Annotated in this window: 108 protein-coding genes, 1 pseudogene and 1 riboswitch; of the genes and pseudogenes, 43 read left to right on the plus strand and 66 right to left on the minus strand. The window is 57.8% G+C overall.

What is annotated here, in order from left to right:
• The 5 genes from AC221Y_RS00005 to parC form a co-directional block, all read right to left on the minus strand.
• On the minus strand, window positions 1–345 hold a 345-nt coding region (locus AC221Y_RS00005), incomplete at its 3' end, for a GTP-binding protein (protein ID WP_486706609.1).
• Between the two features lie 71 nt (window positions 346–416).
• Window positions 417–1,037 (minus strand): hypothetical protein, encoded by a 621-nt coding sequence (locus tag AC221Y_RS00010; protein WP_299749750.1) that lies wholly within the window; start codon window positions 1,035–1,037, stop codon window positions 417–419.
• Between the two features lie 59 nt (window positions 1,038–1,096).
• Complete coding sequence (locus AC221Y_RS00015; protein WP_486706610.1) at window positions 1,097–2,218, minus strand: M48 family metallopeptidase; 1,122 nt, start codon at window positions 2,216–2,218, stop codon at window positions 1,097–1,099.
• Entirely contained in the window at window positions 2,215–3,402 is a 1,188-nt protein-coding gene (locus AC221Y_RS00020; protein WP_299749756.1) for a DUF898 family protein, read from the minus strand. The genes AC221Y_RS00015 and AC221Y_RS00020 overlap by 4 nt, the downstream gene beginning before the upstream one ends.
• Window positions 3,403–3,405: 3 nt before the next feature.
• A complete protein-coding gene (gene parC, locus AC221Y_RS00025; protein WP_299749759.1) occupies window positions 3,406–5,724 on the minus strand; it encodes a DNA topoisomerase IV subunit A in 2,319 nt (772 codons plus the stop codon).
• 106 nt (window positions 5,725–5,830) lie between these two features.
• On the opposite strand from parC, the gene AC221Y_RS00030 reads away from it, so the two are divergent.
• From AC221Y_RS00030 to AC221Y_RS00040, 3 genes are all read left to right on the plus strand, one after another.
• Window positions 5,831–6,670: an SDR family NAD(P)-dependent oxidoreductase gene (locus tag AC221Y_RS00030; RefSeq protein ID WP_299749762.1), complete on the plus strand. Its 840-nt coding sequence runs from the start codon at window positions 5,831–5,833 to the stop codon at window positions 6,668–6,670.
• Window positions 6,671–6,731: 61 nt separating this feature from the next.
• Window positions 6,732–6,938 carry a twin transmembrane helix small protein gene (locus AC221Y_RS00035; RefSeq protein WP_299749765.1) on the plus strand — a complete coding sequence of 69 codons (207 nt, stop codon included), beginning with the start codon at window positions 6,732–6,734 and terminating at the stop codon, window positions 6,936–6,938.
• 3 nt (window positions 6,939–6,941) lie between these two features.
• A complete protein-coding gene (locus AC221Y_RS00040) occupies window positions 6,942–7,514 on the plus strand; it encodes a cob(I)yrinic acid a,c-diamide adenosyltransferase (protein ID WP_299749768.1) in 573 nt (190 codons plus the stop codon).
• Here AC221Y_RS00040 and AC221Y_RS00045 read toward each other — a convergent pair.
• Together AC221Y_RS00045 and AC221Y_RS00050 are read right to left on the minus strand one after the other, a co-directional pair.
• A complete protein-coding gene (locus tag AC221Y_RS00045; protein ID WP_366141655.1) occupies window positions 7,511–7,639 on the minus strand; it encodes a VOC family protein in 129 nt (42 codons plus the stop codon). The genes AC221Y_RS00040 and AC221Y_RS00045 overlap by 4 nt on opposite strands.
• 30 nt (window positions 7,640–7,669) lie before the next feature.
• Complete coding sequence (locus AC221Y_RS00050; protein ID WP_366141656.1) at window positions 7,670–7,873, minus strand: hypothetical protein; 204 nt, start codon at window positions 7,871–7,873, stop codon at window positions 7,670–7,672.
• A gap of 172 nt (window positions 7,874–8,045) precedes the next feature.
• Here AC221Y_RS00050 and AC221Y_RS00055 point away from each other — a divergent pair, with 172 nt between their 5' ends.
• Window positions 8,046–8,807 (plus strand): electron transfer flavoprotein subunit beta/FixA family protein, encoded by a 762-nt coding sequence (locus tag AC221Y_RS00055; protein ID WP_299749771.1) that lies wholly within the window; start codon window positions 8,046–8,048, stop codon window positions 8,805–8,807.
• Window positions 8,804–9,730: an electron transfer flavoprotein subunit alpha/FixB family protein gene (locus tag AC221Y_RS00060; protein WP_299749775.1), complete on the plus strand. Its 927-nt coding sequence runs from the start codon at window positions 8,804–8,806 to the stop codon at window positions 9,728–9,730. Before AC221Y_RS00055 ends, AC221Y_RS00060 begins: the two co-directional genes overlap by 4 nt.
• A gap of 269 nt (window positions 9,731–9,999) precedes the next feature.
• Here the strand turns inward: AC221Y_RS00060 and AC221Y_RS00065 are convergent, their stop codons facing one another.
• Window positions 10,000–10,656, minus strand: a complete 657-nt coding sequence (locus AC221Y_RS00065; protein WP_486706611.1) for a DUF6473 family protein — start codon at window positions 10,654–10,656, stop codon at window positions 10,000–10,002.
• 107 nt (window positions 10,657–10,763) lie between these two features.
• On the opposite strand from AC221Y_RS00065, the gene AC221Y_RS00070 reads away from it, so the two are divergent.
• Entirely contained in the window at window positions 10,764–11,639 is an 876-nt protein-coding gene (locus tag AC221Y_RS00070) for a 3-hydroxybutyryl-CoA dehydrogenase (protein ID WP_299749781.1), read from the plus strand.
• 27 nt (window positions 11,640–11,666) lie between these two features.
• On the opposite strand, the gene AC221Y_RS00075 is transcribed toward AC221Y_RS00070, so the two are convergent.
• From AC221Y_RS00075 to AC221Y_RS00100, 6 genes are read right to left on the minus strand one after another with little or no spacing between them, the layout of a single operon-like run.
• Window positions 11,667–11,945: an HPr family phosphocarrier protein gene (locus tag AC221Y_RS00075; RefSeq protein WP_299749784.1), complete on the minus strand. Its 279-nt coding sequence runs from the start codon at window positions 11,943–11,945 to the stop codon at window positions 11,667–11,669.
• Window positions 11,946–11,953: 8 nt separating this feature from the next.
• Window positions 11,954–12,337, minus strand: a complete 384-nt coding sequence (locus AC221Y_RS00080; protein WP_299749787.1) for a PTS sugar transporter subunit IIA — start codon at window positions 12,335–12,337, stop codon at window positions 11,954–11,956.
• Window positions 12,334–13,260, minus strand: coding sequence for an RNase adapter RapZ (rapZ, locus tag AC221Y_RS00085; protein WP_299749790.1), 927 nt, complete (start codon window positions 13,258–13,260; stop codon window positions 12,334–12,336). Before rapZ ends, AC221Y_RS00080 begins: the two co-directional genes overlap by 4 nt.
• The gene (locus AC221Y_RS00090; protein WP_299749793.1) at window positions 13,257–13,694 is read right to left on the minus strand and encodes an HPr kinase/phosphorylase; all 438 of its coding nucleotides are present in this window, start codon (window positions 13,692–13,694) and stop codon (window positions 13,257–13,259) included. Before AC221Y_RS00090 ends, rapZ begins: the two co-directional genes overlap by 4 nt.
• 9 nt (window positions 13,695–13,703) lie before the next feature.
• A complete protein-coding gene (locus AC221Y_RS00095) occupies window positions 13,704–15,431 on the minus strand; it encodes a sensor histidine kinase (protein ID WP_299749796.1) in 1,728 nt (575 codons plus the stop codon).
• Window positions 15,432–16,136: a response regulator transcription factor gene (locus tag AC221Y_RS00100; RefSeq protein WP_299749799.1), complete on the minus strand. Its 705-nt coding sequence runs from the start codon at window positions 16,134–16,136 to the stop codon at window positions 15,432–15,434.
• 381 nt (window positions 16,137–16,517) lie between these two features.
• On the opposite strand from AC221Y_RS00100, the gene AC221Y_RS00105 reads away from it, so the two are divergent.
• The gene (locus AC221Y_RS00105) at window positions 16,518–18,122 is read left to right on the plus strand and encodes a phosphoenolpyruvate carboxykinase (protein ID WP_486706612.1); all 1,605 of its coding nucleotides are present in this window, start codon (window positions 16,518–16,520) and stop codon (window positions 18,120–18,122) included.
• A gap of 77 nt (window positions 18,123–18,199) precedes the next feature.
• On the opposite strand, the gene AC221Y_RS00110 is transcribed toward AC221Y_RS00105, so the two are convergent.
• Both AC221Y_RS00110 and AC221Y_RS00115 read right to left on the minus strand, forming a co-directional pair.
• Window positions 18,200–18,973, minus strand: coding sequence for a sulfite exporter TauE/SafE family protein (locus AC221Y_RS00110; RefSeq protein ID WP_299749805.1), 774 nt, complete (start codon window positions 18,971–18,973; stop codon window positions 18,200–18,202).
• Window positions 18,974–18,983: 10 nt separating this feature from the next.
• The gene (locus tag AC221Y_RS00115) at window positions 18,984–19,652 is read right to left on the minus strand and encodes a DUF2161 domain-containing phosphodiesterase (protein ID WP_299749866.1); all 669 of its coding nucleotides are present in this window, start codon (window positions 19,650–19,652) and stop codon (window positions 18,984–18,986) included.
• Window positions 19,653–19,950: 298 nt separating this feature from the next.
• On the opposite strand from AC221Y_RS00115, the gene AC221Y_RS00120 reads away from it, so the two are divergent.
• A complete protein-coding gene (locus AC221Y_RS00120; protein ID WP_486706613.1) occupies window positions 19,951–20,871 on the plus strand; it encodes a manganese-dependent inorganic pyrophosphatase in 921 nt (306 codons plus the stop codon).
• A 6-nt stretch (window positions 20,872–20,877) separates the two neighbouring features.
• The gene (locus AC221Y_RS00125; RefSeq protein WP_299749811.1) at window positions 20,878–21,753 is read left to right on the plus strand and encodes a TIGR01459 family HAD-type hydrolase; all 876 of its coding nucleotides are present in this window, start codon (window positions 20,878–20,880) and stop codon (window positions 21,751–21,753) included.
• 98 nt (window positions 21,754–21,851) lie between these two features.
• Here the strand turns inward: AC221Y_RS00125 and recQ are convergent, their stop codons facing one another.
• Together recQ and AC221Y_RS00135 are read right to left on the minus strand one after the other, a co-directional pair.
• Complete coding sequence (recQ, locus tag AC221Y_RS00130; RefSeq protein WP_299749814.1) at window positions 21,852–23,900, minus strand: DNA helicase RecQ; 2,049 nt, start codon at window positions 23,898–23,900, stop codon at window positions 21,852–21,854.
• 96 nt (window positions 23,901–23,996) lie between these two features.
• The gene (locus AC221Y_RS00135) at window positions 23,997–24,284 is read right to left on the minus strand and encodes a YggT family protein (RefSeq protein WP_299749817.1); all 288 of its coding nucleotides are present in this window, start codon (window positions 24,282–24,284) and stop codon (window positions 23,997–23,999) included.
• Window positions 24,285–24,417: 133 nt separating this feature from the next.
• On the opposite strand from AC221Y_RS00135, the gene AC221Y_RS00140 reads away from it, so the two are divergent.
• From AC221Y_RS00140 to arfB, 7 genes are all read left to right on the plus strand, one after another.
• Window positions 24,418–24,966 (plus strand): acyl-CoA thioesterase, encoded by a 549-nt coding sequence (locus AC221Y_RS00140; protein WP_299749820.1) that lies wholly within the window; start codon window positions 24,418–24,420, stop codon window positions 24,964–24,966.
• A 58-nt stretch (window positions 24,967–25,024) separates the two neighbouring features.
• Window positions 25,025–26,401, plus strand: coding sequence for an MFS transporter (locus AC221Y_RS00145; RefSeq protein WP_486706614.1), 1,377 nt, complete (start codon window positions 25,025–25,027; stop codon window positions 26,399–26,401).
• Window positions 26,392–27,252 carry a penicillin-insensitive murein endopeptidase gene (mepA, locus tag AC221Y_RS00150; protein ID WP_299749826.1) on the plus strand — a complete coding sequence of 287 codons (861 nt, stop codon included), beginning with the start codon at window positions 26,392–26,394 and terminating at the stop codon, window positions 27,250–27,252. Before AC221Y_RS00145 ends, mepA begins: the two co-directional genes overlap by 10 nt.
• Window positions 27,253–27,302: 50 nt before the next feature.
• Complete coding sequence (locus tag AC221Y_RS00155) at window positions 27,303–27,503, plus strand: hypothetical protein (protein ID WP_299749829.1); 201 nt, start codon at window positions 27,303–27,305, stop codon at window positions 27,501–27,503.
• A gap of 18 nt (window positions 27,504–27,521) precedes the next feature.
• On the plus strand, window positions 27,522–27,761 hold the full coding sequence (locus AC221Y_RS00160; protein ID WP_366141657.1) for an esterase-like activity of phytase family protein: 240 nt from the start codon (window positions 27,522–27,524) through the stop codon (window positions 27,759–27,761).
• 412 nt (window positions 27,762–28,173) lie between these two features.
• On the plus strand, window positions 28,174–28,794 hold the full coding sequence (locus tag AC221Y_RS00165) for a queuosine precursor transporter (RefSeq protein WP_299749832.1): 621 nt from the start codon (window positions 28,174–28,176) through the stop codon (window positions 28,792–28,794).
• A gap of 246 nt (window positions 28,795–29,040) precedes the next feature.
• Window positions 29,041–29,454 carry an alternative ribosome rescue aminoacyl-tRNA hydrolase ArfB gene (gene arfB / locus AC221Y_RS00170; RefSeq protein WP_299749835.1) on the plus strand — a complete coding sequence of 138 codons (414 nt, stop codon included), beginning with the start codon at window positions 29,041–29,043 and terminating at the stop codon, window positions 29,452–29,454.
• 165 nt (window positions 29,455–29,619) lie between these two features.
• Here arfB and AC221Y_RS00175 read toward each other — a convergent pair whose 3' ends face one another.
• Genes AC221Y_RS00175 through thiB form a run of 3 tightly spaced genes read right to left on the minus strand, consistent with a single transcriptional unit; the run spans window position 29,620 to window position 32,820 of the window.
• Entirely contained in the window at window positions 29,620–30,303 is a 684-nt protein-coding gene (locus AC221Y_RS00175) for a thiamine ABC transporter ATP-binding protein (protein WP_299749838.1), read from the minus strand.
• Window positions 30,296–31,858, minus strand: a complete 1,563-nt coding sequence (locus tag AC221Y_RS00180; protein WP_486706615.1) for a thiamine/thiamine pyrophosphate ABC transporter permease ThiP — start codon at window positions 31,856–31,858, stop codon at window positions 30,296–30,298. Before AC221Y_RS00180 ends, AC221Y_RS00175 begins: the two co-directional genes overlap by 8 nt.
• Window positions 31,834–32,820, minus strand: a complete 987-nt coding sequence (gene thiB, locus AC221Y_RS00185; RefSeq protein WP_299749844.1) for a thiamine ABC transporter substrate binding subunit — start codon at window positions 32,818–32,820, stop codon at window positions 31,834–31,836. The genes AC221Y_RS00180 and thiB overlap by 25 nt, the downstream gene beginning before the upstream one ends.
• Before the next feature lie 34 nt (window positions 32,821–32,854).
• Window positions 32,855–32,955, minus strand: a riboswitch (TPP riboswitch).
• A 236-nt stretch (window positions 32,956–33,191) separates the two neighbouring features.
• Between thiB and AC221Y_RS00190 the strand changes: the two genes are divergently transcribed.
• The 3 genes from AC221Y_RS00190 (at window position 33,192) to AC221Y_RS00200 (ending at window position 35,146) form a co-directional block, all read left to right on the plus strand.
• Complete coding sequence (locus tag AC221Y_RS00190; RefSeq protein ID WP_299749869.1) at window positions 33,192–33,524, plus strand: GNAT family N-acetyltransferase; 333 nt, start codon at window positions 33,192–33,194, stop codon at window positions 33,522–33,524.
• A 69-nt stretch (window positions 33,525–33,593) separates the two neighbouring features.
• A complete protein-coding gene (gene aroC, locus AC221Y_RS00195) occupies window positions 33,594–34,694 on the plus strand; it encodes a chorismate synthase (RefSeq protein ID WP_486706616.1) in 1,101 nt (366 codons plus the stop codon).
• Complete coding sequence (locus AC221Y_RS00200) at window positions 34,694–35,146, plus strand: hypothetical protein (RefSeq protein WP_299749850.1); 453 nt, start codon at window positions 34,694–34,696, stop codon at window positions 35,144–35,146. Before aroC ends, AC221Y_RS00200 begins: the two co-directional genes overlap by 1 nt.
• Here AC221Y_RS00200 and AC221Y_RS00205 read toward each other — a convergent pair.
• The 3 genes from AC221Y_RS00205 to AC221Y_RS00215 form a co-directional block, all read right to left on the minus strand.
• On the minus strand, window positions 35,143–35,553 hold the full coding sequence (locus AC221Y_RS00205) for a thioredoxin family protein (RefSeq protein ID WP_299749853.1): 411 nt from the start codon (window positions 35,551–35,553) through the stop codon (window positions 35,143–35,145). The two genes, AC221Y_RS00200 and AC221Y_RS00205, sit on opposite strands and share 4 nt — an antisense overlap.
• A gap of 13 nt (window positions 35,554–35,566) precedes the next feature.
• On the minus strand, window positions 35,567–35,878 hold the full coding sequence (locus AC221Y_RS00210) for a hypothetical protein (protein ID WP_366141658.1): 312 nt from the start codon (window positions 35,876–35,878) through the stop codon (window positions 35,567–35,569).
• Window positions 35,879–36,341: 463 nt separating this feature from the next.
• On the minus strand, window positions 36,342–37,211 hold the full coding sequence (locus tag AC221Y_RS00215) for a DMT family transporter (protein ID WP_299749856.1): 870 nt from the start codon (window positions 37,209–37,211) through the stop codon (window positions 36,342–36,344).
• 254 nt (window positions 37,212–37,465) lie between these two features.
• Between AC221Y_RS00215 and AC221Y_RS00220 the strand changes: the two genes are divergently transcribed.
• Window positions 37,466–37,777 (plus strand): DUF389 domain-containing protein, encoded by a 312-nt coding sequence (locus tag AC221Y_RS00220; RefSeq protein ID WP_299749859.1) that lies wholly within the window; start codon window positions 37,466–37,468, stop codon window positions 37,775–37,777.
• Window positions 37,778–37,814: 37 nt separating this feature from the next.
• Here AC221Y_RS00220 and AC221Y_RS00225 read toward each other — a convergent pair whose 3' ends face one another.
• The 3 genes from AC221Y_RS00225 to AC221Y_RS00235 form a co-directional block, all read right to left on the minus strand.
• A complete protein-coding gene (locus tag AC221Y_RS00225) occupies window positions 37,815–38,075 on the minus strand; it encodes a hypothetical protein (protein ID WP_486706617.1) in 261 nt (86 codons plus the stop codon).
• Window positions 38,076–38,144: 69 nt separating this feature from the next.
• Window positions 38,145–38,432: an HU family DNA-binding protein gene (locus tag AC221Y_RS00230; RefSeq protein WP_299749862.1), complete on the minus strand. Its 288-nt coding sequence runs from the start codon at window positions 38,430–38,432 to the stop codon at window positions 38,145–38,147.
• A gap of 133 nt (window positions 38,433–38,565) precedes the next feature.
• Window positions 38,566–40,047: an AMP nucleosidase gene (locus tag AC221Y_RS00235; RefSeq protein ID WP_486706618.1), complete on the minus strand. Its 1,482-nt coding sequence runs from the start codon at window positions 40,045–40,047 to the stop codon at window positions 38,566–38,568.
• A 141-nt stretch (window positions 40,048–40,188) separates the two neighbouring features.
• Here AC221Y_RS00235 and AC221Y_RS00240 point away from each other — a divergent pair, with 141 nt between their 5' ends.
• A complete protein-coding gene (locus tag AC221Y_RS00240) occupies window positions 40,189–41,040 on the plus strand; it encodes an SDR family oxidoreductase (RefSeq protein WP_299755273.1) in 852 nt (283 codons plus the stop codon).
• Here the strand turns inward: AC221Y_RS00240 and dxs are convergent.
• Genes dxs through AC221Y_RS00270 form a run of 6 tightly spaced genes read right to left on the minus strand, consistent with a single transcriptional unit; the run spans window position 41,037 to window position 46,277 of the window.
• Window positions 41,037–42,962, minus strand: a complete 1,926-nt coding sequence (gene dxs / locus AC221Y_RS00245; RefSeq protein ID WP_486706619.1) for a 1-deoxy-D-xylulose-5-phosphate synthase — start codon at window positions 42,960–42,962, stop codon at window positions 41,037–41,039. The genes AC221Y_RS00240 and dxs overlap by 4 nt on opposite strands.
• A gap of 15 nt (window positions 42,963–42,977) precedes the next feature.
• Window positions 42,978–43,850, minus strand: coding sequence for a polyprenyl synthetase family protein (locus AC221Y_RS00250; RefSeq protein WP_486706620.1), 873 nt, complete (start codon window positions 43,848–43,850; stop codon window positions 42,978–42,980).
• Window positions 43,847–44,089 (minus strand): exodeoxyribonuclease VII small subunit, encoded by a 243-nt coding sequence (locus AC221Y_RS00255; RefSeq protein ID WP_299755268.1) that lies wholly within the window; start codon window positions 44,087–44,089, stop codon window positions 43,847–43,849. The genes AC221Y_RS00250 and AC221Y_RS00255 overlap by 4 nt, the downstream gene beginning before the upstream one ends.
• Window positions 44,086–45,021, minus strand: coding sequence for a histone deacetylase family protein (locus AC221Y_RS00260; protein ID WP_299755284.1), 936 nt, complete (start codon window positions 45,019–45,021; stop codon window positions 44,086–44,088). The genes AC221Y_RS00255 and AC221Y_RS00260 overlap by 4 nt, the downstream gene beginning before the upstream one ends.
• A gap of 51 nt (window positions 45,022–45,072) precedes the next feature.
• Entirely contained in the window at window positions 45,073–45,774 is a 702-nt protein-coding gene (locus tag AC221Y_RS00265) for a response regulator (protein ID WP_299755266.1), read from the minus strand.
• On the minus strand, window positions 45,771–46,277 hold the full coding sequence (locus AC221Y_RS00270; protein WP_299755264.1) for a MarR family winged helix-turn-helix transcriptional regulator: 507 nt from the start codon (window positions 46,275–46,277) through the stop codon (window positions 45,771–45,773). Before AC221Y_RS00270 ends, AC221Y_RS00265 begins: the two co-directional genes overlap by 4 nt.
• A gap of 140 nt (window positions 46,278–46,417) precedes the next feature.
• Here AC221Y_RS00270 and AC221Y_RS00275 point away from each other — a divergent pair, with 140 nt between their 5' ends.
• Window positions 46,418–47,287, plus strand: a complete 870-nt coding sequence (locus AC221Y_RS00275) for a branched-chain amino acid aminotransferase (RefSeq protein WP_299755262.1) — start codon at window positions 46,418–46,420, stop codon at window positions 47,285–47,287.
• A 56-nt stretch (window positions 47,288–47,343) separates the two neighbouring features.
• On the opposite strand, the gene AC221Y_RS00280 is transcribed toward AC221Y_RS00275, so the two are convergent.
• The 10 genes from AC221Y_RS00280 to rpoZ form a co-directional block, all read right to left on the minus strand.
• Entirely contained in the window at window positions 47,344–47,640 is a 297-nt protein-coding gene (locus AC221Y_RS00280; RefSeq protein WP_299755260.1) for a DUF1294 domain-containing protein, read from the minus strand.
• 1 nt (window position 47,641) lies between these two features.
• On the minus strand, window positions 47,642–48,055 hold the full coding sequence (locus AC221Y_RS00285; protein WP_299755257.1) for a hypothetical protein: 414 nt from the start codon (window positions 48,053–48,055) through the stop codon (window positions 47,642–47,644).
• A 128-nt stretch (window positions 48,056–48,183) separates the two neighbouring features.
• A complete protein-coding gene (locus AC221Y_RS00290; RefSeq protein ID WP_299755256.1) occupies window positions 48,184–49,122 on the minus strand; it encodes a DMT family transporter in 939 nt (312 codons plus the stop codon).
• A gap of 40 nt (window positions 49,123–49,162) precedes the next feature.
• Window positions 49,163–49,333 (minus strand): hypothetical protein, encoded by a 171-nt coding sequence (locus AC221Y_RS00295; protein WP_299755254.1) that lies wholly within the window; start codon window positions 49,331–49,333, stop codon window positions 49,163–49,165.
• A gap of 45 nt (window positions 49,334–49,378) precedes the next feature.
• Window positions 49,379–50,428, minus strand: coding sequence for a tRNA epoxyqueuosine(34) reductase QueG (queG, locus tag AC221Y_RS00300; RefSeq protein ID WP_299755251.1), 1,050 nt, complete (start codon window positions 50,426–50,428; stop codon window positions 49,379–49,381).
• A 53-nt stretch (window positions 50,429–50,481) separates the two neighbouring features.
• The gene (gene fzlA / locus AC221Y_RS00305; protein ID WP_299755249.1) at window positions 50,482–51,147 is read right to left on the minus strand and encodes an FtsZ-binding protein FzlA; all 666 of its coding nucleotides are present in this window, start codon (window positions 51,145–51,147) and stop codon (window positions 50,482–50,484) included.
• A gap of 82 nt (window positions 51,148–51,229) precedes the next feature.
• A complete protein-coding gene (gene mtgA / locus AC221Y_RS00310) occupies window positions 51,230–51,955 on the minus strand; it encodes a monofunctional biosynthetic peptidoglycan transglycosylase (RefSeq protein WP_299755247.1) in 726 nt (241 codons plus the stop codon).
• Between the two features lie 46 nt (window positions 51,956–52,001).
• On the minus strand, window positions 52,002–52,601 hold the full coding sequence (locus AC221Y_RS00315; protein WP_366141736.1) for a DUF2062 domain-containing protein: 600 nt from the start codon (window positions 52,599–52,601) through the stop codon (window positions 52,002–52,004).
• 105 nt (window positions 52,602–52,706) lie between these two features.
• Window positions 52,707–54,824 (minus strand): RelA/SpoT family protein, encoded by a 2,118-nt coding sequence (locus tag AC221Y_RS00320; RefSeq protein ID WP_299755242.1) that lies wholly within the window; start codon window positions 54,822–54,824, stop codon window positions 52,707–52,709.
• Between the two features lie 30 nt (window positions 54,825–54,854).
• Window positions 54,855–55,208, minus strand: a complete 354-nt coding sequence (rpoZ, locus tag AC221Y_RS00325) for a DNA-directed RNA polymerase subunit omega (RefSeq protein WP_299755239.1) — start codon at window positions 55,206–55,208, stop codon at window positions 54,855–54,857.
• A gap of 342 nt (window positions 55,209–55,550) precedes the next feature.
• Here rpoZ and AC221Y_RS00330 point away from each other — a divergent pair, with 342 nt between their 5' ends.
• Entirely contained in the window at window positions 55,551–56,102 is a 552-nt protein-coding gene (locus AC221Y_RS00330; RefSeq protein ID WP_299755236.1) for a LabA-like NYN domain-containing protein, read from the plus strand.
• Here AC221Y_RS00330 and AC221Y_RS00335 read toward each other — a convergent pair whose 3' ends face one another.
• On the minus strand, window positions 56,103–56,573 hold the full coding sequence (locus AC221Y_RS00335; protein WP_299755233.1) for a c-type cytochrome: 471 nt from the start codon (window positions 56,571–56,573) through the stop codon (window positions 56,103–56,105).
• Between the two features lie 116 nt (window positions 56,574–56,689).
• Here AC221Y_RS00335 and ispH point away from each other — a divergent pair, with 116 nt between their 5' ends.
• From ispH to AC221Y_RS00370, 7 genes are read left to right on the plus strand one after another with little or no spacing between them, the layout of a single operon-like run.
• Window positions 56,690–57,643 (plus strand): 4-hydroxy-3-methylbut-2-enyl diphosphate reductase, encoded by a 954-nt coding sequence (gene ispH, locus AC221Y_RS00340; RefSeq protein ID WP_299755231.1) that lies wholly within the window; start codon window positions 56,690–56,692, stop codon window positions 57,641–57,643.
• Window positions 57,640–58,251 carry a LysE family translocator gene (locus AC221Y_RS00345; protein WP_486706621.1) on the plus strand — a complete coding sequence of 204 codons (612 nt, stop codon included), beginning with the start codon at window positions 57,640–57,642 and terminating at the stop codon, window positions 58,249–58,251. The genes ispH and AC221Y_RS00345 overlap by 4 nt, the downstream gene beginning before the upstream one ends.
• Window positions 58,248–58,694 carry a DUF3429 domain-containing protein gene (locus AC221Y_RS00350; RefSeq protein ID WP_299755226.1) on the plus strand — a complete coding sequence of 149 codons (447 nt, stop codon included), beginning with the start codon at window positions 58,248–58,250 and terminating at the stop codon, window positions 58,692–58,694. Before AC221Y_RS00345 ends, AC221Y_RS00350 begins: the two co-directional genes overlap by 4 nt.
• Window positions 58,694–59,290 carry a class I SAM-dependent DNA methyltransferase gene (locus tag AC221Y_RS00355; protein WP_299755223.1) on the plus strand — a complete coding sequence of 199 codons (597 nt, stop codon included), beginning with the start codon at window positions 58,694–58,696 and terminating at the stop codon, window positions 59,288–59,290. The genes AC221Y_RS00350 and AC221Y_RS00355 overlap by 1 nt, the downstream gene beginning before the upstream one ends.
• Complete coding sequence (locus AC221Y_RS00360; protein WP_299755221.1) at window positions 59,287–59,907, plus strand: glutathione S-transferase family protein; 621 nt, start codon at window positions 59,287–59,289, stop codon at window positions 59,905–59,907. Before AC221Y_RS00355 ends, AC221Y_RS00360 begins: the two co-directional genes overlap by 4 nt.
• Window positions 59,904–60,368, plus strand: a complete 465-nt coding sequence (rnhA, locus tag AC221Y_RS00365) for a ribonuclease HI (RefSeq protein WP_299755219.1) — start codon at window positions 59,904–59,906, stop codon at window positions 60,366–60,368. Before AC221Y_RS00360 ends, rnhA begins: the two co-directional genes overlap by 4 nt.
• Window positions 60,365–60,982: a trimeric intracellular cation channel family protein gene (locus AC221Y_RS00370; RefSeq protein WP_299755217.1), complete on the plus strand. Its 618-nt coding sequence runs from the start codon at window positions 60,365–60,367 to the stop codon at window positions 60,980–60,982. Before rnhA ends, AC221Y_RS00370 begins: the two co-directional genes overlap by 4 nt.
• Before the next feature lie 314 nt (window positions 60,983–61,296).
• Here the strand turns inward: AC221Y_RS00370 and fmt are convergent, their stop codons facing one another.
• The 4 genes from fmt to def (AC221Y_RS00390) are packed head-to-tail and all read right to left on the minus strand — an operon-like array spanning window position 61,297 to window position 63,702.
• Window positions 61,297–62,196: a methionyl-tRNA formyltransferase gene (fmt, locus tag AC221Y_RS00375; RefSeq protein ID WP_299755215.1), complete on the minus strand. Its 900-nt coding sequence runs from the start codon at window positions 62,194–62,196 to the stop codon at window positions 61,297–61,299.
• Window positions 62,193–62,690, minus strand: a complete 498-nt coding sequence (def, locus tag AC221Y_RS00380; protein WP_299755213.1) for a peptide deformylase — start codon at window positions 62,688–62,690, stop codon at window positions 62,193–62,195. Before def (AC221Y_RS00380) ends, fmt begins: the two co-directional genes overlap by 4 nt.
• Window positions 62,687–63,178: a peptide deformylase gene (def, locus tag AC221Y_RS00385; RefSeq protein ID WP_299755210.1), complete on the minus strand. Its 492-nt coding sequence runs from the start codon at window positions 63,176–63,178 to the stop codon at window positions 62,687–62,689. The genes def (AC221Y_RS00380) and def (AC221Y_RS00385) overlap by 4 nt, the downstream gene beginning before the upstream one ends.
• Window positions 63,175–63,702: a peptide deformylase gene (gene def, locus AC221Y_RS00390; RefSeq protein WP_299755282.1), complete on the minus strand. Its 528-nt coding sequence runs from the start codon at window positions 63,700–63,702 to the stop codon at window positions 63,175–63,177. Before def (AC221Y_RS00390) ends, def (AC221Y_RS00385) begins: the two co-directional genes overlap by 4 nt.
• A 109-nt stretch (window positions 63,703–63,811) precedes the next feature.
• Here def (AC221Y_RS00390) and AC221Y_RS00395 point away from each other — a divergent pair, with 109 nt between their 5' ends.
• A complete protein-coding gene (locus AC221Y_RS00395; RefSeq protein ID WP_299755207.1) occupies window positions 63,812–64,987 on the plus strand; it encodes a MalY/PatB family protein in 1,176 nt (391 codons plus the stop codon).
• A 24-nt stretch (window positions 64,988–65,011) separates the two neighbouring features.
• On the opposite strand, the gene AC221Y_RS00400 is transcribed toward AC221Y_RS00395, so the two are convergent.
• The 3 genes from AC221Y_RS00400 to AC221Y_RS00410 all read right to left on the minus strand — a co-directional run bounded on the left by AC221Y_RS00400 (window position 65,012) and on the right by AC221Y_RS00410 (window position 66,805).
• Window positions 65,012–65,287, minus strand: a complete 276-nt coding sequence (locus AC221Y_RS00400) for an NfeD family protein (protein ID WP_299755205.1) — start codon at window positions 65,285–65,287, stop codon at window positions 65,012–65,014.
• Complete coding sequence (locus AC221Y_RS00405; RefSeq protein WP_299755202.1) at window positions 65,287–66,174, minus strand: SPFH domain-containing protein; 888 nt, start codon at window positions 66,172–66,174, stop codon at window positions 65,287–65,289. Before AC221Y_RS00405 ends, AC221Y_RS00400 begins: the two co-directional genes overlap by 1 nt.
• Before the next feature lie 208 nt (window positions 66,175–66,382).
• Complete coding sequence (locus tag AC221Y_RS00410) at window positions 66,383–66,805, minus strand: NUDIX domain-containing protein (protein ID WP_299755200.1); 423 nt, start codon at window positions 66,803–66,805, stop codon at window positions 66,383–66,385.
• Window positions 66,806–66,857: 52 nt separating this feature from the next.
• Here AC221Y_RS00410 and AC221Y_RS00415 point away from each other — a divergent pair, with 52 nt between their 5' ends.
• Window positions 66,858–68,111 carry a DNA polymerase IV gene (locus AC221Y_RS00415; RefSeq protein ID WP_299755197.1) on the plus strand — a complete coding sequence of 418 codons (1,254 nt, stop codon included), beginning with the start codon at window positions 66,858–66,860 and terminating at the stop codon, window positions 68,109–68,111.
• 275 nt (window positions 68,112–68,386) lie between these two features.
• Here the strand turns inward: AC221Y_RS00415 and AC221Y_RS00420 are convergent, their stop codons facing one another.
• Window positions 68,387–70,393 carry a lytic transglycosylase domain-containing protein gene (locus AC221Y_RS00420; protein ID WP_299755195.1) on the minus strand — a complete coding sequence of 669 codons (2,007 nt, stop codon included), beginning with the start codon at window positions 70,391–70,393 and terminating at the stop codon, window positions 68,387–68,389.
• A 137-nt stretch (window positions 70,394–70,530) separates the two neighbouring features.
• On the opposite strand from AC221Y_RS00420, the gene dapA reads away from it, so the two are divergent.
• Window positions 70,531–71,406, plus strand: coding sequence for a 4-hydroxy-tetrahydrodipicolinate synthase (gene dapA, locus AC221Y_RS00425; protein ID WP_299755193.1), 876 nt, complete (start codon window positions 70,531–70,533; stop codon window positions 71,404–71,406).
• Between the two features lie 17 nt (window positions 71,407–71,423).
• The gene (locus AC221Y_RS00430) at window positions 71,424–72,281 is read left to right on the plus strand and encodes a DMT family transporter (RefSeq protein WP_299755278.1); all 858 of its coding nucleotides are present in this window, start codon (window positions 71,424–71,426) and stop codon (window positions 72,279–72,281) included.
• Here the strand turns inward: AC221Y_RS00430 and AC221Y_RS00435 are convergent.
• Window positions 72,278–72,706 (minus strand): ion channel, encoded by a 429-nt coding sequence (locus AC221Y_RS00435; protein WP_299755191.1) that lies wholly within the window; start codon window positions 72,704–72,706, stop codon window positions 72,278–72,280. The two genes, AC221Y_RS00430 and AC221Y_RS00435, sit on opposite strands and share 4 nt — an antisense overlap.
• Window positions 72,707–72,785: 79 nt before the next feature.
• Between AC221Y_RS00435 and smpB the strand changes: the two genes are divergently transcribed.
• Window positions 72,786–73,259: an SsrA-binding protein SmpB gene (gene smpB, locus AC221Y_RS00440; RefSeq protein WP_299755188.1), complete on the plus strand. Its 474-nt coding sequence runs from the start codon at window positions 72,786–72,788 to the stop codon at window positions 73,257–73,259.
• A gap of 17 nt (window positions 73,260–73,276) precedes the next feature.
• Here smpB and AC221Y_RS00445 read toward each other — a convergent pair whose 3' ends face one another.
• Entirely contained in the window at window positions 73,277–75,304 is a 2,028-nt protein-coding gene (locus AC221Y_RS00445; protein WP_299755185.1) for a DEAD/DEAH box helicase, read from the minus strand.
• A gap of 279 nt (window positions 75,305–75,583) precedes the next feature.
• Between AC221Y_RS00445 and AC221Y_RS00450 the strand changes: the two genes are divergently transcribed.
• On the plus strand, window positions 75,584–76,762 hold the full coding sequence (locus tag AC221Y_RS00450; RefSeq protein WP_299755182.1) for a winged helix-turn-helix domain-containing protein: 1,179 nt from the start codon (window positions 75,584–75,586) through the stop codon (window positions 76,760–76,762).
• 20 nt (window positions 76,763–76,782) lie between these two features.
• Here AC221Y_RS00450 and dddP read toward each other — a convergent pair whose 3' ends face one another.
• Window positions 76,783–78,126, minus strand: a complete 1,344-nt coding sequence (gene dddP, locus AC221Y_RS00455) for a dimethylsulfonioproprionate lyase DddP (protein ID WP_299755180.1) — start codon at window positions 78,124–78,126, stop codon at window positions 76,783–76,785.
• Window positions 78,127–78,252: 126 nt separating this feature from the next.
• On the opposite strand from dddP, the gene AC221Y_RS00460 reads away from it, so the two are divergent.
• On the plus strand, window positions 78,253–79,062 hold the full coding sequence (locus AC221Y_RS00460; protein ID WP_486706622.1) for a heme-dependent oxidative N-demethylase family protein: 810 nt from the start codon (window positions 78,253–78,255) through the stop codon (window positions 79,060–79,062).
• Here the strand turns inward: AC221Y_RS00460 and AC221Y_RS00465 are convergent.
• Window positions 79,055–79,492: a hypothetical protein gene (locus AC221Y_RS00465; RefSeq protein ID WP_299755176.1), complete on the minus strand. Its 438-nt coding sequence runs from the start codon at window positions 79,490–79,492 to the stop codon at window positions 79,055–79,057. The genes AC221Y_RS00460 and AC221Y_RS00465 overlap by 8 nt on opposite strands.
• A gap of 357 nt (window positions 79,493–79,849) precedes the next feature.
• Between AC221Y_RS00465 and AC221Y_RS00470 the strand changes: the two genes are divergently transcribed.
• Window positions 79,850–80,185: a YegP family protein gene (locus AC221Y_RS00470; protein WP_299755174.1), complete on the plus strand. Its 336-nt coding sequence runs from the start codon at window positions 79,850–79,852 to the stop codon at window positions 80,183–80,185.
• Window positions 80,186–80,249: 64 nt separating this feature from the next.
• On the opposite strand, the gene bhcD is transcribed toward AC221Y_RS00470, so the two are convergent.
• The 4 genes from bhcD to bhcA form a co-directional block, all read right to left on the minus strand.
• Window positions 80,250–81,239, minus strand: coding sequence for an iminosuccinate reductase BhcD (gene bhcD, locus AC221Y_RS00475; protein ID WP_299754459.1), 990 nt, complete (start codon window positions 81,237–81,239; stop codon window positions 80,250–80,252).
• Window positions 81,240–81,320: 81 nt separating this feature from the next.
• Window positions 81,321–82,484: a 3-hydroxy-D-aspartate aldolase BhcC gene (gene bhcC, locus AC221Y_RS00480; RefSeq protein ID WP_486706623.1), complete on the minus strand. Its 1,164-nt coding sequence runs from the start codon at window positions 82,482–82,484 to the stop codon at window positions 81,321–81,323.
• A 66-nt stretch (window positions 82,485–82,550) separates the two neighbouring features.
• Window positions 82,551–83,516: a beta-hydroxyaspartate dehydratase BhcB gene (gene bhcB, locus AC221Y_RS00485; protein ID WP_486706624.1), complete on the minus strand. Its 966-nt coding sequence runs from the start codon at window positions 83,514–83,516 to the stop codon at window positions 82,551–82,553.
• An 11-nt stretch (window positions 83,517–83,527) separates the two neighbouring features.
• Complete coding sequence (gene bhcA, locus AC221Y_RS00490; RefSeq protein ID WP_486706625.1) at window positions 83,528–84,718, minus strand: L-aspartate--glyoxylate aminotransferase BhcA; 1,191 nt, start codon at window positions 84,716–84,718, stop codon at window positions 83,528–83,530.
• Between the two features lie 212 nt (window positions 84,719–84,930).
• Here bhcA and bhcR point away from each other — a divergent pair, with 212 nt between their 5' ends.
• The 3 genes and pseudogenes from bhcR to AC221Y_RS00505 all read left to right on the plus strand — a co-directional run bounded on the left by bhcR (window position 84,931) and on the right by AC221Y_RS00505 (window position 87,216).
• A complete protein-coding gene (gene bhcR, locus AC221Y_RS00495; RefSeq protein ID WP_299754451.1) occupies window positions 84,931–85,758 on the plus strand; it encodes an HTH-type transcriptional regulator BhcR in 828 nt (275 codons plus the stop codon).
• A 55-nt stretch (window positions 85,759–85,813) separates the two neighbouring features.
• Window positions 85,814–86,686 (plus strand): annotated as a pseudogene (locus AC221Y_RS00500) (Ldh family oxidoreductase).
• Between the two features lie 338 nt (window positions 86,687–87,024).
• Window positions 87,025–87,216, plus strand: coding sequence for a hypothetical protein (locus AC221Y_RS00505; RefSeq protein WP_299754449.1), 192 nt, complete (start codon window positions 87,025–87,027; stop codon window positions 87,214–87,216).
• A 106-nt stretch (window positions 87,217–87,322) separates the two neighbouring features.
• Here AC221Y_RS00505 and clpB read toward each other — a convergent pair whose 3' ends face one another.
• The gene (gene clpB, locus AC221Y_RS00510) at window positions 87,323–89,935 is read right to left on the minus strand and encodes an ATP-dependent chaperone ClpB (RefSeq protein WP_486706626.1); all 2,613 of its coding nucleotides are present in this window, start codon (window positions 89,933–89,935) and stop codon (window positions 87,323–87,325) included.
• Between the two features lie 167 nt (window positions 89,936–90,102).
• On the opposite strand from clpB, the gene pyrF reads away from it, so the two are divergent.
• Window positions 90,103–90,822, plus strand: a complete 720-nt coding sequence (gene pyrF / locus AC221Y_RS00515) for an orotidine-5'-phosphate decarboxylase (protein WP_299754445.1) — start codon at window positions 90,103–90,105, stop codon at window positions 90,820–90,822.
• A gap of 205 nt (window positions 90,823–91,027) precedes the next feature.
• Window positions 91,028–91,669 carry a Hint domain-containing protein gene (locus AC221Y_RS00520; protein ID WP_299754443.1) on the plus strand — a complete coding sequence of 214 codons (642 nt, stop codon included), beginning with the start codon at window positions 91,028–91,030 and terminating at the stop codon, window positions 91,667–91,669.
• Window positions 91,670–91,672: 3 nt separating this feature from the next.
• Here AC221Y_RS00520 and AC221Y_RS00525 read toward each other — a convergent pair whose 3' ends face one another.
• The 5 genes from AC221Y_RS00525 to AC221Y_RS00545 all read right to left on the minus strand — a co-directional run bounded on the left by AC221Y_RS00525 (window position 91,673) and on the right by AC221Y_RS00545 (window position 96,314).
• Entirely contained in the window at window positions 91,673–92,737 is a 1,065-nt protein-coding gene (locus AC221Y_RS00525) for an NAD(P)/FAD-dependent oxidoreductase (RefSeq protein ID WP_299754440.1), read from the minus strand.
• Entirely contained in the window at window positions 92,734–93,177 is a 444-nt protein-coding gene (locus AC221Y_RS00530) for a MarR family winged helix-turn-helix transcriptional regulator (protein WP_486706627.1), read from the minus strand. The genes AC221Y_RS00525 and AC221Y_RS00530 overlap by 4 nt, the downstream gene beginning before the upstream one ends.
• A gap of 74 nt (window positions 93,178–93,251) precedes the next feature.
• Window positions 93,252–94,178: an aldo/keto reductase gene (locus AC221Y_RS00535; RefSeq protein ID WP_299754436.1), complete on the minus strand. Its 927-nt coding sequence runs from the start codon at window positions 94,176–94,178 to the stop codon at window positions 93,252–93,254.
• Window positions 94,179–94,273: 95 nt separating this feature from the next.
• Window positions 94,274–95,353 (minus strand): BMP family ABC transporter substrate-binding protein, encoded by a 1,080-nt coding sequence (locus AC221Y_RS00540; RefSeq protein ID WP_299754434.1) that lies wholly within the window; start codon window positions 95,351–95,353, stop codon window positions 94,274–94,276.
• 31 nt (window positions 95,354–95,384) lie between these two features.
• Complete coding sequence (locus AC221Y_RS00545; RefSeq protein ID WP_299754432.1) at window positions 95,385–96,314, minus strand: ABC transporter permease; 930 nt, start codon at window positions 96,312–96,314, stop codon at window positions 95,385–95,387.
• Between the last annotated feature and the right edge of the window lie 212 nt (window positions 96,315–96,526).

Below are 96,526 nucleotides of genomic sequence, written 5' to 3' on the forward strand. Positions count from 1 at the left end.
GATGTGCTCGCGCGTCTGTGGCATTGGGCCGTCAGCTGCGTTCACAACCAGAATGGCGCCGTCCATCTGAGCCGCACCGGTGATCATGTTCTTCACATAGTCAGCGTGGCCCGGGCAATCGACGTGCGCATAGTGGCGTGCCTCGGTTTCATATTCGACGTGTGCCGTCGAAATGGTGATCCCGCGTGCCTTCTCTTCCGGCGCGCCATCAATCTTGTCATACGCCTGGAAGTCACCGAAGTACTTCGTGATCGCCGCAGTCAGCGTCGTCTTGCCGTGGTCAACGTGACCAATCGTGCCAATGTTAACATGCGGTTTGTTACGTTCAAACTTTGCCTTTGCCATCGCCCTATGTGCCTTTGAATGGGGTCAAATATGGCGGGGCAATTATGGTATCAGCGCAAGAAAATCAAGCGTCAGTTGGTCGCTTCTTCATCCACCATGTTCACAACCGTCGGAGCGGGCGTTGATATGGTAAACGGAACCCGCGCGCGTTCGGGTTTCGCGATGAACCATTCGGGGTTTTCGTTTAGCCAGTCTTCGATCTCGCGGGCCGCGCTTTGTGACAGATTGGCAAGCTGCACGTCTGCCTCGCGCACCAGTCCGGACCCCAGGAATGGTACCATATTTCGGAAACCTTCGCCGACCTGAATGCGTTTCGCTTCCGGGTTCAAGCGTTGCTGCGTGACGTTGTCAAAGACAGAAACGTCTAAAATCATCACCGACTGCGGGGCATAGACAACCGGAATGCCCGGCTGCGCCAGAACAAGTCCGCCCAGAACGATCCCAAGATGATAAAGCCCGTCGCCGTCGTACCGGCGAAGCCGCTTGGCAACCGCGTTTTGCAACTCAGTTTCAAGCGCTTGCTCGCTTAACTCGCGCGAAAACGGACCAAGGACCACGTTGTCGGCAATGGCTATGTTATGGCCAAGGCGGAAGTCACCCAAAGGCTCGGGCGCAAGGCTTAGGTCTTCGGGTTCCGCCGTGCAGGCCGCCAAAATTGCGCCTGCCAGAAGTATCACGATTGCGCGCCGCATGTTTATAAGCCCCTTTGCCACTTTGAAACGGGTTACCGCGCCCGGCACGCCACCGCAAGTTAGTCGCAGATTGCCTTCAACGCCGCCCAGCTTTGATCCGGGATAACCGGACCGGTCACACCCATCGCATCACCCGCCGCGCGAGAGGTCGCGATCCGGTCCCCCAACGCGGGATGTGACATGAAATGGGCAGCGATCCCGGACGCGTCGCCAAATTTGTCCAGCAGCTTTTGAAATAGATCGCCCAGCGCACCGGGGTCGACATTGGCGCGTTGCAAGAGCGTGATTCCATAGGCGTCCGCTGCCGCCTCGGCTTCGCGGCTGTAGTCGGCCTTGATCATCTGTTCGACCAGGAAAAGCACCACAGCCCCGCCCGCAAAATCGCCAAACAGTAGGCCAAGAACACCCAATGATCCCGCCGAGCGCAGGGCAATTCGTATCGGGTCCCGTGCGGCAACATGGCCAATTTCATGCGCAAGAACCGCCGCGATTTCGTCTGGGCTTTCAGCCGCGGAAAGCATGCCTTGGAAGAACACCACTTGGCCGCCAGGCAAGGCGAAAGCATTGACCATCGAGTGGTTCAGCACGCTGACCGTGATCGGATAGGGCAGATCAAGATTGTTGCCGCCTACGGTGTCAAGCATCAGGTCCAATGCCTTCTGTCCCTCCCGCGATTCGCAGAGCTCGACAGGAAAGAAGTCTTCGCCAAGCGCAGTTTGAATTTGCCCAAGCGTGGCGTTTCCAAGCGCCTCTTCGCCGGCGGGCGGCAGGACGCGGGCAAGCTGATCGGCCATGATCGGAACCAGAACAAAAACGATCAGAAAGACCGACGCAATCGCCGCACCCGCCCAGCCGAAAACGCGGGCACGACCCCGCACGGGGGGGGTCTCACCAAGCCGCCAGGCACCTTGTCGAATACGCTGGATCAGTCCGGCATCCTCGACGGTGAGACGCGCCAATGCGCGCTCGGTTGTGGTCACGACAAGTCGCCCCTCGTCGGCCTGATCCGGCACCGATCGCAAGCTAACAAGCGGCCAGATCAGCGCATCGCCGTCGGGCAACGTCAGAACAAGTGTCTTCGCGCTTGCGTCGATCACGGTGGCAACACGGCGGATCGCAGCGCTGCGCCCGTCGAACAGGTCGCAATAGATCTCCCGAGCGTCGGACGCCGCCCAGATCATATTGCCGCCCCCAGATCGAGCGCCTCTGCAAAGCCTTCCGCCTCGCGGTGCTCATCGCGGTCGCGTTGGCGGATATCATGAAGGGACTCGCTGCCAATGATCTCAAGCGTTTCGGCATAGTGGCGCCAAATCGGCAGGGTGACAAAGACGTGGCGCAGGGTGGACCAGATTACGAACACAAGAAAATAGATAGCAAAGCCAAAGGCTTGCAGAAAAATCCCAGGACCAGTGAGGCTATCGAGGTCGTCCAGCGAGAACGCCATCCCCTTGGCGGCAAACATCAGGGCGAGGAATATGAAGCTTGCCACGATCCCCGCAATCCCAGTCAGAAAACCGGCCAATCCGTAGCCAAGGACATAGATACCGATGATGCGCGGCGCTCGCGCGGCCGACCGGAAGCCGATGGCACCCGCCGCCTTCGTCGCCGTCAAAACCCGGAAACTGCGCACCGCATACCAGCCCCAGGCGACCACCAGAAGTGGGGCGCTCATAAGGGCAAGACCTAAGGTAAGCTCGGTGTATTCACTGTCCCAATTGGCCCAGACAATGCTTCCACCAATGGCTGCTATTGCCCAAAACGGGATCAGGCCCTTCGCCAGCATCCGCGCGCTTCCGCCTTGCTGGAACTGCCGATCACCGTACCAAGTCCGGTTGATCCGGTATGCCTCAAGCCGATGGGTCATCAGCGGCCAAAGAAGTGTCCCCGACCCAAGTGCCAGTCCCCAATAAATCAGCGCGCGCCACGCATAGCCCCATGCGCCGGGGTCCACGCCAAAGCGAATACCACGCCAGCGCGTGCGGGCAAAAACGTACCGCCGGGCGCGGTAGCGGGCATAAAACCAAAGTGGAATGACGCCTACGAAGGACGCCACATAGGCCGCCGTGTTGCCGTCAAACAGCGTGAAGCTGACGAACATCAGGATCAAATTCACAACCCCGATGTAGAAGGCAAGGATCACCACGGCGATGAAAAACCCAAGCAGCTTTTCCAACGGATCGCCGACGTATTCCAAAGGGCGCGCACCGGGACGGATCGACGACCAATAGTACCGCCGAAGCCGGGTTTTCATCCAGAAGCGATAAAAGCCGAAGGTCAGAACAGACCAAAGCCCCATGACGAAACTCATGGCGAAAATGCGCCCCCGCCGTCCGATGAACTCGGTGGAAAGGTTGGTCGCCGCCATGCCTTACGTGAACCGGTTATCCTGCGGGAAGCCTCGCGGCGCCATACGACCCGCGCCTGCCCGCACGCCGATCCATTCAGCGAGGTCTTCAGCAGAAACCATGCGCGTGCGCCCCGCCGGATCAAGCCAGCTGAGGCCGTCAGACAAGGTAAACGTGCGCGCATCTTTCAATCCGCCGTCTTTGTATTTCTGAAGCCGCACGCCCTTGCCGCGTCCCATTTCTGGCAGGTCCGCCACCGGGAACACCAGCATCTTGCGGTTCTCGCCAACAGCCGAAACGTGATCGCCATCGACGGGCTTGCAGACCAGCGCGCGCACCGCACCCTTGACGTTCAGGACCTGCTTGCCCGCGCGGGTCTGGGCCACGATCTCGTCTTCGGAAACGATAAAGCCGTCGCCTGCGGTCGAGGCGACAAGCAATTTGCGCCCCGGCTGATGGATGAACAAAGATACAATTTCGGCCTCGTTCGGCAGATCGACCATCAGGCGCACCGGCTCGCCCATGCCGCGCCCTCCGGGCAGGCTTGACGCGGACACCGTGTAAAACCGGCCGTTCGAGCCCGCGATTAGCAAACGATCTGTCGTCTCGGCGTGGAACACAAACCGCGTGCCATCCCCGTCTTTGAATTTCAACTCACGGTCCAGATCGATATGGCCAGTCAACGCCCTGATCCAGCCCATCTGGCTGCAAACGACAGTGATCGGCTCGCGGTCGATCATCGCTTCCAATGGCACGTCTGCGACCTCGACCGCCTCAGCAAAAACAGTCCGGCGCGCACCGCCCTCGGAGTCTTTGCCAAAAATCTTCTTCACGTCACGAAGCTGATCGGCAATCTGCCCCCATTGCTGACCTTCATCACTAAGCAAATCTTCCAGCGCGGCACGCTCAACAAGCAAATCATCGTACTCGCGGCGCAACTCCATCTCTTCAAGACGTCGAAGCGCGCGCAACCGCATGTTCAGAATCGCTTCGACCTGAAGCTCGCTAAGCTCACCCTCACCAGCGGGCGGCGAAACATAGTCGGTTTCGTCAATCGCCCGGACGAAATCGCGCGACCAGTCTTCGCGCATCATCGCCGCTTTTGGATCGTCGTCGTAGCGGATAATGTCGATCACGCGGTCCAGATTGAGGAACGCCGTAATGAAGCCTTCCAGCACTTCCAGACGGTGGTCGATCTTGGCAAGGCGATGCTCGGACCGGCGGACTAACACATCGCGGCGATGCTCCATAAAGGCGCGCAGCACCTCTTTCAGCGAGCAGACTTTCGGCGTCACACCGTCGATCAATACGTTCATATTCAGGCTAAACCGCGTTTCGAGATCCGAGTTGCGGTACAACATATTCATCAGAACTTCGGCGTCGACATTGCGCGACTTCGGCTCAAGCACGATGCGGATGTCTTCGGTGCTTTCGTCGCGCACATCAGCAAGGATCGGCACTTTTTTGGTTTGAATGACCTCGGCCAGCTTCTCGATCAGGCGGCTTTTTTGTACCTGATACGGAATTTCGGTGACCACGACCTGCCACTGCCCCCGACCAAGGTCTTCGACCTCCCATTTGGCGCGCACACGAAAGCCACCGCGCCCGGTACGATAGGCCTCAAAAATCGAAGCCGTCGGCTCGACGATGATGCCACCGGTCGGGAAATCGGGACCGCTTATCATTTCGATCAGGGTGTCGTCCCGTACCAGTTCGCTGTTCTGTTTCTTCGCCAAATGGATGCAAGCGTCGCAAAGTTCACCAAGGTTATGGGGCGGAATATTCGTCGCCATGCCGACCGCGATCCCGGACGAGCCATTGGCCAGAAGGTTGGGGAACGTCGCGGGCAAAACGACGGGTTCTTCCAATGTGCCTTCATAGTTCGGACGATAGTCGACCGCGTTTTCGGTCAGGCCTTCCATCAAGGCTTCGGCGGCCACGGTCAGACGCGCTTCGGTGTATCTTTCGGCCGCTGGATTGTCGCCGTCAATGTTGCCGAAGTTGCCCTGCCCATCAACCAGCGGGTAACGAACGTTAAAATCCTGCGCCAATCGCGCCATCGCGTCGTAAATCGCCTGATTGCCGTGCGGATGGTAGTTTCCCATCACGTCACCGGTGATCTTTGCGGACTTTCTAAAGCCGCCGGTCGGCGACAACCGAAGCTCGCGCATGGCGTACAGAATACGCCGGTGAACGGGCTTCAACCCGTCCCGGGCATCCGGCAAGGCCCGGTGCATGATCGTCGACAAAGCATAGGTCAGATACCGGTCACCGATGGCGCGACGCAGTGGTTCAGCCACAAGCCTAGGGTCGATATTGGGGGTATCAGTGTCATTCGCCATATACGGTGTGTAGCGATGCAGGATTCTAGCGGCAAGGCGCGAACGCAGTGATTTCGCCGGAATTCACGGGCTTGCAATACGCAACACATCGTAGCAAACGCGCTTGATGACGTCGGCTTTGAAATCCATCCTTATTACTGGTGCGGCAAGTGGCATCGGTTTTGACGCAGCGCAAACCCTTCAATCCAAGGGCTGGCGTGTTTTCGCATCCTGCCGACAAAAGGCCGATGCCGAGCGGCTTATGGCTAATGGGTTTCCTGACGCCATTCATCTTGATTACGAAGATCCCGACAGCATCACCGCGGCCGTTAACCACGTTTTGACGTCCACCGGAGGGTCACTGGATGCGCTTTTTAATAATGGCGCCTACGCCATTCCCGGCCCGATTGAAGACCTGTCCCGCGCAGCCATGACGGCAAGTCTCAATGCGAATTTCCTTGGCTGGCACGATCTGACGGTTCAGCTTTTGCCCGCGATGCGAGCGCAGGGACATGGGCGTATTGTAAACTGTTCATCAGTGCTTGGCTTGGTCGCGACGCCCTATCGCGGCGCCTACTGCGCGTCGAAGTTTGCTGTTGAAGCCTGGTCAGACGCGCTGCGCATGGAAATGGTGGACGCAGGCATCTTTGTTTCGCTGATCGAACCCGGCCCTATTGTCACCAAATTTCGTGCGAACGCCGTCAAGCGCTTTGAGCAATGGGTCGATTGGGAAAACTCGCTCCGTGTCGAGGAATACCGGACTGGCCTTCTCGACAGGGTTTACAAAGGCTCGGGAAACAGCCCGTTCAGCAAGCCAGCCTCGGCCGTGACCGCCAAAGTGATCCACGCCATCGAAAGTCCGCGCCCCAAAGCCCGATATTTCGTGACCGTTCCGACGTATGGCGCAGACGTTTTGCGTCGCCTTCTGCCAACATCGCTTCTAGATCAGGTGATGAAGCGCGGCTGACGGTCGCGTTCGCCCCGCCGCAGACATGCGCTAAAAGACAGTTCAAGCAACCGAGGTTCCCATGTTAGAAGACCCACTTTTCGTCGTCGTCGTGATCGCAGTTCTGATCGTATTAGGGGTTCTACTGACCGGAATAGGTGGGTTCGCCAAGGGCGGAGACTTTAACCGAAAACACGCCAACCGCATCATGCGCTATCGCATCTACGCTCAGGCGGTCGCGATCGCGTTAATCTTGATTTATGTGCTCGTAGAGCGTTCCGGGGGATAGAAAATGGTCGTTCTAAACAAGATTTATACAAAAACTGGCGACGCTGGCGAGACCGCGCTTGGCAATGGCGCGCGCGTGGCAAAACACGCCGTCCGCGTCACGGCCTACGGCACTGTCGACGAATTGAACGCAACAGTTGGCATGGCCCGCCTTCAGGCAGCCGACGAAATAGATCATCTTTTATCATTGATTCAAAACGACCTTTTCGACCTTGGCGCGGACCTTTGTCGTCCTGATATGGAAATGGACGGCGAAGCAGGTTACCCGGTTCTGCGTATGGTTTCGTCGCAAACCGATCGCCTGGAAGGCGAGATTGACGCCATGATAAAGCGGCTTGAGCCATTGAGATCGTTCATTCTTCCCGCAGGCTCTGCGCTTTCAACACAACTTCATTTTTGTCGGACGGTGGCGCGCCGCGCCGAACGTTTGACGGTAGAATTGGCCACAATGGAAGCCGTAAATGACGCAGCGGTAACTTACCTTAACCGTTTGTCCGATTGGTTCTTCGTGGCCGCCCGCATTGCAAATGACGAAGGCCGCGCCGACGTGCTTTGGGTCCCGGGCGCGAACCGTTAAGCGGCAGGCTCCCACAATTCGACCGGGTTCCCCTCGGGATCGTGAATGCGCGCGAAGCGACCGACGCCTTCCATCGCGTCTTCATGGCTGGCGTTGATCCCGGCCACCTTCAGTTGTGCCAGCATCGCATCCAGATCAGCGACACGGAAATTAAATCATAAAAGCCCGATCTTCCGGGATATAATGCGTGTCCACGGTGAAAAGTGAAAAACCGTTACCCCAGCATCACTGACCCACGGCGGCGTTGTCATATCCTTTGGCGCGGGGTTAATGCCAAGGTGCGTCTCGTACCATTTCGCCAATGCGCCCGGATCCTTCGCCCGAAAGAACACGGCGCCAATTCCGGTAACCTTTTCCATTCCAAATTTCCCTAGATTCTTAAAATTCTTTCGAATGATCGTACTGGGTGCCGAAAACGCGGCGTCGTCAGGCCGAAACGCGTCGATTTTGCACTGTTTTCTGTCTGCTGCCTTCGCTACACCGACTGAGAAATCATCGGGTCTGACCCCGAACGCAAGGGAGTTAACGCAAATGAAGGTGTTGGTACCTGTCAAACGCGTCATCGATTACAACGTGAAAGTTCGTGTCAAAGCGGACGGATCGGGAGTCGATCTGGCGAATGTTAAAATGTCGATGAACCCGTTTGACGAGATTGCTGTCGAACAGGCTATTCGGATGAAAGAGGCCGGTCAGGCCGATGAAGTGATCGCGGTTTCGATCGGCGTGAAGCAAAGCCAGGAAACCCTGCGCACCGCTCTGGCCATGGGCGCGGATCGTGCGATCCTAATAATCGCGACGGATGACGTCCAAATGGACATAGAACCGCTCGCCGTTGCCAAGCTTTTGAAAGCCGTGTGTGACGAAGAACAGCCGGGCGTTGTTCTTTGCGGCAAACAGGCGATTGACAACGACATGAACGCAACCGGACAGATGCTTGCGGCATTGACCGGTTGGGCGCAGGCGACATTCGCCTCCGAGGTCGAGATCAACGGCGACAGCGCGACAGTGACGCGCGAAGTAGATGGCGGTTTGCAGACGATTAAAGTCAAAATGCCGGCAATTATTTCGGTCGACTTGCGTCTGAACGAACCGCGCTATGCATCATTGCCGAACATCATGAAGGCAAAGAGAAAACCGATGGACGAAAAGACACCGGCCGACTACGGCGTCGATGTTAGCCCGAGACTTCAGATCGTTGCCACCAGTGAGCCGGACACGCGCAAGGCAGGCGAGATCGTTGGTTCAGTTGATGAACTTGTTGCAAAACTTAAAGAAGTGGGGGCCCTTTCATGAGCGTTCTTCTTTTGGCCGAAGTTAACAACGGCGAGCTATCTTTGGACGCCACCTCCAAGGCTGTGACGGCCGCGAAACTGATGGGCGATGTCACCATATTGTGCGCGGGGGCCTCGGCCTCGGCAGCGGGTGCGGAAGCCGCAACCATTGACGGCGTGTCCAAAGTATTGGTCGCCGAAGATGCGTCGCTTGGCCATCGCCTTGCGGAACCGACGGCGGCATTGATCGTGTCCTTGGCAGGCGACTACAGCCACATCGTCGCACCTGCGACGACAGACGCAAAAAACGTGCTTCCACGGGTTGCAGCTTTGCTTGATGTGATGGTGATCACGGATATCTCGGGCGTCGTCGACGCAGAGACCTTCGAGCGTCCAATTTATGCCGGTAACGCGATCCAGACCGTTAAATCGCTCGATGAAATCAAGGTTGTGTCGATCCGCGTTTCGTCCTTTGACGGGGCCGCGGGGGGGGGCAATGCTTCGGTTGAAACCATCGGCGCCGTTGAAAATCCTGGCCTGTCCGAATGGGTTGAAGACAAGGTCGCAGAAAACGATCGTCCCGAGCTGACATCAGCGGGCGTTGTAGTATCCGGCGGACGCGGTGTTGGGTCGAAAGAAGACTTTGCACTGATCGAAAGCCTTGCAGACAAGCTTGGCGCCGCCGTTGGTGCCTCGCGCGCTGCGGTGGACTCGGGCTATGCGCCCAACGATTGGCAAGTCGGTCAGACCGGCAAGGTTGTGGCCCCTGATCTTTATGTTGCCGTCGGCATTTCCGGCGCAATTCAGCACCTTGCGGGCATGAAAGACAGCAAGATCATCGTCGCAATCAACAAGGACGAGGAAGCCCCGATCTTTCAGGTGGCCGATTACGGTCTTGTGGCTGATCTGTTTACGGCTGTGCCAGAGCTGCTTGAAAAGCTCTGATCGCGAACCCATCGGTTAAGAAGCGCGCCGGCGACTGTCGGCGCGTTTTTGTTTCTGCGGCTGCACAATGACACCCGCCAAGGCTGTTGCGACCTGACTGTGGTATAAAGAAGGAGCAAGTATCGCTTCTGCCGCCTGGCGTTCATGGACTAGAAACGCTTTGCCGACTATGCCTTCGCAACGGGCAAAATCATCCCGCCATCACTTCAATGACCCCTGCGGAATTGTGCGACACAGTCTCTATCATTTCACGATCCACAAAGTGCGGATCAAGCGGATTGCCCAAGCAAGGGGTCCTCGGGTCGGCGTTCTGCCGTCCAAAGAAGCGCTGTGTCGCCTGAAATCGACTTCACGATCATCTTCAGCCGGCTGACCCAGGCGATTTTTAGTTCCGATACCACCGGTTGCAAGGCCGATTGAGCGGTGTCTGCCAGCGCGCCAAGGAGATGGCCGGTGACGTGGGAAACGGCGAAGTCCACACTAGGAAACAACCGCTGAACGGTGACAGAGGCCGACACGAACCTATCGTTTTGGCGCGGATGCACAGAGTAGAAGCGATTGGGCATATTTTGCGCATCCAGAATTTGCACCAGTGTCATCCGCGCGTTCGATGTCACCGGCAAAATGTCGGGACTATCCGCAGTAGCGGTCAATCCGGCTTGCATTACCCCAAGATTGACCACGGCTTCCCCAATCTGCGCTTCAAGCGCGTCAACAAAAAGAACCTCGCCGTATTTTCCATACGTCTGACCGCTACCAATGTCAGCGATGTAGCTCCCATTAAGCGGCCATTTTGGCCCACGAAACATGACGCGCGACGCGCCATAACGGCACAGATCATAATCTAACGCTGAATCCGGTACTTCGATCAGTGTTACAAGTTCCGTTCTCCGACATTCCCGCGAATCAACATCTCCGATCGGCATTGATATTTGCCTAATCCGCCCGTTTCTGAGCTGCCGCGACGCCAAGCCCACTTGCACCCAGAACGGGCCTAAGCCTATTGTCCGGGCGAGATCTGGAAGGGTTTGGCATGGATATCAAAACGGTTGGCATCGTCGGAGCGGGGCAGATGGGCAATGGCATTGCCCATGTGTTTGCGGTTTCCGGATTTGACGTTTTGATGACTGACGTCAGCCGCGACGCGCTGGATGCGGCGATAAACCTTATCGAAGGCAATCTGGATCGTCAGGTCAGCCGCGAAAAAATCAGCCAGTCCGAACGAGACGCAGCGATGGGGCGGATCAAGACCACGCTGACCCTCAGCGATCTGGGTCAAACCGACCTTGTTATCGAAGCGGCAACCGAACGCGAAACCGTCAAAGTCGCGATCTTTGAGGACCTTGTCCCGCACCTGAAGCCAGAAACGATCCTGACATCCAACACGTCGTCAATTTCGATCACCCGGCTGGCAAGCCGCACGGACCGCCCAGAGAAATTCATGGGGTTCCACTTTATGAACCCGGTGCCGGTGATGCAGCTTGTCGAGCTGATCCGCGGCATAGCGACCGACGAGGCGACCTTTAAATCCTGCCTCGCTGTGGTTGAGAAAATCGGAAAAACGGCCTCAACCTCGGAAGATTTCCCCGCGTTTATCGTGAACCGCATCCTGATGCCGATGATCAACGAAGCGGTCTATACACTGTACGAAGGCGTCGGATCAGTGTCATCCATCGATAGCGCGATGAAACTTGGCACCAACCACCCGATGGGTCCGCTAGAACTTGCCGATTTCATCGGTCTTGATACCTGCCTGGCGATCATGAACGTGCTGCACGAGGGGTTGGCCGATACCAAATACCGGCCCTGCCCGCTTTTGACGAAGTACGTGGAAGCCGGGTGGCTTGGGCGCAAAACCGATCGTGGGTTCTATGATTACCGCGGCGAGACGCCCGTTCCCACGCGCTAAACCCGCATGCTGAACCGCGCGGGACTTTTACATGTCCTCGCCGAAACGATCCGCAACAAGCGCTTCAATCGCATCGGCAAGCTCTTCAGCCGCGTCGCCTCGCGTCACGACGTCTATCTGCGTGCCCTTCGAGGCCGCCAGCATTAACAACCCCATAATCGAGTCGCCCGCCGCTGAAAGCCCGTCTTTGGACACTTCGGCTTCGGCTGCATAGTCCTCGACCAGTTCGGCAAGCTTGGCCGACGCCCGCGCGTGCAGGCCCTTTTCGTTGACGATGGTCAGTGTTTTGGTCGCTGTGTCAGCCATGCGCGCCTCTATCCGTCAAATGCGTCGATGTATTTACGGCCCGCCTCAAGCGAAACACGCACGGCAACTGCCACGGATTTGTGCCGTGACTTTGCAAGTTTGATCAGCATCGGAAGGTTCGCGCCGTAGATGATTTTGCGGTCATTTGGGCTGCAGGCGCGCAATGACAAATTCGACGGTGACCCGCCAAACATATCCGTCACAACCACGACTCCGTTGCCGGTGTCGACGCTGTCGGCTGCCGCACAAATCTCGGCCTGTTTCTTTTTGCGATCATGGTCTGGTGCAATCGAGATCGCGCGCATGCCAGATTGCTTGCCGACAACGTGTTCGACCGCCGATAGATATTCCTGCGCCAGACCGCCGTGTGCGACGATGACAATCCCGATCACGTCTGCATCCCCATTTCCGCAGCCGGCCCCCCGAGCAGGCCACGCCGCTCAAGCTCCCGGTGACGAGTTGACACCTGCCACCCCGCCGCCGCAAGGGCCTTCGCCGCTTTTTCCGCAAGCGCAACAGAACGGTGTTGCCCGCCAGTACAGCCAAAAGCCAGCGTCAAAGACGTCTTGCCCTCGTCTTTGAAGGCAGGCAGCAGCGATTGGGTCAGATCAATGGTGCGCGCGAAGAAATCGGCAAACCTTGGGTCGCTAGCAACAAAAGTCTGCACGGCCGGCGAACGACCGTCCAAATCCCGCAGGGTTTCCTCCCAATGTGGGTTTGCCAGAAACCGCACATCAAGAACCATATCCGCCCCGCGAGGCAACCCGCGTTTGTAGGAAAAGCTTTCCACAGAAATCGATAGTTTGACGCTTGCTGCGGTACCGAATTTCTCACCTATTTCGGCCTTCAGATCGTGTACCGTCAGTTCCGACGTTTCAATCAGCCGATCGGCGCGCGCGCGGACGGACACCAGTAATTCCATCTCGCGTGCAATGCCGATATCAGGGGTTTCGGATGGCGCAAGCGGGTGGCGCCGCCGCGTTTCCGAATAGCGTCGTATCAGAACGTCCGTCCGGCAATCCAAATATAGCAATTCAGCCGACGTATCCGGATCAGCGGCAAGGTTGTCCAAAAGCGCCACCATCGCATCGGTTGAAAAGTCCCGATTGCGCACATCAATACCCAACGCAAGTGGCGCGCTGCGGGCTGGTCCGTCCAAAAGTCGCTCAACAAGACTAAGTGGTAGGTTGTCGATCGCCTCGAACCCCAGATCCTCAAGCGCATTGATCGCCGTTGACCGACCGGCGCCGGACGCACCCGTGACCAGGACGACGCGCGCCGGCTCAACCGATTTTTGAGATGGCTGGTCGTTCATGGCGCCACGCGCCCTCCATTCAACAGAGCGTAGAGCATAGCGGGGAATGCCGGGCTCTCAACCTTTCTGAGAAGAGGCAACGTAACGTCGGCGATCACGGTGTCGTGGGTTTCCGGCAAGCGGGCCGTTTCGACCTCGTCCAAAGTGACGGCATAGACGGCCATCGCCGGACGATGATCCACGCGTATCAGACCGACACCGCGCGCTTCGATCATGCCCTGCAGGTCGGCCGGCGCCGTCATTCTCAGGCCACCGTTCAGGTCGGGCGTTGCAATGACACGATCATCGGCGACGAGCGTCGCCCCCAACGCCATCAACTGCAGCGCAAGTGAGGATTTCCCGGACCCCGAAGCCCCAAGGATCAAAAGTCCGGTCGTCCCGAACGCAACGGCCGATGCATGGATATTGACCGGCCCCTTCGGTGTCGCGGCCATTTCAGGGCCCTAGACCGGAAGGCCGACGACGAAGCGCGCGCCCAAAGGCTCGGACGTGACATCAGCGTCGGTGGGGCGAATGTTTTCGGCCCAGATCACGCCACCATGCGCTTCGACGATTTGTTTGGAAATCGCCAGACCAAGGCCCGAGTTATTGCCGAAGTGGTCAACGGGCCGCTCGGTGTAGAAGCGGTTGAAAATTTTGGTAAGCGCCTGCTCAGGGATGCCGGGGCCAGTGTCTTCGACCACAACCAACACGCGGTTTTCGCGCTTGCGCACCCAGACGCGGATCGCATCGCCATCCTCGCAGAAGGAAATTGCGTTCGATATCAGGTTCACAAAGACCTGCGCCAGACGGCTTTCAAGGCCATCTACAACAATCTCTTCCGACGGCATGTCGGTGATGAATTCGACTCCCTTTTCGCGCGCATCATTGCCAAGAAAATCGCCGATATTGCCGATCATATGCAACAGGTCGAACGGCTCTTCGTCCTCTTTGACCAGCTCACTGTCCAGCCGCGATGCGTTCGAGATATCGGTGACAAGGCGATCCAGTCGGATCGTGTCGTGTTCGATCACGTCCATCAGCTTTATCTTGTGGTCTTCGCGCTTGGACACCCGCAGGGACGTCACTGCAGACCTAAGCGAGGCCAGTGGGTTTTTGATCTCATGGGCGACGTCGGCCGCAAATTGTTCATTGGCATCGATCCGGTCGTAAAGGGCGGCAACCATGCCGCGCAAAGCGCCGGACAGACGGCCAATCTCATCAGGTCGCGCAGTCAAATCGGGAATACGGACACGATTCGGGCTAAAGCGGCGCGCGTTCTTTTCGCGCCCGATCTCGGCTGCCGCGGCAAGGTCTGAAAGCGGGTTTGCAATGGTCGAGGCAAGCACAAGGCTCAGGCCGATTGACACCAGAATAGCGATGACAAACATCTGCAAGACCTGCTCGCGTTCCGAGCGGACAAGGTGGTCAATCTCGCCTGCTGCACTGGCAATTGCGACGGCACCAACGGGGGTGACGCCCTGCATGATGGGTGTGGCGACGGTAAAAATTGTGTTGCCGAAAGCATCCGTGCGGGACTGCACTTCTGTGCCGCCCCGAAGCGCCGCTGTCACCAGCGCCGCCACCAAATCTTCGCTGCCAGTTTCAACGGCGGGACCGTCGTTTTCCTTACCAAAGACACCCGAAATGCCTGCCCAGATACCGTCCAGGAAATCGGTGATAACCGTGGATCGATCCTCACCTTCTAGACTGGCGACAGGGCTTGGTCGACGCTCCTGGCCGACCGTGGTCGCCACAAGGCTCCCGCCGTTGTCATAGACAAAAATCTCGACTGCAGTCGGAATTTCCAGCGCCGCAAGGGTACCGGCAATATCCAGACCATCGCCGGTCGAAAGGCTGACAGGGGCGTTTTCAGGCAGTTGTGCCTCGAAGAACCCCGAGATCAGTTCAGCCTCGATCACAATCCCACGCTCGCGCTGGATAACCAGACTGTCGCGGAACGGATTGAGAAATAAAACCCCCGCCACAAGGACGAGGATTGCCAGAAGATTGAACGTAATGATTTTACGCGCCAGCGGCGACCGGTTCATGGCAACTACGCCACGCCGGTCCCGTTTGGCCCGTGCCTCGCTTTCCGCCGCAGCGTCAGGACCAATCCAGTCCTCGCCCAAAACGACGTCGGCGTATTTGGCTGGCTTTGCGCCCACCACATTCACCCCCGACGCGAACATTTACTCTTCGTTATATCGGTAACCGATTCCGTAGAGCGTTTCGATTGCCGAAAATTCATCATCAACCATGCGCATTTTCTTACGCAGGCGTTTGATATGGCTGTCGATCGTCCGGTCATCAACGTAAACCTGATCGTCATAAGCAACATCCATCAACTGATCGCGGCTTTTGACAAAACCAGGCCGTTGGGCCAGCGCCTGCAAAAGCAGGAATTCTGTCACCGTCAGCGACACGTCGCGGGTTTTCCACGTCACAGAATGGCGCAGCGGGTCCATGCGGAGCTCGCCGCGCGTCATGACCTGCGCCTGATCGACTTCACCACCTTCAGCGTCGCCAGCAATCACTTCCTGACGGCGCAAAAGCGCGCGAATACGTTCGACCAGAAGACGCTGTGAGAACGGCTTCTTGACGTAATCATCCGCCCCCATACGCAGACCAAGAACTTCGTCGATCTCATCATCTTTGGAGGTCAGGAAAATAACCGGCATCGCAGATTTCTGACGGACCCGCTGAAGCAGATCCATGCCATCCATCCGCGGCATCTTGATATCGAAGACCGCCATATCTGGCAGCTTCTTGTTAAAAGCATCGAGGGCGGCTTGCCCGTCATTGTACGTCTCGACTTCGAAACCTTCGGCTTCGAGTGTCATGGAGACAGACGTCAAAATATTCCTGTCGTCGTCGACCAGCGCGATTCTGGACATTTGTGATTTCCTTTTGCTGCTCTTTGGCGCCTTATGAATGGCGCATTCTGTCGTGTCTTTTTCTAGGCATACTCGTGTCTGCTTTGCGGTAATTCAACAATAATGTGCGAATCATGGGTATTCGCCACGTTAGAAGAACGTTGTTTTAGTTAGATTCGGCTAATCCGCCACAGGTTGGGCCGGATTTCGCGTAAATCACGAGCGGCTCCGACGCATGTTGGCGCTAAACCCGCCCGTCTGATGGTTTGGTGGCGCTAACTGTGCGGATGCGTCCTGTTCAAGGCCAAAACCGACTGCCTATAAGGGCGTTAACACCACCGATCATGTGCTTCGGGCGGCAGCCCGGACCATGCGCACTACCGGGAAAGGGAGCGACGGGGTATGACACAAGGCCGGGTGAACACCAATCACACGCTTGAAACACAAGGCATTTCGGGTCTGGGCGAGGTTTATTACAACCTCATGGAGCCTGACATCATTGCCGAAGCACTGCGCCGCAAGGAAGGCGCACTGGGGCAAGGCGGCACGTTTTTGGTCTCGACCGGTAAATTCACAGGCCGGTCCCCCAATGACAAACACGTCGTGCGCACGCCGTCCGTGGAAGACACCGTCTGGTGGGACAACAACAAGCCGATGTCGCCGGAAGGCTTTGAGCGTCTTTACACCGATATGATGGCACACATGGCTGGGCGTGACTATTTTGTCCAAGACCTGTTTGGCGGAGCAGACCCGGCGCATCGATTGGACGTACGCGTTGTGACAGAACTTGCCTGGCACTCGCTGTTCATCCGCCACATGCTGCGCCGTCCCGACCGCGAAGAGCTGGACAGCTTTGTGCCAGAATTCACTGTGATCAACTCGCCGTCATTCCGCGCCGACCCAAAGCGCCACAATTGCCGGTCGGAAACCGTCATAGCGATGAACTTTGACCGTAGGCTAATCCTGATCGGCGGCACGGAATACGCGGGCGAGAACAAGAAGTCGGTGTTCACGCTGCTGAACTACCTTCTGCCCGAAAAAGGCATCATGCCGATGCATTGTTCGGCCAATCACGCTCCCGGCAATCCAGTCGACACGGCTGTCTTCTTCGGTCTGTCCGGCACTGGCAAGACAACGCTGTCCGCCGATCCAGAGCGCGTTCTCATTGGCGACGACGAACACGGCTGGTCGGATCGCGGCACGTTTAACTTTGAGGGCGGCTGTTACGCCAAGACGATCAACCTTAGCCGCGATGCCGAGCCCGAGATTTACGACACCACCACTAAATTCGGTACGGTGATCGAGAACATGGTCTATGATCCCGAAACCAAGGAACTGGATTTCCAGGACGATAGCCTGACCGCAAATATCCGCTGCGCCTATCCGCTGGAGTATATCTCGAACGCCTCAAAGACTGGGATTGGCGGACATCCCAAGAACATCATTATGCTGACTTGCGACGCCTTTGGCGTGCTGCCGCCGATTGCGCGGCTGACACCGGCGCAGGCAATGTATCACTTCTTGTCTGGTTTCACCGCAAAAGTGGCCGGGACCGAGCGGGGCGTGACTGAGCCTCAGCCGACGTTCTCGACATGCTTTGGCGCGCCGTTCATGCCGCGCCGTCCCGAAGTCTATGGCGCGTTGTTGCGCGACAAGATCGCAACGCACGGCGCGACGTGCTGGCTGGTCAACACTGGCTGGACAGGCGGCGCTTATGGCACAGGAAGCCGGATGCCGATCAAGGCGACCCGCGCGCTTTTGACGTCTGCTTTGGACGGGTCTTTGGAAGATGCCGAGTACCGCAAGGACAAGTATTTCGGGTTCGAGGTGCCGACCCATGTGAAGGCCTCCGCCGTGCCGGACATCCTGCTTGATCCGCGCCGGACGTGGGACGATGGCGAGGCTTATGACCGTCAGGCGGCCAAGCTGGTTGCGATGTTTGCCGAGAACTTTGGTCAGTACGAAAGCCACATTGACGACGATGTGAAGGCCGTGGCAATCGGGTGATATGGTAGTCCACCGGCTTTTTAAACGGAGGACCTGCTGGAGGTATTTTTGAAAGAGTGAAGACTCGCGGGCGTCGCCTAGCCCATCAGCCCGCGACGGATCAGGTTCAGCCCAGCCACGACCAGCACCAGAAGCGTCATTTTCCGGAACTTGTCCTGATCCAGGCGATCCTGCACGACAAACCCAAGCGCCAGCCCGACAAGGGCGGGCAAAAGCAGCACTGTTGACAGCGTCACCGACGGTGCGGTCAGCACGCCGGTTCTCATATGTGCCAAAACCAGCATGATCGCGCCTGCACTATAGACCACACCCTGCACACGCATTTGTTCGCCCTTTGGGGTCTCAAGCGCTGTAAGGTACAAAACCGTCGGCGGGCCCCAGATACCTGAAATTCCGCCGAGGAACCCCGAAAAGGCCCCGACGCTAAGTTCAACGGGTCTTCGGTTTCTTGCATCAATCCGGGGTCGCCAGCCGACGAGCTGGATAATCGCAAAAGTTGTGACCGGCACGCCAAGGATCAAGAACAGCACCGACGCGGGCAAAACCGTCACAAGTTGTGCGCTTGCCGCGATGAACCCAAGCAGCATCAACAAAAACCGCCAATGGATGCGTGCCGAAGCGAGCGCGGCCACCGGGCCGTTTCGCAGAGACTGCCAAAGGTTGGCCACCACCGCAGGCACGATAAGTCCGGCCAAAGCGACGTCCGGCGGAAGAAACGATGCCAGCCCCGAGATCATAATCATCGGCAAAGCGAACCCAACCGTGCCTTTGACGAAGCCCGCAAACAGCGCCAACGCAACGGACGCAATCATAAGCGTCGGACCAAGGCTTTGGATCAGATCGAGGTTCATAAGGTGCCGTCTAGTCCGCGCCCTGCTCGATGGAAAGGACCGCGGCCACGCCGGTCTCGGTTAACGCGTAAATGCCGCGCTCTACCACATCGAACCAGCCGTAGTGGTTGTCCCGCATCATCCGCGTTGCTTCCCGCACCCCCGTCGCACCTGCCACCACCGCCCCCTTGGATGCGCCTGCCTGGGCCAGATACGCCGCGCAAGCCTGAACATCCTGGCGATACGCCGTCACCAGCCCAGCGTTCCGCGCAGCGCCCCCGATATTCGGATCCCCGATGCGCCGCGAAAACTCGCGCAAAAGCCGCGCTTTCTTCCCCTTGATCTTTCGGGGCTGAAACGACGCCGGGTCACATTGTACTTCGACCAACCCGTCCTTCAGGCGAACCGTTATCAGGCCAAGCCCAAGACGGCGGCACAGCTTTTTCATGTTCTTCAAGGCGCCCTGAAACGGCTTGCCCGGTTTACGGGGCACGGCGATGTACACCAGATCAGTGATCATTTGCCGGTCAATCGCCTGATGCACCAGCGTCAGAGAAAACCCGACCTTGAGTTCAACAATCAACGGCGGATCTCCCGCACGGTAAGCCACAACATCGGCCGCCCCGATCTCGGCTTTGACCTCCCAGCCCTGACCTTCGAGAAACGCCTTGATCGGCGGATAAAGCTCGGTTTCGCGCAAAAGATCTGTCCCTGTTCCGCTTTGCGCCGAGACTGCCCCAAATCCCCGCAGCGCTTCAAGCGCTACAAGGAATTTCGAAGTTTTCGCCACGCATGGCACGAGGGCGCGTCAGCACATTTAGCCCAGGTCAGATTTTCAGGCCAGCGCGTTCTTTGACACTGGCCTCCCTTTTCCGATGCCCCATTCACACAACCTTCCGACAGATGCGTCAAAACCAAGCACATGCACCCCCGTGACATCCCCTTGCCCCCTGTTATAACGCGCCCAAATCACCTAAGCCCAAACGGAATATCATCCCATGACGATCCAAGTTTTTGGCCACAAATCCCCCGACACAGACTCCACCGGCTCGCCGATCATCTGGGCCTGGTACCTTTCGGAATGCCGCGACACCCCCGCCAAGGCCCGCCTTCTGGGCGAGCCGAACACCGAAGCACTCTTCGTGCTGCGCCGCTGGCAATTGGACCAGCCCGAACTGCTGGAAGACGTCACGGCGAACGACGAGGTTGTCATCGTTGACACAAACAACGTCGCCGAACTGCCAGCGTCAATCAACGACGCCCGCGTGATCGAGGTTATCGACCACCACATGCTGCAGGGCGGGCTAAAAACGAGGGGGCCGATCAACATCACAGTGCGCCCAGTCGCCTGCACCGCCACGATCATGTACGATCTGATGGGCGCGGACGCCAACAAAATGCCACGCCATATCAAGGGTGCGATGCTGTCTTGCATCTTGTCCGACACGCTGGAATTTCGATCCCCGACGACAACGGACGTTGACCGCAGGCTGGCAGAAAAACTGGCCGCCGAACTTGGCATCGACATGCGCGACTATGCCGCCGAGATGTTCGCCGCGAAGTCCGACGTGTCGTCTTATTCCGACAGCGCGTTGTTGAGGATGGACAGTAAACCCTACGAGATTGATGGGGTGAAATTTCGCGTGTCGGTTCTGGAAACCACATCCCCTGGCACCGTTCTGGCACGCAAGGACGGGTTGATGGAAGACCTTGTCGCGGTCGCCGAAGAAGACGGCGTTGATCACGTTTTGTTCTTCCTCATAGACATCCTCGGTCAAGAGGCCCTGATGTTTATTCAAAATGATACTGTGCGGTCGATTGCCGAGAAAAGCTTCGGCGTCTCGGCGCCCGGCAACATGGTTGCCCTGCCCGGCATCATCAGCCGCAAAAAGCAGATCATCCCTGCCCTGAAAGTCTGAACGAAAATGAGTATCCCTATCGTCGCCAATCTTGCCGAGATCTCGGACAATTATGACGCGGTCTTTTGTGACCTTTGGGGGTGCCTCCACAACGGCGTCGAACCCTTCCCCGAGGCCGTCAAAGCGTTGCGCGCATACCGCAAACGCGGCGGCAAGGTCGTCCTTCTGACCAATGCGCCGCGCCCTCGCGCTTCGGTCGAAAAGCAGCTGGAACTGATCGGCGTGGCCCGCGATTGCTGGGACGTAATCGCAACCAGCGGCGATAGCGCGCGCTCTGCGATGTTCCGCGGTGCTGTGGGCGAGAAGGTCTGGTTCATGGGCCAGGACTACGATCTCACCTTTTTCGAGCCGATCCACCTTGTCGATGACCCGATCCAGATCACCCGCGTTCCCTTGGAAGAGGCCACCGGCATCGCCTGTCTCGGCCCCTTTGACTCGAATGCCGACCCGGCAGTGAACCGGCCCGAATTTCTCTATGCCAAGCAGAAGGGTTTGAAGCTGCTGTGTGCCAACCCCGACATTGTTGTGGATCGTGGCGACAGCCGCGAATGGTGTGCGGGCGCACTGGCCAAGTTGTACACGGAAATGGGCGGCGAGAGCCTCTATTTCGGCAAACCCCATCCGCCGGTCTATGACCTTGCGCGCCGCCGTCTGACGGGACTTGGCGCCGAAATCCCTGACAGCCGCATCCTTGCGATCGGCGACGGGATCATCACCGATATCAAGGGGGCGCTTGGTGAAGGCATCGACAGCCTGTTCATCACGGGCGGGCTTGCCTTGGTCGAGACCTTGACCGTTGATCAGCCAGACCAGAAGGCGATGGATGATTTTGCCGCCAGTCAGCAGATCACGCCGACCTATGCAGTTGGATTTTTACGATAAAACTTTGCTCCCGAATGGCGATTTATGCTATTTCCTGAGGAAACCCGCGGGATTTACGATGTTGGCAAAAACGGCGGTTTGTCGGTGCGAACGTTGCGTTAGGTTTCGCGCAAGACTTCGGCAAAGGCTCCGCCGAAGCGTTCTGCAAGACGTTCGCCAAGAAGACGCTCGATATTATCGGCACGGTCCGCACCAAGCGCCGCAACCTTCGCAAGAAGAGACGCAGAACACGCCATCGGTTTGCCGGTTCCGTCTTCACCGCGCGCCAGATCCGCTTGTACAGCCAAAAGCCGGTCATAGGTTTCACCCGCCACACGACCCGCGAGTTTGCGACGCATCGGATGCGAAGGCGTCTCAGCCTCTCCGGTGATTATCTGAAGAAAATCAGCGCCATAGCGCTCAAGTTTCTTTGCTCCAATCCCGGTGATCCCGGCCATCTCATCCATTGTACCGGGACGTGTCTCGGCCATTTCGATCAGCGTACGATCAGTGAAAATAACATAAGCCGGCACCCGCGCCGCTTCGGCCAAACCCCGACGCTTGGCCTTCAACGCCGACAACAATGGCGCATCTTCGTCGTTCACCAAAGTCTTCGCGGCAGGACGTCGCGACGGTTTCATCGTGTCTTTTCTCAGGGTTATCGACGCCTCGCCGCGCAAGATCGGGCGCGCGGCGTCGGTCATACGCAAGCCGCCGTGGCGCTCCGGATCAGGGCGCACAAGATCCTGCCCCATCATTTGCCGGAAAACGACCGCCCATGTGCGACGATCAACGTCTTTGCCAACGCCAAAAGTCGGCAAATCCTCATGCCCACGCTGGCGAACTTTATCTGTCACATTTCCAACAAGAATATCGGTCAGATGCCCCGCGCCAAACATCTCGCCAGTGCGCAAAATAGCCGACAATGCCTTACGGACCGCCTCGGTTCCATCGAAGGTTTCAGGCGGCGAATCACACAGATCACAGGTCCCGCAGGGCTCAGGCGTTTCACCGAAATAGCTGAGCAAATTCAGACGCCTGCACTGATGCGCTTCAGCCAGTCCCAAAAGCGCATTCAACCGCCCGTGATCCGCCATGCGTCGTTCCGGCGGGGCCAATCCCTCGTCAATCTGCATACGACGGAAACGGATATCATCCGCCCCGAAAAGCGTCAGGGTTTCAGCCGGAGCGCCATCCCGCCCAGCACGGCCAATCTCTTGATAATAGGACTCAATTGACTTTGGTAGGTCGGCATGTGCGACCCAGCGGATGTCAGGTTTGTCGATACCCATCCCAAAAGCAATCGTCGCCACAACCACCAGATCGTCATCGGTTTGAAAGCGTCGCTCGACCTCGCGACGGTGATCCGGCTCCATGCCGCCGTGATAGGCTAACGCCGAGTGACCTGCCTCACACATCGCCTTGGCAAGCGTTTCGGTCTTGGCGCGCGTACCACAATAGACGATGCCGGACTGGCCTTTACGCGCGGCCGCAAAATTCAGAATTTGATCGCGCGGTTTATCCTTGGCCGCAAAGCCAAGATGGATGTTCGGGCGATCAAACCCGCCGAGGAAAACAATCGGTTTGCTGTCGCCAAAAAGCCGTTCCGAGATCTCGTCGCGTGTTTCGGCGTCTGCCGTTGCCGTAAAGGCCGCAAGCGGCACATCCAGCGCGCCACGCAGCGCCCCGATACGCAGATAATCCGGGCGGAAATCGTGGCCCCATTGGCTGACGCAATGCGCCTCGTCCACCGCCAGAAGCGTCACGCCTGCCTGGGACAGCATCCGATCCGTGCCACCTGAAGCAAGCCGTTCCGGCGCCATGTAGAGAAGCTTAAGGTCGCCCTTATGGAGCGCGTCGAAAACCTCGGCGTTTTCGTCTTCGGTATTGGCAGAGGTTAGCGCACCTGCCGAAACACCAGCTTCTTTCAGCGCGCGTACCTGATCGCGCATCAAAGCAATCAACGGCGAAATGACCACGGTTAAGCCCGGGCGCATCAATGCAGGCAGTTGAAAACACAGAGACTTACCGCCACCGGTGGGTAGAATGGCAAGCACATCCGTGCCTGCGGCCACGGCCGAAACGATATCCGCCTGCATCGGGCGAAACCCGTCAAAGCCGAAAACTTCGCTTAGGATGGAATGGGCGGTGGGATTGGACCCGTCCATTGATATGCCTTGATTTTTAGCTGCTCTTATTGGCTACACCTTCGCATGTGAACGATAGGTGAACAAGGCCCGGTCTGACTCGCCGAGGCGGTCTTTTCAGATGAACGCGCCGGCGTTGTTGATCAGGATAATCCGGATCGCATAGACGCCGATCAAAGCTACCAGAGGGGCCAGATCAAGCCCGCCGGTGTTTGGCAAAAAGCGGCGGATACGACCGTAAACAGGATCAAGAAGACGGTTCAGACCATCCCAAAGCTGGCGCACAAAGGGTTGGTTCAGGTTCAGGACCTGAAAGCTGATCAGCCAGCTCATGACGATGTGCGCGATCATGATGAACCACGCGACATCAAGGATCAGAAGCAGGATTTGAAGGATCGATTGCATGTCTCGGCTTTCCGTCTTTTGGGTGACCTTCACCTAAGCGCAGAGCTGCCGCCTGACAAGGCCCCGACGAACGCGACGTTGCCCTTGACCCTTACCGCCAGAGGCGCGACCACGACGATGGGAGGCGCGAAGCATGTATCCGTATATCCGAGCCATCTACATGATGCTGAAGGGCCGTTCGATGCATGGCTTGGACGTCTATGGCACTCATGTATCCTATCACCGGGCCTGGCCCTGGGACACCGACGCCTTTGGCGAACTGAACAATGGTCGCATACTCACTTTGTTCGAGCTTGCCCGCTGGCAGTCCGGTGTGCGGATGGGAATGATGCGCAAGGTCATCAAAGGCAGGATCATGTTTCCCATCGCCGGTGTTTCGGTGCGCTACCGCAAGCGTGTGCCGACGTGGCAGCGCTACCGGGTTCAAACGCGATTTCTTGGGTTTGATGAACGGTTCGTCTATGCAGACCAATCCATGTGGCAGGGGGAAACCTGCATGAACCAAATGCTCTTGCGGTTCGCGGTGAAAAACCGAAAAGGCTCGATCAAACCGGTGGAGTTTCTTGAGAGTCTCGGTTTTGGAACCGACAAAAAGACCCTTCCGGACTGGGCGCAAAACTGGGTCGACGCGGATGCGACACGCCCCTGGCCTCCGACGAGCGGGCCTGTGTACGACAACTGAGTATTGCCTAATCCTTGTGTGCCTTGTCTAAGTGGCGCGCAATGACCGGGGACCGCATGTGACTGAGCCAAGCCTGAAAAAACGCATTTGGGGCTGGTTCTTCTTCGATTGGGCCAGCCAACCCTATCACACTGTTTTACTGACATTTATCTTCGGACCGTTCTTTGCATCGGTGGCCGCAGAATCCTACATTGCCAGCGGGTTAAGCGAGCAGGCCGCCGATGCGCGCGCGCAGTCGATCTGGTCGCTTAGTCTGACACTGATCGGGCTAACCGTCGGCTTTGGCGGACCGGTGATGGGGGCTTTGGCTGACACCGCAGGACGCCGCATGCCTTGGATCATCGCGTTCTCGGCAATGTTTGTCGTCGGAGCGGGCGGGTTATGGTGGACGGAGCCGGACGGGTCGAACCTGATCTGGGCGCTGGTGTTCTTTGCCATCGGGTTTATCGGGGCGGAATACGCTTTGATCTTCACCAACGCGCAACTGCCAACGCTGGGATCACCTCAGGAAATCGGCAAGATTTCCGGCTCGGGGTTCGCCTTCGGTTATCTGGGCGGGTTAATTTCACTGGCCATCGTCTTGCTCTTTTTCGTCGAACAAGCCGACGGACGCACAATTGCAGGGCTCGCGCCAGCCTTTGGTCTGGACCCGGAGGCACGCGAAGGCACGCGGTTTGCGGGGCCTTTTGCAGCGCTTTGGTTTTTGGTGTTCATGATCCCCTATTTCTTGTGGGTGCGCGAAGTGCGCGGAGAGCACCGCCCGCATTCAATGAGAGCGGCGCTGGCAAGCCTCATTGGGTCTGTCAGGGGGCTGGCAAAGCGGCCGTCACTGGCGTCCTATTTGGGCTCGTCGATGCTGTACCGCGACGCATTGAACGGGCTATACGGGTTCGGCGGCACCTATGCTTTGCTGGTGTTGGACTGGGAGGTCACGCAGGTCGGCGTTTTCGGGATTGTCAGCGTTTTAGCGGCGGCAGCGTTTTCGTGGCTGGGCGGCGGCTTGGATAAACGGTTCGGGCCGAAACCAGTGATCATCACGACGATTCTTGGATTGATGCTTGTCTGTTTGACGATCGTGAACATGAGCCGCGAAAGCTTCTATGGCGTGGAACTCGCCGCGAATTCATCCCTGCCCGATATGGTTTTCCTCGGTTGCGGCATCATGATCGGCGGCTTGGGCGGCGTTTTGCAGGCGGCAAGCCGCTCGATGATGGTGCGCCATGCAGATGCCGAAGCACCTACCGAAAGCTTTGGTCTGTATGGCCTTTCCGGACGTGCGACGTCCTTTCTTGCCCCGGCGTTGATCGGCACGGTCACGGCATTGACGGAAAGTGCCCGGCTTGGCGTTGCCCCTTTGATCTTTTTGTTCCTTCTTGGTCTGATATTGCTACCATGGGTGAAACCCGACGGAGATCGAGCAAACACATGGGACTGAGGATCACAGCTGTCCTGACGGCCATCGCATTGTCCATTTCACCGGTTGCCGCCGAGCCGTTGGCCAAAGAGTTGTTTGGCGCGGCATCAAAAGCGTCCAGCCACACATCAGCGCCGTTCGGAGGCTACGCCAAGGGGTGCTTAGCAGGAGGGCAGCAGTTGGCGGAAAGCGGGCCCACATGGCAAGCGATGCGCCTTAGTCGGAACCGCAACTGGGGCCATCCAAGGGCGATAGGTTTCATTGATCGCCTGTCCCGCGCGGCGGCCGCGCAACCAGGATGGAACGGGCTTTACATCGGAGACATTTCGCAACCGCGTGGAGGCCCAATGTTGACAGGTCATCGCAGCCATCAGCTTGGGTTAGATATTGATGTCTGGATGTTGCCCGCGCGCGATTTGACCCTTAATCGGACCGAACGCGAGAACCTCTCGTCGATTTCAACCCGCCGGGCCAATGGCGCCTTTGTGAATGAAAACTGGACGCCCGCACACCATAGGATTCTTAAGGCTGCGGCCAGCGACCCGGACGTGGCACGGATTTTCGTCTTCCCCGGGGCAAAAGTGCAGATGTGCAAGGACGCACGCGGCGATCGTTCGTGGCTGCGAAAAATTCGACCATGGTGGGGGCATCACTACCATTTCCATGTTCGCCTGAAATGCCCAAGCAATGCTGGTGCTTGCGTGAACCAGGCCCCGCCGCCGGCTGGCGACGGCTGTGATCAGGCGCAAGAATGGGTGGACAACATCCTGAACCCGCCGCCGCCCGACCCAAATGCCAAGCCAGCACCTCCTCGCAAAGAGTTGCGGATGGCCGATCTGCCACAGCAATGCGCTCAAGTCTTGTCGCGCTGAGTCTCGCGGCAGCGCCGACTGCTAAGGATCCCGGTCTTCAGCAAACATCCATGGTCGTCTGGAAATGGCCCGGGCCCTATTTCGAAGCGTGGTCGGCGATAGAGGTCATCGAGGCTGGCGCCTCGTTCATCGCCATCGGAGATTACGGGCAAAGCTACTGCGGTCATTTTGAAAGGGAAGGAGACCGGATCATGGGGGTGTCACGCAAGCCGCTGGGTGCGCTGACCGACACATACGGCGCGGCGTTCTGACGCAAAAGTGGCGAAAATATTAGCGACAGCGAAGGTCTGACCACCCTCCCGGACGGACGTTTTGCCGTAGCCTTTGATCTCTCATCGAAGATTCTGGTCTACGGCGATGACAGCAATCCCAAACGCATTGATCTGCCTCCCAATGTGAATGCACTCACCGGAAATAGAGGTGTTGAGGCGCTGGCGCTGGATCTTGAGGGACGTCTTATTGCCATCCCAGAGCCTGTGCCAAAACAGGCGCCCGGAGTTCCTGTTTAGCGCCAAACAGAAAACGGCTGCGATATAATCGGCCACGTCAAAAGGTCGCTGGGCTTTTGGCCTGTCGGAGCAGATATCGGCCCCGATGGAAGGCTATACGGTCTTGAGCGTGCGTTTCATCTTATCGGATTTCAAAGCCGAGTTCGCGCCTTTCTTCCTGACGGTTTTGACTCCGAGGGTGACGTGATTTGGACAACGCCTTTGCGTGCCTTTGACAATCTCGAAGGTTTGTCAGTTTGGGAGGACGGCGACGGACGACTTCGTTTTACGATGATACCAGATGACAACAATCTGGACATTCAGCAAACGCAAATCGTCGAGTTCCGCTTGACGCACTGATCCCCGACGGCTACTTGGGCCCGTCCCCTACCGGGCCAAGTCTCCGACTACCTTGTCAAAACGGAAATCAGATATGACACGTATTCTTCCTGGCATTCTTGCCATGGCAGTGATTGTCGTGGCCTCGAATATCCTTGTGCAATTCCTGTTTGGTCAGTGGCTGACCTGGGGCGCATTCACCTATCCGCTAGCATTTCTCGTCACCGATGTGATGAACCGCGTTTATGGCGCGCGTGATGCGCGCAGGGTTGTTTTCGCGGGCTTTTTGGTCGGCGTGTCTTGCTCGATGATCGGCACTCAGATTGTTGGCGAGTTCGGACCGCTTGTGAGCTGGCGCATTGCTTTTGGATCGGGACTTGCTTTCCTTACGGCGCAAATGCTGGACGTTGCGATCTTTGATCGCCTGCGCGGTGGGAACTGGTGGCGCGCGCCTTTGGTGTCGACACTGTTTGGATCAGCCTTGGATACCGCCCTGTTTTTCACCATCGCCTTTTCCGCAATGCTCGCCTTTATCGAGCCCGGAAACGATGTAAGTTGGGCCGGAGAGGTGCTGCCACTTCTGGGGGTTGGTCCCGCTGTGCCACTATGGGTCTCGCTCGCTGTGGCGGATTGGGGTGTAAAGCTTGCCTTAGCATTGATCGCTTTGCTGCCATTTCGCGCAATTGTGAGGCGTCTTGGTGCAAACCTTGCGTGAAAATCGTTGACAGACACAATATCTATGCCAACCTCTAAAGATCAGAAACAAGCGAAAGGAGGTGGTCCAGTGTCTAGAGCGATATTGGAGAGACGTGTCGGAACAGTCGGGGGGGTCGTCGCCTGAAGGCTAACCTGAAGGCAGAACACCTTTGATTGGGCCGTCGGCATGCCGACCCCTAACTGGCCCATCTCCAAAACACTCGGAAGGGTCGCCTAACGGCGGCCCTTCTTCTATGTAGGTCATATGCAGATCACACCCGACATCACGATCGCCGACTGGGAGCTTTCTGAAAGCTTTATGCGCGCCTCGGGGCCGGGCGGGCAGAATGTGAATAAAGTGTCCTCTGCCGTAGAACTTCGGTTTGAGGCCGAGCGGTCCCCCCATTTGCCAGCAGCAGTAAAGCGGCGCTTGCAGCGGCTGGCCGGGCGGCGATGGACGAAAGAAGGCGCCGTTGTGATTCAGGTCAGCGAGGAACGCAGTCAGGCCCGCAACCGAGAGATCGCGCGCACGCGGCTGGCGGATTTGATCCGGCGTGCGGCCGAAAAGCCAAAGAACCGGATCAAGACGCGGGTTTCTCTAGGGCAAAAGCGAAAGCGGGTGGAAGCAAAGAAACAGCGCGGGAACCTCAAAGCATTGCGCGGACCTGTCGAAGATTAGGAACTTTGCCCCTCGCCGCTTTCGCGTCACACCTTAAGTTTTTTTAACCCAAAGACACCGCGTTATCCTTAACGCTTCCGGCTGGAATGCCGAATATTGACGTTCATGAAACTATTCCAGGAGGCGCGCGGGACAGGCAGGGCAGCACCCCTGCGTTTTTGCGGCTTATCTTAGGTAGGAGTCCAGCTCCGGCGGCGGGTCGGCGAATAGCCTTTTGGTATCGCAGGGGGGGGCGACCTTGCCATCGACGACCAAGATTGTCCGTTCTGCCCCACGAGCATCTTCGGGATCGTGTGTGACCATCAAAAGCGTCGCTTCTGGTAAAAGCTCTTTTACAAGCGCAAGCATTTCGCGACGCTGCGCGGGCCCAAGGGCTGAAAAGGGCTCGTCCATCAAGATGACCGGGCGATCCGTAAGGAGCAGTCGTGCAAGGGCAATACGGCTTTGCTGGCCACCGGAAAGTTCGGCAGGTTTACGCCTTTCAAGCCCCGTAAGACCAACCCTTCCAAGCGCCACCAACGCGCGGTCCAACGTTTGCGCATCGGGCCTTGGCACCGGAGCGCCACCCAGAGCTACGTTCATCAGGCTGTCGAGGTGGGGAAACAGGTTATTATCTTGGAACAACATCGCGACGGGGCGCGCGCCGGGCGGTAGGTTCGTCAGATCGCTGTCCATCCAACTTACGCTGCCGCGGTCCGGCAAGCTGAAGCCTGCGATAAGCGACAGCAAAGTGGATTTCCCCCCGCCGGAGGGGCCGATCACCGCTGTCACGCCGGGCTCTGCGATGGTCAAATTTGCAGAAAGCGAGAAGTCTCCCTGCTTAAGGAAGATGTTTTTCAGACTAAGCACCACGCCGCCCTCCGTAGTCACACGCCCAAAACAAGAGCAGGCTTAGCATCAACAAAAGCAATGATGCGCCCGCGGCTTCGTCCATGCGATATGCTCCCATTAAGCGATAAAGTTGCAACGGCAGCGTGGCAGTTTCCGGATCGGCGAACAGGGCGACCACTCCGAGGTCTCCCATCGACAGGGCGGCCGCCAAACCGGCCGAGAACCCAAGCGGTCGGCGGATGCGTGGAAGCACCAGCAAACGCATCCGGGCCCAGCCGACCAGCCCAAGACTATCCGCGAGGGGGCCATGGGCCGCTTCGACGTCTCGGACCGCGGGGATCAGAACGCGAAGGGCAAAGGGCATTGTAACCAATGCGTTGATCAGCGCTGTAACGGGCAGCGCTAATCGCGAGGGCTCAATGAACGGAAAGACAATGACGAACAGTCCTGTTCCCAAGACCAATGGCGACGCCGCGATGGCAAGCAATCCAGCACTTTCGATCCAGCGCGCGCCACGCCTGAGACGTGCCGCTGCGATCGCCATTGCGATGGCCCCCGTAAGAACAAGTGCTGTCGAAATGACCGCAACAACGAGGGATCGGCCTGCCGACGTCCAAACGACCGCTGGCAAATCAGTGATCGTCCAAATACCTCGCAAAAAGACCGCTGCCATTGGTGCAATCACAAAGAGCGCCGCGCCCGCGATCAGCATGCCGTCCACCGCGCGGCGCGGCAGATCGGAAGCGTCCCAGCGTCTTGGGAGGCGATCAAGCCCTTTGCCGAACTCCGATGTTGTTGCCCACTGCAAGGCGAACAGGGCTGTTGCGCCTGTGATAACAAGCTGCACGGCCGAGAGCATAGCCGCGCGCGCAAGGTCGAAGTCAAAGCGCAGAGCTTGAAAAATTGCGAGTTCGACGGTGGTTGCGCGCGGGCCTCCGCCAAGGGTCAAAGCGACGGCAAAGCTTGTTGTGCAGATGACGAAAATCACCAATGCAGCAGGTGGCACTGCGCGCAGAAGCATTGGAGCTTCCAAGTGCCGTAGGATCGCAGAGGGACCCATATTGAGCGATGCCGCGAGCCGAAAGCGTTCTGCGGGAATCGTTTGCCAGCCTTGCAAAAGTAACCGCGTGGCCAGTGGCAGGTTCAAAAAGACATGGGCAAGTATCACGCCATGCAGCCCGAAAATACTGATTGGTGCGACGCCAACCTGCGCCAGCCCTGCGTTAATGAGGCCGCCGCGACCAAAAATCGCAAGAAGGCCAAACACCGCAACGATCACGGGAAGAAGAAAAGGCGCGCCAAATAGGGTAATCAACGCTTCCCGGCCCCAAAAGCGGCGGCGTGCCAGAGCGCGGGTAACCGGAATGGCCAGCGCAACACTGATCAGCGCCGAAAGAAGCGCTTGCCAAAGTGTGAAACGCACGGCTGCCCAATCGGCTGCGGAAAGTCCGCGACCGCCTTCTGCTGACAAGACGACAGCAACTGCGGTTATACCGATGAAAGCAGGGATCGCGGTGGCGACCGCGATCCCTGCCCAACCGGCAAAGCCTAGCGGCTGAGCGCGGTCAGCCATTCATCCAGCGCGACATCGCGCACCCCGGCTGCAGCTTCAGGCGACAAAAGTAACGCCTGATCAGGCTGCACCAATGCTTCGAACCCTTCCGGCAATCCGCCTTTCGGTGTCACCGCCGGATACATCCAGTTTGTCGTCGGAATGACGGATTGGAACGCGTCGGTCAGCATGAAGTCTAGGAACGCTTTGGACAGGTCTGGCTGATCGCTGGAAGCCAGTTGCCCCGCGACTTCGACCTGTAGGTAATGGCCCTCGCTGAAGTTTGCTGCAGCTTTGCTGTCATCGTCTTCTGCGATGAGGTGATAGGCGGGTGATGTGGTGTAGCTGAGCACCATGTCCGCTTCGCCTTCAAGGAAGAGACCGTAAGCCTCGGACCAACCGGGTGTGACTGTCACGACGTTATCGGCAAGCGCGTCCCAGATGGCGGGAGCTTCGTTGCCGTAGGCAGCTTTGACCCACATCAAAAGTCCAAGGCCCGGCGTTGACGAGCGCGGGTCCTGGATCACAATTGACGTATCGCTTGCGCCCAGTGCCCGGAAGTCAGTGGGAACATTTTCCATGGCCGCATTGTGCACAAAGGCAAAGTAGCCCCAATCGTATGGCAGGAATGTCGCATCCAGCCATTCCACCGGCATATCAAGATCAGGAGTCACAAGGCCATGCGGAGCAAAAAGCCCGGTTTCACTGGCCGCCGCGATCAGGTTTGTATCGAGGCCAAGCACCACATCGGCATCACTTCGGGTCCCTTCAAGGCGGACCCGACCAAGGAGGGCCGCGCCGTCGCCTGCGGCAACGAATTGCAGATCGCAAGCGCAAGTTGCTTCGAACGCCGCTTCAATTGCGGGGCCCGGGCCCCAGTCTGCGACAAAACTGTCGTAGGTATAAACGGTCAGGACAGGCGAGTCTTGGGCCGAAGCCGGAGTGACTGCCAAAAGCCCTGCCGCAAGGATTGGATAACGCATCTCAATTTCCTCTCAACTGGGCGAAGGAACGGGTTGAGAGCATCTCGACCTTCCCTCCGCCGGCATTAACCGGTTCAGGTTCAACGGGTCCGCTCTTCAGCATCTCAGCCCAATTGGGCCCCCCGAGGTACCTCATGAGGTAGGGCGGAATGCACAGCTGTGCAAGGTCAATTGAGGCACGGCCCTCAGACCTGAGGTATTTCCGAAAGAGTGAATGTGCGCAGGGTACGGCATATAAGTTTTGGGATGTCCGGCTTGGGAAAGAAAGAGTTTTGATCACAGCGGCGGACGGCCGCGATGCGCCCTTGGTGTGAGAGACTGTTCGGGCAGCTTACGCGGATTGGGCCGAGAGGTTGTCTGGCTTGCCGGATGTGAGCCGGGGTGTTGGGGCGGATATTGCTGCTGAGCGTGTTTTGGTGACGGTTGATCGCGACGCGCCTATCGGGTGCCTCCTTGGTGGGATGATCGACCGTATGTGGCATGGGGCAAATATTGCAGTCTCGCCCAGCCCCGCTGGGACGGGCGTAGGCAGTGCCTTGATGCGGTTCGCCGTTGCCCGAGCTTTGCGGGATGGCGTGGACGAGATGGCCTTGGCAAGGCATCGTGACATGCCCCGCAAACTGGCCCTATATCAACGGCTTGGCTGGCAGGTTTGGGGCGAGGACGGCAACCGGATCATGATGCACCGCGACACTGCAGCGTAGAGAACGCATCGCCCGCGCTTCCATCCGTTCGCGGTTCCGATTAGACCGTCTTCCAAAGGAGACAACGCGATGAGCCTGAACACCTATGGACATGTTTTCCGGGTTACGACCTGGGGCGAAAGCCACGGGCCGGCGCTTGGCGCGACGGTGGACGGATGTCCGCCGGGCGTGGCTTTGAGCGAGGCCGATATTCAGGTGTGGCTAGATCGCCGCAAGCCCGGTCAGAACAAATACACCACTCAGAGGCGCGAGGCCGATGAGGTTGAGATCCTTTCTGGCGTGTTTGAAGGCGTGACGACCGGCACGCCCATTCAGCTGATGATCAAGAACACCGATCATCGCTCTAAGGACTATGGCGATATCGCCGAAAAATTCCGGCCCGGACATGCGGATATCTCCTATTGGCAGAAGTACGGCATCCGCGATTATCGCGGTGGTGGACGGTCTTCTGCGCGTGAAACAGCCGCAAGAGTTGCCGCAGGCGGTGTGGCGCGGGCGGCGCTTGCCAAGCTTGCGCCGGAGGTGTCGGTTACCGGATATATGGTCGCCATGGGCGAAAAAGACATTGATCGCAGCCGCTTTGATTGGGACGAGATTGGTCGCAATCCGTTCTGGGTGCCGGACGCAGACGCGGCCGGGGAATGGGCCAGGTATCTGGACGGCCTGCGTAAAAGTGGGTCATCGGTTGGCGCAATGATTGAAGTTTGTGTGCGGGGCTGCCCGCCGGGGCTTGGGGCCCCTGTCTATGCTAAACTTGATACCGATATGGCGGCCGCGATGATGTCGATCAACGCGGTGAAGGGTGTTGAAATTGGCGAAGGCATGGCCGCCGCGCGTTTGACGGGCGACGCCAATGCCGACGAGATCACAATGGGGCCGGACGGGCCCGTGTTTTCGTCGAACCACGCCGGTGGCATTCTGGGCGGTATTTCGACCGGTCAGGACGTTGTTGTCCGGTTTGCGGTGAAACCGACGTCGTCCATTTTGACGCCTAGAAAGACAATCACCAAGTCCGGGCAAGAGACCGAGATTATCACCAAGGGTCGACATGATCCCTGTGTTGGTATTCGCGCGGTGCCTGTGGCTGAAGCGATGGCCGCAGCGGTGGTTCTGGATCACCTATTGCTGGACCGGGCGCAGACGGGCGGCGTACGCGGGCCTATTGGCTGATGGCTGACAACTTTCTGGTCGTAATCCCGGCTGATCCGAAGGCGGCGTTGCCGGATACGTCTCCTGCCCTTCGCGAAGCATTGGCCGCGCTTACCGGGACCCGCGAGGCGCGCGTCAAGGACTACGGCAAACTACAGTTCATTGATTGTGGCGAGAATTTCGAGAGCATTGCCTGTCCTATCTGTGAGGCGGCCGTCTCAACAGATCAATGGCGCGCCTGGATGGACACGGACTGGCACGGTGAGGACGGCTTTCACCTTCACCGCCATACTACAACCTGCTGTGGGGCCGACATTTCGCTGAACGAGCTGGACTATCGTTGGCCTCAAGGGTTCGCACGCTGGTTTGTCAGCGCACGAAATGATGGGCGGGGGCCATTGACGTCAAGCGAGGTTGCGCGACTTGAGGTGGTAGTGGGGTTGCCCCTGAAAGCCATCGCCCAGATGTATTAGGCCGTCGCAGCACCAAGGGCTGTGTCCATAAGCGCCTTGATCTCGGCTTTGCGGGTACCCGCGACGATCCGGCCAAGTTCCTTGTTACCACGCAAGACGACGAGCGTTGATCGACGGGGAATATTAAGTGACTTGGCCAGGTTCGAGTTCGAGTGAACGTCCCAATCGACGGAAACAAAGCTGACATTCGCCGTATAGTCCGGATTTTCGGCCTTAAGGGCGCTGATGGTGCGTTCCTGGCTCCGGCAAGTGGTGCACCAATCGGTGTAGAAATCGACAAAGACAGTTCTGCCGGCGGCAAGTTCTTTTTGAACCAGACCGGGGGTGTAGGCCTCGCCGGGACTGGCAAGAACAGGCCCCGCAAGGGCTGTTGCGGCAGCTGAAATAAGGAATGTACGGCGATACATAAGGTGTCTCCTGTCAGATCGAAACGGAAAGTTCTGTGAGCCACCTGGGCAGGTTGTCCAATGCCCAAATCTCGATCACGTGGTGAAATTTAAGAGATATGGCTATGCCAACGGCAACAAAGACCGCGCCCATCACAGGGCGTGCTGCGACGGCGAAACGGCGCATCGTGGCTAGGCGTTTACGGATCACAGATTGTGCGCCGTAGCCCAGAGCAAGGATGACCGTCGATACGCCAAGCGAAAAAGTGACCATGATCGCCCCTGCCCGCAAAAGGCTTTCGCCCTGGCTGGCAAGTGAGATTGCTCCGCTAAGTGTGGGACCGATACAGGGGCTCCATACCGCACCAAGAAGGACGCCGGCGGTGAATTGACCCGCAGGCCATCTCGATCGATGTGATCCATGCCGCTATCTGCCTGCGTTGAAATGCCTGCAGTTGCAGTGGCAAATCTTGCCGACAATTGCCGCACCAGAAGGACAAGGCCAAAGCCGATCATCAAGATGGCCGCGACGTTGGATACGGCTTCTTCGGTAATGCAAAAGGTGCGACCCAAGACGGCGACGAACAGACCAAGGGTCACGAACGACAGGCTCATGCGAACCGCCAGTACCAACGGGCTGGAGCGCCCTGCTTGCAGCGACGTCACCAGAACGATGGGCAGGATCGGCAGAACGCGGGGGTTAATCAGCGTGAGCAGGCCCGCGAGATATCCAAGGAGCAGATCCATGGCATTCTACCTGTGCGGTTCTTTCCGAATTGTCATCTAAAACGCTGTGACAGAGGACAATTTCACGTCAGGGCGCGGGTTTTTGCAATCTGTACGGCAAGGATTGAGACAGTGATAATGGCGACGCCCACAAGGTCGAGCGTACCGAGCGTCTCGCCCAAAAGAAGCGCGGCAATGGCCACACCAAAGAACGGATTGAGGAAATGAAAAGTCGCGGACCGCACGGTTCCAATGCGGTTGACCAGCCAGAACCAAACTATTGTAGCAATCACTCCGGGCACAAAGATTGTATATCCAATGGCGGCGACAAGAATCGGCGACCAGTTGAAATCCCATGTTTCGAATTGCGCCGGGACCGCCAGCGCGACGGCTCCAATCAGCATTTGATAGCCCACCACGGTCAGCATATTGCCGCCCGAGCTTGCACCACGCACCGCAAGGGTCGCGAAGGTGAGGGCCAACACAGCGACGCCGCACAGAAGGATGCCATAAGGATCAACGCCCGCATTCAGACGCGTCCCCATGATCAAGGCAACACCTGCAAAACCGCCGATCAGTCCAATGATGCCGAGGGGCCGGATCGTTTCGCCCCAGAGCAGCCAGCTTGCCAGCGCGACCCAAAGCGGCAGAGACGATGCAATGATCGCCGCAACCGAAGCCTCAATCGTTTGCATCGCGACAAAGTTCAGGCCGAGGTAAAGGGCATTCTGGCAGATGCCGAAGACGATTGTGAGCCGCCATTGCTGTGGCGTCAGGCGAAAGCTTTGGCCCAGAATGCGTACAATTATCAGCGTGACGATGCCAGAAATGAGGAAACGCAGAGATGAAACGGCAAGCGGTGGAGCGTTGGTCACAATGATCCGCGCCGATGTGAAGGCCGATGACCACATCAACGCAAATGCCAGCCCCATAAGGATTGCGCGGAGATCCATTGCCCTGCCCGTAATTTCTAAATGCCGCCTAGCAGGTCGTTTATTGTGATGCCAGTGGTGACGCCGAAAATGCTGTTATAGCATGCCGCCATGCCAATCAGAGTGATCACAGTATCTGCGCCCGACTCCGCAGTCCCCACGCTTTTGAAAAAGGCGCAAAAGCTTGGCGTCTCGGGCCTCCGCACGTTCAGATAAACGCAAGCCGAGGACCGCACAACGCTTCAGATGCTGTCGGCGGGTGAAGATCCTGCCGGTTGAGACCACCATCCCCCTTGCCCCGCGAAGAAGAAGAGGCCGTTGAGAAGGCAGAAAAGGACCCAAATCGAACGATCGGCGACCGCAGGCGCGAGGAAATATGGAACGATGTCTGGACGCAGGCAAAAACCGATCAGACCTATCTGATCTTTGTGGTTCTTTCGACGATTGTTGCAGCCCTTGGGCCTGAACAGGACAACGTTGCGGTCTTTGTCGGAGCGATGGTGATCGCGCCGCTTTTAGGGCCGATCCTTGCATGTGCAGTGGGGATCGCTTTGGCGGCATTGATGTGGTGGCGCGTCAACGGATAGGCAATTGGGCCGCTCGGATCGGACGGCCTAAGCAGGACTACTTTTTGTTGCGCCTGGAGACTTGGTTTTCCAAAATCGCGCTGCCGACATTGCCCCAACCGCCAGTCTTCGAGACTTTGCATCTTATGAAGCCTGCAACGCCACTATTCCCGCCAAGTGCCAGTGCGTCATTCAGCAGTGAGGTGTTACCTGCGCCGCCGCCCTTGAGTGCACCGGCCATGTTTTGTGCAGCGTCTTTGTTGCTGCCTTTGGCGTGCCCCCCCCCAAAAAGCGGCAGGTGCGAAAGCGAGAGCACCACATTAACTCACCCTGAAAACGAAAAAGGGCCGCCCCAAGGCGACCCTTCTGAAATCGAATAGGTATTCGATCAGTCGTTTACGCTATCCTTGAGCGCCTTCGCGATGGTCATTTTGACCACTTTGTCAGCGTCCTTGTGGATTTGCTCGCCGGTGGCTGGATTGCGCACCATGCGCGCCGGGCGCTCGCGGCAATAGATTTTGCCAACGCCTGGAAGCGTTACGGCACCGCCGCCGGACACTTCGTCGGTGATGATGCCGACGATGGCATCAAGCGCCTCGCCTGCGGATTTCTTGTCGCTGCCCATCTTCTCGGCGAGCGCCGCTACAAGCTGTGTCTTCGTCATCGGTTTTGCCATGTTGAATCTCCTCGATCTGGCCCATTCTAGGGGCTCATTCCCCTTATTTAACTGGATATGGTGGTATAACACAACGAATTGTGGTCCCAACACAAGCGCTAATCACTCCAAAATCGGGGGAAAAGGCCTTATTTTAAAGGAAAGCGGTCTCATCAAAGCTGCGAAGCTTGCGTGAATGGATGCGTTCAAGCGGCATAGCGCGAATTGTCTCCATCGCCTTGATGCCAATCTGAAGGTGGCGCGACACCTGTGTACGATAAAAATCGCTCGCCATGCCAGGCAATTTCAGCTCTCCGTGGAGAGGTTTGTCCGACACACACAGCAGCGTTCCATAAGGCACGCGGAAGCGAAAGCCGTTCGCCGCAATCGTCGCGCTTTCCATATCAAGACCAATTGCTCGTGACTGGCTGAGGCGCTGCACGGGACCGGATTGGTCGCGCAGTTCCCAGTTTCGGTTGTCGATCGTCGCAACCGTGCCGGTTCGCATGATGCGTTTCAACTCGTATCCACGAAGTTGGGTCACGTCAGCGACGGCCGTTTCCAGAGCGATTTGAATTTCGGCAAGCGCCGGGATCGGCACCCAGGTCGGAAGGTCATCATCAAGCACATGGTCTTCGCGCAGATAGGCGTGCGCGAGGACGAAGTCACCAAGCCGCTGGCTGCTGCGCAGACCAGCGCAGTGACCAAGCATCAGCCAGGCGTGCGGCCGCAGAACGGCGATGTGATCGGTTGCAGTTTTTGTGTTCGACGGGCCAACACCGATATTGACCAAAGTAATGCCGCCGCCGCCTTGGCGCTTCAGGTGATAGGTCGGCATCTGGGGAAGCTTTGCCGGGGCCGGAAGCGGCGCGTCTGGATCGGTTATCTCGATATTGCCGGGCCCTACGAATCCGATGTAACCGCTGTCGGGATCTTTGAGAGCAGCGCGGGCGATCATCTCGAATTCATCGACGTAGAATTGGTAGTTAGTAAACAGAACGTGGTTCTGAAAGTGCTCCGGAGTGGTCGCCGTGTAGTGGGACAGCCGCGCGAGCGAATAATCGATGCGTTGCGCGGTGAACGGAGCAAGCGGGTGCGATCCATCCGCGTGGACGAAGCCAAAGCCATTTACGATATCGTCATGCGTTGTGGACAAGTCCGGCACGTCAAAAACATCGCGCAGCGTGAACTCCATCACGCCTTCCTGCGGCACCGCAAGCGAGGCGTCGTTGGCGACAGCGAAATGCACCGGCATCGGCGTGAGAGAAGTTCCAATTTCAACTGAAGCGCCGTGGTTGTCGACCAAAAGCCCGATTTGCTGCCGTAGATAACCGGCGAAAAGGTCGGGTCTGGTGATGGTCGTCGAATACCGCCCGGGCTCGCTGACATGGCCAAAACTTAGGCGGTTATCAATCGGCGCGAAACTTGTCGTGGTTAGCCGGATCTCGGGATAATAAGCGCGATAGCGGACATCGGGTTGTCCGGTGCTCAGGGCGTCGTTGAACCGCTGACACAAAAAGTTCGAGGCAATCTCGTAAAGCTCGATCAACCGATCAACGGCGGCAGCCGGATCGCTGAAGAATTCGTGGTCTGGGGTCTCGGGGGCTGCGACCGACAAGCTTCTTGCGTCGCTCATAGCAATGCCCTCCGAATGAATTTTATTGGGGGATTTTTTCTTTTTTCCATCCCTGAAAATGCCATCGAACCGAGGCGGCTGCAAGGTTGATTTGTGCAATCCCGCTTGCCTCTTTCGGTCAATTCAGATTGCGTGCGGGTCATGACAAAAACGCTTCTTTCAATCGGTCACGGTTATTCGGCCAAAGCTCTGGCGCGGCGACTATTACCACATGGATGGCGCATTATCGGGACGACGCGGAACGAAGAAAAGGCCGTCAGCTTGCGGGAAACCGGGATCGAAGCCGTTGTTTGGCCTGGGACCGCGCTTCCGTTTGGGGAGGTCACACATGTTTTGACGTCGGTTTCGCCCGGCGAGGACGGCGACCCGGTATTGGCGACGCATAGGTCCGCGATTTCAAGCACGCGGCATCTTGAGTGGCTCGGGTATCTGTCAACGACAGGCGTCTACGGCGACCATCAGGGCGGCTGGGTTGACGAGGATACGCCCCTGGCCCCGGCGACAGAACGCGGGCTTGCGCGTAAGAAGGCCGAAGCCGAATGGGCCGAACTTGATCTGCCGCTGCACATTTTTCGACTGGCCGGGATTTATGGTCCGGGGCGCGGTCCGTTTGCCAAGGTACGGTCCGGAAGCGCGCGCCGGATCATAAAGGATGGTCAGGTTTTCAGTCGCGCGCATGTGGATGACATCGCGCAGGTTCTTGAGGCATCGATAAGGCACCCGAACGCTGGTCGCGCTTACAATGTTTGCGACGATGATCCGGCCCCGCCGCAGGACGTTATTGCCTACGCCGCCGAATTGTTGGGTCTGCCGGTGCCGGAAGCGATCAATTTCAAGGATGCCGAATTAAGCCCGATGGCGCGCAGTTTTTATGCCGAGTCCAAGCGCGTTCGCAACGACCGGATCAAAGACGAACTGGGTGTAACGCTGATCTATCCGGACTACCGGGCGGGATTGCGTGCCTTGCTTGCGGGCGAAAACGCGCGCGTCTAGGCCCGCTTCGAGATATCCGTGATGCCCAGCAAGTCCAGCACTTTTGCCTCGATATGCTCGGCATTCATCGCCGCGCTGTCGTACATGTCTTTCGGACTGGCGTGGTCAATGAAGGTGTCGGGCAAAATCATCGAGCGGAATTTCAACCCGTTGTCGAAGACGCCTTCATTCGCAAGAAGGTCAGCCACATGGCTTGCAAAGCCGCCAATCGCGCCCTCCTCGACAGTGATCAATGCAACGTGGCGGCTGACCAGATCAAGGATCAGGTCGCGGTCCAAAGGCTTGGCAAAACGTGCATCTGCGATGGTGGGGGAAATGCCTTTTGCCGCGAGGGCCTCGGCCGCCTTTTCAACTTCCGACAAGCGCGTACCGAAAGAAACGATTGCAACCTGGGTGCCCTCGCGCACGATCCTGCCTTTGCCGATCTCAAGCACCTTTCCGCGTTCCGGCATCTCGACGCCAACGCCCTCGCCGCGCGGATAGCGGAAAGCGATGGGGCCATCGTTGTGGGCGGTAGCGGTGGCGACCATGTGGACAAGCTCGGCCTCGTCGGCGGCGGCCATAACCACCATGCCCGGCAGGCTTGCCATGTAGCCGATGTCAAAGGCACCAGCGTGAGTCGCGCCGTCGGCGCCAACAAGCCCGGCGCGGTCGATGGCAAATCGTACAGGAAGACGCTGAAGCGCAACGTCATGCACGATCTGATCGTACCCACGTTGCAGGAAGGTCGAGTAAATTGCGCAGAACGGCTTCATGCCCCCCGCAGCGAGACCGGCCGCAAAGGTGACGCCGTGTTGCTCGGCAATTCCGACATCGAAGCAGCGGCTGGGATAGCGTTCGGCGAACAGGTTCAATCCGGTGCCGTCGGGCATAGCGGCGGTGACAGCAACAATCTTGTCGTCACGAGATGCCTCGTCCAACAGCGCGTTGGCAAAAACCTTGGTGTAAGACGGCGCGTTTGAGGGTGCTTTGTTTTGCTCGCCGGTGACAACGTTGAATTTGGAAACACCGTGGCCTTTGTCGCGGGCGGATTCCGCAGGAGCATACCCTTTGCCCTTTTTGGTGATTACGTGGATCAGGATCGGACCCTGCGCCCGCGCCTTGACGGTCCGCAGAACCGGCAACAATTGGTCAAGGTCATGGCCGTCAATGGGGCCGAGGTAACTGAATCCAAGTTCTTCGAACAGCGTTCCGCCAACGACCGTGTGTTTCAACAGGTCCTTGGCCCGCTTTGCGCCCTCGCGAAAGGGCTCCGGCAGGAGGCTGACCGCGCCTTTGGCGGCGGCCTTGAATTCCTGAAATGGATCGCCGGCATAAAGTCGCGACAGATAAGATGACATGGCCCCAACCGGTGGCGCAATCGACATTTCGTTGTCGTTTAGAATGACAATCAGGCGCTTGCCCAGATGGCCCGCGTTGTTCATCGCCTCGTAGGCCATGCCCGCGCTGATTGCACCGTCGCCAATGACCGCGATACCGTCACCGATGCCTTCGGGCGTCCCACCTCCCAGATCGCGCGCAACCGAAAAGCCAAGGGCCGCAGAAATCGAGGTCGAGCTGTGTGCTGCGCCAAACGGATCATAGGGAGATTCAGAGCGTTTGGTGAAGCCGCTAAGCCCATCTTTTTGGCGCAGTGTCCGGATGCGGTCCCGGCGTCCTGTGAGGATCTTGTGCGGGTAAGACTGATGACTAACGTCCCAGATCAACTTGTCTTTCGGCGTGTCGAAAACCGCATGCAAAGCCACGGTCAATTCGACGACACCAAGTCCTGCGCCAAGGTGCCCGCCGGTCTCGCTTACCGCGCTGATCGTCTCGGCGCGCAGTTCGTCCGCGAGTTGGTGCAACTCGGCGTCCGAGAGCCGTTTCATATCGGCAGGCACGTTCACACGGTCAAGGATTGGGGTGTTGGGTCGGTCAGTCATGAAGGCTCCGGCGCGTCAGTGTTCGCGCGAGATAACGAAATTAGCGGCGTCACGCAAACCGTCCGCTCGCGCATCATATATGCAGAGCGCGTCGACTGCCTCTGCGACCAAGTCGCGCGCGCGTGCTTGGGCCCCACTAAGGCCTAGAAGTGAAACAAAGGTTGCCTTGCCTGCCTCGGCGTCTTTGTGAAGCCGCTTGCCTGCTTTTGCTTCGTCGCCGGTTTCGTCAAGGATGTCGTCGGCAATCTGAAAGGCCAGCCCAAGCGCGGTGGCATACCGCCTAAGGGGTTCGGAATCTTCGCCGGCGATGATCGCGCCGGCCTCGGCGGACCATCGGATCAGAGCGCCGGTTTTGTTGGATTGAAGCGTCATGATCTGTTCAAGCGTCAGCGCGCGCCCTGCGGTTTCGGCCGCGATATCCTGCGCCTGACCAAGCACCATGCCTTCGGCACCTGACGATTTGGCGAGAGTGCGGATGAGCTTGATACGCACGTCCGCATCAGGATGCACGTCGTCGCGCGCCAACAACTCGAACGCAAAAGTTTGCAGCGCGTCCCCCACAAGAACCGCAATTGCGTCGTCCCATTTCTTGTGAACCGTGGCCATGCCGCGCCGCAAGTCGTCATCGTCCATGCAAGGCAGATCGTCGTGGACCAGCGAATAGGCGTGGATACATTCGATGGCGGCGGCGGCAATCAGGTGGCCTTCGCGCGCGGGCTCGAACAATTTCGCGGTGTGTGTAACCAGAAATCCGCGCAACCGTTTCCCGCCGGTGGCCGCATAACGCATTCCTTCGGCGACGTTGTCTGCGCCAAGAGCGGACAGATAACCCTCAAGCGCCGCTCCAATGCGCGCACCTTCTGCCTTCAATTCGCTTTCAAAGCTCACTGCGGATCGACCGGTGTCGTCCCTTTGGGCTGGCCGCTTTCGTCCAGCGTAATCTGAGCGACCTTCTCTTCGGCCTCGGCCAGTTTCTTCTGGCAGTGGGCCTTTAACTCGGCCCCGCGCTCGTAGAGTTTGATCGAGTCCTCAAGCGGAACATCTCCGGCTTCAAGGCGATTTACGACACCTTCCAAGGCGCCCATTGCGTCCTCAAAGCTCATTTCGGCTACAGGTTTGTCGCTCATGCCCCTCGCTCCATCAGCACATCCACATGCACCGCAACGCTTGCGGCCAATGCGCTCAGATCATACCCGCCCTCAAGTGTCGAGACCACGCGACCCTTTGCCTGCGCGTCCGCCACGTCGCAGATTGCATGGGTTAACCAAGCGAAGTCCTCGGTGCTCCAGTTCAGGTTGGCCAATGGGTCAGCAGCGTGAGCATCAAAGCCTGCCGAGACAATGACAAGCTCGGGCGCGAAATCATAAACGGCGGGCAGAATGATGTCGCCCCAGGCGCGCTTCATCTCGGCCCCACCCGTCATCGGAGCCAATGGCATATTCAGGATGTTATTATGAAGGCCAGTGTCATGCACCGCACCGGACCCCGGATAAAGCGGCATCTGATGCGAAGACGCGAACAGGCAGCGCGCCTCGTCCCAAAGCAGGTCTTGTGTGCCATTGCCGTGGTGGACGTCGAAATCAAGTACGGCCACACGCGTCAGGCCATGATGGTCCAGCGCGCGTTTAGCAGCGATGGCCGCGTTCCCAAATAGGCAAAACCCCATCGCGGTTTCGGCTTCCGCGTGGTGTCCGGGTGGGCGCATAGCAACGAAGGCGTTGGCCACTTCGCCCGCAAGGACCGCATCCACTGCGGCGCAACACCCGCCGACGCCGCGCAGAGCCGCTTCAAGCGAACCCGGCACAACGTGGGTGTCGCCGTCAAGGGCGGCGGATCCCGATTTAGGGATCGAGGCTTCGACCCGATCGACGTATCTTTCGGGATGGCACCGCAATACTTCGGCGCGATCCGCTAGCGGTGCGATACGGCGATCAAGCGACGCAAAGCGGCTCGCGGACAGAGCATTTTGCACCGCTTCATAGCGAAGCGTGCTTTCCGGATGGCCCGTCGGCGTGACGTGACTGAGGGCGGATTTGTGGGAATAAAGCGCTGTGGTCATTTTCATCTAAATCCAAATACGCGCAGACAGAGCGGGAGGCGTTGCGTCGCCTCAGTCAGGGGACAGCATATATCCCGCACCGCGCACCGTCTGAAGGTAGCGAGGTTGTTTCGGATCGGTTTCTAGCTTGCGGCGTAGGCGTGTGATCTGCACATCCACGGCGCGCTCCTGCGCTTGTCCGCCGTCGCGACCCAGATCTTCGACAAGCTTCGCGCGCGCGATCGCTTCGCCCGCACAGCCAGAGAAAATTCGCATCAGTTGGGATTCTGTGGGCGTCAATCGCACAGGGTCTTCACCCTGCCAAAGCGAGCCCTTTTCGACGTCATAGCGCAGTGCCCCAAGGTGCAGAACTTTCGGCGCAACATCGACCGGTTCGGCCGCAGGAACTCGTCGTAGAATAGAATTGATCCGGAGGAGAAGCTCTTTCGGCTCGAACGGTTTAGCAAGATAATCGTCAGCACCAGCTTCCAAACCCGCAACGCGATCATCGGCTTCATTCTTGGCAGTCAATAGCATGATCGGAAGGTCGCGGGTTTCGCGTAGGCGTTTGCAGAAGCTGACGCCGTCTTCGCCGGGCATCATCACATCAAGCACCAGAAGGTCGAAATCCAGCCCGCTGAGAATGCGTTCAGCGTGGGCCGCGTCGCGCGCAGACGTCACAAGGAACCCATTCCGCATCAGGAACTTCTGAAGCAGGCCGCGAATTCGTTCGTCGTCATCGACGATTAGCAGATGGACATCAGACTGGCTCATGTGCCGCCCTCCTTAAGGCGCTTGTAGTGCCGTCGTATGTCGGCGTCCATCATCGCTTCCAGGACCTGACGAAAACCTGATACCGCGTCAGGACCGGCCTGACGAAAGGCGCTGCGCATCCGGTCACGCTGTGCGTTGGACAATTCGCGCTCAAGTGCCTGGCCCAGATCAGTGAGAAAGAGATGACGTTCCCGTTTGTCTTGTTTTCCAATCCGGCTTTCGACCAAACCATCGCTGATCAGTGTGCGAAGCACGCGATTGAGGGATTGTTTGGTCACACCAAGAATGGACAGAAGATTGTTCACAGTTGTCCCGGGGGAACGGTTGATGAAGTGGATGGCCCGGTGATGGGCGCGACCGTAGCTTTTTTCGGAGAGGATCCGATCGGGATCCGCCGTGAAGCCACGATAGGCAAAGAACATCGCCTCAATGCCTTTGCGCAACTGATCGTCGGTCAAAAAAAGTAGGTTCTCGCCGCTTGGGGAACCGCTGCTGTCTGCCATCACGACCTCTCATCATTGGCCCCAACATTATGTCAGCCTTGTTGACATTCCAAGCCTCTACTGGTAGCGATTCTCGAATTTTCCGCAACTTTATGACCGTTGTGGACCTAAACGCGCAACTTTTGCAAACGGAGGCCGCTATGGCAGGCGCATATGATGATCGCGACGGACTGATCTGGATGGATGGGAAAATGGTGGATTGGCGCGAGGCAAATGTGCATATCCTGACCCACGCGATGCACTATGCTTCCAGCGTCTTTGAGGGTGAGCGGGCCTACAACGGCAAGATTTTTGAAAGTCGGAAGCATTCAGAGCGTCTGCATTTTTCGGCCGGGCAGCTCGACTTTCAGATCCCCTGGACCGTCGACGAAATCGAGGCTGCAAAACAGGAAGTCCTGACCGCAAACGGCTACACCGACGCCTATGTTCGCGCGATTGCCTGGCGCGGTGCGGGCGAAGATATGGGAGTCGCTTCCGCCAGAAATCCGGTCCGCCTTGCCATCGCTTCGTGGGAATGGGGTGCCTATTATGGCGATGCGAAAATGAAGGGCGCGAAGCTTGATATTGCCAAATGGAAACGCCCCTCGCCTGAAACTATTCCATGTCACGCGAAGGCGGCCGGCCTTTACATGATCTGCACGCTCTCAAAGCACGCCGCCGAAGCCAAGGGCTGCTCAGACGCCATGATGTTCGATTATCGTGGCTATGTTGCCGAGGCGACCGGCGCGAATATCTTCTTTGTGAAAGACGGGGAAGTGCACACGCCAACTCCCGATTGCTTCCTGAACGGCATCACGCGGCAGACCGTCGTGAGAATGCTTAAGGATCGGCAAATCATCGTGCATGAACGCCACATTTTGCCCGAGGAACTTGAAAGCTTCGAGCAATGCTGGCTAACCGGAACGGCTGCTGAAGTGACGCCCGTTGGTCATATCGGCGACTACAACTTCGAGGTTGGCGCGCTGGCGCGCGATGTAGCGGAGAGCTATGAGAAGTTGGTTCGGATCTGATCCGCTGATTGAACTTAACACAGCGCTCGGCTTTCATTGGCCGGGCGTTTTGTGTTTCAGGGATCAATCCCACGGCGCCAAAGCCAAAAGATCACGGCGCAAATGGCGATGACCTGAAGCGCGATAATTGCATTCAGTTGTAGGGCAAAGGGTTGCTTACGTGTTTTGTGCCGAAAACGCCTCTGCGCGATCTTGGACCCAATGCTGCCGCCAAAAAATGCAAAGTTCAGCAACGCGCTTTCGCGAATGCGTTGTTTATCGTTCCGGGCTTTTTTCTTGTCCCAACCAAACGCTAGAAAAGCCAGCAGATTAATCACGGCTAAGTAGGCGAACGCCCAGAAGACAATCGCCATCCTACCAGAATTTCCACCACCGCTTCTTCGAGCGATCCTGCCGGTCCACCATGCCGATGGAATTGTAGATCTCGCCATCGTCGCCCTGAAGTTTGCCGCCAAGGGCATCCGCAATCAGGAACATCTTCTGGATCATCAGATCATCCGGATTTGTCGCCACAATGTTTCCAGCGGAATACCACAGCAGCGCGGCGCTTTTTCCATCTTTACGGTTCGGCCAGTCTTTCCATGTGGCCAGTGTCTCATCCTGTACGCTGAATTCTTCGCCGCGCTCGTTTGCGACGACGACGGCCTCGCGTTCGGGACGCATCGACTTGTCACTGCCAACATAATCCAACCACTCTTCACGGGTGATCGCCGGCCCGTCAGTGTCAGACCAATCGTCTTTTCGGGTTATATGAAGGTCGTAGCCCAAGGAAACCCCGCATTAATATACCTAAATCAATGCCGATACTCTGCACCACGCCTGTGGCACAGGTCCATGAAAGAGTTCCGAATGGGCGGAAACAGATTATCGTCAGGACAACAACACCACACCAAAGCCTAGCCGTATTTTGTGACATGTTGGCGACCCTTGCCGCGCTTCAACTTCAGATAATGCTCGCGAAGGATAATCATCACACCCGCAGCGATCACAATGCTGGCCCCAAGAAGCATGAACATTGTGGGCACTTCTCCGAACACGGCATAGCCGATGGCAATAGCGAATAGCATCGAGGCATATTCGAACGGAGCGATGATAGAAGCGTCACCGTACCGATATGCACTTGTAAGGAGAATTTGGCCAAGACCACCGAGAAGACCCGACCCAACAAGGCAGGCCAGCACCATCGCAGACGGCACCTTCCACCCGAACGGGGCCGTGAACAGCGACAAAAGCGTCGCCGTCACGGAGAACCAGAAGACGATGGCGGCTGTGTGTTCCGTTTCGACCAGTTTGCGCACGAATATCTGAGCGAACGCCGCGCACATCGACCCGGTCAGGACGATCAAAGCGCCATAGGCCAGTTGTGGGTCAACGTTGTTGCCAGTGAACAACGTAAGGCGCGGCCACAGAATGATTAAAACCCCGACCATCCCCATTCCCACGGCCCCCAACCGCACGGCGCGCACACGCTCGCCAAGCATCAATGCGGCCAAGATCACCACGAAAAGTGGCATCGCATACTGAATGGCCTTCACTTCTGACAGCGGCAAAATGGCCAACCCTGCAAAGCTGAGACCCATGGCGGTCGATCCGATCAACCCGCGCCACAAGTGGCCTACCGGATTTGTCGTCCACAGTCCTTTCGGGAAGTTGCCCTGCCAAATCAGCCATCCTAGGATCACCGGCATTGCGCACAGCGATCGAAAAAACACGGTTTGTCCGGGCGGGACCTCGGCTGATGCTGCCTTGATCAAAGTCGCCATCAGAACGAATAAAATGACCGAGGCGACCTTCAGGGCAATGGCGCGAAAGGGGTTGGGCTGGGCAATACTCATGCCCTTCCCTTATCAACCGTTCCGCCGCGCCACCAGTCGTCTAGGTTTGCGCTCGTGCGATCCGCAGGTATCCTTTCAGCTTTGCGGCACCCCGCATCCGCGTATTGCGAAAGCTTTGAAATACAGTGGAAATTCCATTTGCGTCGCTTCGAAAATGCTTCATGCGAGCCGTCCCGCGCGTGCGCTTGCGGCGCAAGAGAAGGGTGTTCATGTTTGATCCTCTCTTTCTCTTATCACCCTATCCTAGCACAAATCGCTATTTTGACGAAGTCCCCTGAAGTCGCCCGACCGCCCAAAGCGCTGCATCGCTCACGGTCGGGTCCGGGTCGGCGATTAGCTGCCGGGCAGTGTCGCAAAGAGCTGGGTCGCCCGAGTTCCCAATCGCGTAGAGTACATTGCGCACAAAGCGGTCTCGTCCGATGCGCTTGATCGGGGAGCCTGAAAAGAAGGCGCGGAATTGAGTTTCATCCAGCATGGCGAGGTCTGCAAGGGGCGGAGCGTTCAGATCATCGCGCGCCGCATAGCGATAATCGCGCGCGGTGTTTGCGAATTTGTTCCATGGACAAACCGCAAGGCAATCGTCGCAGCCATAAATTCGGTTGCCAAGTTTGGGGCGAAGAGCCTCGTCCACCGGGCCTTTGTGTTCGATCGTGAGGTAGGAAATGCAAAGCCGCGCATCAAGTTGATAAGGCGCCGGGAACGCGTCGGTGGGACAGATATCCAGGCAACGGCGGCAGCTGCCGCAATGATCGACTTCGGGTTCATCTGGTTGAAGTTTCGCAGTGGTGAAAATTGCACCTAGAAAAAACCAGTTTCCCAGATCGCGGCTGAGAAGGTTTGTATGTTTGCCCTGCCAGCCCAGACCTGCCGCCTGCCCCAAGGCCTTTTCTGGTACCGGGGCAGTATCGACGAAAACCTTCACCTCGCAAGCCGCCTCGGCCACAAGCCAGCGTGCAACGCGCTTCAGGCGTTTCTTGACAATATCGTGGTAGTCTTTGTTGCGCGCGTAGACAGAGACAACGCCACGATCTTGCCGCTTCAAATCTTCGAGGGGGTCGTGGTCCGGCGTATAGGCCTCGGCCAACATGATGACCGACTGCGCGTCGGGCCAAAGGGCTGCCGGGTCACCTCGCCAGGTCGCGCGATCTTCGAGCCACGTCATCTGCCCATGCCGACCCGCTTCAAGAAAAGCCGTGAGCCGCCCCGGCACTTCTGGCACAGAGTCGGGCGTGCATATGCGCGCCATCGCAAACCCGGCGTCTGTCGCCTCTTCGGCAAGGCGAGATTTCAGATCACCTAGGGCCATACACGACTTGAAAACGGTCCGAACCAGTGCTTTTTTCCCCGAAACATCGGCCCTCAGAAATCCAGATCGGCATAGTGCGCCGGAGGCGGGAACCCAGGAACCGTGTCTGCCAGCAGACGCCGGAAGGCAGGGCGGGATTTGATCCGCGCATACCAGTCGCGCACGGTCGGATACGCGTTCCAGTCCACATCCGAAATGTAATCCAGCGCGGACAAATGGCCCGCAGCGGCAAAATCAGCGAGCGACAATTCATTTCCGGCAAGCCACCGACGTTGATCCAAAAGCCAGCTCATGTAGGCCAGATGCTTTTTTATCGCACGGGCGCCCGCTTTGACGTTCGCGCTGTCGGGGTAGCCTTCTTTGGTGATCTTTTTGTTCACCCGCTCGTAAAGCAGTTTGGACGTCACCTCGAAGTGGAATTTATCGTCAAACCAACCGACGAGGCGACGCACTTCGTGGCGTTCGGCAAAATCCTTCGGCAAAAGTGGCGGATCTGGATACGCCTCTTCGATGTATTCGCAAATCGCGGCACTTTCGGCCAAAGTCAGGCCGTCAATCTTCAGAACCGGGACTTTGCCCGCAGGATTACGCCGCAGAAAATCGGGATCACGCTCCCAATAACGTTCCTCGACAAGTTCAACCTCAAGCTTCTTTTCAGCAAGCGATAGCCGCACCTTGCGACAATACGGAGACAAAGGGACGTGATAAAGTCGGATCATCTGTGTGCGGTGCCTGTTTGAGTGCCTGTTCCTTCAATGCCCCAGCGGGCGCGCGGTTTCAACACTGACGCGCGTGTAATGCCTATCGGGCAAAGCACCTGGCACGTCCATCTGCGCGGATCGTTGCCGCTCCGTCGGCAATAGCGCGAGCGCGACGGTCGACAAAGCTTGACGGGCTGACGGCTTGGCGCTCTTTCGGATTGGGCAGGACGGCGGCAAGAAGCGAGGCTTGGCGCAATGTTAAATCTGCCGCGCGGACCCCGAAGTGATGCTGCGCGGCAGCTTCGATGCCGAAGATGCCTTCATCAAATTCCGCGACATTTATGTAAACCTCGACGATGCGCCGCTTGGACCACATCGCTTCAACGACTGGCGTCATCAGGGCTTCCAGAGCTTTGCGCGGCCAGCTTCGTCCTTGCCAGAGCCAGACGTTTTTCACCGTCTGCTGTGTCAGCGTCGAGGCGCCGCGATCCGCGCCTTCCTGAATGGCGGCACGCAGTTGCGCCATGTCGAACCCCCAATGGAGACAGAAATTCGCATCCTCAGCGGCAACAACGGCCTGAAGCGCCTCTGGGGCGATTGTATCGGCCGAAACCCAGTCGCGACGTATACCACCAAGACGGACACCTTCGCTTAGAATATAGGGCGTGGTTGGCGGTGGTAGGACCGAATAGACGCCGACGCTGAGCACAATGGCACCCGCAAATGCCACAAGGGCGCGTGTGACGTGACGCAACGGACGGCGCTTTGAAGCGGTCGCTGCCTTCGACGTTCTGCGCGGTTTTCGGGGTGTGGTTTTCTTCGCCATAACGATCAGGTCGCATGACTGACCCCGCAGGGCAAGTCAGTCGGGGTTACTCGGCAGCGCGGTCGTGCGGATCTTCTACCTCATGCAGAAGTCGCGATTCTGCGCGCCGGGCTTCCGCCTTCTCGCGTTTCTTAGCGAATTTCTTTTTGAGACGCGCCACGCGGGCTTTTTGGTAGGCATTCAGCAACGGATTGGAGAGTAGATAGCCAGCCATTCCCATCAGAATGCCAGGGATAATCCCGCCGATAAGATAGGGTAGGAAAAATTCATACCAAAAGCCCGACAGGCTTCCCCAAGCTGTCGGAGTAGTCGTAAAGATCGCCATGAGATTGCGCCACAACTCGACCGCCGCGTCTGAAAACGCAGGGACTACATATTGCAGCGGGATCGGTGGCCGGCCCAGCATGAACGCGCCGAGCTCCATGGAAACCGCCGCGATCAATGGGAACGTCAGGGGGTTGCCAAAGAAGGTCGCCATAAGCGCTGCCATGACGTTTCCACGGATCACCCACGCAAGCCATGCAGCCACAAAGAAGTGCATACCGAAGAATGGTGTGAAGCAGGTGAATACGCCGACGGCGATGCCGCGGCTGATTTTATGGGCTGGGTCAGGAAGCCGCCGGACACGATGGATCAAGTATTGCACAGCACGCGACCATCCTCCGCGCGGATAGAGAGCCTGCACGACTGCCTGCAAATACGTCCTTGGTGTGCGTCGCTTAAAAACCACTTTTTCTAGTCCATCCCCGCCTCAAGGTTTGCGGCCCAAATCTCGGTGCCGCGTTATCGCAGCGACATCGCTGTCGGCTTCAAGGGCCAACACCACTGCATGAAGGTGCTCAATATCCCGCAGCTCCGCGTCGACAATGAGGCGGTAAAAGTCCGGTTTTCGGTCAATGAACACAAGATCAGAGATATTCGCCCCTTGCTCGCCGAACAACGTGCAAATCCGCCCAAGGACACCACTATCGTTCGCAATCGTTAAATCAAAGCTGACACCATGCGCTGCCGGGTGCCGACCTTCCTGCCAATGGAGGTCGACCCAGCGGTTGGAATGCTCGGCAAGCTCGGCCAGAGCTTCGCAATCGATCGCGTGGATCATCACACCTTTGCCACGATAACTGATGCCAACGACGCGTTCACCCGGGACCGGCTGACAACAGTCGGCGCGGCGAAAGGTCTGGCTTGGTTTCAGGCCGACGATGGCCCGGGCCGTATCGATCTCGTCACCAGTTTTACGGGCAAGGTCGGGGTAAAGCGTTTCGATCACCTGCCGCGCGTTCAATTCCGCAGAGCCAATTCGTGCCAGAAGCGTGTCGCGGTCTTCAAGTCTGAGCTGTTTGGCGGCCGTGCTAAGCGCTTTCTCGGTGGCGCGCTTTCCGACGTGCTCGAACGCCACGCGTACCAGTTCGCGGCCAAGTTTGATAAACCGCTCGCGGTCTTCTTCGCGCAAACTGCGTCGGATTGAGGCCTTTGCGCGCCCTGTGGCCACGATGTCGATCCATGTGGCCTGGGGGCGCTGACCTTCGGCGGTCATGATCTCGACCGACTGCCCGTTCTTAAGCCGGGTCCAAAGCGGCACGCGAATCGCATCGACTTTTGCACCGACGCAACCGTCGCCAATCCGCGTATGAATGGCATAGGCGAAATCGAGTGGCGTTGCCCCGCGTGGCAGCTTCACCACCTCGCCTTTGGGCGTGAAACAGAAGACTTGGTCAGCGTACATCTCAAGTTTCACGTGCTCGAGAAACTCGTCGTGGTCTTCCTCGTCAAAGCGTTCGGTCAGTGTGGCGATCCAGCTTGCCGGATCAACAGCAAACGGGTTTTCGGCGCGCACACCATCGCGGTAGGACCAGTGCGCAGCCACACCCGCTTCGGCCACTTCGTGCATGACGTGGGTGCGGATTTGCACCTCGACTCGCTTGCCGTCGCGGCCCGATACCGTGGTGTGAATGGATCGATAGCCGTTAGACTTCGGTTGACTGATATAGTCCTTGAACCGCCCCGGCACCGACCGCCAACGCTGATGCACCGCGCCCAGCGCTGCATAGCAATCGGCCTCGGTGTCGACCAAAATACGGAAGCCATAGATGTCCGAAAGCCGGGAAAACCCGATGTCTTTCTCCTGCATCTTTCGCCAGATCGAGTGGGGTTTTTTCGCGCGGCCGAATGTTTCCGCCTTGATACCGGCCTTATCCAGTTCGCCTTCAATATCTGTCGTAATCTTTTGAATAACGTCGCCGGTTTCGCGCTGAAGCGTGATGAAGCGGCGGATAATCGAGTTTCGCGCATCCGGGTAGAGAACGCGGAACGCGAGGTCTTCCAGTTCTTCACGCATCCACTGCATACCCATACGACCGGCAAGCGGCGCAAAGATATCCATTGTTTCGCGTGCCTTCTGGGCTTGTTTGTCTGCACGCATCGAGCGGATCGTGCGCATATTGTGCAAACGGTCTGCCAACTTCACAAGGATCACGCGCAAGTCTTTCGACATGGCGATGAACAGCTTGCGGAAGTTTTCGGACTGCTTTGTTTCTGTGGACGACAACTGCAGGTTGGTCAGTTTGGTAACGCCATCAACCAATTCAGCGATCTCGCGGCCAAACAGCTTTTCAATCTCAGAATAGGTCGAACGAGTGTCTTCGATTGTATCGTGCAAAAGCGCCGTGATGATGGTTGCATCATCCAGTTGTTGTTCCGTGAGGATCGCCGCAACCGAGACGGGATGCGTGAAATAGGGCTCCCCCGAGTGGCGTTTTTGGCCCTCGTGCATCTCCTGCCCATAGTTATAGGCAGCCTCAATTAGCTTTGCGTTGGTCTTTGGATTGTAGTTGCGGACAAGCGCGATCAGATCGTCGGCGTCAATCATCGGCCCACCCCTCGGACCGCGCTTTGGTCCTTATGGCTGCCGTTGGGCTTCCATCAGGGCGCGGAGCAGTTTCTCTTCGCTCATGTCATCTTCAGACGGCTTGTCAGCCTCTGCACCCATCAAAAGCGCCATGGCGTCTTCTTCCGGCTCGTCGACTTCGATCTGCGTCTGATGGCTTTCGATCATCCGCTCGCGCAGATCGTCGGCGGATTGCGCCTCGTCAGCAATCTCGCGCAGGCTGACTACAGGGTTTTTGTCGTTGTCACGCTCGACAGTGAGCGCGCCACCCGCCGCAATTTCGCGGGCACGATGCGCTGCGAGTATTACCAGCTCGAACCGGTTCGGTACTTTGTCAACGCAGTTTTCAACCGTCACGCGGGCCATTTGTCTCTCCGTCCAGAAGGGGATCAGGCAGGACACCTAGGGGGGACACGCGCGAAACACAAGTTGATTCTATGCCATCGCTCTAAATTTTAGAGCCGAAACACTACAATCCGCCGAATTTCGCGCCACGACAGACGCGGAAAAGAGGTCCAGCGTCCGACTTTCTGTGGCGGTGGCGATTTTGTTGCCAAATCGCAGGCAAGTTAGCTCTCGTGAACTCGTCAAATAGATAGTTGCAATTAACTATTTTTTCGACTTAAATAATTTACTGATCGGGCTTTTCTCTCCACTCACACTCACGAAAATCGCCCCGACGGTCAATAAAGTCGGGAAGGACGATTTATGTTCTACAAGGACGAACGCCTTGTGCTGTTCATCGATGGCGCGAATTTATATGCCGCCGCGAAATCGCTTGGTTTTGATATTGACTACAAGCTAATGCGCCAGGAATTCATGCGGCGCGGGAAACTTCTCAGAGCGTTTTATTACACCGCGCTTCTTGATAGCGAGGAATACTCGCCAATCCGTCCGCTGGTCGATTGGCTGCACTATAATGGCTATTCAATGGTCACCAAACCGGCCAAGGAATTCACCGACAGCCAGGGTCGCCGGAAGGTGAAGGGCAACATGGACATCGAACTGGCAGTCGATGCGATGGAGCTTGCCCCGCATGTTGATCACGTCGTGATTTTTTCGGGGGACGGGGACTTCAGGCCTTTGGTCGAAAGCCTTCAGCGTCAGGGCGTGCGCGTTTCGGTCGTTTCGACCATTCGCAGCCAGCCACCGATGATTGCCGACGAGTTGCGCCGTCAAGCTGACAATTTCATCGAACTTGAAGACTTGCGCGATGTCATCGGGCGGCCAACACGCGAGCCGCACGCTGGCGAAGAATGATCAAGGGCGCGTGGCCGCAGCGTAATCGACGTCCAATTGATCGTGACGATCGATAATTCGCCGGGGCCATGTGCTTTTAATATAGGCTAGAACGGCGTAAATTTCAGCGTCTGTCATCAGATCCGAAAATCCTGTCATGTTCGACTTGTAGGAACCTCCGACTATCGCTTCGGTCCCAAGTTTGGTGATTGCGAACAATTGCTCGGTTGGGTGGTGCCATGTATGACCGGTTTCGTCGTGCGGAGGTGCTGGAAGATAGCCATCTGCATCGCGGCTCTGCCAATCCGCCTGCCCCGCAAGATCGGCACCATGGCACGCGGCGCAGTTTTCCTCATATAGGCCAAGCCCGAGAGCCACGACGTCTGCGTCGCGATGGAGAGCTACTTGATCGCTCTCTTTGGGGGTGGCGAAGAAATAGGCCCCTCCAAGGATGACGATCGCCAGAAGACCAAGCATCAAAACCCGCTGCATCGAATCGTCTCCTTAAAAATTGTCCTACCGATACCAGTTTGCCCTACAGGAAGGTCAAGCCGGGACTGGACGCATCCGCGCGCAACGCATAGATCTCGACAGCGGAGAACATGACAATGACCAAACCAGCTTTGACCCTTTATCTTGCCGCGCCGCGTGGTTTCTGCGCCGGTGTTGATCGCGCCATCAAGATTGTCGAACTGGCAATCGAGAAATGGGGTGCGCCGGTCTATGTTCGGCACGAGATCGTTCACAACAAATATGTGGTGGACGGATTGCGTGAAAAAGGTGCGATCTTCGTCGAAGAACTGGACGATTGCCCCGATGATCGCCCGGTGATCTTTTCGGCCCATGGTGTAGCGAAGGCGGTTCCGGCAGCCGCCATCAAGCGAGAAATGCTTTTCGTTGACGCAACCTGCCCGCTTGTCAGCAAGGTCCATATCGAAGCCGAACGGCACCACGCCAACGGCCTGCAGATGGTGATGATCGGGCACGAAGGGCATCCCGAAACGGTTGGTACGATGGGCCAACTTCCAGATGGCGAAGTGATCCTTGTCGAGACGCCTCACGATGTTGCCGGCGTTACGCCGCGTGATCCTAGAAAGCTGGCGTTTATCACGCAGACCACGCTTTCGGTTGATGACACAGCTGAGATTGTCGCTGCCCTTCAGGCGCGGTTCCCAAGCATTGTCGGCCCGCACAAAGAAGACATTTGCTACGCGACGACGAACCGGCAGGAAGCTGTGAAGTCCATTGCTCCGAAGATTGATGCCTTGCTGGTAATCGGCGCGCCGAACTCGTCCAATTCGAAGCGTCTGGTTGAAGTTGGGCGGACGGCGGGCTGCGGCTATGCGCAGCTTGTTCAGCGCGCAACCGAAGTTGATTGGCGCGCTCTCGAGGGCATCGGATCAGTTGGACTGACCGCCGGCGCGAGTGCGCCGGAAGTGCTGGTGAATGAAGTCATCGACGCGTTCCGGGACCGTTATGACATCACTGTGGAACTTGTCGAAACCGCGAAAGAACGGGTCGAATTTAAAGTGCCCCGTGTTCTGCGGGAGCCAGTGACGTGACGCTGCAGTTTCTGTTGACCGCCTTTGTGGTGGTGATCGCACCCGGAGCCGGTGTGATTTACACTCTGGCGCTTGGTCTTGGGCAGGGACGGCGTGCGTCTGTCGCGGCGGCATTCGGGTGCACATTCGGGATCGTGCCGCATCTTCTTGCCGCGATCTTTGGGTTGGCCGCAATTTTGCACACAAGTGCGATCTTGTTCACAGCTGTCAAATTCGCCGGCGTTGGCTATTTGCTTTATCTCGCCTGGCAAGCCGTGCGGTCGGATGGCGCTTTGGCCATTCAACCCAACCGCAGCCGTGACGCGGACTGGCGGATTGCGCGCCAGGGTGCCTTGATCAACATTCTGAACCCGAAGCTTTCGATCTTCTTCCTCGCCCTGTTGCCACCGTTCCTGTCCGGGAACCCGGCGACAGCCATTTTCGAGATGATGACGATGGGCGCCGTTTTCGTGGTGATGACATTTGCAGTCTTCGTCGCCTATGGCGTCTTTGCAGCCGCGGCGCGCGACTATTTGCTTCAAAGCGAGCGTGCAATGCGTTGGTTAAACCGCGGCTTTGCCGCCATATTCGCCACGCTTGCCGGGCGGCTCGCACTGGAACGCGTATGACGATCCCGCGCGCACCGCTTTTTTTGGGACTTCTTGGCCTGATCCCATTTCTTTGGGGCGCGGCCACACTTGTGTCGTCGGGCCTTGCCGAATGGGGCATGCGTGCGATCGGGCCACGGTTCGCCGGACCCTTTGTCTTGCTGCAATATGGCACGATCATATTGGCGTTCATGTCTGGAGTTCTTTGGGGATTTGCCACCCGCGCCACCGGAGAGGCCGCGGCCCTAGGATATGGGTTGTCAGTATTGCCAGCACTGTGGGTCTTTTTCACTGTCGGAGGTGGACCTGCGAGTTCAGCAATTTACCTGATTGCGGGGTTCCTTGGACTTTTGGCCCTGGACTGGCATTTTTGGCGCCAGGAGCTTGCGCCTGAATGGTGGATGCGCTTGCGTGTGCTTTTGACCGTAGTGGTCGTGGCCAGCTTAAGCTTACTGGTGCTGTGATGCCTGATGAAAAAACACTGAACGTCTATGCGGCAAAGGCCGATGAGTACGCGAAACGGTTCACGACGGCCAAGCCGGATCTACACCTTGCGGCCTTCATGTTGGCCGTTCCGAAGAACGGGCGTGTGCTGGATTTGGGGTGTGGGACCGGGCGCTCGACCGCTTTCATGATCAAGGCTGGTTTGCGCGCCGAGGGTCTGGATGCCTCGGCTGAAATGGCAGATCTGGCGCGCAAGACCAATGGTGTTGACGTGGCTGTCGGCGGATTTGAGACTTTGGACGCTGACGCGGCCTACGATGGAATTTATGCGAATTTCTCTCTGCTGCATGCGCCAAAAGCAGAAATGCCCGAGCATCTGGGCCGTGTGTCAAAGGCGATCGTTCCGGGTGGTTTTCTTCATATAGGCTTGAAGACAGGAACCGGCGAAAAGCGGGATGCTCTGGGACGGTTTTACGCTTACTACACGGACGCCGAGATCACCGGGTTACTGGTAGACGCGGGTTTCTTTGTGATCGAACGCAGTTTTGGCGCCGATGAGGGGCTGGATGGAACACTGGCGCCGTGGATCATTTTGCTGGCGGGCAAGGTCAAATGACCCTAACGCTTTATTCCATGCCTTCGTCCGGTAATAGTTGCAAAGTCAGGCTGATGCTTGGGCTTTTGGATCGCACATATAGCCATGTCGGACTGGAATACGAAACGCCCGAGCTTGCCGACGCGCATACGACCGGGGCTTTGGCAATGGGCAAAGTGCCGGTTCTGATTTTGGACGACGGCACGGCACTGCCCGAGTCCAACGCAATCCTGTGCTATCTGGCGGACGGGACGTCTTGGATGCCAAGCGATGCTTTGGGTCGCGCGCGGACTTTGGGTTGGGTGTTCTTCGAGCAAAACCGCCATGAGACAGTCATTGCAGTGCGTGCCGCTTTGCAAAATTACGAAAGCCGCGCCCATCTGGCGACTCCCCAGCGAATGGTCGAATTATTGGACAGCGGTCATAGGGTCTTGAGGGTGATGGAAGATCACCTGGCAGATCAAGCATGGCTGGCTGGCGACACCCCAAGCGTCGCAGACATCGCGCTCTATGCGTGCACCCACACCGCAGGGTCCCAAGGTGGCTTTGAGATGCATCGTTTCGCGGCAATAAACGACTGGCTGGCGCGGATTTCCGCGCTGCCCGGCTATATAGAACTGGACGATATCCCCACATGACTATGTATTTCGCTTACACCGACGGATCGTGTTCCGGAAATCCCGGACCCGGGGGTTGGGGGGCTTTGTTACAGGCAAAAAACGGCGATGAGGTCGTGAAAGAACGCCCGCTGTCGGGCGGCGAAGCCTTGACCACGAACAATCGGATGGAGCTTTTGGCCGCGATCAATGCGCTTGAGGCTTTGGGCCGCGAGACGGAAATCACTATTGTGACAGACTCCACCTATGTGAAAAACGGCGTGACAAGCTGGATCCACGGGTGGAAGCGCAATGGCTGGAAGACCTCGGCGAAAAAGCCGGTGAAGAACGATGACCTTTGGAAACGTCTGGACGCCGCGCAGGCTGGCCATAATGTGACTTGGGCGTGGGTCAAAGGCCATGCGGGGCATCCCGAAAACGAACGCGCCGACGAATTGGCGCGCGAAGGCATGGCGGCGTTCAAACCCTCGAAAGACCTGTGACCCTTTCGTTCGCGCTTGATGCGGCGTCGGTTTTTGTTTTTGCACTGACAGGCGCGTTGGCCGCGTCGCGCGCGCAGCTGGATATTGTTGGCTTCCTGTTTTTTGCGGCCTTGACGGCGGTTGGCGGCGGCACTGTTCGCGATCTGCTTTTAGATCGAAATCCTGTGTTCTGGATCAACCAGCCTGCCATCTTATTCATCGCGGCAGCCGCTGCTGTGCTTGTCTTTTTCAGCGCCCATCTTGTTGAAAGTCGCGCACGCTGGCTTGCCTGGCTGGATGCGGCAGCGCTTTCGATTGCTGTGCCTGCGGGGCTGGCGGTCGCTTTGGCGACGGGACAATCAGGTTTTGTCGCCCCGATCGTTGGCGTTCTGACTGGCACGTTTGGAGGTTTGCTGCGCGACGTTGTTGCCAATGAGGTGCCGATGGTACTGCGACAGGGCGAGCTTTACATGACGGCCGCGTTTTTGGGCGCCTTGGCGGGGTGGTACGTCTCGGGATATCTTGCGACCGGACCGGCGTTGATCGTTGCTGGATTGGTCACGTTTTTTCTGCGCGCAGGGTCGCTTGCCTTTGGCTGGGGTTTGCCAGTTTATCGCTCGCGCCCGCCGCGCTAGCGTTTGTTGCGACGCTTGCGGGCAATGGCTTCGGAAGGGATCAGAATCAGCGCTCCCAAGGCACCAACAATGGCATTTCCCCCGTGGCTGCCAAACGAAAGTTCGAACATCACACGCGTCATGATCAGTAAGAGGACGCCGCCGGTCGCGATGATGATCGCCTGAAGGTAGCCGTGATGGGTGAAGTCCCATTTTCCGGCGACGTAGGCGGTAATGCCGCCTGTGACCGGTGAACCCCAAAATGCGAAAAACAGGCGCTCGTCCCTATTTCCTCACCCCTTAAAAGTATTTTCGAAAGGGTGGGTGTAAAAGGGTCAGGATAGAGTTTTCGGCAAAGTCATGCCCCGCAGGACATCCTCCGCTGTCATCGGGCGTTTGCCAGGTCGTTGAGCATCGAGGATCCGTACCGCGCCTTCACCGCAGGCAATGGTGAAGGCGCCAAGATGCTTTCCGGGAGGAGCGGAACCCTGAACTTTGATTGATCTGAGAAGCTTTACCCGCTCACCACCAATGTCACACCAGGCACCCGGAAAGGGCGAGAGGGCCCGAATTTGGCGATCCACCGCATCAGCGTCGCAGGTCCAGTCGATGCGCGCCTCGGACTTGTCGACTTTCACCGCGTAGGTGACACCGGCTTCCGGTTGCGGAACCGGCGTCAGAGTGTCGAACGTTGCAAGCGTTTCGACGATCAACTCTGCCCCGATTGCCGCCAGTCGGTCATGGAGGTCCCCAGTGGTTTCAGCCGGGCCAATTGGTGTCTTCTTCGTCAAAAGCACCGGGCCCGTATCAAGGCCGAGGTCCATCGACATGATCGAAATACCTGTTTCGGCGTCACCAGACATGATCGCACGATGGATTGGTGCCGCCCCACGCCAGCGCGGAAGGACCGAGGCGTGAATGTTAAGGCACCCAAGGCGGGGTGCGGCGAGCACGGGGGCCGGTAGGATCAAGCCGTAGGCCACAACCACAGCCACATCTACATCAAGGTCGGCGAAAGCCCCCTGCGCGTCGGTATCGCGGAAGCTTTTGGGATGGCGGACCATGAGGCCCAGTTCGCCTGCGCGGCGCTGGATCGGCGAGGGTCGGTCTTTTTTGCCGCGCCCCGCTGGTCTTGGGGGTTGGGTATAAACGGCCACAATGTCGTGACCTGCCGCATGCAACGCCTCAAGTGCCGGGACCGAAAAATCCGGGGTTCCCATGAATGCTAATTTCATTGCTTGAGTTTCCCTGCCTTTTTCAACAGCATCCGACGTTTTACCCCACTTAAATGATAGAAATACATACGCCCTGCGAGGTGGTCGATCTGATGTTGGACCGACGTTGCCCAGAGGCCCGAGAAATCACGGGTAACCTGATTTCCCGCAATATCTGTGAACGCGACCGTAACTTCAGCCGGTCGAGTGATCTTGGCGGCAATTCCCGGCAAATTCGGGGAGGCTTCGTCCCAATCGCTGGTGCTGTCAGAGGCTTGGATGATTTCCGGATTCGCAAGCCGGATGGCCTGCCCACGGTCGGTCGAGCAATCGACGACCGCGAGGCGTAGCATGACGCCGAGTTGTGGCGCGGCTAGACCATATCCGGGCATGGCGTCCATCGTCTCGACCATCTCGTCCCAAATTACCCGGATCTCGTCGGTCACGGTGTCGACTGTCGAAGCGGCAGTGCGCAAACGGTTGTCGGGCCATGGCACGAAAGGGCGGCGGGTCATTGCGAGTACTCGGCTTGCAGTGCCGAACGCAGCTCGGGGGCCACTCGGTCGAAGATCACCAGACCCTCAAGATGGTCAAACTCATGCTGCGCGCAGACTGCGTCAAACCCGGTGAGACGTTCGACTAAGATTCTACCGTCCGGTGCGGTCCAACGCAAAGTGATTGCCTCCGCGCGCTCTACATCTGCGGCGAGGCCGGGAATGGAGAGGCAGCCTTCAGAACCAATTACGAGCGTTTCGGAGCGGTCGGTGATCTCGGGATTGATGAACACACGCGGAGTGCGTTCGCCGTCTTTCCAAGTGGTGTCCATGACGAACACCCTTTGCAGAACGCCGACTTGCGGGGCCGCAAGGCCGCGACCCGGGGCATCGTACATGGTTTCCAGCAAATCGTCGCATAGCGTGCGAGTTGCCGCGTCGATCTGAGCCACTGGCGCACAGACTTCGGATAGGACAGGGTCGGGCCACAGCACGATAGCACGGATCACGCCCGGGCCTGCTCGCGTTTCAGCTTCACCATCTTACGAGTGATTATCTGGCGTCTGAGGGGCTTGAGATAATCAATGAACAGCTTGCCGTTCAGGTGGTCAATCTCGTGTTGGACGCAGGTCGCCCAAAGGCCGTCAAAGCGTTCGGTATGGGTGACACCCTCAAGATCGATCCATATGACTTCAACCTCGGCGGGGCGTTCGACATCGGCGTATTGCTCCGGGATCGAAAGGCAGCCTTCCTCGTAGGTGTTCAGATTTTCTGACGACCATGTCACAGCGGGGTTGATCAGAACCATTGGGCGCGGTGGGGTGTTTTCCTCTTTGACGCAATCCATCACCAACAGGCGTTTGCCCACGCCGACCTGCGGTGCGGCAAGACCGATACCCGGCGCGTCGTACATGGTTTCAAGCATGTCATCGGCAAGCCGCCTCAAGGCCTTGTCGACCTCGGACGCGGATACCGGATCAGCCACGGATTTTAGCCGTGGATCGGGATGAATGAGGATCGATTTAAGTGCCATACCGTTCATCTAAGACAACCTACCGCGCCGAACAAGTCATGCGGCACCTTGCAGCGCGTGCTAATAAAGCTAGGGTCCCGTTTAACTCAGAAGGACCGAAGGACTAACGATGGCATTCGACTTTGATACTCCGCTTCTGCTGCGCGGCAAACACACCTCGAAATATGACAATATCGCGCGCAACTACGGCGTAGATGATCCGGCTGCGATTGCGATGTGGGTGGCTGATATGGATTTCAAAGCGGCACCGGTGATCCTTGATGCGATGCGCGAGGAAATCGACCGTGGGTATTGTGGGTATTTTGGCAATACTCAGCCTGTGGACGCGGCAGTCGCGGGTTGGCTGAAAGATCGGCATAATTGCGTGATCGATCCTGGGTGGGTTCGCTACACGCATGGCGTTATCGGCGGTTATGGGGATGTCATTTCGGCCTATTCCGAGCCTGGCGATGGGGTGATTGTGTTTTCCCCGGTTTATCATGCCTTTTTCCGGCAGATCGAAGCGATGGGCCGCGTTGTGGTAGAAAGCCCTCTGGTGATTGAAGACGGCCGCTTCATGATGGACCTTGAGGGGCTGGCCGCGTCTTTAAAGGGACATGAAAAGATCGTCACACTGTGTTCGCCCCACAATCCCGGCGGCCGGATTTGGAGCGTTGAGGAGCTTCGCGCCGTGGCCGATTTCTGTGCCGCGCATGATCTTTTTTTGATCTCGGACGAGATTCATATGGATCTGACGTTTCCGGGCGTGACCTTTGTTCCGACGCTTGTCGCAGCCCCTGAACATGCGGACCGGATTGCGATCCTGACGGCCGCGTCAAAGGCGTTCAATATCGCCGGCGCCGAGACCGGTATCGCGATCTATCCGGACGCCGAAATGCGAAAGCGGGTCGCCCCTGTCATTCTGGACCGGGAAAGCACGCCGAACCGCTACGGCATGGTGATGATGAAGGCCGCGTTCGCTGGTGGCCACGACTGGATGGACGCGGCACAGGCTTATCTGGGTGAAAACTTCCGTATCTTTAAGGACCGTATGGACGCGATCCCGGGTGTGACCGTTATGAATATGGACGCTACTTATCTGACATGGGTCAACTTCGAAGGGTTGGGCATGGCTGATACCGAGTTGTTGAAACGATCGGCACAGGACGCCAAAGTCATCCCCAGCCCTGGCACTCAGTTTGGGATCGGTGGGTCCGGGCATCTGCGATATAATGTGGCACTTCCACGTACGGCTATGATCGAAGCCATCACGCGGCTTGAGGTAGCGTTTGGCGACGTGCAGTAGTCGAAAACTGGGCCCGCGACGCAATCAGTCTTCGTTGACGTCGCGTTTCCAGACCTTCACCTGACCTTTGTAGACGCCAAGAACCCGACGCAAAACGAGCCATCCAAGGAGCGACATAACCGCGAAAGCCAGCATCAGCGCCGGGAATGAACCGGCCAGTCCCGGCACAACGATCAGCAGGCCAAGCCCGACGCCAACGGCGCCGATGGCAAAGCCAAGCAGTATTTGCGCCGGCAGGAACACCTCGAGGATCGCGAGGACCATCGCGGCGATAATCCATGTCCACCACGTTGATAGCATTATCCACGACCTTTCAGCATTTTGAACGCATCGCCGAAGGCTTCCAGCGCATTTGCCGGAACAACGATGGTCGAGCTTGAGGGGCTTGCCCCAAGCGCATTGAGCGCTTCAACCTGCTTAAGAGCAACCTGGTATTGTGCAGCCTCTAAGCCATTGTCCTGAATGGCCTGCGCCACCGCGCTTGTCGCATAGGCTTCGGCATCTGCCTGAACACGACGGGCCTTGGCGCCTTGTTCGGCGGCATAAAGTTCGGCATCCGCGTTCAGTTCAACCGCGCGCTTTTCACCTTCGGCGCGCGTTACAGCGGCACGGCGTTCGCGCTCGGCATTTAGCTGCTGAAGCATGGCATCGCGGGTCGCCTGGTCGAGATTGACGTCGAGAAGCTCTGCGCGGGTCACTTCGATGCCCCAGTTGTCGACCTGTCCCTCGACCGCTTCTTTGATCGTCGACATCAGAGTCGAACGGTTGGACTGCACTTCGTCCAGTTCCATCTTGCCAATCTCGGCACGCACAATCCCCGCGACAGTGGTCGCGATCGCAGCGTCCACGTCACGTATTCGGTACACCGTCTTTTCAGGCTCGGTGATGCGGTAGAACACGCTTGTTTCAACCTGCACCAACACGTTGTCTGCGGTGATTGCGTCCTGACTTGCGTTTGGAAGTTGCCGTTCGAGGATTGAAATCTGGTGCGCAACGCGATCGAGGAATGGCACGATGAAGTTAATACCCGGTCCCAAAACAGAGCGCAGACGTCCAAAGCGTTCCACAACGTGCTTTTCGGACTGCGACACAATCCGGATGCCTTTGTAGAGGCAGATAATGATGAACGCCGCAATAAGAAGCGTCGCAATTCCGCCGCCGCCAAGCGTTGCAAAAATTTCTTCCATCAAATGTCCCATAGTTTTTGTTATTTATTGAAGGAATATGGGGATTGGATTGCGTCGTTTCAATGACTTATGGACTGGAGACGTGAATGCATGCCGCCCGTGTTTGCAGTGCAACAACCCGAATTTTGCCCGTAGATTCAGGTCGTTTCATGAAATAGCAGATCAAGCCATACTAGGCGTTCTGTGTCTAAGAATATTTTCAAATGGATCATCGACAGTCAGGCTTTCGCTGTTCGAGATACTCGAGCAGACGCTCTTTGTGATAAGGGATAGTCCTGTCGTGATTCAGGAACCACCCGAGCGTCGCAAGGCGCCATTCCTGCCCTTCATCGCCGAAATTTACCTTTGAGGCGTCAAAGCCGGGCCATTCAGCGGCGAGAAACCAGACAGAACTTGGGGGTAATGGATACCGCCTTAACCACGTTATGTGTTTGGGGTCGAGTATCAGACCAAGCTCTTCGTGAAGCTCGCGCAGGGCGCATTCTGTGGGTGTTTCACTTGTTTCGCGACCACCGCCGGGTAAATCCCAGTGGCCGGGCCAGGGTATTGTCGGGATGTCATCGCGCAATATCGTGACGATCTGATCGCCGACAAGAATGGCAATTTTTGCGCCGTGGAAAGGCTCTGTCACAGGGGGCTCCGGTTCGATAGTCTGGGGTCATCCTAGCCTAAGCGTTTGCCCGATGCCCGCCCTTTGCCGCGATTGCCTCACGACTTTTGACTCCGGGAGCCGCTGTCCTGATTGCGGGCGGCCGCGTGTGATGTCGCATCCTGAATTGTTCGATCTGTCGATTGCGCACATGGATTGTGATGCGTTTTACGCAAGCGTCGAAAAACGTGACGATCCCAGCCTGCGCGACAAGCCCGTGATCATCGGCGGTGGGCGGCGCGGGGTAGTTTCCACCGCGTGCTATATCGCGCGCATTCGAGGCGTGCGGTCCGCAATGCCAATGTTTCAGGCGCTGAAGCTTTGCCCCGACGCGGTGGTGGTGAAGGGGCGCATGAGCGCCTATGTCGAGGCGTCGCGGGGCATTCGCGCGCTGATGGATGACATGACCCCGATTGTGGAACCTTTGTCTTTGGATGAGGCGTTTTTAGACCTTACCGGGACCGCGCGATTGCACCACGCACCGCCCGCAGTGATGTTGGCGCGTTTGGTGAAGCGAATGGAAGACGAGCTGGGGCTGACCGGGTCTATCGGTTTGTCACACAACAAGTTTTTGGCAAAGGTTGCATCGGATTTGGATAAGCCTCGGGGGTTTTCGATAATCGGGAAGGCGGAAACTGCTGCGTTTCTGCAAGACCGCCAAGTGCGTTTGATCTGGGGCGTCGGCGGGCAGACTCAAGCGGCTTTGGACAAGGCCGGGATACGAACGTTTGGGGATTTACTGCGCTGGGAGAAGGTGGATTTGGTCGCGCGTTTTGGGGGGATGGGCGAGCGGCTTTGGCATCTGGCGCGCGGGGAAGACAGGCGCCGTGTGTCAGCAAGTGCATCGGTGAAATCAATCTCGAATGAGACGACGTTCGGGGAAGATACCAGCGACGTGGATATCCTTGACGGGCATATCTGGCGGCTTGCTGAAAATGTCGCGGACCGGGCAAAAGCGAAGGACAAGGCGGGGCGTGTGGTGACGTTGAAGTTGAAGCGGGCGAACCATTCGACGCTGACGCGGAGGGTGTCTCTGGGGAGTCCGACGCAGATTGCGGATCGGATTTATCGCACGGCGCGCCGGCTGTTTGATCAAGTGGACAATGAGGGGCCATTTCGTCTGCTTGGCGTCGGTATTTCGCATTTGTCCGCAGCGGCCACAGCGGACGTGGAGGGGGACCTTTTGGATCCGGGGGCCGGTGTGCGTGCGGGAGCAGAGCGGGCGTCGGATAGCATTCGTGCACGATTTGGTCCGGATGCAATTGTGAAGGGACGCGCGCTTCGGTGAGGGTTTTGCAGGGCGCTGCCCCCGCCGCTTTCGCTGCTCCCCGGTTTTTTTGGACCCAAAGAAGGAGGGGCGTGGCGCGCGCGTTAAGGTGAACCGCAATTAAGGTTAATGGGTATTAGGGGTAACGCCGGAAAGTGAGCCCTCAGCGTTTTGGTACGTTGGAGGTGTCCGGCAAAGATGTATCGGCAGAAAGATCTGGTGGGACGGATTTGCTAACGCATGTCACGGTGCAAGGCCCGGGCTGTAGGGCCGTTAATGCGCCGGGCGATACCCGATCAGTCCGTGAGCAATGCCGGGCGGGCCTTGGGGCGTACAAGCAGACCTTTCGCGGCAGCCCGGGAGTGACCCGGCATAAGCATAAGTTCCTGTGACAAGTTCATGCGCTGCGGCTGTCCTGTGAGGCGGGCGCGGTAGACGGGCAGGCTTTCGGCAACGCGCATCACGTAGTTGCGGGTCTCATTAAAGGGGATGTGTTCGATCCAGTCGATGACGTCGACCTCGCCGCGGCGGGGATCGCCACGCTCACGCATCCAGCCCAGAGGGCGGCTGGGGCCTGCATTGTAGGCCGCCGAGACCATCAACATGTTGCCATCAAAAACGGTCATCAATTCGTCGAGATAGGCGGTTCCGATCCGGGCGTTGTAGACCGGGTCCGCAAGAAGGCGGTCAGCGTCGTAGGGGATTTCGAGGAAGCCCGCGACTTCGCGGGCAGTTGCGGGCATCACTTGCATAAGGCCACGCGCGCCGACGCCGCTTGTGACAATGGGATCAAATTCGCTTTCGCGGCGGGCGATGGCGAGGGCCAGTTCTGTCGGAACCGGCATCGGGTCTACGCCGAGGTCGGTGACCGGGTAGTACACGAAGGGCACCGTGATGCCAAAGGAGGCTGCGCGCTTTCCGATCATCGTGGCGTAGTGCGGTTCCTTCTTGGCGTTGACGAAAGCCCCGAGCCGAATGATGTCGCCTTCCGAAAGGGACTCGGTCAGGTGGGTGAGGAAGCGTTTGGCGAGGGTTTTTTGGCCCGCAGCATCAAGGATAAGCGCGGCTGCAAACACCGAGCTTTCGGCGAAACCTGCGTTTGTGAGGTCAGGAAGCGGCACCGGTGCATAAAGGGCCGGATCCATCGGGCGGCCCACTTTTTCTGCGGCAAGGAGGCCATAGAAACTTGTTTGGTATTCGGCTCCAAAGGCATAGGCGAGGTTTGCGTTTTCGGCATCTCCCAAGGCTTCGTGCGCGCGGCCTTCCCAGTAGCCTGCGCGGCCGAGCGAGATCGGCGTGTCGACTGATCCCCGGAAACGCAGGAAGTGACCAAGGGCTGTCTTCGGGTCTTTTTGGTACGTAAGCGCGAGGTAGCCCGAGAGCCATTCGAGGTCGGCAAAGCTTGAGCCTGCCTGGAGGCCGTGGACGGAGGCGAGTTTGTAGGCCTGGGTCGTGCGCCCGGCCCGCATTTCGCTACGCACAAAGCTGCGCCGCCATCCGGCCCAGCGATCGGGTTGTCCAAGTTGGTCTGGGCTTTGGGCGAGCATGATCTCGATTGCGCCGTCGTTGCGCCCTTTGCGGGCGCGCCATTGCATACGTTCAAAGAGCAGGCCCGGATGATCGGTGAGGGCTTTGGGGACGGCGGCCACAAGGCCGTCGACGCCGTTTTTATCCGCACGCAATGCAAGGCGAGCATTAGCGAGTTCGGCCCAGCCATTGGGCACCAGCGGGATCATTTTACGAGCGTCTTGGTCGGCCCCCCGCCAGAGGAGCATGTCGATCCGGGCGGCGTGGTGTGGAGCAAGCGCGCGGCCATACCACGTGAGCAATTTCGTTTGGTCTGCCTCGGAGAGACGGTGGGTGAGCCAGGCGTGGAGCGCTTCGGTTTCAGCGTCGGCGTTCATTTCTTTTGCACGGAAGGCCGCGATCAGCGCGACGGCGCCGGTGCCAGTTTGCGGGTGCGCACCGCGGAAGAAACGGATCACGTCATCGGCGCGGGCCGAGAGCGGCAAAGTGCTTTCGGAGCGTTGACGTAGGTAGGAAAGGCCTGGCCAGTCTGGGCGGCGGTCCAGGAACCGCAGGACGCTGTCGAAATCGCCTTGCCGCGCGCGCAGGCGGTGCCATTCGATAATGTCGCGGGCGACAGGATTGATGCCTTCGGCGGTGCGCAGGGAACCATACCAGTCTCCAGCCTTCATCGCGTCAAACGCGCGCGACAAAGCTTCGGCCTCGCGCGTGGTTTGCGCCGGCGCTCCGATTCCTATCCAAATCAAGAAAATCGATGTGAAAAGGGTTTTGATCATGGATGCAGGTCCGCTCAATCTTTGCCCCTCAGCAGGTTCTGTCTAAACCAAGTCACGGTGCCTTGGCAATTCATCCCTTCAAGGATAATGTCCGCGCGCGGTAAAACCACAGTGAACATACATTTAAGGAGCGTGTCATGCTAAGAGGGTCGATGCCGGCGCTTGTTACTCCATTTCACAATGGCGAAGTGGATTTTGACACGCTGAAGCGCCTTGTTGAGTGGCACATTGGACAGGGTTCGAAAGGCCTTGTTCCTATGGGCACGACAGGGGAAAGCCCGACGTTGAGCCATTCCGAGCATGACGCGGTGGTCGAAGCTGTGGTGAAAGCGGCTGCTGGGCGGATTCCAGTGGTTGCCGGAGCCGGATCGAACAACACCGCTGAAAGTGTGCGTTTGGCGCAACATGCCGCGAAGGTTGGAGCGGATGCGATTCTGGTGGTGACGCCGTATTACAACCGTCCGACGCAGGCCGGGCTTTATGCGCATTTCAAAGCGGTGCACGATGCTGCGGATATTCCGATCATCATTTACAACATTCCACCACGCTCGGTGATCGATATGAGCCCGGAAACGATGGGGGAATTGGCGAAGCTGCCGCGGATCATCGGCGTGAAGGATGCGACGGCGGATGTGACGCGGGTTTCCAAGCAGCGCCGAACGTGCGGCACGGACTTTTTGCAGTTTTCGGCGGAAGATGCTTCGGCGCTTGGGTTTAACGCGCATGGCGGCCACGGGTGTATTTCGGTGACGGCGAATGTTGCACCGAAGTTGTGTGCCGCGTTCCAGGACGCCACTTTGGCAGGCGATTTCAAGACCGGTCTGGCCATTCAGGATCGATTGATGCCGCTGCATGACGCGATTTTTACCGAGCCAGGGCTTTGCGGTGTAAAATATGGGCTGTCGCTATTGGGTAAGTGTTCGGAAGACGTGCGCCTGCCGTTGTTGGCTGTCACGGATAGCACGAAAGCAAAGATCAAAGAGGCTATGGTGTTTGCCGGACTAATCAACTGAACGCGGGCCCTTCCCGCATCACAGATGCGAACCTGACCGGCAGCCTTTGGATGGTTGCCGCGATGGCCGGGTTTGCGGTTGAGGATATGTTTCTGAAATCAGCGGCTGCGACGGTTCCAATTGGTCAGGTAATGATCTGGTTCGGGCTGGGCGGGTCTTTGATCTTTTCCGCCTTGGCGATCTCACAGGGGCAATCGCTATTTCCGCACGCGGTGGTCGAGCGCACGATGTTGGTGCGCAATGCCTTCGAAATCATGGGGCGGCTGTTTTTCACACTGGCGCTTGTGTTGACGCCCTTATCGTCGGCGACAGCAATTTTGCAGGCGACGCCAATTGTCGTGGTCGCGGGTGCTGCGCTATTTTTTGGCGAGGCAGTGGGTTGGCGGCGCTGGACGGCGATTTTGGTCGGGCTTTCTGGGGTTTTGGTGATCTTGCGCCCTGGGGCGGAAAGCTTCGCGCCTTTGTCGCTTCTTGCGGTGTTGGGGATGCTGGGCTTTGCGGGGCGGGACCTTGCAACACGGGCCGCGCCGAAGACGTTGAGCGGGTCAGTTCTGGGGGTCTGGGGCTTCTGGATGATCTTGATTGCCGGCGTCGGGTTTTCGATCTGGGAAGGTGCTGCACTGGTTTGGCCGACGGGCGTCTGGCTGTCTTTGATCGGGGCCTGCATGTTTGGTGTGGTCGGCTATTCGTCCCTGACCCGCGCGATGCGCACTGGCGATGTGTCAACTGTGACGCCGTTTCGCTATTCGCGGATTTTTTTCGGAGTCTGCTTTGGTGTTTTGGTTTTCGGTGAAGTGCTTGAACCGCAGATGCTGCTAGGAAGCGCGATTATTGTGGCGTCGGGGCTTTATATTCTGGCGCGTGGGCAGCGTTAGTATTTGCGTTGACGCGCGCGGGTATCCCGAAGAATTTCCACGAGAATAGCCGTCAGAAGCCCGAACACGAGAAGGCCGTTGGCCGCGGCCAAGCCGCCGAGCAGGCGCCATTCCTGCGGAAGTAAGATATCGCCGAAGCCAAGCGTGGTGAAGGCCACCAGCGCGAAGTAGACAGATGCTTCGAGGGTGATGAATATATCCAGCCAATAAAGCGATATCGCCCATAGCCAAACCGACACGGTCATCATCAACAATGTCCAAAACAGCGCAAGCGACAGGATAGCGACCAGTTTTGGCCCGTGCGGTGGTCGGACCGACCATCCATGCAGCCGGATTAGGATCGCCTCAAGCGCCCACCACGAGGTCGTCGCGATCATGATTGAGCAGAGAATAAGCAGGCTGCCGATGAAGAGTTGTGCAAACATGTCCGCTATGTTCCGCGCCTGAGCGGCAAGGTCAAGTGGACTGGACTTGGATCGTCCGAGCGCCTATCTGCATTCGATAATGGCAAAAGAAAAAGACAATCCCAACTACAAGGTTGTCGCCGAGAACCGGCGCGCAAGGTACGACTATGCCATCGAGGATGATGTTGAGTGTGGCATCATGCTGATGGGATCAGAGGTCAAATCTCTGCGCACGGGTCAGTCGAATATTGCCGAAAGCTACGCCACAGTCGATGATGGCGAATTGTGGTTGGTGAACAGCTATATCGCGCCATATAAGCAGGCAATGTTCGGCCATGAGGATCGGCGTCGGCGCAAATTGCTCGTGTCGAAAAAGCAGCTTTCAGACATGTGGAACGCGACGCAGCGCAAGGGCATGACGCTTGTGCCGTTGGTGATGTATTTCAACCATCGCGGTAAGGCGAAGGTGAAGATCGGTATCGCCAAGGGTAAGGCCGCGCCGGACAAACGTGAAACGCAGGCCAAGCGCGACTGGAACCGCCAGAAAGCGCGGTTGATGAAAGAAAACGGCTGATCGAACGCCTTCGTGGCTTAGCTATTGCCGCTGTTCTTATTCGGTTTTGGTTTTGACGACCGATGCGGACGGGCCGCGGCGCCTGTGCCGCCACCACCCCCCTTAGCCATTTGGCGCGCGCGGTTTTTCTTGCTGGAAGGTTTTCCCGCAGGGGTCTTCGGGCCGCCCGATTGGGTTGGCTTCCCGTCCCCGCCTTTTGGCCCGGTCGATTTCGGTTTGTGCGGTTTCCACGGTTCAGCTTTTCCAGCCTCTGGAGGCTTCTTAAAGTCGCGCTTTGGCTTTGCGCCGCCTGTTGGCTTTGCGCCAGCCTTGGGCTTTTTGACGCGAGGTGCCGGATCATCGTTCCAGTCGACGGGCTTCGTGGTACCATGGCTTGCGGGTTTTGCAGGTTTAACGGAGGCAGGAGCAGCCGTATCCGAGGAACGCGGTTTTCTATCTTTCGACGGCGGGCCGTCCCGGCGTGGGCCACGATCAAGTTTCGGCGGACTTGCAAGACGGGCGAGTTTCGCGCCGCCTTCTACGGTCATTTTCGGGCCGATGGCGTCGACGAATTTCTTTGCGGCGCTTTCGCGGATTTCAATCAGCGAAGAGTCTGGCTGAATGCGGATGGCTCCGATGTCTTCGCGCGACAGGTTACCCAGCTTGCACAGCATCGGCAGGATGCGACGCGGCTCAGCTGAGGCTGCGCGGCCACCTTCAAGCGAGAACCAGACACTTGGCCCAAACGCGGCGCGAGGCTTGGCCGGCTCTGAGACGTCCGAGAGTTCTTCTGGAGCTGTATGGCGTTCACGGTAGAGGCGAACGTAAGCCGCCGCAATCTGTTCAGCTGAGAAGGCTGCGACGAGTTTGTCGACGGTCTCAAGGTTTGAAGGCTCGACCTCAGACATCCAGTCAGGATCGGCCAGCATCCGGTCGTCATCACGCGCAGAGACTTCCTCCGCAGAGGGGGCGTCGGCCCAGTCCGCGCGCAGTTTTGCCCAGCTAAGAAGGCGCTCGGCCTTTCTGGCTGCGGCAGGCGGGACGATCATCACGCTGACGCCTTTGCGCCCAGCGCGGCCAGTTCGGCCCGAGCGGTGCAAAAGGGTGTCCTGGTTTGTTGGCAGCTCGGCGTGGATCACCAGTTCAAGGTTCGGCAGATCGATACCGCGCGCCGCCACATCGGTCGCAACACAAACGCGTGCACGTCCGTCACGCATGGATTGAAGCGCATGGGTGCGTTCGTTTTGGGATAACTCCCCTGACAGGGCAACGACCGAGAAGCCGCGGTTTGACAGGCGGGTGGTCAGGCGGTTGACCATGGCGCGCGTGTTGCAAAACACAATGGCGTTCGGGGCCTCATAGTAGCGCAGCACGTTGATGATGGCGTTCTCGCCGTCACGCGCGGACACGCGCAGCGCGCGATAGTCGATGTCTGCGTGTTGCGAGGCGCCGGATGTCGCTGCGATTCGCACGGCGTCATTTTGATAGCTTTTGGCAAGCTTCGCGATCGAGGCCGGCACTGTGGCCGAGAACAGCAGCGTCTGGCGTTCGCTCGGGGCCTGTTCGAGGATAAACTCAAGGTCCTCGCGGAAGCCGAGGTCGAGCATTTCGTCGGCTTCGTCCAAGACGACCGCTTTCAGCCCGCCAAGTTCGATGGAACCGCGCATGATGTGATCGCGCAGGCGACCGGGTGTCGCCACAACGATGTGGGCGCCGCGTGCCAGGGCGCGACGTTCATCGCGCATGTCCATGCCGCCAACGGTAGAGGCAAGAACCGCGCCTGCCTTTTGGTAAAGCCACGCCAATTCCCGTTTGACCTGCAGCGCAAGTTCCCGGGTCGGCGCGATGACAAGAGCCAGAGGCGCCCCTGCAGAAGTAAACGTTTCTGCGTCGCCAAGCAGGTTTGGCGCAATCGCAAGGCCGAACCCAAGCGTCTTGCCCGAGCCAGTTTGAGCAGAGACCAGCAGGTCTTTGCCAGTCACTTCGGCATCGGTCACTGCTTCCTGAACGGCGGTGAGTGTGGTGTATCCACGTGCTTCTAAAGCATCTGCAAGAGCCTGTTTCACGGCTATTCTACTTCCGGTATCTGAATGAGTCATGGGCGGCGCACGTTTCGAGCGCGCCGTTGTTGGGCCGCCTCTACCCGGTCAACGTCGTGATGTATAGGGCACGAGATGTCTCAGGCAGGTGAACTTACGCAAGAACGTCACCATCTTTGGGCTGAGAGTTACGGGGCGTAGGATGGCCCCTACGTCAGGTTTTTGATTCGGCTGGGCTGATCGGGACTGGACTTGTGCCGTGCCGTCGCATTCACTGCGGCTCCTTCGGCACGCGAGGTGGAGCGGATGGAACCTTTACGGATTGATAACAAAGCGGCGCGCCAGCTTTGGCTTACATCGCAGGGACTTGCTTTAGCGCCGACTGGTACGCTTGACGTATTGGGGACGATAAAGAAGCTTGGGTTCGTGCAATTGGACTCGATCCAGGTCGTGTCCCGCGCGCATCACCACATCCTTTGGAGCCGCAATCAGAACTACCGCGAGCCGATGCTTGATCAATTACTTGCCGAGGACCGATCGATTTTCGAGCATTTTACGCATGATGCCTCGGTTATTCCGATGGACTACTTGCCGATGTGGGAGCGGCAGTTTCGTCGGAAGAAAGCACAGATGGATCGTGGGGGATGGTGGAAGAGCCTGCCGGATTTGGCGGCGCGGGACGCGATCAAAGAACGCATCCGCCGCGAGGGGGCTTTGTCGACCCAGGCCTTTGACACGAAGATCACCGGGCCGAAGGAAATGTGGTCGCGCCCGCCGCACAAACTGGCGCTGGATTATATGTGGTATTGCGGCGAGCTTGCGACGTGCCACAGGGTGCATTTCAACAAGTATTATGACCTTGCCGAGCGTGTGTTCCCACAGGCCCTGTCTGAGGGTGGATTGACGGATCACGATCAGGTCGACTGGCTGTGTCATGCCGCATTGGACCGTATCGGGTTCGGTGCGCCCGGTGATGTTCAGCGATACTGGGACGCGGTAAGCGCCAAGGAAGTGCGCGGTTGGCTGGAACACTCTGGGTCCAAGCTTCAGGCGGTGGAAATCGAAACGGCGCAGGGCGCGTGGGTTAAAGGGTATGCACCAGGAAATATCGAGGAACGGCTGGCTGCGGTGACGCCACCGACAAACCGGCTTCGGATTCTCAATCCATTTGATCCGGTTATCCGCGACCGCAACCGCCTGAGCCGATTGTTCGGGTTCGACTACCGGGTGGAAATGTTTGTTCCTGCGGCCAAACGCATCTGGGGGTATTACGTGTTTCCAATCATTGAGGGGAGCCGGTTTGTGGGCCGGATCGAGATCAAGGCCGATCGTAAGAAATCTGTTTTGTCAGTGATCGGCTTTTGGCCGGAGGACGGCGTTCGCTGGCCCGCCAGCCGCCATGAAAGGCTGACGTCAGAGTTGGACCGGATGCGGCGGTTTATTGGGGTCGATACGGTCACGTGGGCCGCCGGAATTGGCGGGTGATGCCTTGGCACTGAGAGGGCTTAGCTCTCCCCCATCAAGGCTGGATCAAATGGGTATGTCGTCAGGTTTTCAAAGCCGTCTTCGGTCACCAAGACCTGATCTTCCAGTTTGATCGAGAAATCCCCGCCGACTTCGCCGGCCAGCACTTCCACGCATAGGACCATGCCGGCTTCAAGCTCGTAGTCGAACGCGCCCGGCACCATTTTGTCAGGATACGCGACCAGTGGCCATTCATCGCAAAGGCCGACGCCGTGCATCAGACAGCCGTATTTCTGGGCTTGAAATTTGTCATCAAGTACGTGGGTGTTGCGACACATGTCTTCGATACGTGCGCCGGGTCGGATCATTTCCATGTTGGTCATGATGTGTTCGACCGAGTGCTTCATCGCGTCGATCATGTCGGGGCGCGGCTTTTGGTCGCCGATCCACCATGTGCGCGAGATGTCGACACAGATGCCGTAGCTGCCGACAAGGTCGGTATCAAAGGCGATAATCTCGTTGTTCTGGGTCGTGCGGGGGCCGCATTCCTGAAACCACGGGTTGGTGCGCTGACCCGAGGCCAGAAGCCGGGTTTCGATCCATTCCCCGCCACGCTTGATGTTTTCGGCGTGCAGAACCGCCCAGATGTCGTCTTCGCTTGTGTTGCCAAGCGACACGTTTGCGCGCGCGAAGTCCTCCATCGCGTACATCGAGGCTTCGCAGGCATGAGAGGCGCAGCGCATGGCTTTGATTTCGTCCGGGCCTTTGATGCTGCGGGCTTTCTCAGTGACTTCCTCGCCTTCCATAACGTCGATCCCGGCCGCGACCAGCGCGCGGTAGCCGGGGACCATGATTTTGTCGACCGCAAGCCGATTGTTGGAGCCACCGTGCTCGCGCAAGAGCTCTTTGACCTCGCCGACGAAGGTTTCCGCCGTTTCTTCGATCTTGTCGCCTTTTGCGAAATAATACATCGATGCCCCCCCACGGGCCTCGCGCACAAGGGGATTGAAGGACGACAGGAAGGGCGCGTTTTTGTAATCCCAGATTACCATGTAGCCGTCGGCGCAGACAAGAACGGCGCGAAACGGGTTGTGGGTGTTCCACAGTTGCATGTTGGTGCTGTCGGTAGCGTAGCGGATGTTGAGGGGGTCGAACATTAATAGGCCGCCATAGTCGCGATCCACGATATGGTCGGTCAGGCGTTGCCAGCGATAGCGACGCATTTCAGCAAGGTCTGGCAGGTCGAGACCCGCGGCGTGCCATTCGCCGAACGCAAGGCGTGTCGGGCCGATTTCAATCCGATTGGCGTCGTTCGGAGTGCCATCGCCAAGGGTCGCGGCACGGGTCGGGTCAATTTTGCGGGAGTCGCTGAAATGCTGGTTCATCGCCGGTCCTTTGTTCCTTTTAGGATTGTCCGAGATTTCGGTGTCGTCACATGCGAAACCGACACGAGCAGGGGTCGTCTGCGACACGCACTGGCGAAGGTCTGGTTGTCCGGCTAAGTCAGGCGGATGGATTCTTATGTTTTGCAGAACAGTTTGCCGCATGCGCCTTGGTCGCAGCCACAGACGTGGAAAATGCCGGGAATTCAGGTTTTGAATCCCGCGACATGGTTGCTGGTGGACGAGGCATTTTCCGGCCAAATGGCGTTGCGCGACCACCTCATCGCCGACCGACCAAAGGCGGTGCACGCGGTATTGCCGGAAGGGCGTGCCGCCGCTGAGGAGTGTCTGGATCTGGGTCTGGCGTTCCTGGCGGATCAGCCTGATTATCGCGTCGATGGCGACGTGGTTGTCCGCCCGGATGGGGTTGAGGTCCGTTTAGATCGCGAGGCGCCCTTGATCACTCTGGGGCGTCTCATTCAGGAGGACGTCTGCCTGATGCAGCCGGGGCCAGATGGGCATATCCTGACGGGCGCACTTTTGTGTTTTCCGTCGGCATGGACGCTGGCGGAAAAGATCGGGCGGCCTTTGGTGCGTATTCACCGCCCGGTCGCCGAGTACGACGACGACACGGCTCGGCGGGTGCAGCGGCTGTTTGACCGGATACAGGTCGGGTATCCGATGTGGCGGGCCAATGCGTTTTTATACGAGACGCCGGAGTTGTTTACGCCGCGCCGCGAGGTCGATCCTTCTCGGACGACCGGAGCTAACCCGCGGTTTCTGAGATCAGAGCGTCAGACGCTGCGGCGATTGGCGAAAAGCGGTGCCGTGGCGTTTTTGATCCACACCTACATGGTAAAAGTCGACAGTTTGACTGAGGATCAGCGCACCGGATTGGATGCGGTGCGCCGGAAGACGTTTGGTTACTCGGTCAGATGAACCGGAAAAGATCGTTCGCGCCGGGCATCGTCGACAGGGCCATTGCCATGCCAGTCAGAGCGATGACATGGGCCGTCGTCCGGAGGTTCTCTCCGAACAGAATGTTGAAGAACAACAGCGCAAGGCCGACGGGAAGCGCCATCACCATGACGATCAGGTTGAGCACGTAGACCGTGAGCCGGGCGACTACGTTCTTGTGTTCGGGTCGTTTCTGCGGATCAAAAACGTCTTCCATAGAAGAGCTATGGGACAGTGTGATTGTGTCTGAAGAGAAGATATGCCGGGTGTTGCGGCGCAGTTTGTCCTCGGGCGGCTCAAGGTCCGGAAGCGCGTCTGCGGGCGTCCAGTAATCCGTAAGCGGATCCGTCGATTTGGCCCGCGATGCTACACGAGATATTTTGAGACCTGCAATTCGATGAATTTTGCTCATTTTCTGCGCCTTCTGCGCCCCCTTGTTTGCCAAAGACTTATGCTTTGGGAGTGACATCAAGGTGGGAGGCGATTGTGAAGAGATTGCGGCAGCCGTAAGGCGGATCAATCCAATTTAAACAAACACGCGAAGACCCGCCGAGCCATTTGCGGGCTTTCGCGACAATTCGGGTTGGGGGGATAGCATTGTTCTCGGCAAGAACACGGCGACACCAAACCCGCAGCCGAGTCCCAAATGCAAGGGCTGGTCAAAAAAAACGTCTTGCGGCATCTTGGCGAAACGAAACTATGCGGTAGAGTGGGCGGTACGCACTCTCGAAGTGCCTCCTATTAACCAAGAGCAAGAGGTCCAGTCAGGATGGCAGGAAAATTTGAAGTCTATAAGGACAAGGGTGGTGAGTTCCGCTTTCGTCTGAAGGCTGGCAATGGCCAGACGATTTTGGCAAGCGAAGGCTACAAGCGTAAGCCAAGCTGCATGAACGGTATCGAGTCCGTTCGCAAGAATTCGGCCAGCGACGCACGGTTTGAGCGCAAGGAGTCGAAGTCGGGTAAGCCGATGTTCAACCTGAAAGCGTCGAACGGTCAGGTGATCGGCACGTCCGAGATGTACGAAAGCAATTCGGCTTGCGAGAACGGCATTGCGTCCGTGGCAAAGAATGCGCCGGATGCGAAAGTTGACGACCAGACGGCTTAAGGCCTCGGTCCTTTAGATTGAGAAAGCCCTGCCAATTCGGCAGGGCTTTTTTGTTTTACGGTGTTTAGAGAGCGACGCGTGTCGCCTGCCCGCTCTCGGATGCAAGACGAGCCGCGACCGACGCGACCGCAAGGTCCTGAAGGCCAACGCCGGTCCCGTCGAACAATGTGACTTCTGCGTCGCTTGTGCGGCCCGCATGGTCTTTGTTGATCACTTTGCCGATCGGGATAATCTGACTTTCGGTGATCGCACCCGAGGCAATGGCGTGTTGCGCTTCGCCAATGGAGATGGATTGCGCGACCTCATCGGTAAAGACGGTGGCCGAGGCGACAAGGGCTGCGTCGACTTCCATCTTGCCTTTGGTGTCGGTGCCCATGCAGGCGATGTGGGTGCCAGGCTTGATCCAGTCCTTCATCAGTAGTGGCTCAAACGCCGAAGTGATTGTGATGATCACGTCAGACTTTGCGCCAAGCTCTTGCTGGGTCACCGCTTCGAAGTCGAGGCCAAGTTCTTTTGCGGTTTCGCCCAACCGGGCAAGCATGTCCTCGTGCGGGTTCCATGCGACGACTTTCTCAAAGTCGCGCTGTTCGGCCGCTGCACGCAATTGGAAATGCGACTGGTGGCCTGCGCCGACCATGCCGAGGACTTTGCAGTCTTTGCGTGCAAGATGGGAAATGGAGACGGACGAGGAGGCGGCTGTACGGACTGCCGTGAGGTAGTTGCCACCCACGAGGGCGGCGAGTTTGCCGGTGTCGGGGTCAAAGAGGAAGACAGTTGACTGGTGGTTGGTGAGGCCTTTCGCCATGTTGCCCGGCCAGAAACCACCAGATTTAAGCCCGAGCACCTTTCCTGCGCGATCAAAGCCGGACTTGAAGCCGTAAAGCGCGTCCGCATAGCCGATAGCTTCGCGTATGACCGGAAAGTTGTACGCATCGCCACGGGCCATTGCACTGAAGACGGCCTCGACTGCTTCAAAAGCGTCCGAGCGCCCGACAAGTTTCTCGCAAAGGTCTTCGCCTACGATAAGCAGGCCTTCGTTCTGAGTGTCAGTCATGTTCCTAGGGTCCATCTGTGCGGTGTGGCTTCAAAGGGCGCCCTGTAAGAGGCGCCCCTGTGGTTTGCCGGCTGGCGGAGCTTAGTACGCCTTGCCGCGTGCCGAGACGGGCCAAAGGGTTTCAACCTTGCCGTTGCGCACGCCGACGTACCAGTCGTGCACATTGCAGGTCGGATCACAGTGGCCAGGGACCAGCTTCAGCTTGTCGTTTACTTTAAGAACACCGTCCGGGTCGGCGACAATGCCGTGCTCGTCCGAGCATTTGACGTATGCGACGTCTGTGCGACCAAAGATCGTTGGCAGGCCACTGTCGACGGATTGGGCTTTGAGGCCCGCGTCTACGATGGCTTTGTCAGATTTGGCGTGGCTCATAACAGAGGTAAGAATGAACAGCGCGTTCTGCCATTCGCCCTGGTCGATGCGGTTGTCGTTCTCGTCCAGAATGCGGCCATAGTCAGCGTCCATGAACGCGTAAGAGCCGCACTGGAGTTCGTTGAAAACGCCGGAGGTGCCTTCAAAGTAGTAGGACCCGGTGCCGCCACCGCCAACGATATCGCATTCGATGCCATCCGCCTTTAGCGTATCCACCGCGTCTTTTACCTGCGCGACGGCAATGGCGATCTTGGCTTTGCGATCTTCATAGCTGTCCATGTGCTGCATCGCACCTTGGTAGGCTTGGATGCCAGCGAACTTGAGACCGTCAGCGGCGTCGATGGCTTTGGCAATCTCGACGACGGCTGATGTTGTGGTCACACCGCAACGGCCTGCGCCGCAGTCGATCTCCACGAGGCATTCGATCTGTGTGCCGTGACGTGTGGCTGCTGCGGACAAGTCAGCGACGTTTTCAAGGTCGTCCACGCAGCAGATTGTGCGTGCGCCGAGCTTTGGTATGCGAGCCAGACGGTCGATCTTTTCTGGCTGACGGACCTGGTTCGAAACCAGGACGTCTTTGATGCCGCCGCGGGCGAAAACCTCGGCTTCCGAAACTTTTTGGCAACAGACGCCGCACGACCCGCCAAGGCTTTCCTGAAGCAGGGCCACGTCGACAGATTTGTGCATTTTGCCGTGCACGCGGTGGCGCATGCCGTGCTCTTTCGCCCAGTCGCCCATCTTTTTGATATTCCGCTCGAGGGCATCGAGATCGAGGACCAGCGAGGGTGTCTGAATGTCAGCCTCGTTCATGCCAAGGAAAGCAGGGATGTCATAGCCAACTTCGTAACTGTCGAGATTAATCGCTTTGTTCATTTGCTTTGCTCCTTCAAGGGCTGTCTTGGCGCACGGGGGGCCGCACAGTGTTCTAGATTTCTGGGGTCAGAGCCACGGCAGTTTGTCGAGATCGACATTGCCTCCGGTGACGATGACCCCGACGCGCTTGCCTTTGAACACATCCGGGTTTTTCAGGATCGTAGCCAACGGCACGGCGCAGCTTGGTTCCATGACGATCCGCAGGTATTTCCACGTGATCTTCATCGCGTCGATGATCTCTTGCTCGGACGCGGTGTGGATGTCGGTTACAAAGCGCGACACGAAGTGCCAGGTATTTTCCTTCAGCGGAACCTTGAGACCATCGGCGATGGTGACCGGTGCGTCGTCAGCGATGATGTGACCCGACTTGAAGGACCGGTAGGCGTCGTCGGCCTGTTCAGGCTCGGCGGCGTAGATTTTGATGTCGGGCGCAAGGTTCGAGATGGTAAGGCAGGTACCCGAGATCATACCGCCGCCACCGATCGGGGCGACAACAGCGTCGAGGCCATCCGTTTGTTCCAGCAGCTCCGCCGAACAGGTCGCCTGCCCTGCGATGACGCGCGGGTCATTGTAGGGATGTACGAATTCGCCGCCGGTGCGGGCCTGCACATCGGCGAAGGTGGCTTCGCGCGATGTGGTGGAGGGCTCGCATTCGGTGATCGTGCCACCGTAGCGTATCACCGCGTCTTTTTTGGCCTGCGGCGCAGTGCGTGGCATGACCACGTTGCAGCGGATGCCGCGACGGCCAGCCGCGTAACTAAGTGACAGCGCATGGTTGCCAGACGAGTGGGTGCAAACGCCGTTTTTGGCTTGGTCTTCGGTCAGACCAAACACGGCGTTACAAGCTCCGCGCACCTTGAAGGCGCCGGCTTCCTGAAAGTTCTCGCATTTGAAGAACAGATCGGCGCCGGTGAGATCGTTCAGATACTGCGATTGCAGCACCGGTGTGCGATTGATGTAGGGCTTGATGCGCTCATGCGCCTCACGCATATGCTCGATCGTGAGACCTTCGGCTGTTGAATAATCCAGCATCGTGTCGTTCCTTATGCCGCGGCTTTGGCTGCGATGACGTGGGTGCTGCGGAAGCATTCCTGCGCTGCCGCAACACCGCTTCCAAGCTTCACCGGGTAATCTAGGTCAGCCATGGCCATTTCAATCGTTGCGATGCCAGAAAGGACCATGACGTCGGTCAGGCTGCCAAGGTGGCCGATACGGAAGGCTTTGCCGTTCATCTCGCCCAGACCGATGCCGAAGGACACGCCGTATGCGTCGAAAGCGCGAGACGTCAGCGCGTTGCTGTCGAAGCCTTCAGGCACGTAGATGGCGCTGACGGTGTCAGAATAAAGGTCCGGCGATTGTGCAACCAGTTCGAGACCCCATGCGTGGACGGCCTGACGCACGCCTTCGGCAAGGCGGAAGTGGCGGGCGTAGACGTTGTCGAGGCCTTCTTCGAACAGCATCTTAAGGCTTTCACGCATGCCATAGATCAGCTGAAGCGGTGGCGTGTAGGGGAATCCGCCCGAGGCGTTTGCGTTCATCATGTCCCGGAAATCAAAGAACGTGCGCGGCAATTTCGCGGTTTCCATTGCGGCAAGCGCTTTAGGCCTGACGCAAAGGATCGCCATGCCAGTTGCCAGCATGAAGCCTTTTTGCGAGCCGGAGACTGCGATATCGACGCCCCATTCGTCCATGCGGAAATCCATCGAGGCCAGCGAGCTGACGCAGTCGACGAACAAAAGTGCGGGGTGGCTGGCGGCGGTCATTGCACCACGCACACCGGCGATGTCGGACTTAACGCCGGTCGCTGTTTCGTTGTGAGTGACGAGGACCGCTTTGATCTCGTGAGCTGTATCGGCAGCAAGGGCGGCTTCGAACTTGTCAGCCGGTGCGCCACTGCCCCAAGGGCATTCGATGATCTGAACGTCGAGGCCATGGCGCTGGCAGAGGTCGATCCAGCGATGGCTGAACATGCCGTAACGTGCGACGAGCACTTTGTCGCCGGGGCTAAGCGTGTTGGTTACCGCCGCTTCCCAGCCGCCGGTGCCACTTGATGGAAAGGTGATGACCTTGCCGTCCGTGGTCCGGAACACTTTCTTGGTGTCCTCAAGAACCGGCGCGAATGTTTCCACAAAATCTGGAGAGCGGTGATCGCGCGTCTGAACATGCATGGCCGACAACAGGCGATCAGGAATGTTGGTTGGGCCGGGGATAAAGAGTGGGTTTTGATCTGACATCGCAGGATTCTCCGATTCGCTGAACTCAATCTAACAGGCTTTGCAACGAGTACAATTTTCTTGAAAAACTTTTCCAAAAAAAGAGTTTATATATTAAGTGTTTGTTTATAAAAGATTTTAGTTTTCCATTTTTAACCCTATAAATACCATTGAAAATATTTTCCATTTTAATATCTTTGTGCGGTGAAAAGTTTCAGCAGGGATTCGTAACAATGCAGCAGCAAAAACGACAACGCGGCCGGCCAAGGTCGCAGTTTACTGAAAGCAGTGCGGGGACGCTTCAGTCGCTGGACCGCGCCTTGGGTGTGTTAAGCGCCATAGCGCGCGCTGATCGGATGACGCTAACGGATTTGTCGCTCGCGGTGGGCGTTCCCACAGCGACGACGCACCGGATTTTGACGACATTGCAAAAACGCGGGTTCGTGACCTTTGACGAAGACCGACAGGATTGGTTGATCGGAATCGAGGCGTTTCGCACGGGATCATCGTTTCTGAAGCGACGCGATCTGGCGGAAATCGGGCGCCCCGTTATGCAGCTATTAATGGAGCAGACCGGCGAGACGGCAAACCTTGCAGTGCCACAAGCGGCTGAAGTCGTGTTTATCGGGCAGATCGAGACGCAGAATCCGATCCGCGCTTTCTTCCCGCCAAGCACGCGGACCGCCATGCATGCCTCCGGAACCGGCAAAGCGATCTTGGCAGAGTTACCGGAAGATGAGGTGCGACAACTTTTGATTAAAGCCGGGCTTGAGCGGTTTACAGTCAATACGCATACCACTCCGGTCGAGTTGTTCGAGGACCTGGCTGAGATCCGCGCACGTGGCTGGTCTTTTGATCACGAGGAGCGGCACGACGGGATGTCCTGTATCGGCAGCGCGATTTTCGATGAATACGGCAATCCCTGCGCGGGGGTTTCGATCTCGGGACCAAGCATCCGGTTTGATCCATCGCGGATTTCTGAGTTGGGCGCGGCTGTGACGCATGCTGCAGCGGAGATTACCGAGCGAAGCGGCGGGGCTTTGCGCGAACGCCGGGGATGAAATCCCGGTTGCGGGGCTCGCGTGGGTGCCTAGATTGGCCCGGCTGCATCGAAGGATGCCTGCCCTATGGCCGAAATATCAATTCAAGAGATTGAGCGCGTCTCAAAGGATGCTGTGCTCGCGCCATGGCGCGAGCGAAAATACAGCCGCGATCATGGCGGATGCCATTGCCTGGGCCGAAGCGCGCGGGAACCGGATTTGTGGGCTGTATTATCTTGAGAGCTATTGCCGCCAGCTTAAAACCGGACGGATCAACAGGCGGGCCACGCCAAAGATCAATGTGGTGCGTTTGTCAGTTCTGAAGGGGCTCGCGGACCACGGTTTTGCACAGGTAACGTTTGACGCGGCGTTCTCGCAAGCCGTTTAGGTTGCGCACGAGACCGGGATTGTCAGCGTGAACATTGGACGGTCGCATACCTGCACAGCGTTGGGTTGGTTTACAGAACGAGCCGCTTCGGCTGGATTAATCGCGCTTGGTGTAACCAATGCCAGCCCCATTATTGCGCCTGTGGGTGGGTCCAAGCGGGTGATCGGAACACACCCTATTGCCTTTGCTGTACCGAATGGCGTCGGCGGCGTTGCCATTGATCAGGCCGCAGCCGTCGTGACTTTGGGGGCTGTGAATATGGCAAAGGAGGCCGGGCAGACCATTCCCGAAGGTTGGGCTGTTGATGCTGACGGCAATCCGACGACGGATCCGGAAGCCGCGCTGAAGGGCTCTCTTTTACCAGCCGGTGGCGCAAAGGGATGGGGCCTTGGCGTGTTCGGCTTTGTCGCCGGCCCCCTAGGATTTGGCCAAAGGGGCCGCGAAAACGACTGCAAACCAACAAGTCTGGACAAGCTACCCCACGACAACAGATGCGAAAATGGCGAGCCAGTTCAGAGCGGCGCGGGTCCACCCCGGCGCATTAAATACTTAGCCTTTTGAGATCGTGGCAAGTTGGACCGACCAATAGCGCCATATCTGGAAGGCCCGTTTCGACATGATGGGTATTTTATTAAACTACTTGAAGGATACGAAAGATGGCTGACCAGCAAAATTGGTCAAAGTCAGACGAGACTTCGACGCACCGGCGGATGCGGTTTGGAACATGTCGACCGGTCCCGCCATGTTCAGGCAGTGGGATGACCGATGGGAATGTCCGTGCCAGTGGCCGAAATGGATGTGGTCGTTGGCGCCACCCGCAAAGTCTGTATGGAGAGGGAGACGCGCGAGCGAACCATGTCAATGTGGTTCATCGGGGTCTATAAAAAGGAGAGCGAACCGTGCCGGCTTGTCTATACGCAAAGCAGTGTGACACCGACGGCGGTATCATCTCACCGCAAAGCATGGGCATGCCGGAAGGCCTTTCTGACATCACCGAAGTGATGGTCGATTTAAGCGGGGCAAACAGTAAAACAACGATGCCGATGGTGCATGTGATTGTTTCCGAAGGTTCGGCCGGTGGCGTAGCCTGAAACCAGGCCTTTGACAGACCGGCCGGGGCTTTGGGCCCCGAGGCTTAACAATTCCAACTTGGGCAAAGCAGCCTCCCACGATGAAAACGCGGGAGGCTTTTGTGTTTTAGTGAACCACTTCATCGCTGGGTGGTTGGCGGTTTAACGTGGACACGCGATCCCCGACAAGAAGTCCGCCTGCGCCCGCCGACACCGCGACTGTGTCGCCATCACCGATGTCGCCGGACAGCAGCATTTCCGCAAGTTGGTCTTGGAGCGCACGTTGCATCACCCGCTTCAATGGCCGGGCGCCAAATACCGGATCATAACCTTCATCCGCAAGCCAGGTCTTCGCCGCATCATCCATTTCGAGGCTGATGTTTTGCTTGCTCAGACGCTTTATCAGGCGGCTAAGCTGAATATCGACGATACCGCCCATGTCGTCGCGCGTCAGGCGGTCAAACACGATTGTCTCATCGAGCCGGTTCAGAAATTCAGGCCGGAAATGGGCGCGCACGGCGTCCATCACGTCGCGGCGCGCTTGAGACGCGTCTCCCCCGTCTGGCAGTTGGCTTAGCGCCTGTGACCCCAAATTTGACGTCAGGACGATCAACGTCTGTTTGAAGTCGACAGTGCGCCCCTGACCATCGGTCAAAATGCCGTCGTCCAAAACCTGCAACAACACGTTGAAGACGTCCGGGTGCGCCTTTTCGACCTCGTCGAACAGCACAACCTGATAGGGTCTGCGCCGCACGGCTTCGGTCAAAACGCCGCCTTCGTCATAACCGACATAGCCCGGAGGCGCCCCGATCAGACGAGCAACCGAGTGCTTTTCCATAAACTCGGACATATCGATCCGCACCATTGCGCTTTCATCGTCGAACAGGAATTCGGCGACGGTTTTGGTAAGCTCTGTCTTACCCACGCCAGTCGGGCCAAGGAACAGGAACGAGCCCAGGGGCCGGTTCTCGTCGTTCAGCCCTGCCCGCGCGCGGCGAACAGCGTTCGCAACCGCATGGACGGCGCTGCGTTGACCGATAACGCGGCGGCCCAGTTCTTCTTCCATGCGCAGAAGCTTGTCGCGGTCGCCTTCCAGCATTTTGGAAGTCGGAATACCGGTCCAACGCTCGACAACTTCGGCGATCTGCTCGGGACGCACGGCCTCCTCAACCATGAGGGCGTCTTGCGATTCAGCCGCTTCCAGTTGCTTTTCAAGGCCGGGAATAACGCCGTAGGACAGCTCGCCTGCGCGTTGCAGGTTGGCTTCACGCTTGGCCTGTTCCAGCTCGGCGCGGGCGCGGTCGAGTTGCTCCTTGATGTCGCGCGCGCCTTCAAGCTTGTCGCGTTCGGCCTGCCATTGCGCCGTCATCTCCGTCGATCTTTCCAGAAGCTCCGACAGCTCCAGTTGCAGCTTTTCAAGTCGGTCTTTTGAGGCCTTGTCGTCCTCTTTCTTAAGCGCCTCGGCTTCGATCTGCTTTTGCATGATCTCGCGATCGAGCGCGTCGAGTGCTTCAGGTTTGCTGTCGACTTCCATCCGCAGGCGGCTGGCGGCCTCGTCCATCAGATCGATGGCTTTGTCCGGCAGGAAGCGGTCGGTGATGTAGCGGTTGGACAGCGTGGCCGCCGCAACGAGCGCGGCGTCCGAAATGCGCACCCCGTGGTGAACTTCGTATTTTTCTTTGATGCCGCGCAGGATCGAGATCGTGTCGGTCTCAGTCGGTTCTTCGACTAACAAGGGCTGGAACCGGCGTGCCAAGGCGGCGTCTTTTTCGACGTGCTTGCGGTATTCATCAAGCGTGGTCGCGCCGATGCAGTGAAGTTCACCACGCGCAAGCGCGGGTTTCAAAAGGTTCGAGGCATCCATCGCACCATCGGCCTTGCCGGCGCCGACAAGCGTGTGCATTTCATCGATGAACAGGATGATCTCGCCCGCCGCGGAGGTGACTTCGGACAGGACCGCTTTCAGACGTTCCTCGAATTCACCACGGTATTTTGCACCCGCAATCAGCGCGCCCATATCGAGCGACCAAAGGTGTTTGTTGCGCAAAGATTCCGGCACGTCGCCATTGACGATACGCATGGCGAGGCCTTCGGCGATGGCGGTTTTACCCACGCCAGGTTCGCCGATGAGAACCGGGTTGTTTTTTGTGCGACGGCTGAGGATCTGCATCGCACGGCGAATTTCCTCGTCGCGGCCAATGATCGGATCGATCTTGCCTTCGCGGGCGGATTCAGTGAGATCGCGCGCATATTTTTTCAGCGCGTCGTAGCCTTCTTCGGCAGATGCGGTATCTGCGGTGCGGCCCTTGCGGACATCATTGATTGCACCGTTCAGTTTTTGCGCGGTCACTGCACCCGCATCAAGCGCGTCTTTTGCCTTTGATTTCACAACGGCAAGCGCTGTCAGAATGCGCTCGACCGGCACAAAGCTGTCGCCCGCCTTCTTGGCAAGCTTTTCAGCTTCGTCGAGGACCTTGGCGGTCTGTTGGTCCATGTAGGTCTGTCCCGCGTCGCCTGTGACTTTCGGGATCTTGGTCAATGCAATATCAACGGCCTGCACCACGCGTTCAGGCGCACCGCCTGCCGCTTTGATCAGGTTGCTCGCTAATCCTTGATCATCGTCCAGCAATGCTTTCAACAAGTGCTCGGGCGCAAGTTTTTGGTGACTTTCCCGCATGGCAATGGTCTGTGCCGCTTGCAAAAAGCCGCGCGACCGCTCAGTGAACTTCTCTAAGTCCATGGATCTCTCCTTTATAAAGCGCCCGATGTGCTACATCCGCTTTGCGGCATGCGTGCTGTGGGCCTCAGTTCTCATATGGGCACTTGGTAGGCAGGGCTCAAGGCCATCCTTTATATGTTTTTGTGCGCTTACTTGCCCTTGTCGGATTGGCAGGCTAATTCGTTGAAATGACTCACGCCGATGACCGCCTGATCGTTGCCCTTGATGTGCCGAATGCACTGGACGGGCTGAACCTTGCCGAAAGACTTGGCGACGCCGTGTCGTTTTATAAGATCGGTCTGGGAATGCTGACCGGAGGCGGGATGGGCCTTGCGGCCGAGCTTAAGGACGAGCAGGGCAAGCGCATTTTCATGGACCTGAAACTGTTCGATATTGGTGCGACAGTTGAGGCCGCGGTGCGGGGGCTGGCCCAGTACAATCTGGATTTCCTGACGGTGCATGGCGATCCGCATGTGGTGCGTGCCGCTCGGGAAGGGGCCAGTGGGAGTGATCTGAAAATCCTTGCAGTAACTGTGCTGACGTCGCTGGATCGCGATGATCTTGATGCGGCGCAAATTCGTGCGGGCAACATCCCTGATCTGGTACAGGAACGCGCTGGACGGGCATTTGATGCAGGCGCTCATGGCGTCATCGCGTCGCCTTTGGAAGCAAGTCTGATCCGCGCTTTGCCAGAAGCCGAGGGACGTTTGATTGTGACCCCGGGCGTGCGCCCTGCCGGGGCGGATCTTGGAGACCAAAAGCGCGTCATGACACCCGCCGAAGCAATTGCCGCAGGCGCTGACCATGTGGTTGTCGGGCGACCCATTTATCGCGCGGGTGATCCAAAGACTGCGGCTGAGGCGATTGTGGCTGAAATGCAGGGCCAGACGCCAAACAGAATTCACTGACCAAATTTTCGCCGGCCTGATCGACTGTTGATCGCATTTTGCTGACTATATACGGCTATCTGCGCATATTGTTGATAATCTGGAAACAAAAAACGGCCTCATGTCTCCAGCAATCCCGGATTCACCATGACCTGTCCCTAATCTGGTCACATTTGGACCCTTGGGTGGTGACAACAAAGATCCGTGCTGCGGAAGGAACGTCTAGATGACGATGGCTGCCAGAATATCGAAGGCCGAAAAGGTCAGTAAAACCAGTGTGGCCGGTTTATGTGCTGGTGCAAATCTGCGCACGCCCTGCGGCCCAAGGCGGGTCGAGTTCTTGCGCGCCGGTGATCTGATCGTCACGCGCGACAATGGATTGCGGCCGGTCCGTATGGTCTGGACGCGCACCGTCACCGCAGCAGAAATTGCCGCAGACCCGTCGCTTGCCCCCATCGTTTTGCGCACGCGCGCCATTGGTCCAATGATGCCGCAACGCGATCTTTCGGTTGCACCTGCGCATCGGCTCTTGATCCCTGGCTGGCGCCTTGAAGGCGAGGCAGACAACGAAGCATGTCTTGTCCCGGCCCGCGATATTTCCGACCTGAACGACAGTATCTACGTAGACCGTGCACCGGACGAAGTGACCTACTACAATATTGTCTTCGACGAGCATCAGGTATTTTGTGCAAACGGACTACCCGTAGAAAGTTTCTCGCCGACGACGGCTAATCTGAAAGAAACGCCGCGCGCTGTCTGCGATGATCTTAAGAAGATTTTTCCCGAACTGGGGCCGAAATTTACCGACTACCCTGCGCCGCGCTACAAAATGCGCGAGCGCGTCTCTTACATTCCCGACTACGCCTAAGACTTAGCGAAATCTTGCAGGGCTAAGGCCGTCGACCGTTTCGGCGGGCAAAGAGGGCGTGCGCCTCGCCACCAAATCGGCAAGACATGCAGACGCGGCAGGCGCGCTTTGAATGCCGTACCCGCCCTGGCCCGCGCACCAGAAAAATCCAGACACATCAAGATCCTCGCCGATGACAAGGGCGCGATCCGGAGAAAACGTGCGAAGTCCAGCCCATGAGGTTTCCACGCGCGTCACGGGGCTTGTTACATATTTCTGATACCGATCAAGGCCTTCTGCAAGGACCATGTCGTCCGGCCAGGCATCCATCGGTTCAATCGGATGTTCTTCCGCCGGAGACACAATCCATCCCCCGGCGTCGGGCTTCGCATACCAGCTTTCGCCGGGTCCAATGATCATCGGCCAGCGGCCAACATCACGGCCATCCGGCGCTGGAAGACGGGCCATGGAGCGCCGGTTGGGCTGAAGACCGATCCTTGCAACACCGGCCATTTCAGCGATTTGATCGGCCCAAGCCCCGGCGGCATTCACCAAGATATCAGCTTCGAACGATTGACCCTGCGTCCGCACCTGCCATGTGGTGGACCGCTCAATAGCGATGACTTTCTGTCTGGTCGCGATATTTGCGCCACTCGCGCGCGCATCTTTGGCAAATCCCTGAAGCAGCTTGTCGGTATCGATGTCATGCGCATCTTCATGGATCGCCGCACGGGTGATGTCACGGTTTAGGATCGGGACGCGGGCAAGGGCATCCGCAACCGTGATTTCGTCCATAGACATGGCGATCAGGTCAGTTTCAAACTGCGCCCTGTCGCTGTCCTTCGCTACGATCATCAGGCCGCGCGGGCTGAGAACACCGCGTCTTTCGTGTTCGCTTCTGGATGCGCGGTTCAGAACGCAGGTCGTTGGCGTGCCGTAGTTCTCTTCAAACAAGGCAGCGGATCGTCCGCTGGCATGGGTGCCAAGAGCCGCTTCGGTTTCCAAAAGCGTGACGTCAGCGTCGGGGGCAAGTTTCGCTGCGACAGACACACCGGCGATGCCGCCACCAATGACCAGAATGCGGGTCATTCGTGTTGTTCGACAGCTTTAGCAAGGGTCGTAAACACGGCGCGTGCGGTTGCGATATCTTTGGGATCAATTTTGCCCGAAAGCTGTTGAAGGACGTCGGCTTCGCCACGGGACGCAGTCGCATGCGCGCGCTCACCTGCAATCGTGGCCTCAAGCAATTTCGAGGATTTGTGAGCAGGATTATCCGCAAAATCTGCAAACCCTTTTTCTACCAAGGCATCGGCGCGCTTTTGAATGTGCTGGCGCGAGACGCCACGGTTTCTGGCAATGTTCGGGACTGTGGCCGCCCCCTCGAAGACAAGGAAATCCAGCACATCCCGCTCGGCACTTGTCATCACGCTGTCGGGTTCAGAAGACAGTCCGGACCAAACACGCGACACGCGCCGCGCCTGCGCGATCAGATCGGCGATAGGCCCGTGATGTGGGTCGTTTAAATCCATAGGGCTCTCAAACTTACAGTATTACTTTCGAATTACCAAATTCCATTCAAACCGCTCTTGCGGTAAAGAATGCCTTAGCCAGCCTCCTCCAGACGATCCGTGGCAGGCGGAGGGGTCGGTGAGAGCTTTGATATCTCTCCATAAAGCCCCGCATCCATCTTGTACGAGACCGCGGCCAATGACGGCGCAAGCTGTTCGGCCGAGCGCGCAGAAATGATCGGTCCATGAACACCTTCATGCCGCGCCACCCAGGAGACGGCCAAGGTCGCCGGATCAATCCCCGCTTCGCCCGCCAGGCGCGAAAGCCCCTCTGCGGTTTCATACATCCAAGCCGTGCCATACCGCTTGTTGTACATCGGGTCGTCTTTCAGACGCCCACCAGTCCCACCCGCATATTTGCCGGTAAGAAGCCCACCACCAAGCGGGGAATAAGGGCAGACGGCGAAACCTTCTGATATAGCCATCGGCAAAATCTCGACCTCTACCTGCCGTTTCACCAAGTTATACATTGGCTGAATGACGTGAATATCGATCCCCATGGACTGAGCCAATTGTCGCGCCTTCATGACCTGCCAGGCCGAATAGTTAGAAACGCCAACATGACGGACCGATCCTTCTTTGACCCATTCGGCCATGACAGAATAGGTTTCCTCAAGCGGCGTGTCCGGGTCCCAGCGGTGGAGATAGAGAAGGTCAACCGTGTCCATGCCCAGGCGTTTGCGGCTTTCGTCAAATTCGGCGCGGATGACGTCAGGTTTGGCGACAACTGTCCCCGCACACTTCGTCGCGATGAAGACATCGTCACGCTCGCCGGCAGCCAATTCACCCAAAATGCGTTCTGAGTGCCCGCCGGTGTAAGCATGCGCCGTATCGAAGAAGTTGATCCCTGCTGCGCGGCAGGCAGCGTACATCTCAGCACTGTCAGTTTCGCTGGCCTTTGCGCCAAATTGCATTGTTCCAAAGCTGAAACTTGAAGCGTCTTTTCCAGAAATTGTACGCATTGATATCTCCATTCACCCTTTGCCAAATACCTCCGCCGGAGGCTAAAAATGAAAGGCCGCCAGACGGCGGCCTTCGCTATCCGAATTCCCTGAAATTAGTTAGGAATTTCGCCGTTCATGCCTTCGATATAGAAGTTCATACCGGCCAGAGTACCATCATCTGCGACTTCGCCATCAGGAAGCCAGACCGTGCCGTCCTGCTTGTTGATCGGACCGGTGAATGGGTAGTATTCTCCGGCAGCAATCGCGTCACGCAGGGCTTCTGCTTCCGCCTTTACATCAGCAGGAACCGCGTCGGTGATCTCACCGATACCAACCATGCCCGGGCCGATCCCGTCCCATGTGTCAACGCTTTCCCAAGTGCCGTCCATGACAGCCTGAACGCGCTGGATATAGTAGGGTGCCCAATTGTCGATGATCGACGAAACGCGCGGCAGCGGCGCATATTCGGCCATGTCGGAGGCCTGACCGAAGGTGATGACGCTGCCGGCATCCGCTGCAGCCGCCTGAGGTGCGGTCGAGTCGGTGTGCTGAAGGATCACATCGGCGCCGTTTTCGATCAGCGCCTTGGCTGCGTCCGCTTCTTTTGCCGGATCAAACCAAGTGTAGGCCCAGACGACTGAAAACTCGACGTCAGGGTTTACTTTGCTGGCGTGCAAGTAGGCCGAATTGATGCCTCGGATGACTTCCGGGATTGGGAAAGACGCGATGTAGCCGACTTTGTTCGTCTTAGTCATTTTGCCCGCGATGTGACCCTGAATGGCGCGGCCTTCGTAGAATCGTGCGGAATAGGTCGAGACGTTGTCGGCGCGCTTGTAGCCAGTGGCGTGCTCGAACTTCACGTTCGGAAATTTCTCGGCCACAGCGATCGTCGGGTCCATATAGCCAAACGATGTGGTGAAGATCAGGTCAGCGCCTTGCAGCGCCATTTGCGTCATTGCGCGCTCGGCATCCGCGCCTTCGGGCACGTTTTCCTGAAATACGGTTTCGACTTTGTCGCCGAAGTGCTCTTCGACGGCGAGACGGCCTTGGTTGTGCTCATACGTCCAGCCACCGTCGCCGACCGGGCCCACGAAAATAAATCCAACTTTGAGCGGTTCATGACCGTCAGCAAAAGCGGCGGAAGCAATCGCAGCAGCGGCAACCCCCGTCAGCAGAAATGTACGTTTTTTCATAAGTAACTCCCCATTAAGTGTAACAAGTGCCTCAGTGTGAGGCATGAAAGGCCCGTCCTAGCGACGCCGGCGCATTAAGCGCCGCACGGTTTCGATCGGACGAGATTATGACCAGCACAAGGATGGTTATCAGGTATGGCGACATGGACAAGAGTTCCACAGGAATTGCGACGCCCGCGGCCTGCAAGTTCAGCTGCAAAACTGTGATGCCGCCGAAAAGATAGGCACCCAAAAGAACGCGACCCGCTCTCCAGGATGCAAACACGACGATGGCAAGCGCGATCCAACCTGAACCTGCCGTCATGCCTTCGGTCCATTGTGGGACGCGCACAAGACTTAGGTAAGCGCCGCCCAATCCAGCACAGGCACCTCCGAAGGCGATTGCGCTGAGACGCACAAAAATCACGTTGTATCCAAGAGCGTGAGCCGCATCGTGGCTTTCACCGACCGCGCGCAGGATCAGCCCTCCGCGCGTGTATTTAAGGAACGCCCAGACGGCTACAATGATGGCCAGCGAGACATAGACCATCAGGTCGTGGCTGAAGATCATCGGTCCAAGCACCGGGATATCGCCAAGCAACGGGATATCAAGTTTGGGCGTTGAGGGCGGCTTGATGCCCACATAGCTTTGCCCCATGAGGCTTGAAAGACCGAGGCCGAACAAGGTGAGTGCAAGGCCCGTCGCCACTTGATTGGTCAAAAGGTATTGCGTCAGGAAACCAAACAGCATCGACAAGGCCGCGCCTCCGATAGCAGCAGCGAGAAAGCCAATGGCGGGCGACCCCGTTTCGACCGCGATGGCGAAACCGCAGATCGCTCCAACGATCATCATGCCCTCTACACCAAGGTTCAGAACCCCCGCTTTTTCGACGACCATCTCGCCAATGGCTGCCAACAGGATCGGGGTGGACGCGACCATAAGCGAGGCGACAAGCAGGATCGGGTTGATTGAAAGATCCATTAGACAAGCTCCAGTATCGTTGCCGGATCAAAGGTGTGTCCGGCAATAGACGCGGCGACAACCCCCAGCGCCGGGGCGGTGTCCGCGAAGATCAGAAGTGCTGGCCTCATGCTGCAGCCTCCCGGCCGAAGCGGACTTTGAAGTTCGTGAGGACGTCGAATGCCAGGAGGAAGAACAAAAGCATGCCCTGAAACGCCTGAATCGCGGCTGCA

This window comes from Boseongicola sp. (assembly GCF_057460485.1).

Coding starts and splice junctions, on each gene's coding strand:
- AC221Y_RS00395 (WP_299755207.1), top strand. CDS start 63,812: ATGGCATTCGACTTTGATACTCCGCTTCTGCTGCGCGGCAAACACACC.
- AC221Y_RS00255 (WP_299755268.1), bottom strand. CDS start 44,089: ATGAGCGACAAACCTGTAGCCGAAATGAGCTTTGAGGACGCAATGGGC.
- AC221Y_RS00215 (WP_299749856.1), bottom strand. CDS start 37,211: ATGGATCTCCGCGCAATCCTTATGGGGCTGGCATTTGCGTTGATGTGG.
- AC221Y_RS00470 (WP_299755174.1), top strand. CDS start 79,850: ATGGCAGGAAAATTTGAAGTCTATAAGGACAAGGGTGGTGAGTTCCGC.
- bhcB (WP_486706624.1), bottom strand. CDS start 83,516: ATGCTGGATTATTCAACAGCCGAAGGTCTCACGATCGAGCATATGCGT.
- AC221Y_RS00070 (WP_299749781.1), top strand. CDS start 10,764: ATGGATATCAAAACGGTTGGCATCGTCGGAGCGGGGCAGATGGGCAAT.
- AC221Y_RS00335 (WP_299755233.1), bottom strand. CDS start 56,573: ATGCAGCGGGTTTTGATGCTTGGTCTTCTGGCGATCGTCATCCTTGGA.
- AC221Y_RS00545 (WP_299754432.1), bottom strand. CDS start 96,314: ATGGATCTTTCAATCAACCCGATCCTGCTTGTCGCCTCGCTTATGGTC.
- AC221Y_RS00415 (WP_299755197.1), top strand. CDS start 66,858: ATGCCCGCCCTTTGCCGCGATTGCCTCACGACTTTTGACTCCGGGAGC.
- AC221Y_RS00260 (WP_299755284.1), bottom strand. CDS start 45,021: ATGACCACAGCGCTTTATTCCCACAAATCCGCCCTCAGTCACGTCACG.
- AC221Y_RS00435 (WP_299755191.1), bottom strand. CDS start 72,706: ATGTTTGCACAACTCTTCATCGGCAGCCTGCTTATTCTCTGCTCAATC.
- def (WP_299755282.1), bottom strand. CDS start 63,702: ATGGCACTTAAATCGATCCTCATTCATCCCGATCCACGGCTAAAATCC.
- AC221Y_RS00355 (WP_299755223.1), top strand. CDS start 58,694: ATGCCTGATGAAAAAACACTGAACGTCTATGCGGCAAAGGCCGATGAG.
- AC221Y_RS00275 (WP_299755262.1), top strand. CDS start 46,418: ATGGCAGGCGCATATGATGATCGCGACGGACTGATCTGGATGGATGGG.
- AC221Y_RS00350 (WP_299755226.1), top strand. CDS start 58,248: ATGACGATCCCGCGCGCACCGCTTTTTTTGGGACTTCTTGGCCTGATC.
- AC221Y_RS00065 (WP_486706611.1), bottom strand. CDS start 10,656: ATGCCGATCGGAGATGTTGATTCGCGGGAATGTCGGAGAACGGAACTT.
- AC221Y_RS00530 (WP_486706627.1), bottom strand. CDS start 93,177: ATGGATTTAAACGACCCACATCACGGGCCTATCGCCGATCTGATCGCG.
- AC221Y_RS00280 (WP_299755260.1), bottom strand. CDS start 47,640: ATGGCGATTGTCTTCTGGGCGTTCGCCTACTTAGCCGTGATTAATCTG.
- AC221Y_RS00135 (WP_299749817.1), bottom strand. CDS start 24,284: ATGCAATCGATCCTTCAAATCCTGCTTCTGATCCTTGATGTCGCGTGG.
- AC221Y_RS00075 (WP_299749784.1), bottom strand. CDS start 11,945: ATGGCTGACACAGCGACCAAAACACTGACCATCGTCAACGAAAAGGGC.
- queG (WP_299755251.1), bottom strand. CDS start 50,428: ATGGCCCTAGGTGATCTGAAATCTCGCCTTGCCGAAGAGGCGACAGAC.
- mepA (WP_299749826.1), top strand. CDS start 26,392: ATGGGACTGAGGATCACAGCTGTCCTGACGGCCATCGCATTGTCCATT.
- AC221Y_RS00015 (WP_486706610.1), bottom strand. CDS start 2,218: ATGATCTGGGCGGCGTCCGACGCTCGGGAGATCTATTGCGACCTGTTC.
- aroC (WP_486706616.1), top strand. CDS start 33,594: ATGAGCCTGAACACCTATGGACATGTTTTCCGGGTTACGACCTGGGGC.
- fmt (WP_299755215.1), bottom strand. CDS start 62,196: ATGAAATTAGCATTCATGGGAACCCCGGATTTTTCGGTCCCGGCACTT.
- AC221Y_RS00030 (WP_299749762.1), top strand. CDS start 5,831: ATGACGTCGGCTTTGAAATCCATCCTTATTACTGGTGCGGCAAGTGGC.
- AC221Y_RS00320 (WP_299755242.1), bottom strand. CDS start 54,824: ATGATTGACGCCGACGATCTGATCGCGCTTGTCCGCAACTACAATCCA.
- AC221Y_RS00090 (WP_299749793.1), bottom strand. CDS start 13,694: ATGGCCGCGACACCGAAGGGGCCGGTCAATATCCATGCATCGGCCGTT.
- AC221Y_RS00105 (WP_486706612.1), top strand. CDS start 16,518: ATGACACAAGGCCGGGTGAACACCAATCACACGCTTGAAACACAAGGC.
- dxs (WP_486706619.1), bottom strand. CDS start 42,962: ATGACTGACCGACCCAACACCCCAATCCTTGACCGTGTGAACGTGCCT.
- dddP (WP_299755180.1), bottom strand. CDS start 78,126: ATGAACCAGCATTTCAGCGACTCCCGCAAAATTGACCCGACCCGTGCC.
- bhcR (WP_299754451.1), top strand. CDS start 84,931: ATGCAGCAGCAAAAACGACAACGCGGCCGGCCAAGGTCGCAGTTTACT.
- AC221Y_RS00050 (WP_366141656.1), bottom strand. CDS start 7,873: ATGGAAAAGGTTACCGGAATTGGCGCCGTGTTCTTTCGGGCGAAGGAT.
- arfB (WP_299749835.1), top strand. CDS start 29,041: ATGCAGATCACACCCGACATCACGATCGCCGACTGGGAGCTTTCTGAA.
- AC221Y_RS00035 (WP_299749765.1), top strand. CDS start 6,732: ATGTTAGAAGACCCACTTTTCGTCGTCGTCGTGATCGCAGTTCTGATC.
- AC221Y_RS00465 (WP_299755176.1), bottom strand. CDS start 79,492: ATGAGCAAAATTCATCGAATTGCAGGTCTCAAAATATCTCGTGTAGCA.
- clpB (WP_486706626.1), bottom strand. CDS start 89,935: ATGGACTTAGAGAAGTTCACTGAGCGGTCGCGCGGCTTTTTGCAAGCG.
- AC221Y_RS00140 (WP_299749820.1), top strand. CDS start 24,418: ATGTATCCGTATATCCGAGCCATCTACATGATGCTGAAGGGCCGTTCG.
- AC221Y_RS00540 (WP_299754434.1), bottom strand. CDS start 95,353: ATGAAAAAACGTACATTTCTGCTGACGGGGGTTGCCGCTGCTGCGATT.
- smpB (WP_299755188.1), top strand. CDS start 72,786: ATGGCAAAAGAAAAAGACAATCCCAACTACAAGGTTGTCGCCGAGAAC.
- recQ (WP_299749814.1), bottom strand. CDS start 23,900: ATGGACGGGTCCAATCCCACCGCCCATTCCATCCTAAGCGAAGTTTTC.
- AC221Y_RS00295 (WP_299755254.1), bottom strand. CDS start 49,333: ATGAACACCCTTCTCTTGCGCCGCAAGCGCACGCGCGGGACGGCTCGC.
- AC221Y_RS00290 (WP_299755256.1), bottom strand. CDS start 49,122: ATGAGTATTGCCCAGCCCAACCCCTTTCGCGCCATTGCCCTGAAGGTC.
- ispH (WP_299755231.1), top strand. CDS start 56,690: ATGACCAAACCAGCTTTGACCCTTTATCTTGCCGCGCCGCGTGGTTTC.
- def (WP_299755213.1), bottom strand. CDS start 62,690: ATGACCCGCCGCCCTTTCGTGCCATGGCCCGACAACCGTTTGCGCACT.
- AC221Y_RS00535 (WP_299754436.1), bottom strand. CDS start 94,178: ATGCGTACAATTTCTGGAAAAGACGCTTCAAGTTTCAGCTTTGGAACA.
- AC221Y_RS00180 (WP_486706615.1), bottom strand. CDS start 31,858: ATGGCTGACCGCGCTCAGCCGCTAGGCTTTGCCGGTTGGGCAGGGATC.
- rnhA (WP_299755219.1), top strand. CDS start 59,904: ATGACTATGTATTTCGCTTACACCGACGGATCGTGTTCCGGAAATCCC.
- AC221Y_RS00095 (WP_299749796.1), bottom strand. CDS start 15,431: ATGTTCGCGTCGGGGGTGAATGTGGTGGGCGCAAAGCCAGCCAAATAC.
- rapZ (WP_299749790.1), bottom strand. CDS start 13,260: ATGAACGACCAGCCATCTCAAAAATCGGTTGAGCCGGCGCGCGTCGTC.
- bhcD (WP_299754459.1), bottom strand. CDS start 81,239: ATGACTGACACTCAGAACGAAGGCCTGCTTATCGTAGGCGAAGACCTT.
- AC221Y_RS00205 (WP_299749853.1), bottom strand. CDS start 35,553: ATGTATCGCCGTACATTCCTTATTTCAGCTGCCGCAACAGCCCTTGCG.
- AC221Y_RS00020 (WP_299749756.1), bottom strand. CDS start 3,402: ATGGCGGCGACCAACCTTTCCACCGAGTTCATCGGACGGCGGGGGCGC.
- AC221Y_RS00235 (WP_486706618.1), bottom strand. CDS start 40,047: ATGAGCGACGCAAGAAGCTTGTCGGTCGCAGCCCCCGAGACCCCAGAC.
- AC221Y_RS00200 (WP_299749850.1), top strand. CDS start 34,694: ATGGCTGACAACTTTCTGGTCGTAATCCCGGCTGATCCGAAGGCGGCG.
- AC221Y_RS00420 (WP_299755195.1), bottom strand. CDS start 70,393: ATGATCAAAACCCTTTTCACATCGATTTTCTTGATTTGGATAGGAATC.
- AC221Y_RS00265 (WP_299755266.1), bottom strand. CDS start 45,774: ATGAGCCAGTCTGATGTCCATCTGCTAATCGTCGATGACGACGAACGA.
- AC221Y_RS00165 (WP_299749832.1), top strand. CDS start 28,174: ATGACACGTATTCTTCCTGGCATTCTTGCCATGGCAGTGATTGTCGTG.
- AC221Y_RS00120 (WP_486706613.1), top strand. CDS start 19,951: ATGACGATCCAAGTTTTTGGCCACAAATCCCCCGACACAGACTCCACC.
- AC221Y_RS00525 (WP_299754440.1), bottom strand. CDS start 92,737: ATGACCCGCATTCTGGTCATTGGTGGCGGCATCGCCGGTGTGTCTGTC.
- AC221Y_RS00230 (WP_299749862.1), bottom strand. CDS start 38,432: ATGGCAAAACCGATGACGAAGACACAGCTTGTAGCGGCGCTCGCCGAG.
- AC221Y_RS00240 (WP_299755273.1), top strand. CDS start 40,189: ATGACAAAAACGCTTCTTTCAATCGGTCACGGTTATTCGGCCAAAGCT.
- AC221Y_RS00045 (WP_366141655.1), bottom strand. CDS start 7,639: ATGCTGGCACAACTGAAGGTGGCCGGGATCAACGCCAGCCATGAAGAC.
- AC221Y_RS00400 (WP_299755205.1), bottom strand. CDS start 65,287: ATGCTATCAACGTGGTGGACATGGATTATCGCCGCGATGGTCCTCGCG.
- AC221Y_RS00110 (WP_299749805.1), bottom strand. CDS start 18,973: ATGAACCTCGATCTGATCCAAAGCCTTGGTCCGACGCTTATGATTGCG.
- AC221Y_RS00155 (WP_299749829.1), top strand. CDS start 27,303: ATGGTCGTCTGGAAATGGCCCGGGCCCTATTTCGAAGCGTGGTCGGCG.
- AC221Y_RS00460 (WP_486706622.1), top strand. CDS start 78,253: ATGGATTCTTATGTTTTGCAGAACAGTTTGCCGCATGCGCCTTGGTCG.
- bhcC (WP_486706623.1), bottom strand. CDS start 82,484: ATGAACAAAGCGATTAATCTCGACAGTTACGAAGTTGGCTATGACATC.
- rpoZ (WP_299755239.1), bottom strand. CDS start 55,208: ATGGCCCGCGTGACGGTTGAAAACTGCGTTGACAAAGTACCGAACCGG.
- AC221Y_RS00330 (WP_299755236.1), top strand. CDS start 55,551: ATGTTCTACAAGGACGAACGCCTTGTGCTGTTCATCGATGGCGCGAAT.
- fzlA (WP_299755249.1), bottom strand. CDS start 51,147: ATGATCCGACTTTATCACGTCCCTTTGTCTCCGTATTGTCGCAAGGTG.
- AC221Y_RS00450 (WP_299755182.1), top strand. CDS start 75,584: ATGGAACCTTTACGGATTGATAACAAAGCGGCGCGCCAGCTTTGGCTT.
- AC221Y_RS00270 (WP_299755264.1), bottom strand. CDS start 46,277: ATGGCAGACAGCAGCGGTTCCCCAAGCGGCGAGAACCTACTTTTTTTG.
- AC221Y_RS00125 (WP_299749811.1), top strand. CDS start 20,878: ATGAGTATCCCTATCGTCGCCAATCTTGCCGAGATCTCGGACAATTAT.
- AC221Y_RS00405 (WP_299755202.1), bottom strand. CDS start 66,174: ATGGAAGAAATTTTTGCAACGCTTGGCGGCGGCGGAATTGCGACGCTT.
- thiB (WP_299749844.1), bottom strand. CDS start 32,820: ATGCGTTATCCAATCCTTGCGGCAGGGCTTTTGGCAGTCACTCCGGCT.
- bhcA (WP_486706625.1), bottom strand. CDS start 84,718: ATGTCAGATCAAAACCCACTCTTTATCCCCGGCCCAACCAACATTCCT.
- dapA (WP_299755193.1), top strand. CDS start 70,531: ATGCTAAGAGGGTCGATGCCGGCGCTTGTTACTCCATTTCACAATGGC.
- AC221Y_RS00520 (WP_299754443.1), top strand. CDS start 91,028: ATGACGATGGCTGCCAGAATATCGAAGGCCGAAAAGGTCAGTAAAACC.
- AC221Y_RS00055 (WP_299749771.1), top strand. CDS start 8,046: ATGAAGGTGTTGGTACCTGTCAAACGCGTCATCGATTACAACGTGAAA.
- AC221Y_RS00100 (WP_299749799.1), bottom strand. CDS start 16,136: ATGTCCAGAATCGCGCTGGTCGACGACGACAGGAATATTTTGACGTCT.
- mtgA (WP_299755247.1), bottom strand. CDS start 51,955: ATGGCGAAGAAAACCACACCCCGAAAACCGCGCAGAACGTCGAAGGCA.
- pyrF (WP_299754445.1), top strand. CDS start 90,103: ATGACTCACGCCGATGACCGCCTGATCGTTGCCCTTGATGTGCCGAAT.
- AC221Y_RS00060 (WP_299749775.1), top strand. CDS start 8,804: ATGAGCGTTCTTCTTTTGGCCGAAGTTAACAACGGCGAGCTATCTTTG.
- AC221Y_RS00360 (WP_299755221.1), top strand. CDS start 59,287: ATGACCCTAACGCTTTATTCCATGCCTTCGTCCGGTAATAGTTGCAAA.
- parC (WP_299749759.1), bottom strand. CDS start 5,724: ATGGCGAATGACACTGATACCCCCAATATCGACCCTAGGCTTGTGGCT.
- AC221Y_RS00040 (WP_299749768.1), top strand. CDS start 6,942: ATGGTCGTTCTAAACAAGATTTATACAAAAACTGGCGACGCTGGCGAG.
- AC221Y_RS00010 (WP_299749750.1), bottom strand. CDS start 1,037: ATGCGGCGCGCAATCGTGATACTTCTGGCAGGCGCAATTTTGGCGGCC.